The following is a 114,165-nucleotide window of genomic DNA, read 5'->3' on the forward strand; positions in this document are numbered from 1 at the left end:
CCTGCTTAAAGTTAATCTGAGCAGGGTTAGCCGGCCCCTAAGACGAGGCGGACACGCGTAGTCGATGGGAACCACGTTAATATTCGTGGGCCTGGTGGTAGTGACGGATTGCGTAACTTGTTCATCCTTATTGGATTGGGTGGGCAGGGAAGCGGTTCCAGGAAATAGCTCCACCGTATAGACCGTACCCGAAACCGACACAGGTGGTCAGGTAGAGCATACCAAGGCGCTTGAGAGAACTGCGTTGAAGGAACTCGGCAAATTGCACGCGTAACTTCGGAAGAAGCGTGACCCCAAGGCACGCAAGTGTTTTGGGGTGGCACAGACCAGGGGGTAGCGACTGTTTATCAAAAACACAGGGCTCTGCGAAGTCGCAAGACGACGTATAGGGTCTGACGCCTGCCCGGTGCTGGAAGGTTAAGAGGAGAGGTGCAAGCTTTGAATCGAAGCCCCAGTAAACGGCGGCCGTAACTATAACGGTCCTAAGGTAGCGAAATTCCTTGTCGGGTAAGTTCCGACCTGCACGAATGGCGTAACGACTTCCCCGCTGTCTCCAACGCAGACTCAGTGAAATTGAATTCCCCGTGAAGATGCGGGGTTCCTGCGGTTAGACGGAAAGACCCCGTGCACCTTTACTATAGCTTTACACTGGCATTCGTGTCGGCATGTGTAGGATAGGTGGTAGGCTTTGAAGCAGGGACGCCAGTTTCTGTGGAGCCATCCTTGAAATACCACCCTTATCGTCATGGATGTCTAACCGCGGTCCGTTATCCGGATCCGGGACCGTGTATGGTGGGTAGTTTGACTGGGGCGGTCGCCTCCGAAAGAGTAACGGAGGCGCGCGATGGTGGGCTCAGACCGGTCGGAAATCGGTCGTCGAGTGCAATGGCATAAGCCCGCCTGACTGCGAGACTGACAAGTCGAGCAGAGACGAAAGTCGGTCATAGTGATCCGGTGGTCCCGCGTGGAAGGGCCATCGCTCAACGGATAAAAGGTACGCCGGGGATAACAGGCTGATGACCCCCAAGAGTCCATATCGACGGGGTTGTTTGGCACCTCGATGTCGGCTCATCGCATCCTGGGGCTGGAGCAGGTCCCAAGGGTTTGGCTGTTCGCCAATTAAAGCGGTACGTGAGCTGGGTTCAGAACGTCGTGAGACAGTTCGGTCCCTATCTGCCGTGGGTGTAGGAATATTGACAGGATCTGTCCCTAGTACGAGAGGACCGGGATGGACATATCTCTGGTGGACCTGTTGTCCTGCCAAGGGCATAGCAGGGTAGCTATATATGGAATGGATAACCGCTGAAGGCATCTAAGCGGGAAACCAACCTGAAAACGAGTATTCCCTTGAGAGCCGTGGAAGACGACCACGTTGATAGGCCGGGTGTGGAAGCGCAGCAATGTGTGAAGCTTACCGGTACTAATAGCTCGATTGGCTTGATCGTTCTCATTGTTCATGCTCATCGAATAAATTCGATGAGCCATATCTTCTGTCCTGACGCGCCAAAGCGCTCCGGACGGGCCGCGCCACGAGGCGCGACGGCCTCTGGCCTTGCGGAGCGATGCTCCGTTGCCCAAAGAAGAAAAGACGTGTTCACAAAACAAGACAAACGAAGGCTTTGCCTTCTACCAGCTTCTCATTGATTGCCCTTAGCCGACCTGGTGGTTATGGCGGGGTGGCCGCACCCGTTCCCATTCCGAACACGGCCGTGAAACGCCCCAGCGCCAATGGTACTTCGTCTTAAGACGCGGGAGAGTAGGTCGCTGCCAGGTCTGCTAAAGGCAATCAACAGTCTTCTCATCACACATTCGGCCCAAGCCGATAGCGGGCCGCCCTCAAAGCGGCCCTTTTGCATGCAAAACTAAACAAATAACGCGGGGTGGAGCAGCCCGGTAGCTCGTCAGGCTCATAACCTGAAGGCCGCAGGTTCAAATCCTGCCCCCGCAACCACTTCTGTCATAATTCGCTAGAAATCGAAGTGTAACAACAGCTTACACCGAAATCGGCAAACAACACAAAGCCCCGTGACGTTGCCCCCGATCAGCCCTCGTTCATAACTGGACTCTGTTCTCCTTGTGGTTCGATCTGGACCGGGTTGCAAACTCGTTTGGCGTGAGGCCACGCAGGCTCGTGTGCGGCCGGTGTTCGTTATAGTCGATCCTCCATTGTTCGATGATACGGCGTGCAGCAGCCATGCCGCGGAACAGGTGCTCGTTGAGACATTCGTCGCGGAAGCGGCCGTTCAGGCTCTCGACGAAGCCGTTCTGGGTGGGCTTGCCGGGCGCGATGTAGTGCCACTCGACGCGATGGTCCTCCTGCCACTGCAAGATCGCTCGCGACGTCAGTTCGGTACCGTTGTCGGAGACGATCATCAGCGGCCGACCGCGCGTCTCGACGATGGAGTCCAGTTCCCGCGCCACCCGCATGCCCGACAGTGACGTGTCGACCACGAGCGCCAGGCACTCGCGGGTGAAGTCGTCGACCACCACCAGGATGCGGAAGCGTCTGCCATCGGCGAGCATGTCGCAGACGAAGTCCAGGCTCCACCGCTGGTTCGGTCCCTGCGGCAGCGTCATCGGCGCCCGCGTGCCCAGCGCCCGCTTGCGACCACCGCGCTTCTTCACCGTCAGCCGCTCTTCCCGGTAGAGCCGGAACAGCTTCTTGTGGTTCAGCTCGATGCCTTCCCGCCGCAGTAGGATGTGCAGCCGCCGATAGCCGAACCGCCGCCGCTCAAGCGCCAGCTCCTTCAGACGCGTCCGCACGGCGGCATCGTCCGGTCGCCGCGACGCATAGCGGTAGGTCTTCGGGTCGAGCCCGATCAGACCGCAGGCACGCCGCTGCGAATAGCACTTCTCTTCGATCGCCCAAGCCACGAAGCGCTTCCTTGTCCTGGGCGTCAGAACCTTCCCAGCGCTTCTTTCAGCGTCGCGACGTCCAACATCGATTCCGCTAGCAGCTTCTTCAGCCTGCGGTTCTCGTCCTCGAGGCTCTTCAGCCGCCGGGCGTCCGACACTTCCATGCCGCCATAGCGGTTACGCCAATTGTAGAAGCTTGCCTCCGAGATCCCGTGCTTGCGGCACAGCTCTGCAGTCGGGATTCCCGCCTGGTGCTCCTTCAGCACGCCGATGATCTGATCTTCCGTGAACCGGCTTCTCTTCATCTCCGTCTCCTTTCGACGGAGTCCAGTTCAAACCGAGGGCATTCAAGGGGGCAACGTCACCCGGACAGGAAAGCGCCGGGGTGTTTGCCAAGCTACAGTCCGACGGACACAACACGGATGCGTTCCCCGCCCAAACCCGGCCAGTAAACACCAATATCGATGTCTCCCGGCTCGCCATTCGCCTGTAGCCAGAACCCGACGATGCCACCACGAATGGGAACGATATTCGGTCCAAGAAGTATTGCGGGACCCGCAACATCGACCTCCATCGACCCTTCGAGATACGGCAGGACATTGCCGGTCTGATCGAGAACGCGCGCGATAACGCGCACAGTATCTCTTTCCATTGCGTTCAGACTGGTCTGATCTGCCTCGACCTGCAGCGTCGTCGGCACAGGAGCTGAAGACATCTGAACTGCCTTGACTGCCTCGCCGTTTATGTAGCCAACCAATGTTCCGTCCTGCCAACTCGAACCCCAAAGGCCCATCTCTTCAGGCCGGAAGTGGCGCTCGTCAAAGACAATCGGCGGGTGCGGCAAATGCGGATAGTTCTGGCGATCAGGCCCTGCCCGCTTGGACAACTGGTTGCCGTAGCGAAACTCGATCTCGTCGCAATTGGTCAAAATGATCAACGGCAGCACGCCGCCAATATTGCGCTCTCCTCGCGCCCAATAGGTCACAGGCTTCAAGACGACTTCATCGGAGGGGTCACATTGGCTTATGTAGGCATAGGCCGCGAACTTCGGCTCGCGGAACATGTCCATAACGCCATGATAACAGATGCGATCGCCTGAGCCGAATTCCTGGTGGGTGTTGTAGTCGAACATGCACCAGCCGATGCAACCTGAAACGTTCGGGTCGCCATGCATCGCATCAAGCACACGCAAATGGCGTGAAACATGCTCGGCCTGACGCTGCTCCTGGTCAGTTCGTTTCGTTGGATACATGTGGCCGTTGAATTCGGTCACCAGATAGGGAACCAGCTTTGATAGTCCGGTTACCTCGCGCTGGTTGCGCAGCGCGACGTGTGGGCGGTTGTTGCCGGGCAGTTCTTCGGAGCCCTGACTGAAGTCGTTCATCGTATAAACGTCTTCAAGCAACTCGCTTTCATCGATATAGCGAACACCGCCCGTCTGGCGGGTCGGGTCAAGTTCGCGAGCAAGGCGATTGGTCTCGGTATAGAAGTCATGATCGTCCTGCGATTCATTGATGCGAACGCCCCAGATAATGATCGAGGGATGGTTCCAGTCGCGCTCTATCATACGGCGGACATTCTCGACCGACTCCGCCTTCCAGGCGGGGCCGCCAATGTGCTGCCAGCCCGGGATCTCTTCGAACACGAGCAGACCAATGCGGTCGCAATGGTCGAGGAAGTAAGTGGATTGTGGGTAGTGCGAGGTGCGCACGACATTGCACTTCAGCACCCGCTTCACCAGTTCGGCATCCTGTTCCTGTGCTGACCGGCCCATGGCGTAACCAACATAGGGAAATGACTGATGGCGATTGAGTCCCATCAGCTTCAGACGCTTGCCGTTCAGAAGAAAGCCGTCCGGGGTAAATTCGGCAGTCCTGAAACCAAACTTGCTCGAAATCTGATCGGTGCCGGAGGTTGTCGTAAGTTCGACGGAAATCTCATAGAGAACCGGATTGTCGATATCCCACAGAGCAAGACCGGTCAGGTTATCAAACCGCAACAGCGCCGATGCGCCGTCGAGCGGAGCCGATACGGCAACTATAGCGCTACCCTCTCCATCTTTAAGCGTCGCAACGACAACGCCTTCAAGTGGGAGGTCTTGAGGATTGTCAAACCAGCAGCGAACCGATGCCGACTTGGCCGCTTCAAGCACATTGCCTGTCTCGACCTTCATCTTGGCAATCGAGACTGAGGACCGGATTTCAAGCCACACATCGCGGTAAATGCCAGCATAGGTCAGATAGTCGATCATCCCGCCGAACGGCGGAATTTCCGGGTTCTCGCTGCCGTCGATCTTGACCGTAATCAGATTATCGCCGTTCACCAGCAGGTCAGTCAGCCTGGCCTCGAACGGCGTATAGCCATCTTTATGTGCGGCCACTTGTTTGCCGTTCAGGCAGACGACGGCGTCGGCCATAGCGGCATCGAAACGCAGGACAACTTCCTTACCTTCGAACGCCGTCTGCCATGGCAGCTTCTTCTGATAGATGAATGCGTGCTGATAGCACTTCTCGTCAAAATAGTTGAAGGGAAGTTTCACTGCATTGTGTGGCAATGAAACTGCCTCACCATCCCACAGTTCCGCGATCAATTCAGGAACGAAATGATCGTGGAATACCCAGTCATCAGATATTTTTTGCACCGCACGCATAGTATCTAATTCATCACTTCATGTTTTTTGCAGACACAAGAGTGCCATGGCAGAACTACTCTGCATGGCAAAGAACGCATTTCGAATAGGTAATGTTTTGATCTTCGTATCTATTATGACAGTGCCATAGTCGATGCGAAAATGCTGGACGATGCCCTGCTCTCTAGGCTCGTCCTTTGTTAGTAGAGGCGCGCGCCATTCTTGGCGAACAATAGAGCGCGTTTCGCCGGGATACCAACCGTGAGGCGCTTATCGTCGACGTAACGGAATTCGTGGCGTTCGATAATCAGCGGCTCTTTTGTTCCCGTGCCAACATAGACATAGCTTGTGGCGCCGAGATGCTCGGCAACATCAACGTTGAGCACGATGTCACAATCACCCGCGCCGGCAGAAGCAAAATGCTCCGGCCGCAGCCCCAAAATTACATCCGTTCCCGGCGTCGGTATGTCCTTCAGAGGCAGGGTCAGGTGTGCGCCGCCTTGGTTGACCAGCTCAACGGTCACAGCGCCGGCAGCCGCATTGACTACTCTCGCGGCAAGGAAGTTCATCTTCGGCGAGCCGACGAAACCGGCAACAAACATGTTGGCCGGATTGTCATAAAGGTCTAGCGGGCGGCCAATCTGCTCTACATTACCACCGCGCAGGACGACGATCTTATCCGCCAGCGTCATCGCTTCGGTCTGGTCGTGGGTAACGTATATCATGGTCGCGCCCAGCTCCTTGTGCAGCCTCGCGATCTCGACGCGCATCTGCACCCTGAGCTCCGCGTCAAGGTTGGACAACGGCTCATCGAACAAGAATACTTGCGGCTCCCGCACGATCGCGCGTCCGATAGCAACTCGTTGGCGCTGGCCACCTGATAGCGCTTTTGGGCGGCGCTCCATTAAGTGACCGATCTGCAATATCTCTGCGGCGTGCTTGACCCGGCGATTGGTGTCTTCTTCCGGGTTACCGTTCATGCGCAGACCGAAGGCGAGATTCTGGCCGACGGTCATATGCGGGTAAAGCGCATAGGACTGGAACACCATGGCTATACCACGGTCGGCCGGCTCGACATCATTGACGACGCGATCGCCGATGCGCATCTCGCCGCTACTAATATCCTCCAGGCCCGCGACCATGCGCAACAGAGTAGACTTGCCGCAGCCAGATGGGCCGACGAAAACAACGAACTCACCAGAGGCGATCTCGATATCGACACCCTTGACTATTTCTATCGCGCCGTAGCGCTTAACGACTGATTTGAGCGAAAGACCAACCATGGTTCCAATCCCTACTTGACCGCGCCTGCAGTGATGCCGGCCACGAAATGACGTTGCAAAAGAAGAAAAACGGCGATCATCGGAGCGGTTAGAAGCACTGCTCCTGCCATGATGCCACCCCAACTGACCTTGCTCGGCCCAATGAGGCTACCCAGTGCGACCGGCGCAGTGAACATGGTACGATCACTGGAGATCAGCAGCGGCCACAGATAGTTGTTCCAGCTGTAGAGGAAGAGGATGATCGACAGCGCCGCCATCGTTGGTCGGGCCAGAGGCAGAGCGACACGGAAAAAGATGCGCCATTCGCTGACACCTTCGACACGAGCTGCGTCGAAAAGCTCGGCGGGCATCATCGTGAAAGCCTGTCGCATGAAAAGAACGCCGAGCGAGTAGAATAGCGGCGGACCGATCAAAGCAAACCAAGTGTTGCCCAGCCCGAAATCGCGCGCAACCATCACAAACTGCGGGATCACGACGACGAAATAGGGCAACGTTATCGTGCCTAGAAGAATGGCCAGTACCAGTGATTTGCCAAAGAACCGGTACCGCACCAGTGCCCACCCGGCCATGGCCGTCAGCATGACTGACAGTATGGTATAGATGATGCCGACGACAATCGATACGAACATGGCGCGCAGAAAATCGGTATCTGCCTGCAGGTTGCTGATATTGTCGAAGAAGCTTGTGCCAAACCACAGAACAATGTTGGGCGAAAAGATCGCGTGGTCGGGCAATGTGGCGAACACTGCCATCATCCATAACGGGAACACCCAGATTAGCGCGAGCGGGATGAGTAGTGCGTGCAGGCCAATGGCCCGCAGTCGCTGTTGTCTAGACTTGCTCATTTCGGTTCCCTAGTCAGCCAAAGTTGAACCATTGAGATCACCACAGCCAACGCAGCGATTGCATACGCGATGGTTGAGGCATAACCAAAGTTGCCCGAGGTGAAGTGAGAGCGGCGGTGCAAAAGTCGGCCACGGTAGCGGCGGCATAATGCTGCTGCGGGCGGAGTAAAATCCGGCCACCTATTTCCTTTCTGCAATGATCGCAGGAGGGACAGGGGATCTACACCGTGGAACTTTATTTGAGGGTTCGCCTGGCTGTTTCGGAAGGGATGAAGCAGCGTCAGGCCGCGAAGCATTTCAACATCTCGCGAGAGACCGTGGCCAAGATGTTGGCCTATTCGACACCACCCGGCTATCAGCGTCGATCACCGATCCGGCGTCCGAAGCTGGATGCGTTTGTTTCGACGATCGAGCATTGGCTCGACGAAGATCTGAAGATGCCGCTAAAGCAACGCCATACTGCCAAGCGTGTGTTCGACCGCCTGCGTGATGAGTGCGGTTTCACCGGCGGCTACACGATCATCAAGGACTACATACGCGAGCGGGATCAGCGTCGGCAGGAGGTGTTCGTGCCGTTGTCGCATCCGCCCGGCCATGCGCAGGCCGACTTTGGCGAGGCGACGGTGGTGATCGGCGGCGTCGAGCAAAAGGCGCGTTTCTTCGTGCTGGATCTGCCGCATAGCGACGGCTGCTACGTGCGGGCCTATCCTGCGGCGGTGGCCGAGGCCTGGGTCGACGGCCACATCCATGCATTCGCCTTCTTCGGGGCCGTGCCGCAGTCGATCGTCTATGACAATGACCGTTGCCTGGTGGCCAAGATCCTGCCCGACGGCACACGCAAGCGGGCGGCGTTGTTCAGCGGCTTCCTGTCCCACTACCTGATCCGGGATCGCTATGGCCGTCCGGGAAAGGGCAACGATAAAGGGAATGTCGAGGGACTCGTCGGTTATGCCCGACGTAATTTTATGGTGCCGATCCCGCAGTTTGCGACATGGGATGCGTTCAACGCCTTTCTGGAAGAGCAGTGCCGCAAACGCCAGCGCGACAAGCTGCGCGGTGAGAGTGAGACAATCGGGGAGCGGCTACAGCGTGATCTGGCGGCCATGCGTCCGTTACCGGCGTCTCCCTTCGATGCCTGCGACCAGGCCAGCGCCAGGGTGACAGCCCAGTCGCTGGTGCGCTACAAGACCAACGACTATTCCGTACCGGTCGCCTATGGCCATCAGGACGTCTGGGTCCGGGGCTATGTCAATGAGGTGGTGATCGGCTGCCGCGGCGAGATCATTGCCCGTCATCCGCGATGCTGGGAACGGGAAGACGTCGTCTTCGATCCCGTTCATTATCTGCCGCTGATCGAGCAGAAGATCAATGCGCTGGATCAGGCGGCTCCACTCCAGGGCTGGAACCTGCCGGACGAGTTCGCGACGCTGCGCCGCCTGATGGAAGGCCGCATGGCAAAGCATGGCCGACGGGAATACGTGCAGGTTCTGCGCCTGCTGGAGAGCTTCGACCTTGCGGACCTGCATGCGGCCGTGAAGCAGGCGATACAGCTCGGTGCGATCGGCTTCGATGCGGTCAAGCATCTGATCCTGTGCCGGGTCGAGCGCCGGCCACCGCGGTTGGATCTGTCGATCTATCCCTACCTGCCGCGGGCGACGGTCGAGAAGACCTCAGCGAAAGCGTATATGCGCCTCCTGTCGTCTGATGCGGGAGAGGCGGCATGAGCACCGAAGCACCCGACATCCTGCTCGCCCACTATCTCAAGACCCTGAAGCTGCCGACCTTCCAGCGCGAGCACCAGAAGCTGGCCCGGTTATGCGCCACCGAAGGCGTCGATCATGTCGGATACCTGTTCCGGCTTGCCGAACGGGAGATGATCGAACGGGACCGCCGCAAGGTCGAACGTCGGATCAAGGCGGCTAAATTCCCGATCGTCAAAAGCCTCGACAGCTTCGACTTCACAGCCATCCCCAAGCTGAACAAGATGCAGGTGCTGGAACTGGCCCGCTGTGAATGGATCGAGCGCCGGGAGAACGTCATTGCGCTGGGCCCGAGCGGCACGGGTAAGACGCATGTCGCGCTCGGTCTCGGCCTGGCCGCGTGCCAGAAAGGCCTGTCCGTCGGGTTCACGACAGCGGCCGCCCTGGTCAGCGAGATGATGGAGGCCCGCGACGAACGGCGTCTTCTTCGGTTCCAGAAACAGATGGCCGGCTACAAGCTGCTCATCATCGACGAGCTGGGCTTTGTGCCGCTGTCAAAGACCGGCGCGGAATTGCTGTTCGAGCTGATCTCGCAACGCTACGAGCGCGGGGCCACCCTGATCACCAGCAATCTTCCATTTGACGAATGGACGGAAACCCTGGGGTCCGAACGATTGACCGGCGCTCTGCTCGATCGCGTTACCCACCACGTCAACATCCTCGAGATGAACGGCGACAGCTATCGCCTCGCTCAAAGTCGAGCCCGAAAGGCCGGCTAAAACTACTCTCAAAAAATCGCCGCGCCGGCCTGAGACCCCCGCTCGGGCTACGCCCTCCCGGCCGTCTCAGGCCGGCGCCACAGTGGCCGACTTTTGCTCCGCCCCGTGGCCGGTTTTTACTCCGCCGTTGACATATCGGATTGTAAAATAGCGCGCCGGATTTGGGCTGACTTTGGGAAATGCGGATGGCAGCGATACTTTCCCTGGAACCTGCCGTTCGGGACTGCCGCCTCGCAAACCTATTTCAGCCTGTGTTCGCGGTGCCTTCTTTTTCCCGGTATCGGGCCGAACGCTGCCCGTTGATCTCGAAGTACCGAAGATCGAAGATTCGCGATTCATGCACAACCTGCCGCCAACTGCTGCACCCGTATTTCGCAGGGAGTTGTTCCGGGAACCGCTCGGCAATCCACCTTCCTGCCTCCGCAATGGATGCCCATCCATCGACGGCCAATTCACCGGCGGCCTCCCGCAAGGCGCTGACGATGCCTGCAACTGGCCAAAACACAGTGCTGTCCGGGGCGATGCCGTTGACGATCAGATCGCGGAACGCATCCGACTGGGCGAACTCTGCGGCCAGACGCCGGGTTTGCTCCATATGTTCCGCCCATCCCCGCAGTTGTTCGAAGTATTGGTCAATACGGCTGTAGGCGGCGACCAGAGCATCAGAGGCGCGAAGGCATCCATCCACGCTCCATAGATCGTGCCGGTCGATGAAATGGTGAACAAGGTCGTTTCGCAGCGCCACCAGTTCCCGGAGTTCATTTTTTAGCCGGGCGAAATCCGCGTCCGACAGGCTCAGACCTATGCGGAAACTGACCATAACGGGTTCCGCTGGACAATCGGGAAGGTCCTTGGGTGTGTCGCCGATCTCGTTGGGTGCAAGATACGATCCGAGCAGATCGCCGATCAGCGTGCCGAGTGTTTTGCGCGCGCTGTCTGCGATCCGCGCCGCCCGGATCGTCTCCAACGCATGAGGCGGCCCGGTGAGTTCATGATGCGCCACAATAGCCTTGATCAGGCGCTCGTATTGCTGCAACCGCAGCAGACATCGCCCCAGCAAGCGCTGTACTTCACGTTGACGCGCTGGCAGCGCTTCGTCCGACAATGGCGTCATGCCGTTTCCTGTTCTTGCTCCCCAGCGGCACGGGGCTGCAAAGCCCCACGAAATCCCTCATCGGCGACATAGTGAGCAGCCCGCAACGTGATCCGCAACTGGAATCCCTGCGCGCCAACTGCAAGCAGGAGTCCGGCATCAGGTCCGACTCAGGCTGTAATCCCGATGCCGAACCCGTCTTCGTCACGGCATCGCCCCCGGCAGGGCGCTGGTCCGGGGTTGTAGGGTTTTCCTATTTGCCGCCGTTTCTACGCCACAGCCCTACGCTGGCTAAATATCAGTTGCACAACGATAATTCACTGGCCTGTCTGGCCTCTGCAATCGTCAGAAATCACCAGCAGGAGGCAGATCAGCCATGCGTCAACCAGATCGTATCGTTCGCCTGAAGACCGTTCTTGCCCGCACCGGCCTGTCGCGGTCCACCATCTATCGCAAGATGGCGGAGGGTACATTCCCTGCAAAGTTCAGGATCAGCACCAACGGCGCGGGGTGGAAGGAATCCGACCTCGACCGCTGGGTCGCCGATCCTGCCGGATGGCGGCCAGAGGTAGAGGTGGGCCATGGTCGATGATGGGAAACATCCCGGACGAGAAAGACCGGCAAACGACAATCGCCCGCCCGATGGGCGGAATGACGGTCATGCGGTCGATGCGTCCGAGCGGCTCGACAGGGTGGTGCTCACCATCGCCCGGCTAATCGGCACGCAGATCGCGCGGGAGCATTTCGCGACGTTGCAGGCCGCAAATGACAACAGGCCGCCACTTCGCGATGGGGCCGGACAGGATGCGGGTGATGAGGATTGACCAAGAGGTGCGCGCTTCGTCCATATTTCCCGTGGGTGGCAGTGCCGGGCATGTTCTTTCGTTGGGCGCAACATTGACATCTTATGGGATGTCCCCATATTGTTTGCCATGAGACTGGTTCTGGACACCAACGTGATCGTGGCTGCCTTCCGCAGCCGGAACGGGGCGAGCAACTTGCTCCTGCGGTTCGTTGATCGAGGTATGGTGACACCGCTTTGCTCGACGGCGCTGTTTCTGGAATATGAGGCGGTGCTGAGCCGCGAGGAAATCCGGCAGGCGACGGCGCACAGCCTGGAGGACGTCGCAGCGGTGATGAGCGCGCTTGCCGCCGTATCCGAGGGCGTCGATATCTCGTTTCGAACGCGCCCCATGCTGTCGGATGTCGCCGATGAGATGGTGTTGGAGGCCGCGCTGAACGGGCAGGCCGAGGCCATCGTGACGCATAACGTCAAGGATTTCCGCCCGGCGCTTGCGGTGGGTGTTACCATTGCAACGCCGGGAGAGATCGTCAGGAGGCTGAACACATGACGCAGACCCAACGCTACAAATACCCGCTGCAACTGCCGCAGTCGCTCAAGGAGACGGCGGCGCGTCTGGCACATGAGGACGGCGTGTCGCTCAACCAGTGGATTGTCTCGGCGGTTGCGCAGAAGATCGGTGCGGTGGAAACCGCCGCTGATTTCATGAAAGCCCACGCCGGGGCGGCACGGCGGGGCGATCTCACCCGGCTTCTGGACCGGGCACCGGATGCGCCGCCGATGCCGCAGGATGCCATCAAGGATTAATCCAACGGAGGCCAACACCATGACCCGCGCAGCCCTCTATGCCCGCTATTCGTCTGACAACCAGCGCGAGGCGTCCATCGAGGACCAGTTCCGGCTTTGCCGCGAACATGCGGCGCGGGAACGGTGGCAGATCGTCGGTTCCTATGAGGATGCGGCGATTTCCGGTGCCAGCACGATCCTACGGCCCGGCATCCAGCGCCTGATGCGCGATGCGCAGCAAGGCGAGTTCAATATCCTGCTGGCCGAGGCGCTGGACCGGATCAGCCGCGATCAGGCGGACGTGGCGACCCTCTACAAGCATCTGAAATTCGCGGGCGTCACCATCGTCACCTTGGCCGAGGACGAAATCTCGGAGCTTCATGTCGGGCTGAAAGGCACGATGAACGCGCTGTTCCTCAAAGACCTTGCCATGAAAACTCATCGCGGCCTGCGGGGCAGGGTGGAAAAGGGCAAGGCGGGCGGTGGTCTCTGCTACGGCTACAGGGTGGTGAAAAAGCTGGACGGCAATGGCGAGCCGATCCGTGGTGACAGGGCGATCATCCGCGAGGAAGCCGAGATCGTCCTACGCATTTTTTGCGAGTTTGCATCCGGTAAAAGCCCCAAGGCCATCGCCGTCGATCTGAACCGCGATGGCGTTCCCGGCCCGCTTGGTCGGGCATGGGGTGATACCAGCATTCGCGGTCATGTCTCGCGCGGCACCGGCATCGTCAATAACGAGCTTTACACGGGCGTGCTGGTCTGGAACCGGCTGCGGTTCGTGAAAGACCCGTCCACCGGCAGGCGCGTGTCTCGCATCAACCCGGAAACTGCATGGATCAGAACCGAGGTTCCGCATCTGCGCATTGTGGATGATGAGCTCTGGAACGCGGTTCGCGCGCGGCAGAAGGATATTGCCGTCCGGTTCGAGGCGACCGTCGATGGCATCAGGAAGGCAAAGGCCCGCAAGCTCCATGAGAAGAAGCGGCCCGTTTCCCTTCTTTCCGGCCTGCTGACCTGTGGCTGCTGCTACGGCAAATACGGTCTCATCATGCGCGACCGTTATGGCTGCCTCAATCATCACCGGCGCGGCACCTGCGACAACAACAGGACCATCACCCGCGAAAAGATCGAGGAACGCGTGCTGTCCGGCCTCAGGGACCGGCTGATCTCGGGCCGTGCTGTCGAGGAAACTGTCCGGGCTTTCGCCGAGGAAATGAACCGCCTCAATCGTGCGCGCAGGGCAGAAGGAGAGCAGGACCGCAGGGCGCTGGACAAGATCGAGAAGGCCATTGCCGGGATAATCGCGGCCATCGAGGACGGCATGTATCAGCCTTCGATGAAAGCGCGGATGGACGAGCTGGAACGGCAGAAGGCTGAAATCGTCACCCGCCAGTTGCAGGTTCCGCCCGACACGCCGGACGTGCATCCCAATATCGCCAGCATCTATCACAAGCGCGTCGAGCGGTTCACGGATGCGCTGCACGATGACGACGATGGCCGCATTGCCGCCGAGGAACTGCGCTCACTGATCGAGGAAGTCGTGCTCCTGCCCGGCGAGAAGCGCGGCGAGGTTCACGCCAAGCTACGCGGCGAGTTGTTCGGCATTCTCGACTTCGTGGAGGCGGAACACCGGCACAGACCGGGGGAAGTTAGGACAAAGGTGGAAGCCTGCCCCCGCAACCACTGAGACTTGCAAATTCTCCCATTCGGGATATTTGCGCAAAAGCTCCTCGGCGTAAGCCTCGAGGAGCTTTTTCTTTTTGTGCTCCGTGTCGATCTCACCCGAAGCAATACGGGCCATCAGATCGTTCTGGGCGGCGGCGACGAACTGCTGCTGCATGATGTCGATCACATCCATCGAGGCCATGATATTGGCGATGTCGCCATGGACCTGCAGGGATGCCGGCTGGTGACCCGGCGTCTTGCCGATGACGACCGTCTGGATCAGGTCCCGCACGATCGGCATCAGCCGGCGCTTGGCCTGTTCGTCGGCATTGTTGCGGGCGAGGAAGAGAAGCTTGCGGATGGCGATCTCGGTGTTGGCCGCATTGAACGTGAGCGCAACGAAGAGCCCACGGCTTCCGTGATTGACTGAATAGGCTTCCGGCTGTCGGTCAGAACTTTTGCTTTGCCCGCTTCGGCATAAAATAGGCTCGGATCTTGACGAGCGCTTCGGCGACGGCAACGGCATCCTGACGGGTCGCGTTCCGTTTTGCCTCGCCGAGCTTGCGGATGGGCGCGACGATATCCCCAGTGACGGCATGACCTCCAAGGACGGGCTGCCAAAGCTTGGGCGCGTACCTTGTTCCCAATAGAAAGCAGAGGTCCCAAGCGAAGGGATCAAAGGTTTGATCATCGATCTTGGTGAACCTGGGCCGATGATCTTTCGGCGTTTCGGCGAGGCTTGCCGATATCCGGTTGTATTCCGCAACGATGGTCTGGACGGCTCGATGCTCGGTTGTTTCCATTGGCAGGTTCAGGGCATCCGGGCCAGTCAGCTCCGGGATCCACTGACGCGGGTCGATAAACCTCGGGCCGATGATGAGAGCCGTGAGATAGCCGTCGAGGCCGCTCATCGACCAGATCGGCGAGACTGGACGGCGTGCCCTGATAAACGCCTCGAACGCCTCGTCATCGAGCTTCGGTCGTGCCGTAGCCCCTTGGCTGTTCTGTGTCATGCCGCCCGTCGCTCCTGATCTGCAATGCTCTCGCGGTTGGCCTTCCAGGTCCATGGAAAGAGCGTATCCATCTGGTTCGCGGTCACCTTGCCGGAGATGATGCGCTCGAGCACGTCGGCAAGCCAAGCTTCGGGGTCTACACTATTGAGCTTTGCCGTGTTGACGAGCGATGCGAGGACCGCGAACGTCTTGCCACCGCGTTCGCTGCCCACGAACAACGAGTTCTTCCTCGTCAGAGCCACCGATTTCATCGAACGCTCGACCACATTGGAGTCCACTTCGATCCGGCCATCCTCCAGGAAGGCTGCCAGTCCGTTCCAGTGGTTGAGCGTGTAGGTGACGGCCTTGCCAAGCGCCGATTTCGACGACACCTCGTCGCTCAGTTCGGTGAGCTGGGCCTTCAGTTCGCTCATGATGGGCGCTGCCTCGCGACGCCGCACCGTGAGCCGGGTATCGGCATTTTCGCCGCGCAGTTTCGCTTCGATCCGATAGAGCTCGGCAATCCTGGCAAGGATCGACAGGGCCTCAGCAGACCCGGTCATCTTGACGATTTCGACGAACTTGCGTCGGGCATGGGCAAGGCAGAAGGCCAGCCGCATGGGAGCGACATTGCTCCTCCCCCGGCGCTTGGCCAAGGTTTTATAGGCTTGGTACCCATCGACCTGGAGCACGCCGGCAAACGACGACAATTGCCCCTCGACCTCGCGCGCGCTGCGGCTTTCGGCAAAAGTATAGGCCACCGCCGGCGGCGCCGGACCATTCCATGGCCGATCGTCGACCGCCTGCGCCCAAAGTTGGCAGACCTTGGTTCGCTTACGCCCCGGATCAAGCCGCGGGAGCGGCGTCTCATCACAGAACACCCTTGGCTGGGAGCGGATGAAGGCAAGCAGCGCGTCATAGAGAAGCTCAAGCCACCAGGCGACCCGCGTCACCCAGGCCCCGAGCGTGCCGCGATCGATGATCACGCCGCAGGAGGCAAGCATCTGCGCCTGGCGATGAAGCGGCAAATGCCAGGCGAACTTCGAAACGGCGACATGGGCGGCAAACGCCGTGGTCACCATGCCGCCGTCCATCACACGCGCCGGCGCTGGCGCTTGCACAATGGCACTCTCGCAGGCCCGGCATGCGTAGCGCGGCCGGATCGTCCGCTTCACCCGGACAACCGCCGGCACGATGTCGAGCGCCTCACTGACGTCCGTGCCGATGCAATGCAGCTCGAACGAGCAGCACGGGCAAATCTTGCTCTCCGGCTCGATGAGCTCTTCATACCGTGGGAGATGCCTGGGTAACCGGCCGATGTTGCGCGCCGGCGATCGCCGCTCCTGCTTTCGGCCGTCAGCCACGGGTGCAACATCGTCATTGGCCGCCGCGGGAATGTCGCTGAGATCGCCAAGCTCAAGCGTCGCCTGCTTCGGGTCGATCGCCGTCATCTTCTCCGATTTCGGCCCAAAGAGCTGCCGCTCCAGGAAGGCAACGCGCGCCTTGAGGTCGGCATTCTCTGCATCGAGCGAGAGAATGATTCGGCTCAATTGCGCGGCATCCTGAGGTAAAGGGTCGGGTCGAAGCGGCATGGCAGACCCTAGCACATGACCCTGAATCTTCAAGCAAATCCAATAGGATCAGCCTGCTTTCGTTGGCCGCTTTACGGTGTTTCGCCTGACCCGCGTCCAGTCGATACCGGCCAGCAAAAGGGAGAACTCCTGGCTACTCATCTGCATCGCGCCATCACGGATCGGTGGCCAAACGAACGTGCCAGCCTCCAGCCATTTCGTCGCCAGGATCATGCCTGATCCGTCCCAATAAATGCAGCGCAGGCGATCGAGACGCTTGGCGCGGAACACGAACACGTCACCACAGTAGGGATCAGCTGCAAGCGCTGACGCCACCAGCGCAACAAGCCCATTCATGCCGCGCCGGAAGTCGACCGGCTGCGTCGCCACCATGATCTTCACTCCACCAGGCGAAAGTCCAATCACCGGCGTGCTCGCAACGTTGCCACGATCGCCTGCGCCAATTCGGGCGCCACCGAGCCGATCACGGTCATACGCGCGCCAGCAATCTCGATCTCAATACGCCCCGCGGCGTCATGGGCGACATCCGACGGCGAGTTCTCGCAAGACGTTCTATCGCCAACCACCGTCACCGGCACGAACATGGCCTGCTGTGCGCCGGCTTGCGCGGATCGTCGAGAGGTCAGCCCGGCTTCGCGCCGCCAGACGTTCAGCAGACCGCGATTGACGCCCCAGCGCCGGGCGATCGCCGAGATGTTCACGTCAGGTTCTGCACTTTCGGCAAGGATCCGCGCCTTCTCCTCGTCGGTCCAATTCCGCCGCTGGCGTCGACCCGTGATCACCTCGATCCGACGATACTTTCCCTCATGCCTGGCTTCATGCATGCCTTCATCCATGGCTTCAAGCATGGCATCAGCGCGATCTTCGACCATCCCGTTCCGCTCCTATCGGTGAAGGAGCTGTTCTCGCGGCCGCGATCGCAAAAGGAAAGGTGGGGTGTTCGTCGCGCTCACCATTGAACTGCGCCTTCAGCCTGGCGATCTTCTCCTGAAAACCTTCCGCAGCGGGCTCTTCGGCCGCGGAAAGTTCCATGACCAGCCTCTCACGATTGACTTCCAGCTCATCCAGGTGGTCGTCGAGGATCGCAAGACGCGGCCGGCCTTCGGCATGCCGGTCCCGGATCTGCTGCATCAGGCTTGCCTGCTGCGACTTGATGGTCGCAAGCTCGGCGGTCAACTGGTTCTTCCGGGAGGGAGCGCTCTCCAGCTTGCTCACCTCGTGCGCGACCATCTTCTGCGAAATCCGGTCGAAGATGTCGAGCGAGTAGAAGGCGGCCGGAATGCAGTTGAGGACACGCTCTTCCAGTTCGTGGCGGGTGATCGTCTTGCTGTTGCCGCAGCAGGCGCCGCCGAGGTCGTCGATCGGCAGGCGCTTCTTCCGGTTCGTACAGCTATAACGATCCTTGCCCGAAATGGCGTAGGGACCGCCGCATTCCGCGCATTCGAGCATGCCGCTCAGAAGATACTCCGGCCGGTGCGTCGCATTGAGCCGGTTGCTCTGCCCGAAATCGAACAGCTCGCCCACTTGCCTCTGCCGCTCCTTGACGCGCTGCCACAGCTCATCCGATACGATACGCATCTCCGGGACGTCCTTGAATACCCACTCGGTGGCGTCGTTGGCACGGGCGGTTCGTCGTTCGGTCTCCGGATTTTTGCGGTACTGGCGCCTGTTCCAGACGATGCGGCCGATATAGCTCTCGTTGTTGAGAATGCCGCTGCCACGGCGGACATGGCCACGGATCGCCGTATCGCGCCACTTGCGGCCGCGCGGGCCGGGGACGCCTTCATTGTTGAGGAGGTGCGCGATGTCGCGCGGAGACATCCCGTCGGCATAGAGCTGATAGATGCGGCGAACGACTTCCGCCTTGACCGGTTCGATATCCCGCAGACCCCGGATGCGGTCACCATTGGCATCGCGCTGCTGCGACAGCTTGTAGCCGTAAGCGAGGCAGGTCGACGCCTTGCCCTTCTTCACGGCGGTCTTCATGCCTTCGCGGGTGCGGTAACGGATCTGCTCAACCAGTTCATGGCTGAGTGCGGCTCTGAGCGCCATCTCAAGATCGGTGACCGGCGTGCCGGCATGGACGGTCCAGATGTCGGCGTCGCGGTAGCGCAGTTCCTTGAGGATCTTGGCGCTGTGCTCGATGTCGCGCGACAGGCGGTCGACCGTGACGCAAAGCACGACATCAATGCGCTCGCGCTTCACATGCGCCATCAGGCTCTGGATGCCAGGGCGGAGTTGATAGCTCGTGCCGCTGACCGCGGCATCGGAATAGGTGGCGACCAGTTTCCAGCCCTTCTGCTTGACGAAGGCTTCGCCCAGCTCGATCTGCGTTTCGATCGACACTTCGTGCTGGCGGTCGGTGGAGTAGCGGGCATAAAACAGGACGTTCTTGGTCACGGTCTGAATTCCATCTCAAACAATATCGTGGGGAACACTGGCCGGCAGCGCCGGCCAGTCTGATGTCTCGGCGAGGGCGTTACGGCGATGCCGCAGCACGCCGGCAGGCGAAATCCTGGCGCAGCTTCACGCGCCTCCAGAGTTCGTCGCCGACGATTCGCAAGGCAGGCGCGAAATCGTACTCACGGCCCGGTACCCAGGACCGGCCGATATAGATCTCGTCATTGAGGATGCCGGTTCGCCGATCGCGGCCGCCGCGGATGGTGGCGTCACGCCACATCCTGCCGTGGGGGCCGGGAATGCCTTGAGCGTTCAGGGCGTCGGCGATTTTTGCCGGCGACATTCCGTCGGCATACATCTGGAAAATCCGCAGGACGACTGCGGCGGTCTCGTGTTCGAGAACCCTGAACCCGAAAATGTACGTCCCATCGGCATTGTAGGCTCCGGTGTAGCGATAGCCGTAGGGCAGGGGTACAAGGTGCTCGGCCTCATAGAGGTCATCGGGCATCGGCGACCGGCGTCGACCGAGCCCGATCGCTCCATCGGGGTTGTTGTAGTAGTAGTCGATGAGATCTGCGGCCTTGATCCGCACACCGGGATCGGCGGCCCAGACTTCGATGCCTTTCGCTTCGAGTTCATGCAGCAGCCGTTGCGCGACGGCAAAGCGCGAGCACAAGCGGTCCAGCGTATGGCACAGGACGATATCGATCGATCCGATATCGACCTCTTCGAGGAGCTTGTGGATGCCGGGCTGTGCGGTGAACACGACCTCGCCGATGTCTTCGTCACGGCAGGTCAGTTCCAGTTTCCAGCCGTTCTTCCGGATGAAGGGCTCGGCGTAATAACGCTGCGAATCGGCGCAGGCGGTGTGCAGCGTATCGGCCGAGTTGCGGAGGTAGAGCAGGACTTTCTTTGTCATGGGGGCTCCTGAAGCTTGAGAAATGATTTTGGGGGACATGTTAGCCTGGCGCGGATCGCTTGAGAGCCCGCGCCACCCGCCGGTCCATCATGGTCCGGCGGAAGTGCGTGATGGGGGCAGCGTCGAGCGAGCTGCCCTTGCGTGTCGAAGCGTATCGAGGACTGGGGGCGAGATGGTCTTGCGCGGCAATAATTGCCGCGATCACGCTCGCCGCGCGGAGGTCGCTAGTGCCCCATCGCCGCGCGATAGGCGGCGGCCGCGTCGGTGTTGCCGGCAATACGGTTGTCCGAACGAGGCATCAGGATCTGATTCTCGACGTTTTCGCGGCTGCCCAGCCAATACCAACCCGTCTCATTGGGCCGAATTACAAACACCTCGTGCGGCGTGATCTTCACGCGCGCCGCGGTGGTCTCGGCCTTGATCGCCTCGTGGAAGAGCCGGTCGAGCTTGGAACTCGCACCCTTCTTGGGCGCCGGCGTTCTGGAGGCGATCTTCGAGGGCGCGATCCGCTTGGTCAGAACGAGAACACGACTGACCTTCTTGCGGCGGCCTTTTGCATCGTCGATATCGATGACGACACCGCGGCTGAGAACATCGCAGAAGACGCCGCCGCTCACAGCGACGGCGTGCGTGCTGAGAAACACGACGCTGGGATGGTCGCGCTCCACGCCGGTGCGGCTCTTCAGATAGGCGGCGAGCGTCGGCTGATCAGAAAACCAGCGCCACTGGCCGACATATCCAAGCAAACGCAAAGCCTGCTCGATCTCGTTACCCTGCGTGTGTCTGATCGGCGGGGTGTAGGAGAAGTCGAGCCAGCCTGCGCCGTAACGCACCTGGCGGATGGCATCGGCAGCCTGAGACACGGTCACGCCGGTGAGGGAGGCGATGACGACGGTCCCGGGATAGAGGCGAGACCTGGTATCCTTGATGGCGTCGTTGAGGTAGCGGGGTTTGATTGCTCCGAGGGTGGGAGCAAGTTTGGTAGGTGTCTGCACGGTACTGTCCTTCGGGTCCAGAGTGGATTTTGAAGGAATGCGCTTGCCACTATGGATCTCTCAGGCGCCCGCTCGCCCTCGATCCGATCATCTTATGCCTACTTAAAGCGCACCACACGGAATAAGGTGCTGCAGGCTGCGTCGATATCTCTGTTCATCGTACTGCCGGTCGTTTCCCGATACCGCGGCAGAGCACATTTGAGCTTTTACCACCTCTGCCTCACATCGGAATGAGGAGTGGCGCCGGGAGTTGGCCTTGCGTCGTCCGTCCCAGGATGTCGTTTCTAAAAAAGTTTACTCCCAACTTCCCTCGCGCAAGCAGGTCTGTTGGTGCGCATTCCAGCTTTGGCGACTGCCACAGCTAACTGTTCCTATGAAACAAAAGAGATGAGGCGGTCAATCTTGCACTCAGGATTCTTTCCGCTCAGACTGAACAGGAGATGAGCCGGTTCATTCGATTTTTAATAAACAAATGCTCAGGCAACGTCTATGCCGGCCCACGCTGTCGAACCGATCCCGCTCAAGCTATCGTAGACCGATTGCGCTGTAATAACTCTGGAAATCCGATTCAGAATCGAACGGCGTTTTATGAAGTAACGGGGGGAAACATGTCAGAACTTGCATACGCCGTCAGGCGTTGACCGGCACCTATTGATGGAAAGGTGAGATCGACGCAGAGCAGGCTGATGCCGCCTCAAGGGTCCCGATCGGGATCCTCGGGATGGAGAAGGTGGACCTTGCGACGAAACGGCCAGTCGCCTGTGCGATACTTGGCGACGAGTTCCTCGAAGACGATGTCGGATTCCCGCTCGTCAAATCCCTGCTCTACAAGCATCCTGACCACCCGGTCCTGAAAATCCTCCAGCACCTCTTTCGCGTCCCTGGCCGCCATGCTGGAAATTGTCATGAAGAGCGCCGTGCGGGCAATATCGTCCCGGTTCGGACGCCTTGCGTTGCGATCGGCATCACGCAGCTTCTGCTGGCGTTCGCGCTGCTCGCGATTGCGGACCTCTTCTGACTTTCTGGCCATGATGCCACTCCCATACGCCTTGCGGCCTCCTTGCCAGACGGGCGCCTTACCGGCAACGCCGCTTGTGCCGGAATCAGTAATCTTGGCTCATGAATCGGAAATCCACGGTTCGGAATCGCTAATGCGCAACTTGAGATGACCTGCGGGCACGTCGAGCTGGATCGAGACGACGTGCGGAGACGAAACGGCGTTTGCGGAATCATGGCTTCACAGCTCTGAATCGGAAATCCGGAAACCGGAATCAAAAATGCGCAATTTGTCCCGATGTGCGGGCACGTTGAGATGACATACCCGCGCATTGAGACGATGCCTGCCAGATTGTCTTCCTTGCCGGATCCCGTTCAACAGCGCTTCGTATCGTGCTTTCCGCTCCAGGCAGCGGTTCCGGCCGCGCCTTGTGACGGGACGTGTTTGTGAGAGGGCCTGAAGCGACTGACAGCGGTCTGAAACCGGGGGAGGTAATTGGAAAGCAAAAGCAAAGTAAAAAATATTTTTGCAATATCGTGATATGGTTAATTTGGGCGTTTATGGAAATAATGAATGTATTTATTTAAGTAAATAATTGAGCAATACTCAGGCTAAGCTCGGTGTCCGATTTGACAATTACTGATGTTGCGGTGACCATATGTGTGTTCGATGTTTGTGTCGAACGTATAGTATCAGTAACCAGTGAGGTTTTATCGTGAGTGCATCCAAGTTTGTCCTGCCTTCCGCCTTCGCCCATCACTATGAAAAGCTCGGGATCGCGGATGCGGTTCTTCGTGACCAGCTCGAAATCGCTGCCGGGAATATCTCTGATCTCGGCCGCCGCACGACCGAGCAGAGCTTCCTGCTCGGGGAGCATCTTGTTTCCGCTTCTGGTCTGCTCGCCGACGGTCTCTTCGACAAATGGGTCAAGAGGCGGTGCAGCTTGGCCGCCCGCACTGCGAGGGCCTATATGTCCGTCGCGCGCAATCTCGGCGAATACCGGGATGATCTGGTCGACCTGTCGGCCAGCCCGACTGTCATGTTCCATCTGGCGCACGCGCCGCATGAGAAGATCCGCGATGCGATCGCCCATGGCGAGGAGCATGGCCGTCTCCGTGTGCTCGATGTGAAAACCATCCTGGGCGATGGCGATGAGGCCAAGGACAAGACTGCCCGGGGTGACCTCCATGGAGCAGGGGGTGTGACCGGCCTGAAGGCGCTGATCGCGGTCAAGATCCGCGACGGCGTGAAACTGTTCATCGTCCATATCGAGGTCATTGTGCAGGCCATCAAGGCGGCGCTGGACCAGAAGCGGGTGATCAAGGAGGCGCTGGCCAGGGAGGTTGAAGATCTTGCCCGTGTCGCGCGTATGGAACTTGAAAGCCTGGCGCAGTTCGTGGAACCGGACAGCGACCTGCGCCGCCATCCGCGCTCGACCCAGTTTCCGAAGAAGACCGAGTGGGCGGTGGTGAACGAAACGCTGCAGAAGCTTGGGCTCTTCGATACCTGGCCGAAGTCCAAGGAATTGCCCGGTTGGCTTCGCGATGAGGTCTTGCCGGTCCTCGAATGGGCGATCTCGAAGGAGCGCAAGCCGAAATGGCCGCTGGCCCAATCGGTAGAAAAGATGGTCGCCGTCGACGATGTGGTCGAGTTGACCCCTGAAGCGGAAGCAGAGCAGGGCAAGGATCAGGCCGAAGCCTCGGTCGAGATCGATCTGGATCGCTTCACGGAGCGGTTCGGCGAAGCGCTTGAGCAGGCGACAGGCGGGCTGATGGTCGTCAGCCGCGAAACATCCAAGGTCCGCAAGCAGGTCGTGGCGGTCCCGCCGCTGGCAGCCGACGAGGCGGCAGACGGTTTGGGCGAAACGCTCCTGGATGAAGGCGCATCCGCACCGCAACTGACCGCGTAAAGCTCTCGACATGCTGGAAGGTCGATCGGTCGGCCTTCCAGCCAAACCTTCAAGGGCCGCTTGTCGGCCCTTTGTCTTGCCCGGCTTCGGCCTCGAGATGTTTTGGCCGCGGGCAGGCGTTCGAGCCTCAGCGGATGGCCAGATCGAAGCGACCGTGAGCCCGGCGTTAACCTTGTTCCGGTCCCGTTCTCATTTTTTGGCCCCGGGGTCCTTGAGCCCGAGCGCCGGTCCTGCCAGGTTGCGGCTGTTCCGGATGGCCGGAACAAAGCGGCCCAAGCCGATGCGCCAACATCGACAAGGGCCTGACCGTCAACCTTGGTAAGAAGGAATCGGGCTATGAGCACGAATACCGTTTCTGTCCCTTATGGGGAAGTTCTCCGTTCCATGATCGACGCGGCCGAAGCTGCCGCAGCTTCCGGGTCCCGCCCGCGCCCGTTCGGCTTCGGCCGCAATGCGGTTCTGGCTGCGGGTTGCGGACCGGCAGTGCGGCGCCGTCACCCGCATCTCGTCCGCTTTGCCGATGTCGAAGTCGATCTCGATCTGCTCATTGATCGTGCGATTGCCGCGATCGCCGACGGCGAGCCGGCCGAGGACGAGATCCTCGGTCACTACGTCAACATCGCCTCGCTCGTCCGGGCAGTGTCCTTCAGGGAAGGCAAGCTGCTGGAGCATGCGGTCGAGCGTCTGGCGAAAGCGAACCCGAGCATCATCGTCCTGACCCAGTCACTGAAGTTGCCGCTGGTAAAGGCCGCGGTGGAGGCTGTTGCCGGGAATGATTGGTCGAGCCTCGACGGCATCAAACTCGATTGCGAGGCACCGGCGAAGGGCAGCTACACGCCGGACCTGATCGTCGTGAACCGCGCCCGGCACACGGCCTACATCCTCGACGTCAAACGGTCGCTCGCATCCTATGGCGACACGAGCCGTCTCGAGGAGCTGAAGCTCAAAATGATGGCCTCGGCCATGGTCCTGCCGGACTGGCTCTACAAGAACCAGAAGCGGCTGATGGTGGATGCGGTCGAAGTCGCGATCGTCGATGGCGCCAGCCGCCCGAGCGATCATGCCAGTGGTGTCTGGGCGCTGTCCGAACTCGATGACCTCTTGGAGATCGACGGCGTTGCCGCCTGCATGGCCGAACTGCGCCAGCGCTTCGCCATCCGGGTGCAGCAGCTTCTCGAGGCAGCGGCGCGCAAGGCGCTCGGCGACATGGAGCAGCCTGTCTTCGCGCCGAATACGATCGTCGCGCCTGCACCCATGTGCTCGCGGATCAATCTCAACGGGCCGAGCCGGACTTACGAAGAAGACCAGGCGGCGCGCTCATACGATGATGATCACGATCGCGACGAACGGGGCTTCGATGATGGGTCCGATGAGGATGAGCCGACACCGGCCTTCATCCGGATCGGCTTTGCCCGGCGCCCTGCCAGGCACTGAGCCCCGTCGCACATTGCTCGCTACTGCCTGATGGCCTGACCGCCACGCCCTGACGATTGTCGTCAGGTGTCGCGTGGTGATCCCTCGCGTCAAGGCCGCAGCTTTCCCATCCTGTTCTTCTTATGAGCGCTGGGCCCGAATGTGGTCCGGTCAAGGAGTTCCCATGACTTCCGACATCAATCCGGATGTGCCGCCACGCATCCGCTGCGAGGCGATCCCGCCGTCCTCGACGTCCCAGAACCTCGTCTGCCATCGTGCGCACGGCACTGTCCTGCGCTATCTCGGATACGGTGCTGGCCGCCCGACCGGCGACGATCCCGCGCATCTGATCGGCCTGGCGCTCGGCCATGTCCGGCAGGGTACGGGCTTGACCGGCCTCGTACCGGATACGGTCATCGGCCGATTGCAGACCCATGCCGATACAGGCAACCCGGCCTGCCGCCTGCTGCTCGACTGGCTTTCCAGCCGTAATCGCGATCTGGCGGTCTCGACTCAGCCGGATGCGGGCAGTCCGGGTTCGGCCAAGCCCCGTCCTCTTCGCCGCCTGATCCGGGAGCGTCGCCAGGCAAGACCGGGCAGTCTGAAGAAGCGATGGCCGACCAAGGGGCAACCGCCCAGCGGCAAAACGGCAATTATTGCCGCGATGACGGAGGGGCGGATCGATGAATAAGCTGTCCCGCCTGTTCCTGCGTCGCCTCGAACGCATCGCCCGGCGCGAAGCCCAGCGCAACGCCCATCTCAATGGCCTCTTGTCGTTGAAAATCGTCGAAGTGGGCGGGCACGTTCTGCGGCGCTACTCGCCAGCCTTCGAAACCGCGTCTCTTTCCGGAGACCACGACCGCGACGTGGCGTGGGTTCGTCGGAACTTCGGCGGCTACCTTCTGCCGCCGCCTCAGCAGTCCGACATTGTAACGACTGAAGGTAAGTCGCCGACATCTTTCCTGCCGTCTCTCTACCGGCTCGGTCAAGTGACAGCCAGCGATCATGTCGCGGCAATCGATCACAAACGCCGTGCCTATGCCGTCGGTCTGGTCGGGCGGGCGGGCAAGGCGCCGCTGATCAGCAACATCGTCGCGGCCCTCGTGCTGGCCCGTGCGATCGAGAACGGTCGTGTGCCGCTTGCCAGGATCGTCCGTGCTGCCGCCATGTCGGCGCCTGTCGTCGCGCTGCATGGGCCGATCGTCGGCTTTGAGCAGGCCATGCGCCGCCTCATCGAGACACCGGGCTTCGTGCCGGGCGGCGCCTTGAGCGGCATCGATGGAGAATACGTCTATGATGACGGCACCTTTGCCGGACCCGAGGGTGCAGGCCGTACGTACATTCAGTTCCTCGGACATAGCATCGCGCGCATCGCCGGCGCCACGCTTCGGCGCCGGCTGGTGAATGCGACGACGCGTGACTATCCTGTCGTTGCGATCAGCGAGAAGGCGGAGGCCATCCCGTCCGACATCGCCATTGCCGCCGACATCGGCCTTGCGGCAGGCAGGCTGGACTATCCCTTCCTCAGTGCCATGGTGGAGGCGATGCATGGTGCCAACGGTATCACGGCGCTGGAGCAATGGTCGACGGCCTACGACGCGCATTACCTGACGATCGATGATGTCGTGCTGGCGTTCCGGCCGGGGCGCTGCGCATCCCAGGTCATTGCCGTGCTGGCGTCCCTCACCGAGCGCAATCGTGTTGCCGCTCGGGAGGATGACGATGATGACGACGAACCGGCATCCAAAGGCGCTGGCAAATCATCGAAGTCGAAGCAGGATGCGAAATCGTCGGAGAAGTCCTCATCCGGAAAAGATAGCGGCGGTGGATGGAAACGCGACAAGCTGTCAGGCGCCGAGGTCATCCAGCCGGAGCCATGGGGACCGGGAGAAAACGATCGTCCGTCGCTCGTGGTCGAGACGCTCGCCGGTTACGGCAAGGCCAAGACCTGGGCGCTGGATCTGAAGGCTGATCTGGCCGATCACAGGGCGGGCGCTCTCGCCTGGTCGGACATGAGCACCAAACTTCTGCTCCATGGACCGCCCGGGACCGGAAAGACGACTTTTGCTCGGGCGCTTTGCAACAGCCTGCAGATTCCGCTGGTCGTCACATCCGTATCGACTTGGCTGCAGGGCGGGCATCTCAACGACGTCATCGACCGGATGAGCAAGACCTTCGTCGAGGCCCGGGCCATGGCGCCGGCGATCCTGTTCATCGACGAGATCGATGGCATCGGCAAGCGGCAGCCGGCCGAACGGGAATATGCCGACTATTGGAACACCATCGTTAACAAGGCGCTCGAGTTGTTGGACGGGGCGGTCAAGAGCGAGGGGTTGATCATCGTCGGCGCGACGAACCGGCCCCAGGAGATCGATGATGCGCTGAAACGCTCCGGACGCCTGGAGACGCATATCGAGATCCCCTTGCCGGATATCGCCACGCTCACGGAAATCTTCGCTCACCATCTCGGCGATGATCTCGCATCGCTGGTCGATGGAAAGGCGTCGGATGAGACCAAGGCCGATGAGGTGGGTTCCGAGGCCGCGGGGATGAGTGCCGACGAGGCAGAAGCACCCAACATCCAGGCCGATCGGGACAGCGACGAACACACCTTGAGGGACGCTCGGGAAGGAGCCGCGACATGACAATGACATCGAAGCACATTGAACCGGGTACGCTTGAAGCGGCCGTGTCCCTTCTGAAGCGGCTGGCAACGAGGGCGATGGGGCTGACCGGCGCCGATATCGAGCGGATCGTTCGCCAGGCGCGGCTGAAGGCCCGCCGCGAAAAGCGGTCGATCCGGTATGAAGATCTCGAGGATGGTATCCGGATGGACCGGCCGCAGGTGCCGTATGATTTGCGCTGGCGCTTCGCCATCCATGAGTCTGGTCACGCAGTCGTACATCATGCCTTGAGGTTGGGGCCGATCCATGGGCTCAACATCGATGCGCCCGGAGGCGGCGGCTACAGCCAGCTCGGATTCACCGCATCCGGCAGCGATACGCTGGGCTACCGTGAGGACATGCTCGCCATGCTCATGGCGGGGCGCGCCGCCGAGCAGATCGTCGTCGGCAAGGTGTCCGCCGGATCGGGTGGCTCCGATGACAGCGATCTGGCACGGGCCACGAAGATGGCGCTCGCCATGGAGCGGTCCCTCGGCTTCGGGGCGACCCAGCCGCTGCTCTACCGCGATGATAAGGACCCGACCGCCGTGCTCGATGCTAATCCCGATCTCGCAGCCCGCATCCATGCGCGCTTGGAAAAGGCATTTGCGAGGGCGGTCGAGATTGTCAATGAGAACCGCGATAAGCTTGATGCGCTCACCAACGCGCTGTTCGATGCGCAGGCTTTGGATGGCGAGGCCGTAAGACGCCTCCTCAAAGACGGTGATCGACCGCCTTCCGTGTAGACTGTGATTCGGGCGAGCATCGATTGCCGTCGGTGATTGCTCCGATGTTGAGTCAACGTCAGTTTGCCATCAAACGGGGTAAGGCGGCGCGCTTGGACAGAGGACGTTTTGGCGAGTCTCGCCGTTCGTTGAGCTAAATCAAGATCCATTGCGCGAAAACGTCTAGGGTGAGACCATATCGGACGGAAGACAGGAGTTCGCTCCGCATGACCTTGTATCGGCCTTGGTCGGACGCGGCGTCGTGGTTGCTCAGGGACCATTAGGCCTATTTGCGCAATCTCCTCGAATGCGAACGTCGGCCTTTTCGATCCGGCCGCAGGGAGAGAATGCATGGCGAATGATCCTGACCTCGAAGACCTCGCGCTGATCGACCGCTACTGGCGGGCGGCCAACTATCTTTCGGTGGGCCAGATCTACCTGATGGACAATCCGCTGCTCCGCGAGCCTTTGAAGGCGGAGCATGTGAAGCCGCGCCTTCTCGGCCACTGGGGCACGACGCCGGGCCTCAACTTCATCTATGCCCATCTCAACCGCATCATCCGGGCGCGCGACGCCGATGTCCTCTATATCTGCGGCCCCGGCCACGGCGGGCCGGGCATGGTGGCCAATACCTATCTGGAAGGCACCTATTCGCAGGTCTATCCCGAGATCGGCGAGGATGAGGCGGGGCTGAAGGCGCTGTTCCGGCAGTTCTCCTTCCCCGGCGGCATTCCGAGCCACGCGGCCCCCGAAACGCCCGGCTCCATCCATGAGGGCGGCGAACTCGGCTATGCGCTGGTGCATGCCTATGGCGCGGCCTTCGACAATCCGGGCCTCGTCGTCGCCTGCGTGGTGGGGGATGGCGAGGCCGAGACCGGCCCGCTCGCCGCCGCCTGGCATTCCAACAAGTTCCTCAGCCCCGTCAGCGACGGCACGGTGCTGCCGATCCTCCATCTCAACGGCTACAAGATCGCCAACCCGACCGTGCTGGCGCGCCTGCCGGACGAGGAGCTGGCCCATCTCTTCACCGGCTACGGCTACGACCCGATCTTCGTGGAGGGGCATGAGCCGCAGGCGATGCACAGGGCCATGGCGGCCGCGCTCGACGCCGCCTTCGACCGCATCGCGGCCATCCGCGCCGCGGTGAAGGACGAGCCCGCCCGCCGGCCGCGCTGGCCGATGATCGTGCTGCGCAGCCCCAAGGGCTGGACGGGGCCGAAGGAGGTGGACGGCAAGATGGTGGAAAACCATTGGCGCTCCCATCAGGTGCCCGTCTCCGAGTGCCGCACCAACGCCGCCCACCGCGACATCCTCGAAGCCTGGATGCGCAGCTACGATCCCGAAGACCTCTTCGATGCGGATGGCCGCCTGAAGCCGGAGCTGCGGGCGCTGGCACCCACGGGCGCGCGCCGCATGGGCGCCAGTCCGCACGCCAATGGCGGCGTCCTTCGCAAGGAGCTGCGCACGCCCGATATCGGCGCCTATGCGGTCGCCGTGGAGCGGCCCGGCGCGGTCGAGGCACAGGCGACGAAGATCCTCGGCGACTACCTGCGCGACGTGATCCGGCTGAACGCGGCGGATCGCAACTTCCGCGTCTTCGGGCCGGACGAGACGGCCTCCAACCGGCTCTCCAGCGTCTTCGAGGCGACGGACCGGGTGTGGATGGCCAAGACGCTGCAGACGGACGACCACCTCGCGCCGGAAGGCCGCGTCATGGAAGTGCTCAGCGAGCATCTGTGCCAGGGTTGGCTGGAGGGTTATCTGCTTACCGGCCGGCACGGCTTCTTCTCCTGCTACGAGGCCTTCATCCACATCGTCGATTCGATGTTCAACCAGCATGCGAAATGGCTGAAGGTGGCGCGCGAGCTGCCCTGGCGCAGCCCCGTCTCCTCGCTCAATTACCTGCTCACCTCCCATGTCTGGCGGCAGGACCACAATGGCTTTTCCCATCAGGACCCCGGCTTCATCGACCTCGTCGCCAACAAGGGGGCGGATATCGTGCGCGTCTACCTGCCGCCGGACGCCAACACGCTGCTATGGGTCGGCGACCATTGCCTGCGGACATGGAACCGCATCAACGTCATCGTGGCCGGCAAGCAGCCGGCGCCGCAATGGCTGGCGATGGACGAGGCTACCCGCCATTGCGAGGCCGGGCTCGGCATCTGGGACTGGGCGGGCACGGAAGGCGGGCTCGAACCCGACGTAGTGATGGCGGCGGCCGGCGACGTGCCGACCATGGAGACGCTCGCGGCGGTCGACCTGCTCCGCCAGGCGGTGCCCGGCCTTCGCATCCGCGTCGTCAACGTCGTGGACCTGATGGCGCTGCAATCGCCGCAGCATCACCCGCACGGCATCGACGATGCGGCCTTCGACCGGATTTTCACCCGCGACCGGCCCGTGGTCTTCGCCCATCACGGCTATCCCTATCTCATCCACCGGCTGGTCTACAAACGCACCAACCATCCGAATTTCCACGTCAGGGGCTTCATCGAGGAGGGCACGACGACCACGCCCTTCGATATGGCCGTGATGAACCGGCTCGACCGCTACCATCTTGCCATGGAGGCCATAGAGCGCCTGCCGGCCCTTGCCGCGCGCCGGCCCGGCCTCATCGCCGCGCTGGAGGCGAAGCTTGACGCGCACCATGCCTATGTGCGCGAGCACGGCGAGGACATGCCCGAGATCCGCGACTGGAAGTGGCCCTATCCGCGGCCGGAAGCGCCTTAGCGGATCGAGGAGCACATCGGGGAAGGGGAGGCAGGACATGCTGTCATTGAAATCGCTCGGCGGTGCCGGGACCGTCACCGGCTCCAAGCATCTCCTCCGTCTCGGCGAGCACCGTATCCTTGTCGATTGCGGCCTGTTCCAGGGCCTGAAGAACCTGCGCGAGCTCAACTGGGCGCCCTTGACGGTGGCGCCGCGCGACATCGACGCGGTGATCCTCACCCATGCACATCTCGACCATTGCGGATACCTGCCGCGCCTCGTGCGCGAGGGTTATCGCGGCAAGGTCCATGCGACGCCCGCCACTCGCGACGTCGCCGAACTGATCCTGATGGACAGCGGCCATCTTCAGGAGAAGGACGCCGAATTCCTCAACCGGCACAAGCTGTCGCGGCACCAGCCGGCTTTGCCGCTCTATGGCGTCGGGGATGCGCAGCGGGCGGTGGAGCATTTCTCGACCGCCGAGTTCGGTCAGAGAGTGCGGCTTGGCGGGGATGCGTCGTTCCGCTTCCATCCCGCCGGCCATATTCTCGGCGCGGCATGGGTGGAACTGGAGTGGGGTGACCGAAATATCGTCTTTTCCGGCGATATCGGCCGCTACGGCGATCCGCTGATGCGCGATCCCGCCCCTACCGTGGAGGCCGACTATATCCTCGTCGAATCCACCTACGGCAACCGCATCCACGACAGGAGCGACCCGGCCGAGGCGCTGCGGGTGGTCGCCGAGCGGACCATCGCGCGCGGCGGTACGCTCGTCATCCCGGCCTTTGCGGTCGGCCGCGCGCAGGAACTGCTCTACTATTTTTGGAAGCTGAAGCGGGCGGGGCATCTCGGCGAGATCCCGCTGTTCCTCGACAGTCCCATGGCCATCGAGGCGACCGGGCTCATGGGTCGGCACCTGCCGGACCACCGCCTCGACACGAAGACCTGCAGGGACGTCTTCTCCATCGCCCGCTGCACCGGAGACGTCGAGGCGTCGAAGGCGATCAGCGCCAGCCGCTTCCCCAAGATCGTCATCTCCGCCTCTGGCATGGCGACGGGCGGGCGCGTGCTGCATCATCTGAAAGCCTTTGCGCCCGATGCGCGCAACACGATCCTGCTCGCCGGCTTCCAGGCCGCGGGCACGCGCGGGCGCGCGCTTCAGGACGGGGCGAGGGAACTGAAGATCCACGGCTCCTGGGTGCCGGTCAATGCGGAGGTGGCGCATCTCGACATGCTCTCGGCCCATGCCGATGCCGGCGAGCTGATGCGCTGGCTCTCCACCTGCCCGCGCCCGCCGCGCAAGGTCTTCATCGTGCACGGTGAGCCGGAAGCCTCAGAGGCGCTGCGCATCCGCATCGGGCGGGAGCTCGGGTGGGAAAGCGTGGTGCCACGTCTCGACCAGGAATTCGAGCTGTGAGCCGCAAGGCCCGGCTCAGGTGAGGCGGAGGTCCTTGCGGATCAGGATGAGCGTCGGATCGTCGGGATAGGGAACGGCGAGGAAGCCCTGTTCGCGTTCCAGCTCGATGGCCTCGCGGTTCTCGCGGCTTTCCAGCGATTCCAGCGCCTCGGCGCCGCGAGCCTGCGCGTAGCGGGCCGCATGGCGCAGCATTTCCCAGGCGACGCCCTTGTGCTTGTCCTCCGCGCGTACCGAGATCGCCACCTCGGCCTTTTTCGTCGACGGGTCGCAGGCGACCATCGCCGCCGCGATGATGGTCCCGCTGTCCTCGGCGAAGGCGAGGAAGTGCTCGGTCGCGCGGTGATCGACCCGCGTCATCGCGACGAGGCGCTCATGGCTCACCTCGCGCACGCCGCCGAGGAAACGGAAGCGCAGGTCCGCGGGCGCCAGACGGGCGAAGAAATCGCCGAGCGCCGCCTCGTCCTCGGGGCGGACCGGGCGAATGCGCAGCACGAGCCCGCTACGCGTCACCAGATCGCAGCGCCAGAGGTCGGCGGCTTCTAGCGCGGCGGAGGCGTCCGCCCGCTCCGGCTGGTCATGATGAGGATCCGTCATCGCGGTTCTCCTTCGCAAGGGTCTGGATCGATACTATCATTGTGCGCCCGCCGCCGCGACCGGGCCTTGATCCGCGTCAAGGCGCCGTCCCCCGGCGGGGCTATCCTTTGCCGCGACAGACAGGACGGAGGAACAGTCCCATGAGCTACAAATCCATTCTCGTGAACCTGGATATCGACGGGCCGGCCGAGCCGGTGGTCAAGGCGGCGAGCGAGCTGGCGCAGCGCTCCGGCGCCCGCCTGATCGGCTTTTGCGCCGCCGACGCCTACCTGCCGGTGACGGGCCCCGAAGGCGTGGCGCTCGCCACCGAAGTGATGCAGCAGATGCGGGAAGACGACGAGCGCCGCTTCAAGGAGTTGCGTGCCGAATTCGAGAGGCTGGTCGCCGGCGCGGTCGAGACCGGATGGCGCCAGGCCACGGAAGGACCAACCTATGCGCTCGTGCAGATGGCGCGGACGGCAGATCTCATCGTTACCCAGGCACGGCGCGGGGCGACGACGGGCGACCGGGCGCGCGCCGCTGATCCGGGAAGCGTCGCCCTGCAGGCGGGCCGGCCGCTCCTGGTGGTGGGGGCCGGCACGGAGCAGCGCGTCGGCCGCAAGGTCGTCGTCGCCTGGAAAGACACGAAGGAGGCGCGGCGGGCGGTGTTCGATGCCGTGCCGCTGCTTCAGGATGCAAACGACGTCGTCGTCGCCACCGTCGCCTCCACGATCGACCAATGGGCCCGCGAGGGCATCGCCGACGTGGTCTCGTTCCTCGCGCGGCACGGCGTTGCGTCGCGCAGCGAGACCGTGGAGAGCCACCGGGAAAGCGAAAGCCTGGTCGAATTGATCGACAGGCACGACGCTGATCTCGTCGTATCCGGCGCCTATGGACACAGCCGTTTGAGGGAATGGGCCTTCGGCGGCGTGACGCGCTCGCTGCTCGACGAGATCCGGCTCAACCGCTTCATGTCGAACTGACAGACATCAATCGGGGCGGCCAGGAGCGGAGACATGCATATGCAGCCGGAAACGTTCTCACCGAAGACCGTGGATGCCGCGTATTGGTCTATCCCCGCCGACACGCTTCTCACCGGGCTGGAAAGCCGCGCGGACGGCCTTTCCTCCGAGGAGGCGAAGGCGCGCCTTGCCGCCTTCGGCGACAACGCGATCCATGCACGGCGCGGCTCCTCGGCCGTCGCGGCGTTCCTGCGCCAGTTCCGCAGCCCGCTCGTGCTGATCCTCATCTTCGCGGCCGGCGTCTCGCCCGTCGTCGGGGAGGGGAGCGAGGCGGCGATCATCGCCGTCATCGTACTGGCGAGCTGCATCCTCTCCTTCACGCAGGAGCACGGCGCCTCGCGCGCGATGGAGGCTCTGACCGCGCGCATCGGGCGCAAGGCCCTCGTGCTGCGCGACGGCAGGGAGACGCCGATCCCCGTCGAGGAGGTCGTGCCCGGCGACATCGTCCGGCTCTCGGCGGGAAACCTCATCCCGGCCGACGGCATCCTGCTGGAGACGCGCGAGCTCAATGTCAGCGAGGCGGCGCTGACGGGCGAAACCTTCCCGGTGGTCAAGACTGCGGGCGTCTGCCCGCCGGCGGCGACCGTCGGCCAGCGGACGAACGCGGCCTTCACCGGCACCTCCGTGCGCAGCGGGACGGCGACGATGGCCGTGGTGAAGACGGGCGGGCAGACGGAGTTCGCCGCCATCGCCGCGGCCATCGCGCATGTCGCGCCGGAGACGGAGTTCGCGCGGGGCATCCGCCGCTTCGGCTATCTCATGACGAAGATCATGCTGGTCATCGTCATCCTCGTCTTCTTCGCCAATCTCCTGCTGCACCGGCCGGCGGTGGATTCGCTGCTGTTCTCGCTGGCGCTCGCGGTGGGCCTGACGCCGGAGCTGCTGCCGGCGATCATCAGCGTGACGCTGGCGCGGGGCGCCCGCACCATGGCGGCGAACGGCGTCATCGTGCGCCGGCTGGAGGCCATCGAGAATCTCGGCAGTATGGACATCCTGTGCACGGACAAGACCGGCACCCTCACCGAGGGCGTCATCCATCTCGACGCCTGCCTCGACGTTGCCGGGGCCGAGGCGCAGGAGGTGCGGCTCTGGGCACTCCTCAACGCTACCCTTCAGACCGGTATGGCGAACCCGCTCGACGAGGCCATCGCCGCCGGTAAGCGGCCGGAAGACGACCTTGCCGGCTATATCAAGGCGGACGAGATCCCCTACGACTTCATTCGCAAGAGGCTTTCGGTCGTCGTCCGCCGGCCGGGCGAGGCGGAGGATCTCGTGATCTGCAAGGGGGCGGTGCAGACCGTCGTCGCCGCCTGCTCGTCCGTGATGGAGGCCGGCGCGACTGTTCCCCTTGACGAGGTGCAGGCTGCCAGGATCGACGAGACGGTGCGAGCCTGGAGCGGGAAGGGCTATCGCGTGCTCGGGCTCGCCGTGCAGCGTTTTGCGCGGAAGGATGCCTATCGAGCCGAGGACGAGGCGGGGCTTGCCTTTGCCGGCTTCCTGCTCTTCCTCGATCCGCCCAAGGCGGGCATGGCGGAAACGCTGAAGGCCATCGCCGTGCGCGGCATCAGGGTGAAGGTCATCACCGGCGACAACCGCCATGTCGCCGCCCATCTGGCCGAGATCGTCGGCCTGCCGCACCGCCGCATCCTGACGGGAGAGGAAGTGCACAGCCTGACGAAGGAGGCGCTCGTCCGCCGCGTCACGCAGAACGACATCTTCGCCGAGATCGACCCGAACCAGAAGGAGCGCATCATCGCGGCGCTGCGCGGGCACGGGCATGTGGTCGGCTATCTCGGCGACGGCATCAACGATGCGCCGGCCCTGCACGAGGCCGATGTCGGCATTTCCGTGGACGGCGCGGTGGACGTGGCGCGCGAGGCCGCCGACATGATCCTGCTGCAACGCGACCTCGGCGTGCTGCTGCGCGGGGTCAACGACGGGCGCAGGATTTTCGCCAACACGATGAAGTACATTTCCATCACGACCAGCGCGAATTTCGGCAACATGGTCTCGATGGCCTTCGCCTCGCTCGCCCTGCCGTTCCTGCCGTTGCTCGCGCCGCAGATCCTGCTCAACAATTTCCTGTCGGACGTGCCGTCGCTCGCCATCGCCACCGACAATGTCGACGCCGATCAGGTCCGCACGCCGCGGCGCTGGGACATCGCTTTCGTGCGCCGCTTCATGGTGACCTTCGGGCTGATCAGCTCGCTCTTCGACTTCGTGACCTTCGCCTTCCTGCTGTTTGTCGCGAGGGCAACTGCTGAACTCTTCCAGACGGGCTGGTTTGTCGAATCGCTGATTACGCAGCTTGCTATCGTATTGGTCGTGCGTACCCGGGTCTCCTTCTGGCGCAGTCGGCCGAGCAAGTTGCTCTCCGGTCTGACACTGGTCATCGGGCTCCTCGCACTTGCAATTCCCTATTTGCCGGGTATGGGCTGGTTTGGCTTCGTTGCATTGCCTTCACCGGTTCTTGGTGGCCTGGTCACGATCACGTTTGCCTACCTGGCGGCTTCGGAAACGGCAAAGCACTGGTTCTTCGCGCACGAGCGCCACCATGGCAACGCAAAGCGTAGTCTTTGACCCGCATAAGGCATGTGCGCGGCAATGGTTGATGATATCCGTAAAGGAGATCGCCATGCCGCGCTGGATCCTCACCATAGCCGGCCATCCCGATCTTGAATCAGTTGGGCGCTGCCTTCTGCCGAAGGTTGTTACCGGTGACGGGCTCGGGCAGGGACCCCAGAAAATGCCGGTCACCCTCCCTCCACATTGACGGGGATCAAGGTCGTGGCGGCACGCTTCAAACTCATCAATTCTGCCGTTTGCGGGGGCTTGAAACTTGAAAAGACGTGGGCGCCAAATGGGTAAAGGGTAGCCGTGCGGCCTGTTTCGAATGCCACTGGCTATCATTGATGTTTCTGTCGCAGCAATTGATCAATGCCTCTCAAAGAGCGCACGATCGAAGGATCGTCAGGAATACTGTAAAGGATATGTCGCCCATCGCGACGCGGGCGAACGAATCCCGCGTTACGAAGTTTCGCCAGATGCTGCGAGAGCGATGGTTGCCTGATATCGAGGTCGATCCCGATTTCTTCTACCGAGCGCTCATCACCTGTCAGCAGGTAGTCAAGAATGAGCAAGCGCTTGTCGTTTGCGAGTAGTTTCAGGAAAGCCGCAGCTTCATCCTTGTTCGGCAGCGCAAGGCAAATGCGTCGAAGGTCTGGAAGGAAGGATGGTCGATCCGGCGTGCCGGGATCGCTTTTCTCGAACTGGGTTGCCGTTCGCTGCTCCACCATCATTTCCTCCATTCGCACGACCGTTTCGCGGCTACTTGCCTCTGTTCGGCGGGCAGAACGCGTCGTGCAAAGCCTGCACGACAGTCAGGATTTCCGGTCGGACAATCGAGTAATAGACAGTCGTTCCCTCGCGCCGCGCCTCGACCAGCCCGTCCGCTCTCAACCGCATAAGTTGTTGCGACATCGGCACTTGTTCGATTGCCAGTCCTTGTCGCAGTTCGGCGACCGATCGTTCACCATCGACCAGCGCGCACAGAACGAGCAGCCGCTGGGGGTGCGACAGACTGCGCATCAATTCGGCGGCCTTTTCGGCGGCCGGTATCATTTCCTCTACATTCATACTCTTGAATTTAAAACCTTTGAATGTTAGATGCAAGCCATAAAGCCTGGAAGCGTCTGAATTGAATGGCCTCCGGCAACCAGAAGTGGGCAGACCCATCATAGAAACAGCGGAGCGAAAGCCATGACTCATATTGTCATTCTCGGCGCAGGCCTCGGTGGAATCATCATGGCCTATGAGATGAAACGCAAGCTCCGGCGTGAAGATCGCCTGACCGTCGTCAATCTCGGCTCCAGCTATTCCTTCGTTCCTTCCAATCCATGGGTCGCGGTTGGCTGGCGGCAGCCGCAGGACATAACCGTCGATCTCGTTCCCGTTCTGAAGCAGCATGGAATCGCACTCAGGCCCGAGGGAGCACGTCGGGTCCAGCCCGCGCAAAACCGCGTCGAACTCAATGACGGCTCCCTTCTCGATTATGACTTCCTGATCATTGCTACCGGCCCCGCCCTTGCCTTCGATGAGGTGCCGGGCCTGGGACCCGATGCTCATACCCAATCCATCTGCCAGATCGGCCATGCGACCCAAGCGAAGACCGCATTCGACGCACTGGTGAAACGGCCCGGTCCCATCGTCGTTGGAGCTGTGCAAGGCGCCTCCTGCTACGGTCCGGCCTACGAGTATGCCTTCATCCTCGACACGGCGCTGCGCAATGCGCGGGTGCGGGATCAGGTTCCGATAACCTTCGTCACGCCCGAGCCCTATATCGGCCATCTCGGGCTTGATGGCGTTGGCGACACCAAGGGGCTGCTCGAAAGCGCCTTGCGCGAACGTCATATCAAGTGGATCACCAATGCCCGGACGACGACGGTCGAGCCTGGCAAGCTGATCGCCGAAGAGGTCCACGACGATGGCACCGTCAAGGCAACCCACGAACTGCCCTTCGCCTTCTCGATGATGCTGCCGGCCTTCCGCGGTGTGCCGGCGATCGCTGGTATAGAAGGGCTGACCAATCCGCGCGGTTTCGTCGTCATAGACAAGCACCAGCGCAATCCGGCTTTCCCGAATGTCTTCGGCATCGGGGTCTGCGTTGCCATTCCGCCGGTCGGCAAGAGCCCGCTCGCGGTCGGCGTGCCGAAGACCGGCTTCATGATCGAATCCATGGTGACAGCGACGGCCGAAAATATTGCCGCTCTGCTGAAGGGTGAGGAGCCAAGGGCCGTCGCGACCTGGAACGCGGTCTGTCTCGCCGATTTTGGCGATGATGGCATTGCCTTCGTCGCGCAGCCGCAAATTCCTCCGCGCAACGTGAACTGGGCGTCACGCGGCAAATGGGTCCATGCCGCCAAGATCGGGTTTGAGAAATACTTCCTGCTCAAGGTGCGGCAGGGCAAGGCCGACACGTTCTACGAAAATCTCGTGCTCAACATGCTGGGCGTCGGGAAGCTGAAGGATATCCGCATCGAAACCGCCGAGTAGGTCACACCCCTCGGTTTCAAACACACTGGAGTATTCAAAATGACGATCGATCGCGCCGTATTGATGTTTGCCGGCTGCATGGTCCTGCTGTCCCTCGCGCTCGGCTTCTATGTCTCACCATGGTGGTATCTGCTGAACGTCTTCGTCGGTTTCAATCTGATCCAATCGTCGCTCACCGGGTTTTGCCCTGCGGCGATCCTGTTCAGGAAGCTCGGCTGTCCGGCGGGTGTCGCGTTCAAATAGCCGTCAGGTTTTCTTTTTAACGACCGTCGCGTGGAACGCCGGTCTTCTTTGGAAGCAATCCCTTCATGTATCGTCCGACCCCTTACCCTCGCGCGGCAATGCTCGCCCTGCTCGTGGCTTTTACGAGCCATGGCGCATACGCAGCCGACTTCATCGTGAAAACGACGACTGTTCCGAACATGAAGGCTGTGTTCGGGCAGGTCGAGAGCCGTATCGTGCTGCCGGCGCGGGTTCGCACCGGCGGCTCGGTGCGCGAACTGCGCGTCAGCCAGGGGGACGAGGTCAAGGAAGGCGACGCCATCGCTGTCATCGTCGATGACAAGCTCTCGCTCCAACTCGACGCCGCCCAGGCCAAAATCGATGCTCTCAGTTCCCAACTCGACAATACCAAATTGCAACTCGAGCGGGCGCAGCAATTGAGGGCAAGCGGCGCCGGTACGCAAGCCAGCCTCGATCAGGCCAGAATGCAGTTCGAGGTGGCGACCAATCAGGTGGTGGCGGCTCGGGCCGACAAGACCGTTATCGAACAAAGCACTCGGGAAGGCAGCGTTGTCGCGCCTGCCACAGGCCGTGTCCTGACCGTGCCGGTGACGCTCGGCTCGGTCGTCCTGCCGGGCGAGGAGATCGCGCGCATTGCTCCCGGCCCCTACTATCTGCGTCTTTCTCTGCCGGAGCGCCATGCGGCCGATATCGTGCAGGGAGCAAATGTCACAGTCGGCGAGCGCGGCCTGAAACGGTCGCCGGATCAATCCGAAACGAGGCTTCCGGGTCGGATCGTCAAGGTCTACCCAGAAATCGTCGATGGACGTGTCACCGCCGATGTCGAGGTCGCCGGCATCGGCGATTATTTCGTCAATGAGAGGACCCTCGTATCGATCCCGGTGGGCAAGCGCTCCGTGCTTGCTGTGCCGCCGGAAGCGGTGCGGACGCTGCATGGGATCGACTACGTACGTGTCGCTGGAATAGGGGGCGCGATCGATGTGGCTGTCATCATCGGCGAGCGTTTCGAAGATAACGGCCAGCCCCGCATCGAAATCCTCACCGGCCTTCATGACGGCGATCGGATCGTGCTGCCATGACGCCGCCAAGACTTAATCTCGGTCTGGCCGGTGGCTTGACCCGTGCCTTCATCGGCTCGCCGCTAACGCCGCTCTTCTTGCTGGCCGCCTTCGTCCTGGGGCTGGTTGCACTGGTATCGTTGCCGCGCGAGGAGGAGCCGCAGATCTCGGTGCCGATGGTCGATATCCGCGTACAGGCAAACGGCTTGAAGACCGAGGATGCGGTCAAGCTCGTAACCGAACCGCTCGAGACCATCGTCAAAGCGATCGACGGCGTCGAACACGTCTATTCCCAGACCGAGGATGATGGTGCGCTCGTCACGGCGCGGTTTAAGGTCGGCACCAATGCCGATGCCGCGATCCTGCGGGTGCATGAGAAGGTCCGGGCGAACATGGACCGCATCCCCGTCGGCATTCCCGATCCGCTGATCGTAGGACGCGGGATCGACGATGTGGCGATCGTCGTCGTTACGCTGCGGCCAACACAGAAGAGCGCCGGGCACTGGACCGCCAACGGGCTGACAAGGCTGGCGCGCGAGCTGCAGGTCGAGGTCGCCAAGCTGCCTGATATCGGCCTCACCTATATCGCTGGCGAGCAGCCCGAGCAGTTCGAGGTCGAGCCAGATCCGGAAAAGCTCTCGCTCTATGGCATCACCCTTCAGCAACTCGCCGCCAAGATCGAGGGGGCAAACCGTTCCTTCCGCGTCGGCACGGTGCGCGAAGGCGGCCAGCAGCGCGCGATTGTTGCCGGGCAGACGCTGCAGGAGCTCTCCGAAATTGGCAACATCCTTCTCACCGCGCGCGACGGCAGGCCCGTCTATGTGCGCGATGTCGCAAAAACGGTCCTTGCCACCTCGCCGGCGGAGGCCCGTGTCACCGATGTCCGTTCGACAGCAGATGGGCTGCAAAGGGTTCCGGCGGTTTCTCTTGCGATCGCCAAGAGGCCAGGCACCAATGCCGTGGTCATTGCCGATGATATCGTAAAGCGTCTGGAGCAGACCCGCGGCCAGATCTTTCCGAAGGATGTCGAGATGACGGTCACGCGCGATTACGGCGAGACCGCCAACGAGAAGGCGAACGAGCTCCTGTTCCATCTTGGGCTCGCAACCGTCTCGATCGTCTTCCTGGTCGCCATTGCCATCGGCTTGCGCGAGGCGATGGTGGTCGCGGTCGTCATTCCGATCACCATCCTGCTCACGCTCTTCGCGTCCTGGCTCATGGGCTATACGCTGAACCGTGTCAGCCTGTTCGCCCTGATCTTTTCGATCGGCATCCTGGTCGACGACGCCATCGTCGTCATCGAGAACATCGCCCGCCACTGGGCCATGCAGGACGGCCGATCGCGCAGCGCGGCCGCTGTCGACGCCGTTGCCGAGGTCGGCAACCCGACCATCGTCGCCACGCTGACCGTCGTGGCTGCGCTCCTTCCGATGTTGTTCGTGTCGGGGATGATGGGACCCTATATGAGCCCGATCCCGGCGAACGCCTCGGCAGCGATGCTGTTCTCTTTCTTCGTCGCGGTGATCCTTACGCCCTGGCTGATGATGAAGCTCGGCCGGAAGGAGGCAGTGCGCGGACACGCTCATGCCGCGGCCGATGGAGGGCGTCTCGGCAGAATTTACGCGATGGTCGCGCGGCCTGTCCTGCGGAGCCGCGCCCGGGCCTGGGCGTTCCTGCTGGTCGTCGGCATGGCCACGATCGCGTCGCTTGGCCTTCTCTACACCAAGCACGTCACCGTCAAGCTGCTGCCCTTCGACAACAAGACCAACCTTCAAGTGATCGTCGACCTGCCCAAGGGCTCTTCGGTCGAGGATACGGACCGGACATTGCAGCAAATGGTGGAGCGGCTGGGCGACATGCCGGAGATCGTATCCTTCCAGACCTATGCCGGAACAGCGTCACCTTTCGACTTCAATGGATTGGTGCGGCACTATTATCTGCGCGCCGAACCGCAGCAGGGCGATATCGTCGTCAACCTTCTGCCCAAAGGCTCGCGCGGCCGCGCGAGCCATGCGATCGCCCTTGATATTCGCAAGCGCCTCGAGGGCCTTGCGCTGCCGCAGGGAACAGTGGCGAAAGTGGTGGAACCGCCGCCTGGCCCGCCTGTGCTGGGGACGCTGCTGGCTGAGATATACGGACCGGACGCCGAGACGCGCCGTGCCGTCGCCGGAAAGGTTCGCGAGGCCTTCAAGAGCGTGCCCTTCATCGTCGACGTCGACGACAGCTACCACAATCAGCCGCAGCGTATGCGTGTCGCGATCGACCAGGACAATCTCGATTATTATCGGGTCGAGCAGTCCGACGTCTATGACACGTTGCGTTATCTCTATGGCGGCACCACGGTCGGCTATTCGCATCGCGGCGGCGGCCGTCAGCCGATCCCGATCCGCATCGCCCTGCCGAAGGGTGAGAAGGTGATCGACGAACGCGCGCTCACCACGCCGGTCCCGGCCAACGCGCTGCCGGCGGGCCTTGGTGTCGTCGAACTCGGCGACGTCGTGTCGGTCTCCGAGCAGCCGGCATCGTATCCTGTCTTCCGGCACAATGGCCGGGCGGCGGAGATGGTCATGGCAGAGCTTGCCGGCGCTTACGAAGCGCCGATCTACGGCATGCTCGCCGTGAACGATGCGATTTCCAAGGCGGATTGGGGCAATGTTCCGAAGCCGGTGATCGCGCTCCACGGTCAGCCCGATGACGAAACCCGCCCGATCCTGCTCTGGGATGGCGAGTGGGAGGTGACTTGGGTTACTTTCCGCGACATGGGCGCGGCGTTCATGGTGGCGATCCTCGGCATCTATATCCTTGTGGTCGCGCAGTTCGGCTCGTTCAAGCTTCCGCTGGTCATCCTGACGCCGATCCCGCTCACCTTCATCGGCATCATGCTCGGGCATTGGCTGTTCGCGGCGCCGTTCACGGCAACCTCGATGATCGGGTTCATCGCGCTTGCCGGCATCATCGTGCGCAATTCGATCCTGCTGGTGGATTTCATCCGCCATTCCGGGGGGCAGGGCAGGCCAATGGTCGATGTACTGCTTGAGGCCGGCTCCGTCCGCTTCAAGCCGATCCTGCTGACCGCGCTCGCCGCGATGATCGGCGCGGGCGTGATCCTGACCGACCCGATTTTCCAGGGGCTCGCCATCGCGCTGCTGTTCGGTCTCGTCTCCTCGACGCTTCTCACGGTGCTCGTCATTCCGGCGATCTATGTGGCGCTGAAATGATCGGCGCTTGCATAGCCTCTTGAAAAATGGTCTAAATTGTAAGATAGTAATTAATTACTATCTTTGGGGTAACCGCTGATGCCGCGCTCGACCAACCTCTCAGCTCCGGAACGACGCAGGGTGACCGTCGAGACCGTCATCGATCTGGCGGCCGAACAAAACCCTGCGGACATTACGACCGGAGCGATCGCGCAGCGCATGGGTGTGACACAAGGCGCCTTGTTCAGGCACTTCCCATCGAAGGACGCCATTCTTCAGGCGGTTATGGAGTGGGTAGCGGAGCGCCTTCTGGCGCGCATCGACAAGGCCACGTCCGCGACGTCCTCTCCGATTGACGCACTGGAAGCGGCATTCTTCGCGCATATCGAGTTCATCATGGAACATCCCGGTGTGCCCAGGATGCTGTTCGGCGAACTGCAGCGCGCGGAGCAGACCCTTGCCAAGCGAATGGCGCATACTTTGATCCAACGCTACGGCGAGCGTCTCGGGCGGCTCATCGCGGACGGCAAGGAGCAGGGTGAATTCGCCGACACGCTGGATGACAAGGCCGCCGTAGCGCTCTTCATCGGGGCGATCCAGGGTCTTGTCATGCAATCCCTGCTAGTTGGCGATGTTGCGCAGATACGTGCAATCGCCCCAGGTGTTTTTGCGTTGTATCGGCGCGCTGTCGAGGTGCCGAGATGATCGATCGGCATTCCTCGGCGACGAAATCTCCCGTTCGCTCGATCAAGACGACGCCAGCGAGGCGCGTCACCCCCATCGCAGATCATTCAATGACGCAGATTTGCCTGGAGGCAGGTCGATGAAACTGCCTTCAATGCAGCGCCGCACACTGTTGCTCATTGGCGTTGGAGCTGTGACCGCGGCCTTGTTTGGCTATGTGGTCCTGCGCTCCGGCCCTCTCGCGCCGGTGTCCGTTACGACTGCCGTCGTCGAGGCCCGTTCGATTTCACCGGCGTTGTTCGGCATTGGCACTGTCGAAGCGCGTTTCTCCTACAAGATCGGCCCCACCAGCGCGGGACGTATCGGCAGGATTCTTGTTGATGTGGGTGATCAGGTTCGATCCGGCCAGACCCTGGCCGAAATGGACCCGGTAGACCTTGATGCCCGCATCGCGGCACTTGAAGCGGCGATCGGCCGAGCGGAAGCGTCGATCAAAGTCGCCGAAGCGCAGGTGGTCGATACCAGGACGCGCAAGGATTACGCACTTGCTCAGGCGAAGCGGTATGAAGAACTCTGGAAGACCCGCGCCGTGAGTGAGGTCGCAGTCGAAACGAAGCGGCAAGAGAGCGAGGTGGCGCAGGCCGCTCTCTCGGCCGCTCAGTCCAATCTTCTCGCTTCGCAGCAGGATCTCCATCGTAACCGCGCCGACCGTGACGGTCTGGTCAAGCAGCGGGAGAACCTGGTTCTGCTTGCGCCGGTAGACGGTGTCGTTTCCGCAAGAAAAGCAGAACCGGGAACGACCGTGGTCGCAGGCCAATCGGTCGTGGAAATGATTGATCCAAAAAATCTCTGGATCAATGCCAGGTTCGATCAGATTGCCGCCACGGGCTTGCGGCAGGATTTGCCCGCCACGATCGCGCTGCGCTCACGCGCCGGCGAGGGATTACCGGGAAGCGTTGCGCGGGTGGAAGTCCTTGCGGATGCGGTGACGGAAGAAAATCTTGCAAAGGTGAACTTCGACACGCTTCCCGTGCCGCTGCCCTCAATTGGCGAGTTGGCCGAAGTATCGGTCGCCCTGCCCGAGATCGCCGCCTCGCCGACCATTCCGAATGCCGCGGTCCAGAACCTCGGCGGCAAGTTGGGTGTCTGGAAGATCGAAGGTGGGAAGATCCGGTTTACGGTTGTCCAACTGGGGGCTGCCGACCTGGAAGGAACCGTGCAGATCACGAAGGGTCTGAAAATTGGCGACGAGATTGTCGTCTACAGCGCCTCGAAATTGCTCAGCACGAGCCGCATTCGTGTCGCTGACAATCCGGCGGAGCTCCTCAAATGATCAGTCTTGCCGGACGCGACATTTTGCATTCCTGGGGGAAGTTTGTCTTCACGGGTGTCGGTCTGGGTCTGCTGATCGGTGTGACCTTCACCATGGCAGGCGTCTATCGGGGGATGGTCGATGACGGCAAGGTGCTGCTCGACAATAGTGGCGCCGATATGTGGGTTGTCCAGCAGAACACGCTCGGTCCATACGCCGAGTCCTCGAGCATCAACGATGACATTTACCGCATGATCCTGGCGATCCCCGGTGTCGAGCGAGCCGCCAACGTGACTTATCTTACAATGCAGGTCCGCAAAGGAACCTCCGACGTGCGATCCATGGTGGTGGGCGTTGCGCCAGGGGACATGGCGACACCTGGCCGACCGCCCTTCCTTGTCGCCGGGCGGCACATCACGCGCAGCCACTACGAGGCGGTTGCCGATGTCGCCACTGGTTTTTCTCTGGGAGACAGGATCGTTGTCCGAAGGAACCATTTTACCGTTGTGGGTTTGACGCGACGGACGGTGTCGTCGGGCGGCGACCCGATGGTCTTCATCCCGCTGAAGGACGCGCAGGAAGCGCAATTCCTCAAGGACAACGACTCCATTGTCCGTCAGCGCCGGCGCACTAGCGAGAATCCCGAGTTCAATCGGCCGGGCGTTCCCGGCTTGCTGGACGCCATCATCGCCTCGCAAAACAGCAACCCTTATGTAAACGCCGTTCTGGTGCGCACCAAACCGGGATACGACCAGGACCGGATCGCGACAGACATCGCGAGGTGGAAGCGACTGACGGTCTACACCCGCCCGCAGATGGAGGAGATTCTGGTCGGTAAGCTGATCGCCACCTCGGCCAAGCAGATCGGCATGTTCCTCGCGATCCTGGCCGTTGTCAGCGCAGCGATCGTCGCCTTCATCATCTACACACTGACAATGGACAAGATACGCGAGATCGCTGTGCTGAAGCTGATCGGTACCCGCAATCGCACGATCGCATCCATGATCCTGCAGCAGGCAATCGTGCTCGGGCTGATCGGCTTCGTCGTTGGCAAGATCACGGCGACCTTTGCAGCGCCGTTGTTTCCGAAATTCGTCCTTCTTCTTTCCGCCGATACGATCATCGGCGTTATCGTTGTCATCGCCATATGCGCGCTCGCCAGCATCGTCGCGATCCGGATGGCGTTGAAGGTCGACCCCGCCGAGGCGATCGGTGGCTGAGATGGGCGGCGGGATACTGATCGAGAAAATCCGCAAGCGATATGGCAGCGGCTCCACCGCCGTTGATGCCCTCAAAGACGTCAATATGCGGGTCGCGCCCGGCGAGGTCGTCGGTTTGATTGGACCGTCGGGTTCTGGGAAGAGTACCTTACTCAAAGCTCTGGGGGCGGTCATCGACCCGAGCGGTGGGCGGATGACCCTTGGTGACGAGCTGATCTATGACGATGGATGGAAGATCCGCGATCTGCGTGCGTTGAGGCGCGACAAGATCGGTTTTGTCTTCCAGGCGCCTTACCTCATTCCCTTTTTGGACGTGACCGACAATGTCGCCCTGCTTCCCATGCTTGCCGGCATCCCAAATCATGAATCACGCCAACGCGCGCGAGAGCTTCTAAAAGCACTCGATGTCGAGCACCGAGCCGATGCGATGCCATCGCAGCTCTCCGGCGGCGAGCAACAGCGCGTTGCCATCGCGCGCGGATTGGTCAACCGGCCGCCTGTCATTCTTGCCGACGAGCCGACCGCCCCGCTCGACAGTGTGCGCGCGTTGACCGTGATCCGGATCCTAAACGACATGGCCGTGAAATTCGGAACGGCGATCATCGTCGTCACGCACGACGAAAAGATCATCCCCACCTTCAGGCGCATCTACCACATCCGCGACGGGGTCACCCACGAAGAAGCAGGCGAAGGGCGCGGCTTCGAAACGGGCCCGTGAGAACGATTATCTTTCCGCTGCAACGATGGCGGTGTTTGCTGACCGGAAGCTGACGGCAATTTCTGCCGATCTTCAGTAGCCCGTCAGTCCCTCTGTGCATGATTTCCTCCATCGACAACACAGCCCAGGAGAAGAAATCATGAGAAAGACATTGGCAGTGCTTGCATTGCTCGCGGTGCTTCCGGCAACGGCTGCGTTTGCTGGAGAGGCGTGCGACGTTCCGCCTCAGAAGAGGCAATCCTTCGAAGCTCTCGGGAAGCTTGCGGGCGACTTCGGATGGACCATCGACAAGATGAAGATCGACGATGGCTGCTACGAACTTCGGGTCACTGACACCAGCGGGAACGTCCTCAAGGTGAAGATCGATCCCGCAACGCTCGAGGTCGTCGATGGCAGCGTCAAGCGCTTCGGCGATGGCAGTACCATCGGTACGTCGCCGGAGACGGAATTGGACTAGCGATGGTTGCCTTGCGAGTAGGCTTAGCCTCGAAGCTGTCTATCTGTGGGTGACACCGGGTCGTCCGGCGGGCGAGCGATCTTGGTCTTGATCGCAGACCTGCCGGGATCCGGTGATCGCCCAATGGCCGTAGACCGTGTGGTTGGCTAGTGAGGTTCCAAAGGCCGGTTGTATCTTGAATTAGTCCTTTAGTTAGAATAATTCTAAACTGAACATTTTTCTGCGTTTTCCTTCCATCACGGAATGAGGTTGCGTCGACGCAGCATCATCCCGCTGCACACACAATCACTGCTCGGAGCACCATTCATGCGCGCCCTTCACAAGGAAAATCATCTCATCGAACGGATAGGCTGGCTTCGGGCGGCTGTACTGGGTGCCAATGACGGGTTGATCTCGACGTCGAGCCTGATCGTCGGTGTCGCCGCGGCGACCAACGCCTCGCATGAGATCCTTGTTGCCGGTGTTGCCGGTCTGGTGGCCGGGGCGATGTCGATGGCGGCGGGCGAATATGTGTCGGTCAGTTCGCAGGCCGATACCGAGGAAGCCGACATGGCGCGGGAACGGCACGAGCTGGCGACGCAGCCGGAGGCCGAGTTGGCCGAACTCGCGGCAATCTACGAGCAGCGCGGCGTGGCCCCAGAGCTGGCCCGGCAGGTCGCCGAACAGATGATGGCGAAGGATGCCTTCGAAGCCCATGCGCGGGATGAACTCGGATTGGCGAGCCATGTGATGGCAAGACCGGTTCAAGCTGCGCTGACCTCGGCGGTCACGTTTGCGGCGGGTGCGGCTTTGCCGTTGATCGTCGCCCTGCTTGCGCCGGCCGGAACGGCTGCATGGACCGTGTCCCTTGCTTGCCTCATCGGTCTTGCCATCCTCGGCGCAATCGGGGCACGGGCGGGCGGCGCCAGCATCTGGAAACCGACTATCCGGGTGGTGTTCTGGGGCGCTGTCGCGATGGCCTCGACCGCATTGATCGGCTCCGTGATCGGCCGGGCGGTGTGACGATGAAACGTCTGTCGCTCGATTTCCAGACCGTCATGTCGGCAATTGCGGTCCTCGGGATGATGCTGGCCGTCGCCGGGACCTGGCCGCCGGCGGAAGGCCTTTCCATTCTAAGATCTCCCGGTCTGGCGATGGTCTATTTGGCCGGAGGGCTTCCCGCCACCTGGAGCGCCCTGACGGCGTTGTGGCGCGATCATATCCTCGACATCGATCTTCTGATGGTCGTCGCGGCCGTGGCGGCGGCGATCGTCGGGGCGCCGTTCGAAGGCGCGGTGTTGCTGACGTTGTTCAGCGTGTCGACCACGCTTGAGCACCAGGCATTGGGACGCGCGCGCAGGGCTGTTGAGGCGCTCATGGCGCTCCGGCCGGAGACGGCTTTCCGCAAAGGAGAGGACGGGACCACGGTGGAGGTTCCTGCTGCGGAGCTTGCCGTCGGCGATGTGGTGGTGCTGCGTCCGGGCGCACGCGTGCCGACCGACGGTGTGATCCTGCATGGCCGTGGCGGAATCGACGAAGCCAATATCACCGGTGAGTCGATGCCGGTCTCCAAGGAACCGGGCGAGCAGGTTTTCGAGGCGACCGTCAATCTTGACGGGGTCCTTGACGTGACCGTCACCAGGACGGTCGGCGACAGCACGATCGCGCGCATGATCCAGCTCGTCACCGAGGCGCAGGAAGCGAAGGCGCCGTCCGAGCGCTTCAGCGCGTGGTTCGGCCAGCGTTATACGGTCGGTGTCCTGCTGGGCTCCGCTCTGGCCCTTGCGGTCTTCTATTGGCTTGGCCGCGACTGGGAACAGGCCCTCTACAAGGCCGCGACACTCCTGGTCGCCGCCAGTCCCTGCGCGATCGTCATCTCAGTCCCGGCAGCGATCCTGTCGGCGCTCTCCGCCGCGGCGCGAGGCGGCGTGCTGTTCAAGGGGGGCGGTGCGCTCGAAACGCTCGCCGCTGTCGATACCTTCGCGTTCGACAAGACCGGGACCCTGACCAATGGACGTGCAGAGGTTACGCGCATTGTCGCCCTGGATGGTGAGGATCGCCGTTTCCTTTCGCTCCTTGCCGGGCTGGAAGCGCATTCCGAGCATCACATCGCTGCCGCCATCCGTCGTGAGGCCCTGGTTCATGGCGTTGAGCCGGTGGCGGTCGTGGACGTTACGTCGCATCCGAGCGCCGGCATCGTCGGCTACGATTCCTTCGGCCCGATATGGGCCGGCAACGCTCACCTCGTCGAGGACATGGGCGCCTCCGTCGATGATCCGGCGTTCCGTGAACTCGCCGACAGTTCTCAGACCGTGGTCTATCTTGGGCGCGGTGCGACCGTTCTGGGGGCGGTCAGTGTTGCGGACGAAGCAAGAGCCAGCTCAGCCCCGGCGCTGGCCGCGCTTCGCGCCGGTGGCGTCAACCGCATCGTGATGATGACCGGCGACCGCAGGCCGGTGGCCTTGCGCATCGGTACGGAACTTGGCCTTGCGCCCGGCGAGGTTCATGCCGAGATGCTGCCGCAGGACAAGGTGCTCCAGGTCGGCGACCTCGCGCGTGATGGCAAGGTCGCTTTCGTCGGCGATGGCGTCAACGATGCCGCCGCATTGGCTCGCGCCGACGTCGGCATCGCCATGGGCGCGGCGGGGTCGGACGTCGCACTGCAGGCCGCCGACGTCGCCCTGCTGTCGGAAGACATGAAGAAGCTGGCCGATGCGCACCGGCTTGCACGGCGGACGGCCGTCATCATCCGACAGAATCTCGTCCTCGCGATCGGCGCCATGCTGGTACTTGTGACCGGCGGCCTGTTCTTCGACCTGCCGCTTCCGCTCGCGGTGATCGGACACGAAGGCGGCACCGTTCTGGTCGTGCTGAATGGCCTACGCCTCCTGTCGGACCGAATCCGCGCCACCGACGGCTATCTTCACCATTCTCGTCAATATGAGTTCCAGGATCAAACGGGCAGCACGTCCGGATCGCGGGCGACCTCGCCCACCACACCATGATTGGACCCAGTGCTGATTGGGCGGCAGCCGGACCTTCCCTGTCCTAAAAACCGCAAAGGGACACCGATGCTGACTTTGACATCGCTCGGCGCGCCACCGCATCCTTATCGACTGCGGGCTGTTCCAGGGGCTCAAGAACCTGCGCGAGCTTAACTGGGAGAAGCTTCCGGTTCAGCCTGCGGCGATCGGCGCGGTCATCCTGACGCAGGCCCATCTCGACCGTTCCGGATAGTCGCCGGCATCGGATAACACATGCCTCGTCTCACTTGCGCCAGATCAAGAACGTTCCTTTGCCAATGGTGTATCAGGGGGGGAAATGAAGGATCGGATCGTGGTCAAGGCACAAGAACTACCCTCAAGTTTCCACCACGTGCGGTTGGTTCTCGCTCGCGGCAAAGACCATCCGGAGGGAGATCGGGAAGAAGGCTATGATCTTCTGGTTCCGCTCAACCACGAAGGATTCCTTGATCCGCTGGAATGGAAGAAATCTCGCGACGCCTGTCGCGTCCGATATTTTCGGGACGGTAAGACGGCCCGCATCGGGCTGTTGCGGCGCAAGCCCGGCGGGCAGTGGTATTTCGATTACGAGCTGGGTGATCGGGACGACGAGATCGGTTTCCGCCTGGGCGAGGAGTGCTTCCGTCTTGGCGAATACATCTCGGTCGGGCGGGAAGGCGCGTTTGTCACCTATCAGGTCGCGCGCGTCGAAAAGCCCTGACGCCGGGGCGAAATTGCAGAAAAGGAGAAAGAACCTTGTCGAATACACCTCACACTCTTGGCGACGAATTCCCAGACCAGATGGACGCCATTCATGCCCTGAAGGCGAAAAGCCCGGAGTTTGCGCATGTTTTGACGGAATATGACGCGGTGAACGACAAGATTCATCGGTCCGAGACACGTCTCGACGCCATTTCCGAAGCAGCCGAGGCCGATCTGCGCCGCCAGCGGCTGATGTTAAAAGACAAGATCGTGGCATCGCTCCGCAACGCGTGAGGGGACTGCGAGGCCGGGTTTTGCTGCCCCGCTTGCATTACCCGATTTCGGGGAGATCAGCGACACCACTCTCCCCGAAACCATCGCTTACAGCCGACCAGACCGACCCATCAAGGCCCGAGTGTGGCCGCATGCCCGGCCGCGATCTCCCCCTCAATTCACGAACGGCCAAGATACAGAGACGCTGCCATGCCGGCCGCAAGGCCGAGCACGCTAAGGGCGCTGACGGGCCCGCCGATCCTTGAGCCTCCGACCCATGCCGCCATCACGGCTTTGACAAGTGTATTCATGGCCACGGCGATCAGGATCGCATCTGCCGCAAGACCGGGCTCGATCGAATGCGACGCCAGGCGGGCCATGGAGATCGAAATCGCATCCACATCGGCGATGCCCGAAGCGGCGGCGGTCACCAGAACGCCCGCATTCCCGAACGACTGCTGAAGCAGATGCGACACCACCATGACCACGGTGATGAGTGTCCCCATTTTCAGGGCAGGCGCCAATTCCAGCGGGTTGGTGATCGTAAGTTCCGGCTGTTCGGAGGAGCCGCGACTTTGTAGCAGCAGGAGCCCGGCGCCGATGGCGAGCACGCCACCGCCGATGAGCAATGGCCATTTGAGATGCGGAAGCAAGCTTGGGTTCAAGGCCGTTGCCACGACTGCAACGCGGATGATCATGGTCAAGCCGGAAAGAAGCACGCCACAGGAAAGCAGCGTGCTGGACTCGGGGTGCCGGCGGGCAAGCCTTGCCAGCGTCAAGGTCGTCGCTGTCGAAGAGGCGAGCCCGCCCGCGATCGCCGTCATCAGGACGCCAAGCCGGTCCCCGAACACGCGGACGGCGACGTAGCCGGCGAAGGAGACCGCGGCGATCAGGATGGTCAGCAACCAGATCTCATATGGATTGACGGTGCCCCAGGGATCGACCGGCCTGTTCGGCAGGATCGGCAGCATGAGAAAGGTCATTGCCAGAAGCGTCAGGCCCGACCGGATCTCATTCCAGCTCAGCGACGCGACCCAACGATGCAACGGCTCGCGCAGGGCAAGCAGCACAGCCGTGGCAACAGCCCCGGCGATGGCGGCTGCAAGGTCGCCGACGACGGCAAGCGTTCCCAGCAGGAACGTGGCTATGCCGGCGACGACGGATGTCGCGCTGTAATTTCGCTCGGCCCGCGCTTCGAGCCAGTGGTAGGAGGCGAATGCCGCGGTGAACCCGAGGAAAACAAGACCGATCACGAGGCCAGAGTCGAACTGCCGGGCCAGGGCGCCGGTAATGCCGCCGGTGAGACCGGTCAGCGCGAACGTTCGTAGACCTGCCGCGCGCAGATGGTCTTCCTCGTTGCGGGTACGCCATCCACGCTCCAGGCCGATCAGCAGACCGATCGAAAGCGATACCGCAAGGCGGCTGAGCAGGGCGTCAGTGTCCATGGTCTCCCGAGTTGCCTTTCAGCATCTGGCGTCGATGTCGATGATCATTTGTCTATGAAGAACCTTGCCTCAAACCCGTCAATCCTGCCGCTTGCGGGAGATTGGAGTTCTATCCGTCCATTTGTTCCGGCAGCAATGGTCCGGGCGATGGCGAGCCCCAGGCCGGCCCCCCGCACCAGAGCCTGACCGCGCTCGAAGGGCTCGCTCAGCCGCGCAAGCACTGCGGAAGGCACGACCGGGCCGGCGTTCGTGACGCGCAGACAGCCGTCTGCCGACAAGGTGACGGCGACCGGTTCGTCCCGCACGCCATGCTTGAGGGCGTTTTCGATCAGGTTCCGGGCCAGGATGGCGAAGGCGTCGGCGTCGATGCTTGCGAATACCGGCGCGTCTGGCAGTGTCAGGTCGATGCGCCCTGCAGTCTCGGCCTGCCCGTCGAATTCGCTCACAACCATCCGCAGGATGGCGCCGATCTCGACCGGCGCCTCGGCGAGAAGGCGTCCGCCCTCGGCTCTCGCCAGTTGCATGAGTTTCTCGGTGAGGCGGGAAAGGCGCCGCAAGGCGGTCTGCATATCCTCGGCGCGCTCGCGCGTGGCGTCGTCCGGCGCTTGCGCGATCATGCGCTGCGCCTGCGCCAGTGCAGCAGCCACCGGTGTCCGCAGCTCATGGGCCGATTTGGCCGCCAGGCTGCGCTCGGCCTGCAAGGTACGCGTCAATCGGTCCAGGAGGTGGTTGACCGCTTTGGCGACGGGGCCGATCTCCGAGGGCAGGTCCTCCGCGTCGATGGGTGTCAAATCACCGCCGCCGCGCGCCTCGATCTGCGAGCGGAAGGTCCGAACCGGGGTCATGGACAGCCGGACAATGACCCAGATGCCGATCAAGCCGAGCGGGACAATGACGGCCAGCGGCAGGCTCAGCCCGAGCAACAGTCGCCCGGCGGTCATCCGGCGATGCGACAGGGGCTCCGCGATGGTGATGGTCAGATTCTGCTGGAGGGTCGCGTCGGAGTAGAGGCGGTGCGTCGGCGTCGTGGCAAAGCCCATTCCGGAAAACGGCGGGAATGCCGCGAGATCGGCGCTGTGCGATCGCAGCAGAACCTTGCCCGCGGCATCGCGCACGACATAGGTGAAATACTCGTCGTGCTGGCGGAGCGTGGCAACGCGCTGTTCGGTGTCGTCGGCATCGCGGCCGATGATCTCGATCGCCGCAAGCGGCAGGATGCGTTGCGCCGTCTCTTCGAGGGCGCTGTCGAACACCTCGTCCATTTCGTGGCGCAGCATCTGCGCGGTCACGACCGCGGCAAGTGCCCATAACACCGTTAGCCCTAGCCCCAGCCATAGCGAGAGCCGCCATTGCAGGCTCCTGGGCCGCTTCATCTTGCCGTTCCAAGACGATACCCGATGCCCCGCACCGTATCGATCGCGCCGTGGCCGAGCTTCTTGCGCAGTCTGCTGACGTGAACCTCGATCGTATTGCTCTCGACCTCTGCGCCGAATGCATAGAGCCGATCTTCGAGCTGCGCCTTGGTCATCGCGATGCCGGGCCGCTGCAGAAATGCTTCGAACAGCGCCCATTCGCGACCGGTAAGCTCAACAGGGCGCGCGCCGTGCATCACGGTCCGGGCGGCGAGATCGATGCGCAGGTCGCCGATCTCGATGAGAGGATTCGGGTTGCCGCTGTATCGCCGCGCCACCGCATTCAGCCGCGAGGAGAGTTCCGACAGATCGAACGGCTTGATCATGTAGTCGTCGGCGCCGGCATCGAGGCCCGCGATGCGGTCGGAGATCTGGTCGAGCGCCGTCAGGATGATGACCGGCGTCACGCTGCCCTCGGCTCGAAGCTTTTTGAGAAAGGCGATGCCCAATCCGTCCGGGAGCATCAGATCGAGCAGGATGAGATCGTATGCCGCGCTTTGGAGATGTTCGCGCGCCGCATCGAGCCGTGTCACCCAGTCCACCGAGTGGAGGGCGGCAACCTGCTCGCGCACGGCCTTTCCGAGGATAGCATCGTCTTCGATCAGTAGAACTCTCATCCCAGGGTCACCCGTCTCGCCATCCTCCTGCCTAGCGTCCGATGCTGTCGGTTTGCTGAAGACCGCCCCATCGCTGCTTCAGGCGTTCGTCAGGAGAGCGTGCCATGGTTCCCCCCGAAAGCGCGTTGATCAGGAACAATGAAACGATGAAACATTTGCTGGCCGCGATCCTCGTTCTGGCGTTTTCCGGTCCCGGTATCGCCAAGGCTGACGACGACGATTGCCATGTCTCGATGGATCGATGGAAGCCGCGGGAAGCGGTCGAAACAATGGCCGCCAGTCAAGGCTGGACCGTTGCCAGGATCAAGATCGATGACGGCTGTTACGAAATCCGGGGAACCGACCGGAATGGCCTGGCTTTCAAGGCCAAGGTCGATCCGGAAACCCTCGAAATCGTCAAGTTCCGGCACAGGGATCGCGATGACGACCGTCACGGATCGAGGCGTCAGCGGCCGCCAGCCTCGCAGAACGACACCGTAGGCGGAACATCCTCCAACACCCTGCTCGGGACGACCGTGCGGCCCAAGACCACCATCAAGTAGCAATCCCATCTCGCTATCGCTCAAGCGCTGCGACCGTCGCAAGGAGATCCCGCCATGCCTCATGATCCGGCCCGTTATTCCAGAAGCATGATCGTCATCCACTGGCTGACAGCCCTGCTGATCCTCGGGGCCTGGCTGACCTCGACGGGAGGCCGTCATATGGCCGAAAACCCGCCCTTGCTGCATTTCTCGTTCGGGTTGGCCGTGCTCGTCCTGGTGCTTCCGCGCTTGATCCTGCGCCTTGCGGGCGGAACCCCGGACGCGCCGCAGTCCAATGGCCGTCTCGCCCTTGCCGTCAAAGCCGGACATGTGCTGTTGTATCTGTTCCTCATTGCCCTGCCGTTGAGCGGTTGGTACGCGGCGTCGCGCCTCGGTGTTCCCGTTTCTTTCTTCGGCTTCCAGCTTCCGGCGATCACCGAGCGGGTGCAGGGCGCACCGGGCCTGATCGCGGACATTCATGAGAATGCCGGCACGATCATCCTCTACCTTGCCGGACTGCATGCCGCGATGGCGGTCTGGCACCAGTACGTCCTGCGCGACGGGACGTTGCAGCGGATGTCTCCGCGCTAACGCAGCGGCAGCCAGCCACGCGCCTGAGCGGAGCGTGGCTGGCTGCCGTCTTGTTCAGTCCCCGGAGCTTTCGCGGCTGGCCTGCCGACAGGCCGGTCGCTCCTGCATCTGCTGCGGACCTGACCGTGTCCGATGTTTCCTGACGAAGTGCTGACGGAAAATCCCGATGGCCGTCAGGCAGCCCTCAGGCGGCTTCGCCACAGTGACGAGGACGGGTCGGCGCTCTGCGACGACCCGGACACCGTTTCCTCGCAGAAGGCAAGCCGACATGAAATCGCTTCTCGCAGCTCTCGCCATGACAACCGCCCTCACGTTCCCTGGCCTCGCCATGGCCCGGCCGGTGACATTGACCACAACGCTGACCAACTATGGCGGCGACGGCGCCTATCTCGCGCTCTACGTCACCGATCCCCAGGGCAAATATGCCGGCACGCTCTGGGTCGCTGGCGGCAAGTCCAAATATTACGAGCATCTATCGGGCTGGTATCGCGCCACTGGCGGCCGCGCCGGTATCGACGGCATTACCGGCGCTAGCGTCGGTGCGGGGCGCACGCTGGAGATCTCGCTCGACCTTGCCGATGCGCTTTTCGACGCAGGTTACACGCTGCATGTCGACGCAGCCGTGGAGGACATGCGTGACAGCCCCAACGAGGTCGCCGTTCCCCTGACCACTGCGGGCACGAAGACGACCGTTCGCGGTCGACGCTACGTCTCGACCGTTGCCTACTCCTTCTAGGCGGTGGACGACATGATCCGTGTCATCCATCGCTGGCCAGGCCTTCTGGCCGCTCTTTTTCTGCTGGTCTTGAGCCTTAGCGGTGCAGCACTCTCGCTGTTTCCCGCCGCCGAACGGTTGTCCGCCCCGCAGGCCGAGGCAGGGCTTTCCGTCGGGACGCTGGCCGGACGTATCCTCGCCATCCACCCTCAAATAGAACAGATACGTCGCGCGCCCTCCGGCAAGATCACCGCCTACTGGTTTGAGGGTGGGGCGCCTCAGGCCGCCATCATCGATCCCGCAACAGGGCTGGGTGTCGCCTCCAGCGATCCGAATGCCGTCGAGCAGTGGCTTACCGGTCTGCACCGGTCGCTCTTTCTCGGTGACGGCGGGCGTATCGCAGCGGCAGTGGGCGCTGCCGCCATGCTGGTCTTGGCTGTGTCCGGCACTATGCTCGTCGCCCGCAGGGCCGGCGGCTGGCGGCGATGGTTCGCGCCGATACGCGGGCCGCTCGCCGGAAGATTGCATGTCGAGATCGCGCGCGTCGCCGTCGCAGGCCTCGTCTTGTCCTCGGCCACCGCATTGTGGATGACGGCGTCGACATTCGATCTCCTTCCCGACGCGGCCACATCTCCCGTCGCCCACATCGAGGCGAGCGGCCGGACCGGCATGGCCGCATCGCATATGGATCTGCTGAAACGGACACCGGTCACCGAACTGCGCAGCCTGGCGTTTCCCGATCCGGCCGATGCGACGGATGTCTTCACGCTGAAGACGGATCGCGGCACGGGCTATCTGGATCAGGGCACCGGCGTGCTGCTGGCTTGGAGCGACCTGACCGGATGGCAGCGTCTCTCGGAGACTATCTATATGCTGCATACCGGTCGAGGCGCGGCCACCTTGGGCCTCGTGCTCGGCATGATGGCGCTCGGCGTGCCGGCGATGGCGGGCACCGGCCTCATCCTGTGGCTGGCGGGTCGGCGCGGGCGGCCACGGATTCACGGCAATGTAACGGCTGGACGTGCGGAAACGATCCTGCTTGTCGGCAGCGAGAGCGGCAGCACATGGAGCTTCGCTGCGACACTGCACGCCGCGCTGACGAAGCTCGGGCAGGCGGTTCACACCGCGCCGATGTCGTCATTCGATCCTGAACGCTACCGGCATGCCCGGCGCGTTCTCATTCTTGCGGCAACCTATGGCGATGGCGATGCGCCCGCTTCGGCGCGGGGGTTTCTCGATCGCCTGCAAACCCTGCCGGTAGAGCCAACCATTCCGATCGCCGTGCTCGGCTTCGGTGACCGCAGCTTCCCGGCCTACTGCGCTTTTGCCCAGGTCGTTGCGAGGGCCGCCGAGGCGCGAGGGTGGAGCACGCTCATCCCATACGAAACCGTCGACCGGCAGTCGCCGCAGGATTTTGCCCGTTGGGGACGATCGCTGGGCGAGGCAATAGGGATCGGGCTGGAGCTTGTCCATCGGCCAGCCTTGCTGGCGGCCTCCCCATTGACCCTCGTTTCGCGACGCGAATACGGCGCGGAGGTGCAAGCTCCGACAGTGATCCTGCGGTTCGTGCTGCCCAAAGTCCGGTTCTGGCATCGGTTGGCCGGGCGTGGCTTCGGTCGATATTCGGCAGGCGATCTTCTCGGCGTGCTGCCCGAGGGCTCGTCCGTTCCACGGTTCTACTCGCTGGCTTCGGGACGGCGCGATGGCTTCATCGAGATCGTCGTGAAGAAGCATCCGGCGGGGCTCTGTTCCGGGCAGCTCTTCAATCTGGAGCCAGGATGTGCCGTTCGCGCATTCATCCGAACCAATCCCGGCTTCCATGCCGGCAGGAGCAGGATACCGTTGATCCTGATCGGAGCTGGAACAGGGATAGGGCCGCTGGCGGGCTTCGTGCGCGCCAATGCGCGTCGCCGTCCGATCCACCTGTTCTTCGGAATGCGTCATCCTGCCAGCGATTTCCTCTACAAGGACGAACTGACGCGCTGGCATCGCGAAGGGCGCCTTCACCGGCTCGTCGGGGCCTGCTCGCGCGGGCGGATGCCGCGCTATGTCCAGCACGCTCTTCTTGAGGATGCCGCCCAGATCGCAGCCCTGATCCGCAGCGGCGCGCGCATCATGGTCTGTGGTGGGCGGGATATGGCCGTCGGCGTTTCGGCGGCGCTTGCCGAGATTCTCGCGCCGGTAGGGTTGACGCCGGCCCTGCTCAAGGCGGAGGGACGCTATGTCGAAGACGTCTACTGATCCGATGAGGCACGCGCTCAACGGACCGACCATGGGAACGCGCTGGTCCGCGCTGTTCTACACGGAGGCAGGGTTCGATCCGGAGCCGGTTCGACACGCTCTTCAGGCGGAAATGGACGAGGTGGACGCGCAGATGTCCACCTGGAAGCCCGACAGCGCTCTGATGAGGTTGAACGCCGGTCCCGTCGGCGACTGGATCGATGTGCCGGCGCGTCTGGCAGACGTTCTGCATCTTGCGCTCGAAATCGGCCGTGCGTCGGGCGGAGCTTTCGATATCGGCGTGGGCGATGCGGTCGTTGCCTGGGGTTTTGGCCCGCAAGCGGCCGACCGGGCCCTGATCCGGAAGGCACTCGCGACATCGCGCCAACCCGCCCATGTGGCGCTCGAGCTCGATCCTGTTCGCGCGGCGGTGCGCAAGCGCGCGCCGATCACGATCGACCTCAACGGCATTGCCAAGGGATATGGCGTCGACCGGCTGGTCGCGATCCTCGGGCGCTTCGGCATAATTTCCGGCCTCGTGGGAATTGACGGCGAGATGAGGGCGCTCGGTCTGCGCCCCGATGGTGAACCGTGGAACATTGCCGTAGAAGGTCCCGACGCGGCCCGTCGAGCGCCGCACTCCGTCCTCGCCTTGCAGGAGGCTGCGGTCGCCACCTCTGGCGATTACCGGCATTGGACTGTCGTGAACGGTCGCCGTCTCTCGCACACCATGAATCCGCGCCGCGGTGCGCCGCTACTGTCGTCGCCCGCTTCGGTCACGGTCGTCGCGCGAACCTGCGCTGAAGCCGATGCCTGGGCGACCGCGTTGACGGTTCTCGGTCCGACGTCCGGGACCGAGCTTGCCCAGCACCTTGGCCTAGACGTGCTGTTTCTTCTGCGAGACGCCTCGGGCGGAGTCCGGCCGATAGCGACAGGACCTCTTTTTTCGGCAGGCCGGGAGACCTGTCGAAGGGTTCCTGAGGTTTATGGGCAAAGTTTGAAGCAATCGCACAATTCGGACTGACAGGACCGGAAAATGGCCGTGCCTCCTGGTGGTGGCTGGACTTTGGCCAGCTATTCTTGTCAATCGACGTTGTAACGGGACCCCGTATCGGCTTCCAAATTCCATTCAACCCAAGATTTCATATCGCGACAGTTGATGTGGAGAATGCGCCAGAACGTGAGAGGCGCGGATTTGCACGCTAACCTATGGAAATTTATCAAGTTTAATTTCTGATCTCTCTGCTGTTTATTTCATCACAGGTTGCTTAATGTAGGAATTTCTTAACCGCCGTAGCTCCTACGACTTTACTCAGACCATGAAGTCGGCCCGGATCATAGCAACCCACAATTGGTGGGACCGATAGGTTGGAAGATTGCGGGTTTAGGCAAATGCTGATACGCTGGGGTACCGTAAGGACATGCTTGCCATGCTCATGGCGGGGCGCGCCGCCCAGCAGATCGTGGTCGGCAAGGTGTCCGCCGGGTCCGCTGGTTCGGACGAAAGCGGTCTCGCCAGGGCAACGAAGATGGCGCTCGCCATGGAGCGTTCCCTCGGCTTCGGTGCGATTCAGCCGCTGCTCTACCGCGATGACAAGGACCCGACCGCCGTGCTCGACGGTAATCCCGATCTCGCAGCCCGCATCCATGCGGGATTGGAAAGGGCATTTGCGAGGGCGGTCGAAATCATCAGTGAGAACCGCGACAAGCTCGACGCGCTCACCACGGCGCTGTTCGATGCGCAGGCTTTGGATGGCGAGGCGGTGAAGGGGCTGCTCAAATACGGTGATCGTGGGCCAGAATAACAGTAGATTCGGATTTGAATTGTGTTCTTGGGATAGTCGACGGTTGCTATGGCGATGTGTCGGTGCTGGCCGGTATCCGGCTGGGGTAGAGGTATATTTGCGCCTTTATTATGGTCCTTCAGTCTAAAGTTGTGACACTTCAAAGCCGACAGTCTGCTCAATTTGCAAGTGCGCGCCGTCCGGCAGAGCGGGCAGCATTTCTCCATCTGCATTACCGGAGATATCTGATGCTTAGCAGGAGTAGAGGCATCGCCAAAGCGCAGAAGGATAATCCCCCGAGGTGCTGGTATCCAAGAACGCCAAATACGCCACCGAGTGCGAAGAAGACAATCGTGACGAGGTGGAGTTTCAAGCGCAGCACGATGGCCAGCCTGTCGGAGCTGGAATTGTTTCCCAGAAGCATGGCGATGCCCACCCCGATATCGGTTGCTACACCCGAAACGTGGGTCGTTCTTACGCGACTGCCGGAAATCCGCGTCGATGCCGCATTCTGCAATCCCATGGTCAGGCTCAACAGGCCCACCACCAGCACACCATTCGGGGAGCGTGCGCTCAGGGTGATGAAAAGCCCGACAAGCATCAGAAGCGCGGCTTCGACGATCAATGTGAGGGCGTAGATGTTACGACGTAGCTGCCGCTTGCCGACTTCGATGAGACACGAGGCGATGAAGGCACCAAGGATGAACATCACGACGATCGTCAGGAATCCCAGTGCCAGGTCGGACCGGGAGACTGCGAGGAAATCGGAGGCCATCGAGACATTGCCGGTCATGTTGGCTGAGAAATAGCGGTAGCCAAGGTAGCCGGCACTGTTCACGCCGCCTGCGACGAACGCCAGAATTGAAGCCAGCATCAGGTCTGTTGCCGGAGTCCTCTTGTCGCCTTCTTGGATGAGCATTTCGATTTTACATTGCTATGGATGCGGTGGGGAACGAACCGCGTGTCGTTTCTGTAGGGCAGGATGCAACGCCGAAGCGCGAGAGTCGATGGGGGGCGTCCATCTGCGTGACGGTTTGCATCATGTATGAGCGAACAGAAGCTCGGCTTCCAGCCCGCTATCGGCCTTTCTGTTCCGCAGCATAAAACCGATGCGATAGACATCGACGATTTCACGAACGATGGAGAGACCGAGGCCAGAGCCGGGGGATGCCATGTCAAGACGCCAGCCGCGGCGGGTGAGATTGCCGAGTTCTTGCTCCGGCACGCCCGGACCGTCGTCCGAGATCGTCAGACGCAGGCCGTCTTCGTTGCGCTTCCAGCGCACGCGAATTTCGGCCGTCGCCCATTTGACGGCATTTTCGAGCAGGTTGCCGATGAGTTCGCGAAAGTCGGCTGGGTCCATGGGCACGGTCTCGGTGTTTGGGCCGTCGATCTCGAACCGCAGCCGCTCGCCGGAAGGGGAGCGCTTGAGGATGCGCACAAGTTCGCCGACGATCATGGCTACGTCGGCGTCCGAGCGGCGCAGGTCCGCGCTGGCGGCGATGCGGGCAAGCGCCAGTTCCCGTTCCACATGATTACGCATGACGGACGCCAGGTGCTCCAGTTCGTCCGCCATGGCCGCCTCACCCTTGTCGCGCAGAGTGAGGACATCGTTCGAGAGCACCGTCAGCGGCGTGCGCAGGCCGTGGGCGAGGTCGGCCGCGCGCTTCCTCGCCTTGCCCATCATCGCTTCCTGCGTATCCAGAAGCGCATTGACTGCCGCCACGGTGCTCTGGAATTCACTGGGATAGGCGCCGGTCAACTGGTTGGCACGCCGCTCGCGGATGCGCACGATCCCTTCGTTCAGCGCCGCCAGCGGCCGCAGCCCGAGGGTGAGCTGCAGGATCGACGCGACGACGAGGAAGACGCCGAGCCCGGCGACGGCCGGCAGGATGTCGCGGATGAAGGCGGCTCTGGCCTCCTCCAGCGTTTGCGCGTCGATGGCGACCGCGATGCGCAGCGCGCGTTTCCCCTCCGGTGCAGCGACCTGCACGAGCCGCTCGAGGACGATCAATGAACTTCCGGCCGGGCCGGGCAGCAGGTAGCGATGAACCGCGCCCTCGGCGTGCCTGTCCATGGGCAGGGCAAGGGCCGTGTCGAACAGCGACAGCGAGCGGACGGTCTGCCCCCGCGCATCGTCGACGATCTGCCAGTAAAGCCCGCCATAGGGCGTGGCGAAGCGCTGGTCGAGCGGGCTTTCCGGGCGCTGGAGCGTGCCGTCGGCGGCAAAGGACAGCGCGCCGGCCAGCGTGTTGATATGGCTGGTCAGCTCCGCATCGATGCGGTTGCGGATGTTGCTGGAGAAGAGCGAGACCAGCAAGGTGACGGTCAGTGTCAGCGCGAGGCTCACGGTCAACGCGGAAATCAGCAGGAGGCGGCTGCGAATGGAGGTTGGCCATCTCATGCGGCGGCGATCCGGTAGCCGTAGCCGCGGCGCGTCTCGATGAAAGCCTTGCCCAGCTTGCGCCGCAGCCGGCCGATCAGCACCTCCACCGAATTGCTGTCGCGGTCGAAATCCTGGGCGTAGAGCTGCTCGGTCAGTTCCTGCTGGCTGACATGGCGCTCGCGGTTCTGGAGCAGATGGTGCAGGCAGCGATATTCGAGCGGCGTCAGGTCGACCGGCCGGTCCCCAAGCGTCACCGATTTGACGCGCGGGTCCAGGTGTAGGCCGCCGGCGCTGAGGACGGGGCTCGGCTCGCCGGCATAGCGGCGCAGGATAGCGCGCAGGCGGGCGAGGACTTCCGCGATCTGGAAGGGCTTGGCGAGATAGTCGTCCGCCCCGGCATCGATGCCTTCCACGCGCTCTTCCCAATTGCCGCGCGCCGTCAGGATGAGGACGGGGAAGCGGCGCCCGTCCTTGCGCCAGCGTTTCAGGATCGTCATGCCATCCATGGAGGGGAGGCCGAGATCGAGGATGGCGGCGGCGAAATCCTCGCTGTCGCCGCGATACCAGCCGTCTTCGCCGTCGCGGGCATGGTCCACGACATAGCCCGCCCGCTCCAGATGGGCGATGAGATCGCGGGCGATCAGCCGGTCGTCTTCAACGAGCAGGATGCGCATCATTCGTTCTCGACTTCGAGGATCGTGCCGCTCGCTGCGTCGATCTCTATTTCGACGAGCTGCCCTTCGGGCGACAGAACCTTGAATTTGTAGAGGAAGATCCCGTGCTTCCGGCGTGGTTCCACGCGGACGATATCGCCCCGGAAACGCCGGCTGACGATGTCGCGCAACTCGGAAAACGGTTTGATCGCGCCCTTCTCGACCGCCTCCTGAACGGCGTCGAGGGTGCGTCCGTCCGCGTCGTCCCCCTCATCGTCTGCATGAGCGATTGCGCCGGCCGAAAGGAGCCCGGCAAGGGAAAGGGTGATGACGGACATGAAGAGCACACGCATGTTCGAAGCCTAGCACGGCGAGGCTGAAATTTTGCTGACATTTCCCGTCAGCCATCGCTCAGCCACGGCTGCCTATGGTGCGTCCAGCGTCGGGGCAGGGTGCTCCGGCCGGCCACAAGGAGAAATTCCATGAAGACAATTCTTCTCGCAACCGCCCTTCTCGGCCTTTTTGCCGCCGGTGCGGCCCGTGCCGAAGATGAGGGCAAGAGCTGCGACGTGCCGAAGGACAAATGGATGACCGAGGATGCCATGAAGGACAAGGCCAAGGCGATGGGCCTCGACGTCCGGCGGATAAAGGTCGAGAACGGCTGCTACGAAGTCTATGCGATCGATGCCAAGGGCGCCAAGGTCGAGACGATCTTCAATCCGCAGACCGGCGAGCCGGTCGGCTCGGAAGGAGCGGAATGATGGCGCCACTCTCCCGAACCAGCGGGGCGGGGGAAAGCGTCAAGGTGTGGGACCCGCTCGTGCGGGTCTTTCACTGGTCGCTGGTCTGCCTCTTCGTTTTCTCCTTCGTCACCGGCGACGAATGGAAGAAGGCCCATATCCTCTCCGGCTATGCCATCGCCGGGCTGATCGCCTTGCGCCTGGTCTGGGGGCTGCTGGGGCCGCATCACGCCCGCTTCGCCAATTTCCTCTATGCCCCTACGACGATTCTCGCGTTCCTCCGTGACAGCCTCGCCTTCCGCGCCAAGCGGTATCTCGGCCACAATCCGGCGGGGGGCGCCATGGTCGTTCTGTTGCTCGCGGCGGTGTCCGGCATCGTGACCACCGGCTATATGATGACCACGGATGCCTATTGGGGTGTCGGCTGGGTGGAGGATGTCCATAAGGCCCTTGTCTATTCGACCATCGGGCTGGTCGCCCTGCATATCGCCGGCGTTGTTCTAGCCAGCGTCGAGCACCGGGAAAACCTCGTTCGCGCCATGGTGACGGGAAGAAAGCGCCGCGAAGATTGATGTGCTGCCGTCTCTATGGCATACATTTAGAATAATTCTAAATCCATTGCCTGAAGTCGTGTAACCACAGCCGATCTGCTGAAATCGGAGATGCCATGCGCGCCGTCCACAGGGAAAGCCAACTCATCGAACGTATCGGCTGGCTCCGCGCGGCGGTGCTGGGTGCCAATGACGGGCTGATCTCGACGTCGAGCCTCATCGTCGGTGTCGCGGCGGCGACCGCTGCATCGCAGGAAATCCTCGTCGCCGGTGTCGCCGGGCTGGTGGCCGGCGCGATGTCGATGGCGCGGTGCTGTTGACGCTGTTAAGCGTGTCGACGACGCTTGAGCACCAGGCGCTCGGCCGTGCGCGCCGCGCCGTCGAGGCGCTGATGGCGCTTCGTCCCGAAACGGCGTTCCGCTGGCAGGCCGATGGCTCGGTGCTGGAGGTTCCCGCAGCGGAGCTTGTCGTCGGGGATGTCGTGATCCTGCGGCCCGGCGCCCGCGTGCCGGCCGATGGCGTCATCCTGCAGGGACGCGGCGGTATCGACGAGGCCAATATCACCGGTGAATCCATGCCCGTTTCCAAAGAGCCGGGCCAGCAGGTGTTCGAGGCCACCGTCAATCTGGACGGCATTCTGGAAGTGGCGGTCGCAAGAACGATCGGCGACAGCACGATCGCCCGCATGATCCGGCTGGTCACGGAAGCCCAGGAGGCCAAGGCCCCCTCCGAGCGTTTCAGCGCCTGGTTCGGACAGCGCTATATCGTCGCGGTGCTCCTCGGCGCCGCTCTAGCCTTCGCCGTTTTCTACGGGGTGGAGCGCGATTGGGAGCAGGCGCTCTATCGGGCCGCGACGCTGCTGGTCGCGGCCAGCCCCTGTGCGATCGTCATATCGGTGCCTGCAGCGATCCTGTCTGCGCTCTCGGCGGCGCGCTCGAAACACTGGCCGCCGTCGATATCTTCGCCTTCGACAAGACCGGCACCCTCACCAACGGCCGGGCGGCCGTGACGCGGATCGTCGCGCTGGACGCGGACGAATGCGGCTTCCTGTCGTTGCTCGCCGGGCTCGAAGCCCATTCCGAGCATCATGTCGCGGCGGCCATACGCCGGGAGGCGGCTGCACGTGGCATCGCGCCGGCGCATGTCGTGGATGTCAGCGCGCGCCCAAGCGCAGGGATCGTCGGGTCGGATGCGCTTGGTGTCCTCTGGGCCGGCAATCTTCATCTCGTTCGGGACATGGGGGCGTCCGTCGACCACGCCCGGCTTCGGGAACTGACCGACAGCGCCGAGACCGTCGTCTATCTGGGACGTGGACCGACCGTTCTCGGCGCCGTCGGCGTGGCGGACGAGGCGAGGGCGAGCTCGGCCCCGGCGCTCGCCGCGCTGCGGGCCGGCGGCGTGTGCCGCATCGTCATGATGACCGGAGACCGCCGGCCGGTGGCCTTGCGGATCGGCGCGCTGCTCGGCCTTGCTCCCGACGAGATTCATGCCGAAATGCTGCCGCAAGACAAGGTGCGTCATGTGGGGGAACTGGCGGGTGGCGGCACCGTGGCCTTCGTCGGCGACGGTGTCAATGACGCGGCCGCTCTTGCCCGCGCCGATGTCGGCATCGCCATGGGCGCGGCCGGCTCGGAGGTCGCCCTTCAGGCCGCCGATGTCGCCCTCTTGTCGGAAGACATGAAGAAGCTGGCCGATGCGCAGCATCTGGCGCGCCGGACCGCCGCGATCATCCGGCAGAACCTCGTCGTCGCGATCTGCGCCATGCTGGTGCTGGTAACGGGCGGGTTGTTCTTCGATCTGCCTCTGCCTCTGCCTCTGCCGCTGGCGGTGGTCGGACATGAAGGCGGGACCGTGCTCGTGGTCCTCAACGGCTTCCGCTGTTGTCGGATCCGATCCGGCGGCCAGTGGACAGGGCCGCATCCGTCCGTGCGCCGGAGGATGGGTTGGAGACGTCGCCACCGGTTGCGGCCACGTCGTCGGCCGACACGCCGGTGTAGGCGCCGGTCGCGTTCCGCGGATCAACAGGAAAGAAAGCGGGTGCGCGTGTTCTCTTCGAGAAGCAGGCCCGTGATTCCGCCGAACACCCATTCCCGCAGGCGGCTATGACCATAGGCGCCGGTGACGACGATATCGGCGTCGCTTTCGTCGACGAATTGCAGAAAGCCGATCGTTTCGTCGGCGCTTTTGATCATCTGCGGCCTGGCCTTCACATTGTGCCGGGCGAGATAGGAAACGATATCGGAGAGGCTCTGCCTCTCGGCCGGCGCGGGCTCCGGGGAAACGGAGACGACGGCGACGTCATAGGCGACCGAGAGCAGGGGAAGCGCATCCGCAATCGCGCGGCGGGCCTCGCGGGTGTCCTTCCAGCCGATGACGATCTTTCGTGTCGCAATCGTGTCGCAGTCGCTCCCGACCACCAGAAGAGGCCGGCCGGCACGCAGGACGACGGTCGCCGGGTCCGCGCGGTCTCCGGCCGCCATCAGCACCAGATCGGCGACACGGGCGGCCGCCACGACCGCCTCGGTCGGCGCCATCGTTTCGCCGCGCCATTCCGCCTCGATCCTGTTTGCCGCCAGATGGAGGAACGTGGCGCGAGCCTCCTCCATGCGCTCTGCGAGCGTTCCGGCGGCGCAAAGCCCTATGAGCCGAGCACCCGAGCGAGACGCCAGATCGACCGCGGCCTCCGTGATCGGCTCGACCGGCCGCTCGATATCGAGATTGACGAGAATGGATTGATAAAACACGCGTACATTCCTTCCGTTCCAGGCAAGCGGTCGGAAGCATAGCGCCGATAACGCGGCATATATTGATCCTGGTCAAGTGTTGCGCGGGGCCTCGCCATCGAGGACCGGATCAGCCGCCCCGTCCTGCCTCCAGCAATGCCTTGCCGTGGATCGCAAGCATGCGTTCCTCGTTCGCCGGGACGATCAAGGTCCGGAACGGCCGCAGGAATTCCAGCCGGGCGAGGATCGCATCGCGAACCGGTCCCGCATTTTCCCCGACGCCCCCCGTGAAGACGACGGCGTCGAGTCCACCCATGGACACTGCCATCATGGCCGCGAACTGCGCTACCTTCAGGGCAAAATAGTCGAGGGCGAAGCCGGCGCGCGGATCCGCGCTTTCGAGCAGGGCCTTCACGTCGTTGCTGAGGCCGGACAGGCCCTTCAGGCCGGAGCGCTCGTAGAGCGCATGTTCCACATCGTCGATGCCCATGCCGAGATTGCGCAGCATGTAGGTGACCGCGCCGGGATCGATCGCACCGGTGCGGCTCCCCATCGGCAGACCGTCGAGCGCGGTCATGCCCATGGTCGTGTCGACGCTTGCGCCGTCCTTCAGGGCACACAGGCTTGCGCCATTGCCGAGATGCCCGACCACGACCCGGCCGCGCGCAAGATCGGGGTGTTCACTTGCGAGCACGCGGGCAATCCACTCGTAGGACAGGCCGTGGAATCCGTAGCGGCGGATGCCCCGATCCCGCAGCGTCGCATCGACGGCGAAGACCTGGAAGAGCGGTGCATGGCCGGCGTGGAAGGCGGTATCGAAACAGGCGATGTCCGGGGCGTCCGACAGGCGGTCCGACGCCGCGATGCCCGCGAGATTGTAGGGCTGGTGCAATGGCGCGAGGGGCGCCAGCGCCGCAAGCCGATCGAGAATCCCGGGCGTGACGACGACAGGCGCGACGAAATCGGCGCCGCCATGCACGATCCGGTGTACCGTCGCCACCATGCGCCATGCGTCGTCGTATCGGTCGATGAGGTCGATCACCGCGGCCATGGCGGTCTCGTGGTCGTTCGCTGCAAGCGCCCTGTCGACATGGACATCGCTTGCCACGACCGTCGCGCTCAGCCTGGCCTCGGTGCCGATGCCGGTGACCTTGCCCTTGGCGAGCTTGTCGAGTGCCTCATAGCCGAAAACTTCGAATTTCAGGCTCGACGAACCGGTATTGAGAACGAGCAGGACGTCAGTCATTTGATGCGGCCCTTGGCGCGGGCATCCGCGAGGAGGCAGGCAAGCGCGCAGGACAGGAGGCGCGTGCGCTGGTCGTCGGCCCGGCTTGTCAGAACGATGGGGACGCGGGCGCCCAGCACGATGCCGGCCGCCTCAGCGCTGCCAAGAAACGTGAGCTGCTTCGCCAGCATGTTGCCGGCCTCGATATCGGGAACGAGAAGGATGTCAGCATCGCCGGCGACGGCCGATTCTATGCCCTTCTCCCGTGCTGCCTGCGGGCTGATCGCATTGTCGAAGGCAAGCGGCCCGTCGATCAGGCAGCCGGTGATCTGCCGGCGGTCCGCCATCTTGCAGAGTGCTGCGGCGTCGAGGGTCGCCTGCATCTTGGGATTGACCGTTTCCACCGCCGCGAGAGCGGCGACCTTCGGCGCGCGCGCCTCGCCGAACACCACGCGCCAGAGATCGACCGCGTTCTGGACGATATCCGCCTTCACCGCGAGATCGGGCAGGATGTTGACGGCGGCATCGGTGATCATGAACGGTTTCGGATAGGATGCGATGCTCATGAGGTAGCAGTGCGAGATGCGCCGCTCCGTGCGCAGCCCCGCGCCGGCCTTCACGATCTCGCCCAGAAGCTCGTCCGTATGCAGCGAACCCTTCATGAAGGCACCCACATGGCCGCTCGCGGCCAGTTCCGCCGCCTTGGCCGCCGCCGCATGGCTGTGCTCGGTATCGACGATCTCCCACCCCGCGATATCGACCCCGGCCTCTCTGGCCGCGTCGGTTATCCGCGCCGCCGGGCCGATGAGCACCGGCGTTACCAGATCTTCCTGCACCGCCTCGAAGCTGGCGGCAATGACATTGGCCTTTACCGGATGCACGATCGCGATACGGGTGGGCGGCAGCGCACGGCAAAGGGTGAGGATCGCATCTGTCTGTCGGCTCATGGAATGTTTCCCTGGAACTCTATGGAAAGAGCAAACCCTGCGTAGGAACGGTAATCTTCACGATGGTCCCAATGGAGGCAAGAGGTGTTCTACCCCTGTCGCGCCGCGCCATTCTGGTATTTGGCGGATGAACCGTGCCGGGCTCTGGATAAGAAGCGATTGCAACCATGGGCGCTTGGATTTTGATGGTTCCGTTGGTGGGGGCTAACGGGCCGTATTGACCGCAACGGCTGTTGGTCGGCGGGCACACCGGCATGTATGTGATGGCACTTGCGTCTCCCGATCGACGGATTCCAACGTCAAGTTTTGCAAGCGCAGGCTTCGGTCAGCATTCTGGCTGTGGCACGAGGCATGACGTTCGCGCATCCGACATGAGCGAAGCCCTTCAAATCGACCGCAACGATACACGCTTCTCAAGCTCGGCCGCCTGTTCCTTGCGCTCACTGTAGCGGTCGGTGAGGTAGGCGGAGGCGTCGCGCGTGAGGACGGTGAACTTCACCAGCTCCTCACAGACATCCACCACCCGGTCGTAGTAGGACGAGGGCTTCATCCGGCCATCGGCGTCGAACTCCTGATAGGCTTTGGCGACCGAGGATTGGTTCGGGATGGTGACCATCCGCATCCAGCGGCCGAGAATGCGCATCTGGTTCACGGCATTGAAGGACTGGCTGCCGCCCGAGACCTGCATGACGGCGAGGGTTTTGCCCTGCGTCGGCCGGACCGATCCTACCGAGAGTGGAATCCAGTCGATCTGGGACTTCATGATGCCGGTCATCGCGCCATGGCGTTCCGGGCTCACCCAGACCTGCCCTTCCGACCATTGCGAAAGATCGCGCAATTCTTGCACTTTCGGATGACTTACCGGCGCTTCGTCAGGCAGCGGCAGACCCCTTGGGTCAAACATGCGAACCTCACATCCGAGCCGTTCGAGCAGCCGGCGGGCCTCGAATGCGAGCAGGCGGCTATAGGATATCTCGCGCAACGAACCGTAGAGGATCAGGATGCGCGGCCTGTGCGTCGAGAATGCCGGACGCAGGGCGTCGAGATCGGTCGAGTGCAGGTGATCGCCCTGCAATGCGGGAAATGTGTCAGGCAATGCGCTTTCCTTCCTGATCGAGAACCTGTTCACCGTCCTCCTTGAAGAACGGCTCCTTGAAGGTGTCGGGCAGAATGTCGAGTACCGCTTCAGACGGGCGGGCGAGCCGGGTGCCGAGCGGTGTCACGACGAAGGGGCGATTGATCAGGATCGGCGTTGCGATCATCGCGTCGAGCAACTGCTCGTCAGTCAGGTCTGGGTTGTCCAGACCGAGTTCGGCATAAGGCGTGCCTTTCTCGCGAATAGCTTCCCGAACGTTCAAGCCAGCGTCCGCGATCATCGTCGCAAGCTGCTCGCGCGTCGGCGGCTGCTGCAAATACTCGATGACAACAGGTTCGATGCCGGCAGCGCGGATCAGCGCCAGCGTGTTGCGGGACGTCCCGCAGGCGGGGTTGTGATAGATGGTCGCGTCCATGGTCAGTGCTTTTCGGTGGCGGTGGTTCTGGAAACAGCGGGGGCGGCCTCGTACCAGTCCTTCGAACGGTTCACGATCCAGACGACCGAGAGCATGACCGGAACCTCGATGAGAACGCCGACGACGGTGGCGAGTGCCGCGCCGGACTGGAAGCCGAACAGGCTGATGGCGGCGGCAACCGCGAGTTCGAAGAAATTGCTGGCGCCGATCAGAGCCGATGGCCCGGCAACGCAATGCCGCTCGCCGGTCATCCGATTGAGCAGATAAGCGAGCCCGGAGTTCAAATAGACTTGGATCAGGATCGGCACGGCGAGCAAGCCGATGACGGCGGGCTGGGCGATGATCTGCTCGCCCTGAAAAGCGAAGAGCAGAACCAGCGTCGCCAGCAGCGCCACCAGTGAGATCGGCTGCAGCTTCGCCAGCACGCCAGCCAGCCTCCGCGTCGTTCCGTCAGCCGAGAGCCGGCGGCGGATGAACTGTGCGATAATAACGGGCAGGATGATATAGAGGGCGACGGAGAGAACGAGCGTATCCCACGGCACGGTGATGGCGGAGAGGCCGAGCAGCAGGCCGACGATCGGAGCAAAGGCGACGACCATGATGGCATCGTTCAACGCGACCTGAGACAGCGTGAACAATGGCTCCCCGCGCGTCAGGTTGCTCCAGACGAACACCATAGCGGTACAGGGAGCCGCGGCGAGAATGATTAGTCCCGCAATGTAGGAGTCGATCTGGTCGGCAGGCAGGTAGGGGCGGAATAGCCAGCCGATGAAAAGCCAGCCGAGCAGCGCCATGGAGAACGGCTTGACAGCCCAGTTGATGAACAAGGTCACGCCGATACCGCGCCAGTAGGTGCCGACCTGCGCCAGAGACCGGAAATCGATCTTGAGCAGCATCGGAATGATCATCAGCCAGATCAGAATCGCGACGGGAATGTTCACCTTGGCAACCTCGGCCGCGCCGATGATCTGAAAGAGACCGGGCATGAGATGGCCGAGGGCGACACCGGCAATGATGCACAGGAACACCCAGATGGTCAGATAGCGCTCGAACGTGGACATCAGGCGGACTTTCCCTGCGGCGACGTCGCGCCTTCCATCGCACCGATCTGGCGAAGCTTCGTCTCAAGCGCCATGTGATCGATGGATGCCAGCGGCAGGCTGACGAACGCGGCAATCCGGTTCTTGAGGAAACGCGCGGCTTGAGCGAAGGCACGCTGGATCTCGACGTCCGAGCCCGTGACGGCGGCAGGGTCCTCGACACCCCAATGGGCGGTCATCGGATGGCCGATCCAGACCGGGCAGGCTTCACCGGCGGCGCTGTCGCAGACGGTGAAGATGAAATCCATCTGCGGCGCGCCGGGTTCCGCGAATACGTCCCAGCTCTTCGAGGAGAAACCCGTCGATGGATAGCCCAACGCTTCCAGCTCCTTCAGGGCATGCGGATTGACTTCGCCCTTGGGCTGGCTGCCGGCGGAGAAGGCTTTGAATCGTCCGCCGCCCTCCTTGTTGAGGATGGATTCGGCGAGAATAGAACGAGCGGAATTGCCCGTGCAGAGGAACAGCACGTTGTAGGTCTTATCGGTCATGGTCGTGGTCCGTGGTTAGGTCGGCGGCTTGATAAGCCTCATGATGGTCGCCGATGATGGGCAGATGGAGGAAAGCTGGCGGGTCGCCAGCACGGCTGCGGGAACGCTGTTCCGCTGGACTTCAGAAATCCGATGCGCGTGAAGAACGGTGCTGCACTCGTCGTGGCAAGGAAGACGTCGCCGGCATGGTCGAGACCCGCCACCGCCCGCTCGACCAAAGCGCTCCCCAGTCCTTGCCCTCGATGATCGGGAAGCACGACGACCGAACGGAGGAGAAAATCGTCGCCGCAGCGCTCGACACCGATGAAACCGACAGCCCTGCCATCCGATGACTGCGCCCTGAAGAAGGTGCGGCCGTGATCCTCGATGTCATCAGTTGGCAGATGCGCGTCCGTCAAGGCTGCCTTGAGGTCAGCGTCGTTGCCCTCAATCCGCTCCAACCTGATCGCGCTCATGACAGCTTCGCCTCCGGGGCGCAGCAGGGCGTCAACTCGGCGATGAGCGGGGCGCAAAGCTCCGTCGATCCGCCACAGCAGTCTTTCAGGAGGAATAGCGTCAGCTCACGCAGGCCGTTGAGGTTTGCCCGGTAGATGATCGACCGCCTCTGCCGCTCGCTCGTCACCAAGCCTGCCCGCGAAAGCGTTGCGAGATGCGCCGACATGGTGTTTTGCGGTACGTCGATGAGGCGGGCGAGCTCACCGGCCGGGATGCCGTCGGGTTCGTGCCGGACAAGAAGGCGGAAGGTCTCCAGTCGCGTGGTCTGTGCCAAGGCGCCGAGCGCCGCAATTGCTGTGTTGTTATCCATATATCCAGATTATCGGATATATTGAGATTGTCAATCGCGGGCGGAGATTAACGTCGTGTACCCTTCTCGGACATGGCGACCACAAAGTCGCCAAGGGAGCTGATCCCCCATGCAAAGCGAATAGTCTCACGCATCGTCTTTTCCTTCCAGGTTCGGCGTCGGTCGAACATAGAAGTCGATGTAATCTTCTGAAGGGCGATGAGACATCCTTGTTTGGATTATAGGCGTTCGCGGAGGATTTCGTAAGGTGCCTTTCCATTGAAAGCGCCATGCGGCCTTGCAAGGTTGTAGAACCTCTCCCATTCGCTGAGCTTTTGAACGAGGTCGGTGTCGTCTGTATATGACAAAAGCTGGTAGAACTCTTGATCATCAGTGCGGTGTGACCGTTCGACTTTTCCATTTAGTTGGGGCGACGCTGGCTTGATATAGGCGTGCCGGATGCCCTGGTCTTCGACGTGCCAGTGGAATTTGGCCTGGAACTCGTGCCCATTATCGGTGCGCACTTCGCGAATGCGGAACGGGAATTTGGCGATTACGGTGTCGATGAAGTCTATGGCGTTGGCCTGGGTGTGGCGATCATAGACCTTCAAGGCCCGGATGCGGGTGGCATCGTCGATTGCCGTGTATTGGAAGCGCTTGACGACCTTGCCGTCAACGCCTTCAAATTTCAGGAATTTTACGTCGACCTATATCTGATGCCCCGGCACGCGCTGCTCGTATCTCTGGGTATGGATTTTCCTAACACGCGTACCGCCGGGAAGCCGACTAAGCCCGTTCCGCTTCAGAATTCTATAGATGCAGGCGTCAGAGATGGTGATGGCATGGTACCGGCTCATATACCAGGAAATGCGCATCGGGCCGAGATGATATCTGGTGCGCAGATGCAAGACTTTCTCGATGATTTCTGCAGGCTTCTGGTTAGCGGGATTTTTTGGTGCGGAGGATCGGTTCTCAAGCCCGGCCTCGCCATAGCGCTCGAAAGCCGATTTCCATCGATAGAAACTGGCTCTGCCAATACCGAAATAGCGGCAGGTTTGCGATACGTCACCGTGACGCTCGGCATGTTGAAGAACGCGCAGCTTATGTGAAACTTCCCGTCGGAATGTCATCATCGCGATTATCCTCGTGATCGAAAGTCAAAAACAAGGATGTCTCGAAGGTCCCTACTTTTCTACACGCCAGAACTACGACTATAATAGTCGTTCTTGGCTTATTTTGCGAGCCAAAAGGCGCTGCTGGTTCCGTCGCTAGGGAGCGATCCAGTGAAACTGATTCGGTCGTTCTGAATGAAGGCCCCGACCTTTGGGTCGGGGCCTTGCGGGGGAGCCTCAGTCGGCGCGCCTGCCGTTGGGGCGGGACCAGATTAGCGAGAAGGTATCTTCGCCCTCGTCGTCGAAGAGGTTGGCGTAGATCGGGGCGTTGAAGCTCGGATCGTCGAGCTTGAGGCCCAGATAGTCGCGACCCTCGTTGGAGCGCTTGGACCAGGCGGCGCCGATCTCGGCGCGGCCGACCAGGACCCGGTGGCTGGGGGCGTTCTCGCCGGCGGCGCGCTGGTCGGGGACGATGCGCACGTTCTTGGCCTGGACGCTGAGGGTGACGATGTCGCCGGTGAACTCGTTCGAGCCGGTCTTCTTAAAGGTGCCGATGGTCGCCATTGTAAATCTCCGTTTTCCGTTCCCGAGCCCGCACCATGCGGTCTCGATGGCGATCGGCAGGCCGGAGGCGATCGACGGCGCACCCCTTGCTCAGGGTCCCCGGCGCAGTTGCGCGCTGGGGGTGAGAATGGGGCTAGACAGCCAAGGAGGGCTTTCTTGTTGCGCGCGGAATGACGGCGCAGCCGGCAGGGGAAGAAAGTTTGACGCGGCTGTTGCGGCATAGGCGATCGAGGCGAAGCCGGTCTTCAGCCAGATCAGGCCATTGGAGAGACCGTTTGGAGCGATCGAGGCACGGTCAGACAACGGAGAAAATGGTGCCCTCCCGCACCGAAAAGCCGGCGCCACGGCAGGGTTCAGCGGCTTCGTCTCCTCCCGCCAAGCCAACGTTGCTGCCTCCTGACCTCCCGTCGCCCTGAAAGAGATCGCCGCGCCGAATGTCCGGTGCCCCGCCAAGACATGGCTCTGCCCATACGGCGCTTCAGGGAGGTAATCGAGAACTACATAGGACTCTATTTCGTGGTGTAGCCGCCATTGACGAGAATCGTCTGGCCCGTCATCCACCAGCCGTCAGAGACCATGAAGCGAATATACGGGACGATGTCCTCAATGTCGGTGAGGCCGGTCTTCGAGTATCCCGACAGAGCTGCGGCGGTCTTATGGTAGGCGACGGCATCGGCGCCTTCGGCCGGATAGAAGAACGGCGTATCCATCGGACCTGGACCAATTGCCGTCACTGAGATGCCACGCTCGCCGAACTCCTTGGAGGCTGCGCGGGTAAAGTGTTCGACCGGAGCCTTGGTGCCGGCATAGCTAGAATAGAAGGGCGTGAAGGCGCCGAGCAAAGAGGTGACGACCGTCTCCAGCTTGCCGTTGTCGTTCAGGTGCTTGCCGGCTTCCTTGATGAAGAAGAAGGCCGTCTTGGAGTTGACGGCGCTCATCCCGTCATATTCGGCCTCGCTGATCTCGACGATGGGCTTCTTCAGTACCTTGCCGACGGTGTTGATGGCGATGTCCGGACGGCCGATGGCGGCGACAGCATCGGCGAACAGTTTCTCGACGGCCCCGGCGCTGGTCAGGTCGGCCTGGAAGGCCACCGCTTCCGCGCCCGCAGCCTTGACGGCGGCAACGGTCGCATCGGCATCCGCCTTGCTGGCGGCGCTGTTGTAGTGGATCGCAATGGCTTTCGCGCCATGGGCGGCGAGATCGCGGGCGATCAGTCCGCCGAGGTTCTTCGCCCCTCCGGCGATGATGACGGTTTTGCCTTTGATGCTGTGATCGGTCATGGACGGCCTCCTTTGCCGGGCTGCAATCGCACCGGCGACCGCTTTTGTTGAGCAACCATATCCGCTAGGATTGGCCAATAAAGCTGATCATTCTGACATTACTTGTCAGAAAATCAGCACAATTGGAGTTCTGACTGTTTGGACCGCGTCGATCTGTTCCGCATGTTTGTGCGTGTCGTTGAATGTGCGAGTTTCACCCGCGCGGCCGACACGCTGGGCGTTCCGCGGTCCTCCGTATCGGCCGGCATTCAGGAATTGGAGGGACGGGTTGGGGCGCGGCTGCTACACCGCACGACCCGCAAGGTCTCCCCGACACAGGACGGCATCGCCTTCTATGAGCGCTGCCAGCGGGTCATCGCCGACGTCGAGGATACGGAAAATCTTTTCCGGCAGACCGCCGCCAAACCGTCGGGCAAGCTGCGGGTCGATGTCCCGGGGCGGATCGGGCGTCTGATCATCGCGCCGGCTCTGCCCGGCTTCCTCGACAAATTTCCCGAGATCGACATCGACCTCGGCGTCACCGACCGCGCGGTGAACCTGGTCGAAGACAGCATCGACTGTGTGCTGCGTGTGGGGCCGCTCAACGACTCAGGCCTGATCGCGCGGCCTATTGGAAAGTTGCTACTGATCAACGTCGTCAGCCCAGCCTATGTGACGCGGCATGGCACGCCAGGCTCTCCTGAAGATCTGGGAGATCACTGGGCGGTCAATTATGCTTCTCCGACCAGCGGCCGTGTTGAGGATTGGGAGTGGCTGGAGCAAGGGAAGCTGCATCGGGTTCCGTTGCGCGGGCGGGTCACTGTCAACAGCGCCGAGGCCTACATCGCCTGTTGCCTCGCAGGCCTCGGCATGATCCAGATCCCAGCCTATGACGTGAAACAGCATCTTGAGGCGGGAGAATTGGTCGAGGTGATGCCCGGCCATCGAGCCGAGCTGATGCCTATGACGTTACTCTATCCCCACCGCCAGCACCTTTCACACCGGCTGCAGGTATTTGCCGATTGGCTTGAGACGCTGCTGAAGGACAAGCTCTTATGAAGAGCAAAAGCCACCCGGGATCCGAAACGCCTGCGCTCAAGCGGTCCGGATGACCGAAGCGTCCTCGCCGATCATGCGTTAGAGGCAGTTTTTGCAGACGTCAGGATTACCGATCGGGCCAGACGCGACTGGCAAAGATCATGGTGAGGCCGAACGCAGCGATCCTGATGAATTGCACGTTCATCTTCACAAAGGCCAACGACTGACCGGCGGGTTCCTAACCCCAGCTCCCGGCCGCCAGCCATTTGAGCGCGGACAGGCTTGGCATGAACAGATATTCGCCGCCCTTCATGACATTGAAAGTCTGCACACCGTCGATGCGCTTGCGCGCCGGCGCCTGCGGGATCGTGAACCGGCCATCATCCTCATGCAGGCCAACGATCGGATCGCGCTCTTCGCCAAGGTCGACGAAATTGCCTCGGTTGATCCACTCCTGCTGCATGAACTCGATCGTGTCGTAGGCACGCGCGCTGATGAAGATGAAGAACAGGCCGCGATCGCCGTTGGCATCGTCCTCAGGCCCCACATCCTCGGAATAAACCGGCCCGAAGGTCGAGGAACGGCGAATGATGCGGTGGATGTTGACGTCGGTGAGCAGCGTCAACTCGGAATCGCGGGGATTGAGCCGTCGCATATGGCAGCCGAGCGGCACGACGCGGCCTTTGGGATCGTCCTTGAAGGTGAAGTCGTTGTTGCGCTGCGGATCGGCGCCGAGGTCGGGATCGTCGTGATCGTGCGCCAGCGTCAAGGGTGCGCCGGAGCGCCAGCGCCCGAACATCTTGGCGGCAAGGCGCTCGCGTTCCTCCGGCGTGTCGCCATGTGCCTTGAGGAAGGCGTTGAAGCAACCGACCCGGCTGTTATACTTGCGCATTACGACGAAGGTGCCGTTCCTTCCGAGAACCGCAGGCTCGGGCATGCCGAGCGGCTGGCCGTTCTCGCTCTCATAGCCGAGGATGAATTCGCCGGCCTTGATCGGCCGCTCCTCGCCTGGCAGCGGATCAACGCCGCTGCCCTCCACTGCGGGCTGGGAGATCGAATCCCGGAATCCGAACGGGTTTTTCGCGCCGTCCGGCGCGCCGAAGCGATGCTCGCCGAGCAAGGTGACGCCGCTGCTCCGGTCGAGTTCGGTGCGCGCCGTCGCCAGCGCCTTGTCGAGCGCATCATCGTCGACCGCGTAGATGGTCAGCGCGAGATGGCAGTTGCCCGGCTTGAACACGTCTTCCCAGTTTTCCGGCGCGTTGGGTCCGAAGTCGCGAAGCTGCTCCGCGCGTGCGGCCATGCCCTGCTGGAACGGGAGCGGAAAGGTCTTGAGCTGGGCGTCGGGAACGCCGAGCGCCTTCAGACCCTCGAAGCTGAGCGCAGCGCCGATCCAGAAATCGAGATCCTCGCTCCAATTGTCGGCCGAAGCGATATGCGGTGCCAGCCGGCCGAGAAGATTGCGGGCTCCCGCTGCCTCGTCGAAATGGAGCATGGCGTGAACGCCGACATAGGGTTCCGGCCGGCTTCTGAGGATCAGCGCCTGGATGTCCTGCAGGTCGAGCGTGACGCTATCCCGCGAGAAGTGCTCTTTTAGTTTCTGAAGGATCGCCATGGCTCAGCCCACCTTGTCCAGGAATTCGTTGACGGCATGTTCGAGCCGTTGGAGCCGGCGCACATCGACGACGGTGACCTGCGGATTGGCGACGAACCAGCCGGCGGCGGTGATCTGATGCTCGGCGATGAAGTCCTTGACCTCGGGGCTGGCGATGCCCGGCCAGCCCTCGACCGAGGCGAAGATCAGGTCCATCAGATCGGGGATCTTGGTGGCGAAGTCGTTGATATAGGTGTCCCAGTCGCCGTCATAGGCGGTGGCGAACAGGATGCGGGTGTCGTTGTCGAAGAACACGAACCGCATGTTGTGCAGCGTGCCGACCTTCTGCGCCCCGTCGAAATTGCCGTTCACCAGCCCGAATATGCGTTTCAGCCGATCCGCGCCGCCGGGCTTGAGGTTGGCGATGGCGGTGAGCTCGGAGACATTGCCGGACTGCGCGCCGACGCGACCGGCCGAGCCGGCTGTGCCCTTGAGGTCGGGATTATGCTTCGTCACCATCTGCTCGAGGGCGAGCTTGGCGAGCTGTGGCGCATCGCCAACCACTTCCTCGATGCGGCGGCGGATGGCCTGCAAGCGGGTTTCATCGATCTGCGGGGTTTCTTCGGTCTCGGCCATGGCTGGCCTCCTTTCGTGATTGCGTGTGACGATCGGATCGTCAGTCCGGAATGACGTCGATGCTCGCCGGCTCGACGCGCGGTTGCGCGTTCATTTCGTGGCGGTAGCGGGTGGATCGTTCATAGGCGGCGATGCGCACGCGCATGATCGAGCCGAGTGGCTGATGATCGCGGATACCGTGCCAGGGATTGAACGACAGCACATCATCGCCGTAGACGCGCCGCGCCGGCGAATAGGCCTCCTGTGGCGGGATGCGCAGGGTCGCGATCGGCTGGTGCGGCGAAAGGTCTTCCGGCCAGAGCACGGCGGCGTCCTCGACCGGCATCCTGTCGAGATCGGCACAGAGCTGAGCACGGAGCTGATACTCTGCGCCTTGCTCGCGGAAATGTTCAACCACCAGATCGCGCATGGTGGAATCCTCAACCGCGCCGACATCCTTGCCGGTCAGTGCACGGACGTTGTCGGAGAACGGCGCGGCACTGATCTTGGCGATATGGTCGCCGAAGCGGATCGCCGCCATCGAATGATAGGTTTCGCCCAGCAGATGGTTATTGTCGCGAGCGAGCCCGCGCAGCGTGGCGCCGGGCTCGACGCCGACCGCTTCGACTGCCGCCTCCACGCCGCGCGCGACCCCAGCCATCGCTCGCTGGAGAAAGGCCGGGTTCTGGGCATTCTTCTCCAGAAGGCTGATGAGCTGGCGATATTTACCGATCGTGCCGAAGCTCAAGGTCGGGATGTTGACGAGCAGGAAATCCTGGTTGTGGCCCTGGTCTTCGGGGAGAAGCCGCTCGCCATCGACACCGATCACCTTGATCGCCATGCCACGCGGCGCGGGAATGGTATCGGAGTGGATGTCGCCCGGCGCCGAAGAGAGGCGGATCACCACCGGATAGTTGGCGGGTCGGGCGAACAAGCCCTGGCGCAGATGCGAGGGCAGTTCGTGAACGATCAGTTCGCCCTTCAGGAACCCATGGCTTTTGGCATGGGCGTCGCGCACGGCGTGGCGATGACGCTCGAAGGCCCGCCGGTTGGTGGTGGCCATGATCTCGAGGATCTCGGCGGTCAGCCGCTCCTCGTCCTCGCCGAGAACCTCCACGTCCGGGGAATAGCCAATGTAGGTTTGAGCCAAGAGCGCTCCTTCACACTGAGATTTCGTTGCCCAGGAACGATTTCGAGTCGAAATCGCCGTTGATTTAGGATATCAGTTGATATCTGGTTTCACTGAGAACGCGGAACCTCCGAAAAGGTTTCGCACGTCTCGCCCGTTGGTTGGAGAACGAACCCATGCCGCTTACGCGCAAGGACACGCAGCGCCAGACGCGGGACCGGCTGATCGCGGCCGCGCATTCCTCGATTATCGAGGAGGGGGTCGCTGCCATGTCGATTCGCAACATCTGCAGCGCCGCAGGGCATTCGCAGGGCGCCTTCTACTCGAACTTCGCCAGCAAGGATGATCTGCTGGTCGAGATCCTGCAAAGCCATATCCAGGACGAGGTCACACTGCTTCGCGACCTGGTCGCGCACTGCTCCGGCGACGATATCGAGGCGACGCTGCAGGTGCTGGCCGCGCGGCTCGCGAAGTTGGCCGACGAGGCACAATGGTCACTGCTCTCGATCGAATTGCAGCTCCATGCCCGGCGCGATCCGGCTTTCGCCGAGCGGCACCGGGAGGGCAAGGCGGCCTGCTATCGGATGTTCAGTGAGCTCGTCGCCGATCTGACGCAACGCTTCGCACTTCGTCCGGCCTTGCCGCCGATGCAGACCGGTATCGGTCTTTACGCGCTCTGGATGGGACTGGCGGTGCAGGGCGATGTCGAAGGCGCCATGCCGCGCGACGAGATGCTCGTCGGCTTCTTCCGCGCCATGGCAGGACTGGGTTCGTCGCATGAGGAGCAGGCGTATTCGTGAGCGGGATCGTGTCAGATCGTCGACGCATCGGCTGCGATGAGCACGGACACCCACTCGTCGGCGAGGTGGATGAGCATCGGCGCTTCCATATCCGCTTCCGCGCCCGGGACGCCGACATCGACGAACTCGGCCATGTCAACAATGCGGTCTGGGTGACCTGGATTCAGGATGCGTCGGTGGCGCATTGGCTGACGGCCGCGCGGCCGCAGGATCGCGACCGGTTCGTCGCGGTCGTGCTGCGCCATGAGGTCGACTATCGCGGCAATGTCCGGGCGGGAGACGAGGTCAGTGCGATCACCTGGGTCGTCCGAGCGCCGCGGGGTGCCCGCTATGCACGATGTGTCGAATTCCATGCCGAAGACGGCCGGACGATCGTCGCCTCGCTGACCCAATGGGCCCTGGTCGATCGGGAAACCGGCAAGCTGGCCCGCGTCCCGGTGGAGGTGGCGGCTCCGTTTCTAAGTGACGATACCGCGCAGAAGGAAATTGGATGAGCGATATCAGGAAAGTGGCGGTTCTCGGCACGGGAGTCCTCGGGAGCCAGATCGCCTTCCAGACGGCCTATAGCGGCTTCGATGTTGTCGCCTACGACATCAGCGAGGAAGCGCTCGAACAGGCGCGCGCACGGCTGGCGGCGCTCGTCGAAACCTACACGAACGAGGTGTCGGGCGCGGCTGGCGGCAAGGCGGCCGGGGCGCTCAAGCGGATCGCTCTGCTGAGCGATCTCGGCGCGGCCGTCGCGGACGCGGACCTCGTGATCGAGGCGGTTCCGGAGGTTCTTTCGATCAAGCAGGCGCTCTACGAGAAACTGGCGGGGCTCGCGCCGGACAGGACGATCTTCGCCACCAATAGCTCGACCCTGCTGCCGAGCGACCTGAAGGCTTACACCGGCCGACCGGACCGGTTTCTGGCGCTGCACTTCGCCAACAGCATCTGGAAGTTCAACACCGCCGAGGTGATGGGCACGGACGACACCGATCCGGCCGTGTTCGATGCCCTGATCGCCTTCGCCTCCGCCATCGGCATGGTGCCGATCCCGGTGCGCAAGGAGAAAGCGGGTTACGTCCTCAATTCGCTTTTGGTGCCGCTCCTGAACGCGGCCGCCGATCTGGCGGCCGGCGGCTATGCCGAGCCGGAAGATGTCGACAAGGTCTGGCGGATCGCCACCGGCGCGCCGATGGGGCCGTTCCAGATCTACGACATCATCGGATTGAACACCCCCTACAACATCCTCTCGCATGGCGACGAGCATGCTCAGTCGCTCGCCGCCTGGCTGAAGGAAAACTACATCGACAAGGGCAGGCTCGGCATCGCCTCGGGCGAAGGCTTCTACAGCTACAAGCCCTCCGCAGACTGATCCCAACAAGAAGAACAGGAGTTCGCCATGCACTATAGCAGCGGAAACTATGAAGCCTTCGTGCGTCCCCGCAAGCCCGAGGGCGCCGACAAGAAGACGGCCTGGTTTGTCGGTTCGGGGCTGGCGGGGCTTGCCGGCGCGGCCTTCCTGATCCGCGACGGCGGCGTTTCCGGCGACCGCATCACCATCCTTGAAGAGCTGGAAATCCCTGGTGGCGCGCTCGATGGTCTGGACGTGCCCGAAAAGGGCTTCGTCATTCGCGGCGGCCGCGAAATGGAAGAACATTTCGAGTGCCTGTGGGACCTTTATCGCTCGATCCCCTCGCTGGAGATCGAGGACGCCAGCGTGCTCGACGAGTTCTACCGGCTCAACAAGGACGATCCCAACTTTTCGCTCCAGCGCACGACGCAGAACCAGGGCCAGGACGTGCCCGACAAAGCGCTGTTGACGCTAAACGACAAGGCCCAGAAGGACCTGCTCTCGGTCTTCCTCGCGACGCGCGAGGAGATGGAGAACAAGCGTATCAACGAGGTCTTCGGCGAAGACTTCCTCAAAAGCAATTTCTGGCTCTACTGGCGCACCATGTTCGCCTTCGAGGAATGGCATTCCGCGCTGGAGATGAAGCTCTACCTGCACCGCTTCATCCATCATATCGGCAGTCTCGCCGACTTCTCCTCGCTCAAGTTCAACCGCTATAACCAGTATGAATCGATGGTCCTGCCGCTGGTGAAGTGGCTGACCGATCACGGCGTCACGTTCCGCTACGGCGTCGAGGTCACCGATGTCGATTTCGACATCCAGCCCGGCCGCAAGCAAGCGACCCGCATTCACTGGAAAGAGCGCGGCGTCGAAGGCGGCGTCGATCTCGGGCCAGACGATCTCGTCTTCATCACGATCGGCTCGCTGACCGAGAATTCCGACAATGGCGACCACAGGACGCCGGCGAAGCTCAATGAAGGACCGGCGCCGGCCTGGGACCTGTGGCGCCGCATCGCCGCGAAGGATCCGGCCTTCGGCCGCCCCGACGTGTTCGGCGCCCATATCCCGGAGACGAAATGGGCCTCCGCCTCCATCACTGCCCTCGACGCCCGCATTCCGGCCTATGTCGAGAAGATCACCAAGCGGAACCCCTTTACCGGCAAGATCGTCTCCGCCGGTATCGTCACGGTGAAGGACTCGGCGTGGCTGCTGAGCTGGACGGTTCATCGCCAGCCGCATTTCAAGAAGCAGCCCAAAGATCAGATGATCGCCTGGTTCTACGCGCTCTTTGTCGATTGCCCCGGCGACTTCGTGAAGAAGCCGATGCAGGAATGCACCGGTGAGGAGATCACCCAGGAATGGCTCTATCACCTCGGCGTGCCGGTCGAGGACATTCCCGAACTCGCGGCATCCGGCGCCAGCACCGTTCCCACGATGATGCCCTATATTACCGCCTTCTTCATGCCGCGCCAGGCGGGTGACCGGCCGGACGTGGTGCCGGAGGGCGCGGTCAACTTCGCCTTCATCGGCCAGTTCGCGGAATCGAAGCAGCGGGACTGCATCTTCACCACGGAATATTCGGTGAGAACCCCGATGGAGGCCGTCTACACGCTGATGAATGTCGAGCGCGGCGTGCCGGAGGTCTTCAACTCGACCTATGATATTCGTACACTTCTTGCTGCGATCGGTCCGCTGCGGGACGGCAAGGGCATCGATCTTCCCGGACCGGCCTTCCTGCGCAAGCTGCTGATGAAGAAGCTCGAAGGCACGGAGATCGCCAAGCTGCTCGAAGAGTTCCATCTGATCGAGGAGTGAACAAAGACCGGAAGGCACGCGCGGCGTGTGAAAGGTGATGAATGGCCGACGACGATCAGAAGAGCGAACGCGCCGCCGAGGTGACTGGGGCGCACGGCCATCATCACCATCATGAGCCGGACGGCGAAACGCCGTCCGGTCACGTCGACCATGATCCGGTCTGTGGCATGGTGGTCGATCCCGCCAGGACCGCTCACAAGGCTGAGTATGAAGGCGAGCGTTACGCCTTCTGCTCGGCCGGCTGTAAGGCGAAGTTCGACGCCGACCCCGTGCATTATGCAGCACGGGTAGCGCATGCCGAGCCGCACCATGAGGGTGCTGCTACCCATGGCGATCATTCCCACCCTAGCCACACCCATAGACTTGATCGCCATGAGCATCACCCCGTTGCGGCGTTAACGGCAGCCGTAACGGAGGGCACGATCTGGACCTGCCCGATGCATCCGGAAATCCGCCGGGACGCGCCGGGCAGTTGTCCGATCTGCGGCATGGCGCTGGAGCCGCTGATCGCGGCGGCGGATGCCGGACCCAGTCCCGAACTTGCCGATATGACCCGGCGCTTCTGGATCGGCCTCGCGCTCGCCTTGCCCGTGTTCCTGCTGGAGATGGGCGGCCACCTGATCCCGGCGCTGCACCATCTGGTGCCGATGCACATCTCGATCTGGATCCAGTTCGCCCTGGCGACGCCGGTGGTGCTGTGGGCCGGATGGCCGTTCTTCGCGCGTGGCTGGGCGTCGATCGTCAACCGCAGCCTCAACATGTTCACGCTGATCGCGATGGGGACCGGCGTCGCCTGGGGATACAGCATCGTCGCGACATTCGCGCCGCAGCTCTTCCCGCAGGCTTTCCGTGACGCTGATGGCGCGGTCGCGGTCTATTATGAGGCGGCCGCCGTCATCACCGTGCTGGTGCTGCTTGGTCAGGTTATGGAGTTGCGCGCCCGGGAACAGACGTCCGGCGCGATCCGCGCGCTTCTCAATCTCGCGCCGAAGACCGCACGACGCATCGGGGCAGACGGTGTGGAAGAAGATGTGCCGGTCGAGGCGATTGCGATCGGCGAGCGGCTCAGGGTCCGGCCCGGGGAAACCGTGCCGGTGGATGGCGTGGTCGAGCAGGGGCGCTCATCGATCGATGAATCGATGGTGACCGGCGAATCCATGCCGGTGACGCGCGTAGTCGGCGAAGCGGTCGTAGGAGGGACGCTGAATCAGACCGGCGCGCTCGTCATCCGGGCGGAAAAAGTCGGGCGCGACACGATGCTGGCTCGCATCGTCCAGATGGTCGCGGATGCCCAGCGCTCGCGTGCGCCGATCCAGCGCATGGCTGATCAGGTGTCGGGCTGGTTCGTGCCGGTCGTCATCGCCGTAGCGCTGCTCGCCTTCGCGGCCTGGGGTGTATGGGGGCTAGAGCCGCGTCTGGCGCATGGCCTGATCGCGGCCGTTTCCGTGCTGATCATTGCCTGCCCCTGCGCGCTCGGGCTTGCGACGCCGATGTCGATCATGGTCGGTATCGGCAAGGGGGCGGCCGCCGGCGTTCTGATCAAGAACGCGGAGGCGCTCGAGCGGATGGAGAAGATCGATACTCTGGTGATCGACAAGACCGGGACGCTTACCGAAGGCAAACCGGCGGTGACCCGGATCGTCGCGGCGCCGGGATTTGTCGAGGAGATCATCCTGCGGCTGGCGGCAGGTGTTGAAAAAGCCTCGGAGCATCCGCTTGCGCGCGCGATCGTGGCGGCTGCCGAGGAACGAAAGATCGCCATCCCCGATGTCGCCGATTTCGACTCGCCGACCGGTAAGGGCGCGGTCGGCGTGATCGAGGGACGGCAAGTGGTGCTCGGCAGCACCGCCTTTCTCGCCGAGCATGGGATCGATACGGCGTCGCTCGCCGGGCAGGCGGATGAGTTGCGCCGCGACGGTGCGACGGCGATCTATATCGGGATAGGCAATGCCATCGGCGGCATCTTCGCCATCGCCGACCCGATCAAGGCGACCACGCCTGAGGCACTGAAGGCCCTGCATGCCGAAGGCATCCGCATCGTCATGCTGACCGGCGACAATCGCACCACGGCCGAAGCCGTCGCCAGAAAGCTCGGCATTGATGAGGTCGAGGCCGATGTGCTGCCGGACCAGAAGGCGGCGGTGGTAGAGCGCCTGAAGGCGCAGGGCAAGGTGGTGGCCATGGCGGGTGACGGCGTAAATGACGCGCCGGCGCTCGCCGCCGCTGATGTCGGCATAGCCATGGGATCAGGGACCGACGTTGCCATCGAGAGCGCGGGGGTAACGCTGCTCAAGGGCGATCTCACCGGCATTGTCCGCGCGCGACGCCTGTCGCAGGCGACGATGGCCAACATCCGCCAGAACCTCGCCTTCGCTTTGATCTACAATGCGGCAGGCGTGCCGATCGCGGCGGGGGCGCTCTATCCCACGTTTGGACTGCTGCTGTCGCCGATCATCGCTGCGGCGGCGATGGCGCTGTCGTCCGTCAGCGTCATTGGCAATTCGCTGCGATTGCGCGCCTTGAAGATCTGACGATCGGGCGATCCTCACCTAACGGCCACTGCCACCCGCAAATTGTGCTGAAAGCAAAACCGAGCCGCCAAACTTGAATGATCGTTCCAGAATCGCTGTACATGGCTTATGGCAAGACCTCGAGAATTCGATACGGATGCTGCCCTGGACGGTGCGATCGCCGTGTTCAGCGAGCATGGGTATGAGGGCAGTTCGGCGCAGATGCTCGTGGACGCCATGGGCATCGGGCGGCAGAGCCTCTACGCGGCCTTCGGCGACAAGTGGCAGCTCTATTGCGCGGCGGTGCGGCGCTACGGCATGGGCGAATGCGCGGCGCATTTCGAGGCGCTTCGCAGCGGCGCGCGCGCCATCGACGGGATTGCCGCCATGCTGCGCCATGTCGTGGAGACAGCGTACACGCCCTGTCTCGGCGTCGGCTCGACCTGCGAGTTCGGTGCCTCGCGGCCGGACCTGGTCGATATCCATGCGGCACTGGGCAGGACATTGCACATGGCCATCGTCGCCCGCATGCGCGACGCGCAGCGTGAGGGCGATGTTGCAGCCAGCCTCGATCCCGAGGCTCTCGCGCAATTCCTGATCGCCAATATCGCCGGGATCCGCGTCGCCGGGCGTGGCGGCGCCGACCGATCAACCCTGGCTGCCCTGCAGGAGATGGTCATGCGCGCGCTGCGCTGACCCCTTTTTTGACCGATTGCGGAACGATCATTCAAGATAGGAGAAAGACATGCGAGCAGTAGTGATGACCGCGACCGGTGGCCGCGAGGTGCTGGAGCAGATCGAGCGACCGGAGCCTGTCGCCGGGCCGGGCGAGGCGCTGGTCGAGATCGCGGTTGCCGGGGTCAACTTCATGGATATCGGCGTGCGTCAGGGGATTGCCTGGACTGACATGCCCAATCCCAAGATCCTGGGCGTCGAAGGCGTCGGTCGAGTTCTGGCAGTCGGCGAAGGCGTCGAGGCTGTTCAGCCCGGCCAGCGTGTCGCCTGGGTCTATGCGCCCGGCAGTTATGCTGAGCGGATCGCGATCCCGGCAACGTCGCTGGTGCAGGTTCCCGATGCGGTCGACGATCGAACGGCGGCCTCGATCATGATGCAGGGGCTGACCGCCAGCCATTTCGCGACCGACTTCTATCCGGTGCAGCCCGGTGATGTTGCCTTCGTTCACGCTGCGGCAGGAGGTGTCGGCCTGCTCCTGACCCAGATCATCAAGTTGCGCGGTGGCCGGGTGATCGGTCGGGTTTCATCTGAGGACAAGGTCGCCGTCGCCCGGGAAGTGGGCGCAGACCATGTCATTGTCGACACGGAAGGGCGATTTGCCGAAGAGGCGCTGCGCCTGACCGATGGAGAGGGCGTCCATGTCGTCTATGACGGATCGGGACCGACGACGTTTCAGGGGTCGCTCGGTAGCGTCCGCGCACGTGGTGTAATTTCGGAGGCGCATTGAGGTGGAAACGGCGGTGGAGAATGAGCTGCCGAATTCGTTGAGCGCAAGGTGGGCACCGGGCCTGTCGGAGAAGGTGGAGTTGCAAAGCTTCAACCAGCCGAAAGGAACCCCGATGACCGACGACAGATTAGCTCTTTCCGAGCTTGCCGCGAAGAGTGGCGATAGCGATTTTCTGCGCACGATTGCCGAAAGCGTGCTGCAACTGATCATGGAAGCCGATGTTGATGGCCTGATCGGCGCTGGGCGCTATGAACGTGGCGACAGCCGCCAGACATGGCGCAACGGCTACCGCGACCGCTCGCTCGACACCCGGCTCGGCACGCTGAACCTGAAGATACCGAAGATGCGACAGGGAGCCTACTTTCCCGGCTTTCTGGAGCCGAGGAAGATGGTGGAGAAGGCGCTGGTGGCCGTGATCCAGGAGGCGTGGATCAACGGCGTCTCGACGCGCAAGGTCGATGAGCTGGTGCAGGCCATGGGCATGACCGGCATCTCCAAATCCTCCGTCTCCAAGCTGTGCAAGGATATCGACGAGCGGGTGAACGCCTTCCTCAAGCGCCCCCTTTCCGGTGACTGGCCATACCTCTGGCTCGACGCCACCTATCTGAAGGTGCGTGAGGGCGGTCGCATCGTGTCGGTGGCGGCGATAATCGCGGTGGCGGTCAACACGGACGGGAAGAGGGAGATTGTCGGCCTGCACATCGGCCCCTCCGAAGCCGAGCCGTTCTGGACGAGCTTCCTGCGTGATCTGGTCCGCCGAGGCCTCACCGGCGTCAAGCTGGTCATCTCCGATGCCCATGAAGGGCTGAAAGCGGCCATTACCCGTATCCTCAGCGCGACATGGCAGCGCTGCCGTGTTCATGCGACACGCAATGCGCTGGCCTACGTTCCCAAGGGCCAGCACACCATGGTCGCCGCCGCGATCCGTCAGGCTTTCATCCAGCCCGACCATGACAATGCCGTGCAGACCTGGCGGCATGTCGCCGACCAGCTCCGCGCCAGATGGCCCAAGCTCGGTACCTTCATGGACAATGCCGAAGCCGACGTGCTGGCCTACATGGCCTTCCCCGCCCAGCACCGCACGAAATTACATTCAACGAATCCACTCGAACGCCTCAACAAGGAGGTCAAGCGCCGTGCCGATGTCGTCGGCATCTTCCCCAACGAGGACAGCATCGTTCGCCTCATCGGCGCGGTTCTGCTCGAAGCCAACGACGAATGGCAGCTCCTGAGCCGATACATGCAGGTCGAGGCAATGGCCGAGCTAAACCCACCAACAATCGAAGAGGAAACTACACTTCAGATTACACCCAGAGCCGCCTGATCATGACGGCCCGGTCCTACACCCGAAATTACACCAACTTGACGGACGCTATCGGTCGCTCGACGTTCTACGCCGCTCTGGCACCTTTTGCTGGTATGGCCCGGTGCTGGGCGGTCCGGGGCCACTCGATATCATGAGCCTGCCCAGGAGCATCAAGATCGGCTACGCGGTCTTCTTCGATCACGTGCATACCCCGGTCCTGCTTCGCAAGCATGCGGCGCAGCTCTTTCAGTGGGTCGCGGACGGCAAGCTCAAGGTCCGGATCGGCGGCGAATGTAGAAAAGTAGGGACCTTCGAGACATCCTTGTTTTTGACTTTCGATCACGAGGATAATCGCGATGATGACATTCCGACGGGAAGTTTCACATAAGCTGCGCGTTCTTCAACATGCCGAGCGTCACGGTGACGTATCGCAAACCTGCCGCTATTTCGGTATTGGCAGAGCCAGTTTCTATCGATGGAAATCGGCTTTCGAGCGCTATGGCGAGGCCGGGCTTGAGAACCGATCCTCCGCACCAAAAAATCCCGCTAACCAGAAGCCTGCAGAAATCATCGAGAAAGTCTTGCATCTGCGCACCAGATATCATCTCGGCCCGATGCGCATTTCCTGGTATATGAGCCGGTACCATGCCATCACCATCTCTGACGCCTGCATCTATAGAATTCTGAAGCGGAACGGGCTTAGTCGGCTTCCCGGCGGTACGCGTGTTAGGAAAATCCATACCCAGAGATACGAGCAGCGCGTGCCGGGGCATCAGATATAGGTCGACGTAAAATTCCTGAAATTTGAAGGCGTTGACGGCAAGGTCGTCAAGCGCTTCCAATACACGGCAATCGACGATGCCACCCGCATCCGGGCCTTGAAGGTCTATGATCGCCACACCCAGGCCAACGCCATAGACTTCATCGACACCGTAATCGCCAAATTCCCGTTCCGCATTCGCGAAGTGCGCACCGATAATGGGCACGAGTTCCAGGCCAAATTCCACTGGCACGTCGAAGACCAGGGCATCCGGCACGCCTATATCAAGCCAGCGTCGCCCCAACTAAATGGAAAAGTCGAACGGTCACACCGCACTGATGATCAAGAGTTCTACCAGCTTTTGTCATATACAGACGACACCGACCTCGTTCAAAAGCTCAGCGAATGGGAGAGGTTCTACAACCTTGCAAGGCCGCATGGCGCTTTCAATGGAAAGGCACCTTACGAAATCCTCCGCGAACGCCTATAATCCAAACAAGGATGTCTCATCGCCCTTCAGAAGATTACACAAGTCTCTGTGGACTCAGGCCCCCGCAACCAAACAAACAAAAGCCCCCGATGCAGAAATGCTCGGGGTGTCAACGGCGGAGTAAAAACCGGCCACGGGGCGGAGCAAAAGTCGGCCACTGTGGCGCCGGCCTGAGACGGCCGGGAGGGCGTAGCCCGAGCGGGGGTCTCAGGCCGGCGCGGCGATTTTTTGAGAGTAGTTTTAGCCGGCCTTTCGGGCTCGACTTTGAGCGAGGCGATAGCTGTCGCCGTTCATCTCGAGGATGTTGACGTGGTGGGTAACGCGATCGAGCAGAGCGCCGGTCAATCGTTCGGACCCCAGGGTTTCCGTCCATTCGTCAAATGGAAGATTGCTGGTGATCAGGGTGGCCCCGCGCTCGTAGCGTTGCGAGATCAGCTCGAACAGCAATTCCGCGCCGGTCTTTGACAGCGGCACAAAGCCCAGCTCGTCGATGATGAGCAGCTTGTAGCCGGCCATCTGTTTCTGGAACCGAAGAAGACGCCGTTCGTCGCGGGCCTCCATCATCTCGCTGACCAGGGCGGCCGCTGTCGTGAACCCGACGGACAGGCCTTTCTGGCACGCGGCCAGGCCGAGACCGAGCGCGACATGCGTCTTACCCGTGCCGCTCGGGCCCAGCGCAATGACGTTCTCCCGGCGCTCGATCCATTCACAGCGGGCCAGTTCCAGCACCTGCATCTTGTTCAGCTTGGGGATGGCTGTGAAGTCGAAGCTGTCGAGGCTTTTGACGATCGGGAATTTAGCCGCCTTGATCCGACGTTCGACCTTGCGGCGGTCCCGTTCGATCATCTCCCGTTCGGCAAGCCGGAACAGGTATCCGACATGATCGACGCCTTCGGTGGCGCATAACCGGGCCAGCTTCTGGTGCTCGCGCTGGAAGGTCGGCAGCTTCAGGGTCTTGAGATAGTGGGCGAGCAGGATGTCGGGTGCTTCGGTGCTCATGCCGCCTCTCCCGCATCAGACGACAGGAGGCGCATATACGCTTTCGCTGAGGTCTTCTCGACCGTCGCCCGCGGCAGGTAGGGATAGATCGACAGATCCAACCGCGGTGGCCGGCGCTCGACCCGGCACAGGATCAGATGCTTGACCGCATCGAAGCCGATCGCACCGAGCTGTATCGCCTGCTTCACGGCCGCATGCAGGTCCGCAAGGTCGAAGCTCTCCAGCAGGCGCAGAACCTGCACGTATTCCCGTCGGCCATGCTTTGCCATGCGGCCTTCCATCAGGCGGCGCAGCGTCGCGAACTCGTCCGGCAGGTTCCAGCCCTGGAGTGGAGCCGCCTGATCCAGCGCATTGATCTTCTGCTCGATCAGCGGCAGATAATGAACGGGATCGAAGACGACGTCTTCCCGTTCCCAGCATCGCGGATGACGGGCAATGATCTCGCCGCGGCAGCCGATCACCACCTCATTGACATAGCCCCGGACCCAGACGTCCTGATGGCCATAGGCGACCGGTACGGAATAGTCGTTGGTCTTGTAGCGCACCAGCGACTGGGCTGTCACCCTGGCGCTGGCCTGGTCGCAGGCATCGAAGGGAGACGCCGGTAACGGACGCATGGCCGCCAGATCACGCTGTAGCCGCTCCCCGATTGTCTCACTCTCACCGCGCAGCTTGTCGCGCTGGCGTTTGCGGCACTGCTCTTCCAGAAAGGCGTTGAACGCATCCCATGTCGCAAACTGCGGGATCGGCACCATAAAATTACGTCGGGCATAACCGACGAGTCCCTCGACATTCCCTTTATCGTTGCCCTTTCCCGGACGGCCATAGCGATCCCGGATCAGGTAGTGGGACAGGAAGCCGCTGAACAACGCCGCCCGCTTGCGTGTGCCGTCGGGCAGGATCTTGGCCACCAGGCAACGGTCATTGTCATAGACGATCGACTGCGGCACGGCCCCGAAGAAGGCGAATGCATGGATGTGGCCGTCGACCCAGGCCTCGGCCACCGCCGCAGGATAGGCCCGCACGTAGCAGCCGTCGCTATGCGGCAGATCCAGCACGAAGAAACGCGCCTTTTGCTCGACGCCGCCGATCACCACCGTCGCCTCGCCAAAGTCGGCCTGCGCATGGCCGGGCGGATGCGACAACGGCACGAACACCTCCTGCCGACGCTGATCCCGCTCGCGTATGTAGTCCTTGATGATCGTGTAGCCGCCGGTGAAACCGCACTCATCACGCAGGCGGTCGAACACACGCTTGGCAGTATGGCGTTGCTTTAGCGGCATCTTCAGATCTTCGTCGAGCCAATGCTCGATCGTCGAAACAAACGCATCCAGCTTCGGACGCCGGATCGGTGATCGACGCTGATAGCCGGGTGGTGTCGAATAGGCCAACATCTTGGCCACGGTCTCTCGCGAGATGTTGAAATGCTTCGCGGCCTGACGCTGCTTCATCCCTTCCGAAACAGCCAGGCGAACCCTCAAATAAAGTTCCACGGTGTAGATCCCCTGTCCCTCCTGCGATCATTGCAGAAAGGAAATAGGTGGCCGGATTTTACTCCGCCCGCAGCAGCATTATGCCGCCGCTACCGTGGCCGACTTTTCCACCGCCGCTCTCAGAGCGCCTGCATCTCCGCCTTGAATTCCGGTGCGTCGTTGACCATGGCCAGACGCGCCAGCGTGAGGCGCACATCGGCGAAATCGCTTTTCACCTCGCGGGAGGCCAGCAGGCGTTCGATCCAGAAGTTCCCGACCTTCTCGGCCGAGGTCGTTATGGAATGAATGCTCTGCAGGGCGATGGCGGACGAGACCGCAACGACGACGATGATGGCGCTCATCAGTGCGACGAGCGAGGCCTTGATGGAGAGGTTTTTCATGCTGGTCTCTTGAATGGGTATGGGAATGCGGAAAGAAGAGCGTGCGGCGCGCGCTGGCGCTGCCGGGCGTCATCGTCGTCTCGGGTTTGCATCACGCCCGGTGGGCGCCGCCGCTGCGATCCATGCGGCGAGTACATGCAACCTGATGCTGCATGTTCGGCTTCCGGGGAGGGAGGACGGCTTCTTGCCGCCGCCTGCTTCGGATATGGTCATCGATACCCGGTCTTGCCCCGTCTATTCTTGAAATAAGTCAAATACTGTTTATCATTCAGTCACGTAGCGGTAGCCATCTCTTCGGCACTGGCCATGCGCCACTGGGAAGACTGTGCCTCAGCGGTGGTTAATATTCTCATTATCGTTGCAACTTTAACTTGGTTATCCTCGCCGCGGCAAATGCGCGCGCCGTGTCCGGTGCGAGGATGTTCTCCGGGTATCACAGGAGATCCGGAAACTAGCCCAGGCGCACCCAGTCCATGGCCTCCAGGACATAGGGCGCGAACAGGAAGTCGCGGATGGCGGCGATCCGGCCGTCCGACCATTCCACCAGAACGAAATGCGCCGGGCCGTCCATCGGGCCATCGCTGTCGAAGACCAGCATGGCCGGGCGGCCCTCGACCGCGCCGAGGACGAAGCGCCATTTCGACACTTCGGCGTAGCGCGTGAAATAGGGTGTAATCTTCTCTCGGCCCTGCCATTGGAGCCGGTTCACGAGATCGAGTTTCACGTCGTCGGCGAGCATGGCACGGATCGCGTCGAAATCGCCGTTGCGGAACAGGTCGACATAGGCGGCGATCTTCCGCCGGTCCGTATCGGATATCAGCGGCAGCCGCATGTCCTCGGGCGCGCGGGAAAGACGCTGCAATGCCGCGCGCCCGCGCTGGAGCGCGGATTTGGCGGCGGCCGGCGAGCAATCGGCGATCGCGGCGGGACAGATTTTTGCGTGTGGCGGCCGGTTCGGGCGCTTCTTGCATTTGCGGCAATAAATGTCGCGGTATCATGACGCCTTTGATATGCAACGATATCGATTGATGATTTGACTGTTATGGGGCTTCCGCGCTTCCCTGTCAGTTATGGGGAGGATGGCGATTTGCGTTCGCGGACGCGCGCGCCTCATTGCCCGCAGGCACCAGAGACAAGGCACGACAATGACATTCAAACCCTCCCCCTGGCCGCGCAAACTGCGTTCGCAGGAGTGGTACGGCGGCACCTCGCGCGACAACATCTACCATCGCGGCTGGTTGAAGAATCAGGGTTACCCCCACGACCTGTTCGACGGGCGCCCGGTGATCGGCATTCTCAACACCTGGTCCGACCTCACCCCCTGCAACGGCCACCTGCGCGAGCTTGCCGAAAAGGTGAAGGCCGGCGTCTGGGAGGCGGGCGGCTTCCCGCTGGAAGTCCCGGTCTTCTCCGCCTCGGAAAACACCTACCGGCCGACAGCCATGATGTACCGCAACCTCGCCGCGCTCGCGGTGGAGGAGACGATGCGCGCCCAGCCGATCGACGGCGCGGTGCTGCTGGTCGGCTGCGACAAGACCACGCCCTCGCTGCTGATGGGCGCGGCCTCCACCGATATCCCCTCCATCGTCGTCACCGGCGGGCCGATGCTGAACGGCTGGTTCCGCGGCGAGCGCGTCGGTTCGGGCACGGCGCTCTGGCAGATGTCGGAGGCGATCAAGGCCGGCACGATGAGCAAGGAGGACTTCCTCGACGCCGAGCAGGCGATGAGCCGTTCGTCCGGCACCTGCAACACGATGGGCACCGCCTCCACCATGGCCTCCATGGCCGAGGCGCTCGGCATGGCGCTTTCCGGCAATGCGGCGATCCCCGCCGTCGACAGCCGCCGCCGCGTCATGGCGCAGCTCACCGGCCGGCGCATCGTGCAGATGGTCAAGGACGACCTGAAGCCCTCCGATATCCTGACGCGCGAAGCCTTCGAGAATGCGATCCGCGCCAATGGCGCCATCGGCGGTTCGACCAATGCGGTTGTCCATCTGCTGGCGCTTGCCGGCCGCGTCGGCATCGACCTGACGCTGGACGACTGGGACCGCCTCGGCCGCAACGTGCCGACCATCGTCAACCTCATGCCGTCCGGCAAATACCTGATGGAAGAGTTCTTCTATGCCGGCGGCCTGCCGGTCGTGCTGAAGCGCCTCGGCGAGTCGGGCCTTCTCCACAAGGAGGCATTGACCGTCTCGGGCGAGAAGATCTGGGACGAGGTCAAGGACGTCACCAACTGGAACGAGGACGTCATCCTGCCGACGGAAAAGGCGCTGGCGCAGCAGGGCGGTATCGCGGTGCTCAAGGGCAACCTTGCGCCGAAGGGCGCGGTGCTGAAGCCGTCCGCCGCGACCGCCTCGCTGATGGTGCATCGCGGCCGCGCCGTGGTCTTCGAGGATATCGACGACTACAAGCGCAAGATCAACGATCCGGATCTCGATATCGACGAGACCTGCGTCATGGTTCTGAAGAACTGTGGTCCGCGCGGTTATCCCGGCATGGCGGAGGTGGGCAATATGGGCCTGCCGCCCAAGGTGCTGAAGAAGGGCATCACCGACATGGTGCGCATCTCGGACGCCCGTATGTCCGGCACGGCCTATGGCACCGTGGTGCTGCACACCAGCCCGGAAGCGGCCGCCGGCGGCCCGCTCGCCATCGTGCGCGACGGCGATTTCATCGAGCTGGACGTGCCGAACCGGCGTCTTCATCTCGATGTGCCGGAGGGTGAGATCGAGCGTCGCCTCGCCGAATGGAAGAGCCCGGTCGAGCGGCCGGCGAGCGGCTACGGCATGCTCTATCACGACCACGTCACGGGCGCCGATACCGGCGCCGACTTCGACTTCCTGCGCGGCGCGCGCGGCAACGACGTGCCGAAGGATTCGCACTGACGGTTCCCTGGGTCTCATGCCCCTCGAAAAATAAAGAACCCGCCTGCGAGGCCGCAGGCGGGTTTTTCGTTTGAGCGGGGCAGCGTTCTCAGAACTCTTCCCACTCGCCCTTCGTATCGAGCGCCGCATTGCCGCTGAAGGCGGCGCTGACCTTGCGGTTCAGCGCCCGGGCGGGAGAGGCGTGGGCGGTATCGCTCGCCCGTGCGCCGCGCATGCCGGCGGCCGGGGCCGAGGGCGCGCCTTCCAGCCGGAACTGGCTGACGAGGTCGCGCAGCCGCACGGCTTCGTTGGCGAGCGTGTTGGAAGCGGCGTTCGACTGCTCCACCATCGCGGCGTTCTGCTGGGTCGTCTGGTCCATCTGGTTGACGGCGGTGTTGACCTCGGCAAGCCCGACCGACTGCTCCTTGGCGGAGGTGGCGATCGATTCCATATGCGCGTTGATCTCGACGATGAACTCGCTGATGGTCTTCAGCGCCGTGCCGGCATCGCGCACCAGCTTCACGCCGCTCTCGACCTCGGTGGAGGAGTTGTGGATCAGCCCCTTGATTTCCTTGGCGGCCTGGGCGGAACGCTGGGCAAGCTCGCGCACTTCCTGCGCCACGACCGCAAAGCCCTTGCCGGCTTCACCGGCGCGCGCCGCTTCCACGCCCGCATTGAGGGCGAGGAGGTTCGTCTGGAAGGCGATTTCGTCGATGACGCCGATGATATTGGAAATCTGCTGCGAGCTTTCCTCGATCTTGCGCATCGCCTCTTCCGCATGGGAGACGACCTGGGCGGATTCGGCGGCCGAGCGGTTGGCGCGGCCGGCGACGTCCTTGGCCTCCTCCGTGCGCCGGGAGGAATTGGCGACGTTGACGGTGATCTCGTCGAGCGCCGCCGCCGTTTCCTCGAGCGAGGCGGCTTGCTGCTCGGTGCGCTTGGACAGGTCGTCCGTGCCGGAGGCGATTTCGCGGGTGCCGGTGTCGAGCGTGGAGATCGAGCCGGAAATTTCCGCGAGCGTGGTGCCGAGCTGGGAGACGGAGCGGTTGAAGTCGTGGCGCAGCGCCTCGAAATCCTGCGCGAAGGCCTCGTTGAGCTGGAAGGCGAGGTCGCCGCCGGCAAGGCGCTTCAGGCCGGCCGCAAGACCGGAGGTGGCGATGCGCAGGCGCTCGGCGGCGTCGGCTTCCGCCTTTTCCTGCAGGGCGATGCGTTCGGCCTCGGCGCGCTTGCGGTTTTCCGCCGCTTCCTGCTCCAGACGCCGGTTGGCGATGGCGCCCTGGCGGAAGACCTCCAGCGCCTTGCCCATGTCGCCGATCTCGTCGTTGTTCCTGGCAAGGGTGATCTCGTTGTCGAGATGACCGTCGGCAACTTCGCCCATCGAGAGGCGGATCTTGTCCATGCCGCCGATGATGCGCTTGAAGGTGACGAAGCCGACGATGGCGAGCATCAGGGCAAGCGTCGACATGGCGATGACGATCAGCGTCCAGTAGAAGGACGCCCTTACATTCGCCTCATCGACGGCGCCCTGGGTGCGGTTTTCAAGCTTTACGAAGAAGGCGTCGACCGGCTTCATGATGTCGGCCTTGAACTTGTGGTATTCCGGCGAGTTCACCATGGCGGTCGCCTTTTCCCTGGCGTCCGGGGCACCCGCGTCCACGAGGTTCATCGCCTCGGTCTCGATCTTGACCAGCGCGTCGGAGCGCTCGTTCGCCTGGCCGAGCAGGGCGAATTCCTCGTCGGTGAAGCCGGCCTGCTTCATCAGGTCGTTCATGGAGACGGCTGCGCCGTCCGGGCGCGGCTTGGCTTCGCCGCCCGCCACGAAGTCCCAGTAGATGCGGTGATAGTCCTCGGGACGCGCACGGGTGCCGTTCCGGATCTCGACGACGGCGTTGTACTGTTCCTTGTACGAGGGGTCGCCCGTTTCGGCATAGGTGCGCACGAGGCGGGTCAGGTCGTCGGACGACTGACGGAAATTGTCGGCGAGCAGGTAGGATTTATACTTTTGGTCGTAGGCGCCGGTGACATCGTCGGCCGCGCCGGCATAGCCCCAGAGGCTGCCGATCAGGCCCGCGATCGCCACGCCGGTTGCCGAGGCGAGGACAATGAATTGTGTTTTGATTCTCATGTTGGACATTTCCTGGGGTGGACATGTCTCTTCCGGAGCGCCGAATTCATTTCTGCCGTCATGAAGCCATGTCGCACATGAGTGCTCAGCCCGGCCGCATCGCCGGAGTGAGGGAAGGCTTGCTTATATTGGTTAGGAAATTGATAATGCGGCTCTTTTCCCGTCCTGTTTACTGCGGAATTGCAAGTATTCTTGATCGAAGGCAAATCCCCGAAAGCCTTCCCTGGCGTGAATTACGTATAGTGGGGAGCGAATACGAAGGCCCCGCCCCGCTCCCCGGAACGTGCCCCGATTTTCCCCGCCTTTCGCGGCCCGCCTATACTGATGCGGACATTCGCACAGGAGCCGGACGAAATGGACGCGACCGATAATCTGAACCTTCCCTATATCCTGCCCGCGCAGGCGCAGAAGCATGTCACGCACAACGAGGCGCTCAAGGCGCTGGACGCGCTCCTTCACCTCGCCGTCCTGAGCAGGTCCACCGGCACGCCGCCGGCAAGCCCGGTCGCCGGGGACCGCTATATCGTTCCCGCCGGCGCGACGGGCGAATGGGCCGGCCAGACGAAGGCGGTGGCCGCCTGGCAGGACGGTGCATGGACCTTCCATGCGCCGCGCGAGGGCTGGCTTGCCCAGGTGGCGGACGAGAACCGCCTTCTCGTCTTCAAGGCCGGCGACTGGCTACCGGCGGCCTTCGATATCGCCGTCGCCGACCGGATCGGCATCAACGCCACGGCGGACGCCACCAACCGGCTTGCCGTCGCCGCGCCCGCCTCGCTCTTCAACAACGAGGGCGCTGGGCATCAAATCAAGGTCAACAAGGCCAATGCCGGCGACACCGCCTCCCTGCTGTTCCAGACCAACTGGTCCGGCCGCGCCGAGATGGGACTGGCCGGCAGCGACGCCTTCCGCATCAAGGTCAGCGCGGACGGCTCCGCCTTCAACGACGCCTTGGTGGCCGACCCGGCGACGGGGCGTGTCACCTTTCCGGCGGGCGTGCAGGGCATGCGGCCGCAACTGGCGGCGGGCCGGACCTATTATGTCTCGACCGGCGGCAATGACGGCAACAGCGGCCTGACGGCGGGCGCACCCTTCGCGACGCTGCAGAAGGCGATCAACGAGGCCCACAAGCTGGATACGGCGGGCTATGACGTCACCATCGAGCTTGCCAATGGCAGCTATGCCGGGGCGACGGTTCCCCGCGCCCTTCCCGGTGGCGGGACGCTGTTCATCAAGGGCAACGAGACGACGCCCGCCTCGGTCGTCCTCTCCTCGGGTCTCGTCTTCGGCAGCGGTGCGCAGGCGCGCGTTTCCGGCATCCGCATCGCCATCGCCACGGATCTCGTCCACGGGCTTTCCGTCGGCAACGGCGTCTCCCTGCGCCTCGGCAGGATGGAATACGGCGCGGTCGGCGCGAATGCCGATCATATCTTCTGCGACAATCCCTGCCAGATCGTGCTGGAGGACAATGTCGCCATCACCGGCGGCGCACGGCGGCATATGAATATCGGCGCGGGCGTGCTGCTTGCCGAAGGGCGCACCTTCACGCTGACGGGCGCGCCGGCCTTCACCCAGTTCGCGGCAGCCCGCAATTGCGGCGCGGTCTCGCTGTCCAACCCCACGGTTTCGGGCAGCGCCACCGGCAGCCGCTACCTCGCCGAGACCAATGGCGTCATCAACACCTTCGGCAAGGCGGCGACCTTCCTGCCCGGCTCCACCGCCGGCACCACGCCCTCGGGCGGCATCTACGCCTGACCCATTGCACCCCGCGAGCCGGCGGCCTCTTGCATCGGGGCCGCCGGACTGGCTATGAAATGCCATGTCGCTCGAATCCGTCCGTTCCTTCTTCACCGAACACGCTCCCGATATCGACGTGCTCGTCACCGAGCAAAGCTCGGCCACCGTGACGCTCGCCGCCGAGGCGCATGGCGTCGCCCCCGAGCAGATCGCCAAGACGATCTGCCTGCGCGTCGGCGAGGAGATCGTGCTCCTGGTCGCCGCCGGCACGGCGCGGCTCAGCAATCGCAAGTTCAAGGACCGCTTTTCGGCAAAGCCCCGCATGCTGGACGCCACGGAGGTGGTGGCCGCCACCTCGCATCCGGTCGGCGGCGTCTGCCCTTTCGGCCTGCCTTCGCCGCTGCCGGTCTATTGCGATGTCTCGCTGCGCGCGTTCGAGGAGGTCGTTCCGGCCGCCGGCGCGACAAATGCCGCGGTGCGCATCGCGCCGGAGCGCATGGCGGGGCTGGTCGGCGGCGCGTGGGTCGACGTGTGCGAATGACAGGCCGGCGATCCTAGCAAGTCGTGAAAGAGTTTCGCTAAAATCCGGGGAAATCCCCCGCTGGCGCGGGCCGCGCGGAAAAAGCAATATAACGAAACTGTGATCACGGTGGCCTGTCCTTTGGAAGCCGCCGCGCACAGGCGCGGAACGATCCGCGACGGGCCGCTGGAGGAGTATGGCCCGCATCTATCGCACGGCGGCGCCTATCCGCGTCCGCCAGGGGGAGAAAACATGTTTGAACGGCTTTTCAAGCTGAGTGAGCACGGCACCACCGTGCGCACCGAGGTGATCGCGGGTCTCACGACCTTCCTCACCATGTCCTATATCATCTTCGTCAACCCGGATATCCTGTCCACGACGGGCATGGACCGGGATGCCGTGTTCGTCGCGACCTGTCTGGCTGCCGCACTCGGCTCCATGGTCATGGCGACCATGGCCAACTGGCCGATCGGCATGGCGCCCGGCATGGGCCTCAACGCCTTCTTCGCCTTCACCGTCGTTGCCGCCCTCGGCTTCACCTGGCAGCAGGCGCTCGGCGCGGTCTTCATCTCCGGCATGATCTTCGTCCTCCTCACGGTGACGGGCATTCGTAGCTGGCTGATCGAGGGCATCCCGCACTCGCTGCGAAGCGCCATCGCCGCCGGTATCGGTCTCTTCCTCGGCATCATCGCCCTGAAGAGCGCCGGCATCGTCGTCGACAATCCGGCGACCCTCGTCGGCCTCGGCGACCTCAAGCAGACCGGCCCGCTTCTGGCGATCCTCGGCTTCTTCGTCATCGCCGTGCTCGACGCGCTGCGCGTCAAGGGCTCGATCCTCATCGGCATTCTCGTCGTCACGGTTCTTTCGTGGATCCTCGGCGTCAGCGAATTCCGCGGCGTCGTCTCTATGCCGCCGTCGATCCTGCCGACCTTCCTGCAGCTCGACATCATGGGCGCCCTGCATGGCGGCCTGCTGCACGTCATCCTCGTCTTCGTGCTCGTCGAAGTCTTCGACGCCACGGGCACGCTGATCGGCGTCGCCAAGCGCGCCGGCCTCATCCAGGAAGGCCAGAAGAGCCGCCTCGGCCGCGCCCTTCTCGCAGACAGCACGGCCATCGTCGCCGGCTCGCTGATGGGCACGAGCAGCACCACCGCCTATGTCGAAAGCGCCTCGGGCGTTCAGGCCGGCGGCCGTACGGGCCTCACCGCCTTCACCGTCGCCATCCTGTTCCTCGCCGCCCTCTTCATCTCCCCGCTCGCCGGCTCCGTTCCGAGCTATGCGACGGCACCGGCCCTGCTCTATGTCGCAGGCCTGATGATGCGCGAGCTGACGGAAGTCGAATGGGAAGACCTGACGGAAGCGGCCCCGGCCGCGCTGACCGCGCTCGCCATGCCCTTCACTTACTCGATCGCCAACGGTCTTGCCTTCGGCTTCATCAGCTACGTCGTGTTGAAGCTCTTCACCGGCAAGTGGAAGGACATCCACCCGGCAACGGCGGTCGTCGCGGCCCTCTTCATCATCCGCTTCGCCTTCTTCGCGGAATAGACGGGGAACCATCGATCCAAAAGGAACGGGCCGCGCGATGAGCGCGGCCCGTTTTCGTTTGGGCATGTCCATGGGTACGAAAATGCCGGCCCGTGGAGGCGGGCCGGCGGATCCGTGAACCCGATGGGTGGGTTCAGCGGATCAGGAACTTCTCGCTGTAGAAGTGCTCTTCGAGATTGACGCCCTCGCCGCCGCGGTCGACCACGGCGAAATCGGAGACCGCATCGAGCGGCGTCAGGATGCCGTGCCAGACATTGCGGCCGATATTGACGCCCTGGCCCGGCGCGGTGCGGAAGGCGATCGGCTCGGCCGGGCCGTTCTCCGTCTCTTCGGCGACGACGACGAGGAAGGAGGCTTCGCCGAGCGGAATGAAGGCCTGGCTGCCGAGCGGATGGCGCTCGACCATGTTCAGCTCCAGCGGCAGCGGGTAAGGTTCGCCGCGCAGCAGGCTGATCATCGGCCGCGCCTTCTCGCCGGTCGTCTCGATATTGGCAAGGTCGTGGAAACGGGTGCATTTGCCGGCGTTGATCGGGAAATTATGCGCGCCGTCGCGCTCGATGACCTGGCCGAAGGGCGCGAAGGCCTCACGGGTCAGCGGTTTGATCTCGATGGTCTTCATGGTTTTCCTCCCTCGGCCACATGGCCAGAAACATGGCTGGCGGCCAAGACCGCCTTTCGAATGAATGGTCAGGCGGATTGCGCAGGGCACCCGCTGTCTTCATGCACTGGCCGCCCGACGCAGAATGCGGCTGGCGGCGAACGTCTGCCCGGGCAGGATCGCCCTGCCAGGGCATCGACGGGCTTCGACAAGGGTGGGGAGGTTCCCCGTCGCGCCCGTCCGGTCTTTCAACCGTTACTTATATTGACGCCATGGCCGGACGCAGGCAAGCGCCGGCGGAAGGCGGCAGATCGGCCTTTGCCGGCTCAGGCCGGCAGCAGCGCCTTGAGCCGCAGGAAGCCGATCCGCTCCACCTGCTTGCAGGCGGTGGCGAATTCGGCAGTGCGGTCATTGGCGATGCGCGTCTCGAAGGCGGCAAGAATGCTTGCCTTCGTGTTGTCGCGCACGGCGATGATGAAGGGGAAGCCGAACTTCTTCACATAGGCGTCGTTGAGCTCGGTGAAGCGGGTGCGCTCCTCGTCCGTCAGCGCGTCGAGGCCGGCGGATGCCTGTTCCTCGGTCGAGCTTGCCGTCAGGCGCTTGGCCTGCGCCAGCTTGCCGGCAAGGTCCGGGTGGGCGACGAGCACGCCGAGGCGTTCCTCTTCGCTTGCGGCGCGGAACTGGAAGGTCAGCGCGGCGGCAAGGCCGAGCGCGGTGTCGTGCGCCGGCGAAAGCTCGTCGGCCCAGGCGCGCTGCGCCACCCAGGGCGAATGCTCGAAGATGCTGCCGAAGCGTTCGACGAAGACATCTTCCGGCATCTGCGAAGGGCGCTCGGCAAGCGGCTGCGGCGGATGGGTCTTCGCCCAGTGCTCGGCGATATCGACACGCCGGGCGATCCAGACCTTCTCATGGCTCTGCACGTAGTCGATGAAGCGGGCGAGCGCCATGACGCGGCCGGGGCGGCCGAGCAGGCGGCAGTGCAGGCCGATGCTCATCATCTTCGCGCTGCCGGCCTTGCCTTCGGCATAGAGCGCGTCGAACGAATCCTTCAGGTAGGTGAAGAACTGGTCGCCGCTGTTGAAGCCCTGGGGCGTGGCGAAACGCATGTCGTTGGCGTCGAGCGTATAGGGGATGATGAGTTGCTGCTTGCCGCCGTGCTCGTACCAGTAGGGCAGGTCGTCGGCATAGGTGTCGGAAATGTAGTCGAAGCCGCCGGCTTCGGCCACGAGATCGACCGTGTTGACGGAACAGCGGCCCGTATACCAGCCGCGCGGCCGCTCGCCGGTGACGAGCGTGTGCAGGCGGATCGCCTCGGCGATGGCCGCGCGCTCGTCGTCCGGCGACATATCCTTGTGCTCGACCCATTTGAGGCCGTGCGAGGCGATTTCCCAGCCGGCCTCGATCATCGCCGCCACCTGGGCGGGCGAGCGCTTGAGGGCGGTGGCGACGCCGTAAACCGTGACGGGCACGTTCTTTTCCGTCAGCAGCCGGTGCAGGCGCCAGAAGCCGGCGCGCGCGCCGTATTCATAGATGGACTCCATGTTCCAGTGGCGCTGGCCCGGCCACTGCGCGGCGCCGACGATCTCCGACAGGAAGGCTTCCGAGGCCGCGTCGCCATGCAGCACGCAGTTCTCGCCGCCTTCCTCGTAGTTCAGGACGAATTGTACGGCGACGCGCGCTTCGCCCGGCCAATTGGCGGCCGGCGGGGTCTGACCGTATCCGTGCATGTCACGGCAATATCGCATGGAACGCTCCTCCAAACGTTGTTCGATGACGAATGTCTAACCCAAGAATCGCCCGCGCCATTCCCCAGGAAAATTTGAAAGTCTCGAACGATCTTTCTGCTTTTCAGTGGAAAGAGGCTGGCAGATAGTGATTGCAGGCGCATTGTGTTCGGGAGGAAAATATGACGTCTCATTCGCACGGAGCGGGTCGGCTCACGACCCACGTTCTGGACACCGCACTGGGCAAGCCGGCGGAAGGCCTGCGCATCGACCTCTTCCGCGTCGAAGGCGACGCGTTCCATCTCATCAAGACGGTCGCGACGAACGACGACGGCCGCTGCGACGCGCCGCTTCTTTCGGGCGACGACATGAAGGCCGGCACCTACGAGCTGCGCTTCCACGCCGGCGACTATCTCGGCCGCTCGGGCGACGCCCCGATGTTCCTCGACATCATCCCCATCCGCTTCGGCCTTGCCGACGAAGGCGCGCATTACCATGTGCCGCTTCTCGTCTCGCCGTACAGCTATTCCACCTATCGCGGGAGCTAAGCCCATGGCGGCCGCCAAGATCCGCTCCGAACTGCGCTTCATCCTCAACGGTCAGGACGTCACCCTGCGCGACGTCGCGCCCGACCATACGCTGCTCGACTGGCTGCGCCTTTCCCGCTCGCTCAAGGGCACCAAGGAAGGCTGCGCCGAGGGCGACTGCGGCGCCTGCACGGTGCTGGTCGGCCGCCTTACCCCGCAGGGCGGGCTGGTCTATGAAGGCGTCAACGCCTGTATCCGCTTCATGGGCTCGCTCGACGGCTGTCATGTCGTGACGGTCGAGCATCTCGCCGGCAGCGGCGACAAGTTGCATCCCGTGCAGCAGGCCATGGTCGACTATCACGGCTCGCAGTGCGGTTTCTGCACGCCGGGCTTCGTCATGTCGCTCTATGCGCTGTGGATGCAGACGCCGAACCCCTCCGACGAGCAGATCGAAGTCGCGCTGCAGGGCAATCTCTGTCGTTGCACCGGCTACGAGCCGATCCTGCGCGCCGCCCGCGCCATCTCCGAATATGGCGGCACGGACAAGGATCCGCTGCTCGTCGAACGCACGACGATGATCGCGCGCCTCAAGGCGCTGCGTGATGGCGCCCGCGTCGAGATCGGCGAAGGCAAGCAGCGGTTCATCGTGCCGGCCAATCTCGACGATTTCGCCGCCGTGCTGGAAGCCTCGCCCACCGCCACGGTCGTCGCCGGCTCCACCGACGTCGGCCTCTGGGTGACGAAGCACATGCGCGACATCTCGCCCGTCGTCTTCATCGCCGGGCTGGACGAGTTGAAGTCGCTGTCCGTCAAGGACGGCGTGGTCACCATTGGCGCAGGCGTCACCTATACCGAGGCCTTCGCCACACTCGCGCAGCATATTCCCGCGCTCGGCCCTCTCATCAACCGCATCGGCGGCCAGCAGGTGCGCAACATGGGCACGATCGGCGGCAACATCGCCAACGGCTCGCCCATCGGCGATACGCCCCCGGCGCTGATCGCGCTTGCCAGCAGGCTGACCTTGCGCAAGGGCGCTGAGCGGCGCACCATCTCCCTGCAGGACTTCTTCATCGCCTATGGCAAGCAGGACCGCCAGCCGGGCGAATTCGTCGAGGCCGTGCATGTGCCGGTGCCGCCGGCAGCGGAAAAGTTCGCCGTCTACAAGGTCACCAAGCGCCGCGACGAGGACATCACGGCAACGCTCGGCGCGTTCCGTCTGACGCTCGCCGCGGACGGTACGGTATCGGCCATCACCATCGCCTATGGCGGCATGGCGGCGACGCCGAAGCGCGCCTTCGCCGTGGAAAAGGCCCTTGTCGGCCAGCCGTGGACCGAGGCGACCGTCGAGGCGGCGATGGAGAAATACGCGGAAGACTACGCCCCGCTGACCGACATGCGCGCCACGGCCGAATACCGTGCGCTGGTCGCGAAGAACCTTCTCCTGCGGTTCTACATGGAAACCACATCCAGCGAGACGCCCGCACAGGTGTCCAGATACGAGGCTGCGTGAGCCATGAACAAGCACCACACTCCCGATCTCAAGGCTGAAAAGATCGACGGCGGCGTCCATTCGAGCGTTCGTCACGATTCCGCGCACAAGCACGTCGCGGGCACCGCCATCTATATCGACGACATCGCCGAGCCGGCGGGCACGCTGCATGCCGGTCTCGGCCTCTCCACCGTCGCGCACGGCGTCCTGAAATCCGTCGACCTTTCGGCGGTGCGCGCCGCTCCCGGCGTCGTCGACGTGCTGACATACGAGGATGTGCCCGGCGTCAACGACGTCTCGCCCTCGGGCATGAACGACGACCCGGTCTTCGCCGCCGGCAAGGTCGAATTCCACGGCCAGCCGATCTTCTGCGTCATCGCGGAAACCCGCGAGGAGGCCCGCCGCGCCGCGCGCCTCGCGAAGATCGAATACGAGGAGCTGCCGGCCGATATCGACATCTGGGACCTCGACGTCGAGACCCACCGTCAGGTCGTCACCCCGCTGACGCTGAAGCGCGGCGATCCGGCGACCGCGCTGAAGAACGCGCCGCGCCGCGTGAAGGGCCGCATGCGGCTCGGCGGTCAGGACCATTTCTACCTCGAAGGCCAGATTTCCTTCGCCGTTCCCGGCGAGGACGACGAGGTCATGGTCTACTGCTCGACCCAGGGGCCGAGCGAGACGCAGCATATGATCGCCCATGCGCTCGGCGTGCCGAGCCATGCGGTGACGGTCGAGGTGCGCCGCATGGGCGGCGGCTTCGGCGGCAAGGAAACGCAGGCGAACCAGTGCGCCGCCATCGCGGCCATCGCCGCCAAGAAACTGAACCGCGCCGTCAAGGTCCGGCTCGACCGTGACGAGGACATGGTCGCCACCGGCAAGCGGCACGATTTCGCCATCGACTACGAGGTCGGCTTCGACGAGGAAGGCCGCATCCACGCCGTCGATTACACGTTCGCTCTCCGGGCCGGTTTCTCGGCGGACCTTTCCGGCCCGGTGGGCGACCGTGCCCTCTTCCATTGCGACAACAGCTACTTCTTCCCGCATGTGCACGCCAAGTCGGCGCCGCTCTACACCAACACCGTGTCGAACACCGCCTTCCGCGGCTTCGGCGGCCCGCAGGGCATGGTGGGGGCCGAGCGCGTCATCGACGAGGTGGCGTTTGCCGTCGGCAAGGACCCGCTCGAAATCCGCAAGCTGAATTTCTACGACGAGATGGGCGTGGAGGGTGAGCGCAACCTCACCCCCTACCACCAGAAGGTCGAGGACTGCATCATCCAGCGTGTCGTCGCCGAGCTGGAGGAAAGCGCTGATTATGCCGGCCGCCGCAAGGCCATCGCCGAATTCAACGCCAAGAGCCGTGTCGTCAAGCGCGGCCTTGCGCTGACGCCGGTGAAGTTCGGCATCTCCTTCACCAAGACGGAATCCAACCAGGCCGGCGCGCTGGTGCATGTCTACACGGACGGCTCCGTGCACATGAACCACGGCGGTACGGAAATGGGCCAGGGCCTGCACCTGAAGGTGGCGCAGGTGGTGGCGGAAGAGTTCCAGATCGACCTCGACCGCGTGAAGATCACCGCGACGACGACCGCCAAGGTGCCGAACACCTCGCCGACCGCCGCCTCCTCTGGCGCCGACCTCAACGGCATGGCCGCGCAGGACGCCGCCCGCCAGATCAAGGACCGGCTCATCGATTTCGCGGCGGAAAGCCATCAGGTGCCGCGCGATCAGGTTGTGTTCCTGCCCAACCGCGTGCGCATCGGCAATGCCGAGATATCGTTCAACGAGCTGGTGCGGCAGGCCTACATGTCGCGTGTGCAGCTCTCGGCGGCCGGCTTCTACAAGACGCCGAAAATCCACTGGGACCGTTCCAAGGGCCGCGGCCACGCCTTCTACTACTTCGCCTATGGCGCGGCCTGCTCGGAAGTCTCCGTCGATACGCTCACCGGCGAATATGTCGTCGAGCGCACCGACATTCTGCACGATACCGGCCGTTCGCTGAACAAGATCATCGATATCGGCCAGATCGAGGGCGGCTTCATCCAGGGCATGGGCTGGCTGACGACGGAGGAACTGTGGTGGGACGGCAAGGGGCGGCTGCGCACCCACGCGCCCTCCACCTACAAGATCCCGCTCGCCTCGGACCGGCCGAAGATCTTCAACGTGGCGCTCACCGACTGGTCGGAAGCCTACGAGCCGACGATCCACCGCTCCAAGGCGGTCGGCGAACCGCCGCTGCCGCTCGGCCTTGCCGTGCTGCACGCCCTTTCGGACGCCATCGCCAGCGTGGCGGATCACAAGATCTGCCCGCGCCTCGACGCCCCGGCGACGCCCGAATGCGTGCTGATGGCCATCGAGCGGCTGAAAGCCGCAAAGAAGGGGTGAGACAATGCCCGCCGCGCGCGAAGATATCAGGGATTTCCTTCGCCGCGAGCGGGCGGTCATCCTTGTCGAGGTAACGGGCGCGGCGGGGTCCACGCCGCGCGATACCGATGCCTGGATGCTGGTCTCCGAACGGGCGATCTTCGCGACCATCGGCGGCGGGCAACTCGAATATATGGCGATCGACCACGCGCGCCGGGCGCTACGCTCCGGCGCTGCCGCCGAGCCGATGAGCGTGCCGCTCGGCCCGGAGATCGGCCAGTGCTGCGGCGGCCACGTGGGCCTGTCCTTCGCGGCGGTCACCCCGGCGCTGGCAAGCGACCTCATCGCCCGCAGCGACAAGGAAATGGCCTCACGTCCGCATGTCTATGTCTTCGGCGCCGGCCATGTCGGCGATGCGCTCGCCCTGGCTCTGTCACTCGCCCCGCTGCGCGTCGTCCTCGTCGATACCCGCGAGGACGAGCTGACCGCCTCCACGGTGCCGGGCATCGAAACCTGCCTCACCGCCATGCCGGAAGCCGTGGTGCGCGATGCGCCGGCCGGCAGCAGCTTCGTCATCCTGACCCACGACCACGCGCTCGATTTCCTCATCGCCGCCGAGGCGCTCAAGCGCCCGGACGCCGCCTATGTCGGCATGATCGGCTCCAAGACGAAACGCGCCACCTTCAAGAGCTGGCTGCTGCGCGAGATCGGCAATCCGGACCTTTTCGAAAACCTCGTCTGCCCCATCGGCGGCACGGCGCTTAAGGACAAGCGCCCGACCGTCATCGCGGCGCTCGCCACCGCCGAAATCATGACGGCGGCGCTGGTCTGGAAGCCGCAGCATGAGACGGCGGCATCCGGCCGGGGTTGATCAACCTGCCGGCAAGGGTGTCCACGGATTGAGGCACGGCACGCCGAAGGGCTGGAAATCCGCGACATTGCGCGTGACGAGAACCAGATTATGGGCAAGTGCGGTTGCCGCGATCATCGCATCGGCGCTCGGCCGGCGGTCCGGGGTGGGAAGCCTGCCGGCAAGTGCGGCAGCTTGCGCGTCGAAGGAGAGGATGCGGCCCTCAAAGGCCGGCAGCACTTTGCCGGTAAGCCAGAGGGCGAGGTCGTCGGCAAAGGCCGGATTGCGGCCCCGCTCCCGCGCGATGCCGAATTCGATCTCCATCAGGGTCACGGCCGAGAGATAGGCGTTCTCGATATCGAAAGCGTGCAGGAATGTCTGGAATTCCGGGCCTTGACGCTCGGGGCGGCGGGAAGCGGAGACGATATTCGTATCCAGCAGGAAGGCCATCAGAGCGTCACGTCCCGGTCCGCGAAGCTGGCGCGTTCCGGTTCGAAGGCATCGTCGAACGGCGAATCGGCATGGTTCAAGGCGTCGTACAGGCTCCTGGACGCGCGCCAGTGATCCTTGAAATCGCTATAGCGAACCAGCACATAGCGTGCTTCGCCGTGCTCCGTGATGACGAGGGGGCCGTCATTCGCGGCCTTCTTCGCCTTGCTCGGGTTCTGGTTGAAATCGCCGCTGGTCATGGAGGCGAGGGGCATTTGGGTACTCCAATCTAGTATATTTTTCAATAAATATACTAGGCTTCGACCTCCATTTCAATGACCTGCTCCTCGCCCAGCAATTTGCCAATGAGCCGCTGACAGCGCTCCGCCATGAAATCGATCATCAGGCGGACCTTCGGGTCCTGGAAGCGCTTGTGCGGATAGATCGCGGCGAGCTGGACGGTGGCGGGCGGGCTGTCTTTCAGGATTTCCACCAGCCGGCCTTCGGCGAGATGGGCCTTTACCTCGAAGAGCGGCTTGTTGATGATGCCACGGCCTTCCAGCGCCCATTGGGTGAGTACGTCGCCGTCGTCGCTGTCATAGGGGCCGCCGACCTCGAACTTGCGCGGGCCTTCGGCCGTCACCAGCGTCCAGTAATATTCCTTGGAGCCGGGATAGCGCAGCAGGAGACAGTCGTGCTTGTCGGCGATCAGCGCGTCCGCCGTCTTCGGCGTGCCGCGGCGGGAAAGATAGTCCGGCGAGGCGCAGAGCACGCGCTCGCATTTGAGGATGCCGCGCATGCGCAGGTTGGAATCCTCGAGCACGCCGAGCTTGAAGGCGACGTCGACGCCTTCGGCAAGGATATCGACATTGTGGTCCGACAGGCGCACGCGCACCTCGATGTCGGGATATTTGTCGTGGAATTCGGGAATGCCCGACGCAATGAGGCGCCGGCCGATGCCGAGCGGAGCGGTGATGCGCAGCGACCCCTTGGGGTTGCGCGAGAGATCGGCGATCGCCGCTTCCGCCTCGTTCACCGCCTCGATGATCTTCACCGCGCCCTCGTAGAAGACGCGGCCGTGCTCGGTTGGGGAAAGCTTGCGCGTCGTGCGGTTGAACAGCCGCACGCCGAGATGGCGCTCCAGCTCCTTGATGCGATTGCTGGCGACCGCGGGCGTGACGCGCTGGTCGCGGCCCGCCGCCGAAAGGGTACCGAGTTCGACCACGCGAACGAAGACGCGTACATTATCGAGATAGGACATGATTCTTTCTACCACATTGGCGTGCGGAGCAAAGTGGGCGGCCATCTTTTAGATTTTTTTGAAAGACTTGGGGATTCCCCGGGATTTCCGGGTAAATAACTTGATGGCAAACAAGCTTATGGAAAATGGGTGGAGGACCCTATGTACGAATATGCCATAGCCTGGGATTGGGTAATGTTCGCAGTCCGCTGGCTGCACGTGATCACGGCCATCGCCTGGATCGGCTCATCCTTTTACTTTGTCGCCCTCGACCTGGGCCTGAAGAAGCATCCTGACCTGCCGCCGGGCGCCCATGGCGAGGAATGGCAGGTTCACGGCGGTGGCTTCTACCACATCCAGAAATACCTCGTGGCGCCGGCCAAGATGCCCGAGCACCTCGTCTGGTTCAAATGGGAAAGCTAC

Annotated in this window: 101 protein-coding genes, 1 tRNA gene, 2 rRNA genes and 7 pseudogenes (2 of these 111 running past the window's edge); 62 read left to right on the plus strand and 49 right to left on the minus strand. The window is 62.7% G+C overall.

Annotated features, from left to right (window positions below; genetic code table 11):
* From K8M09_RS17660 to K8M09_RS17670, 3 genes are all read left to right on the plus strand, one after another.
* Positions 1-1,445 (plus strand): 23S ribosomal RNA (locus K8M09_RS17660) (it extends 1,352 nt beyond the left edge of the window).
* 213 nt (positions 1,446-1,658) lie between these two features.
* Positions 1,659-1,773 (plus strand): 5S ribosomal RNA (gene rrf / locus K8M09_RS17665).
* A gap of 101 nt (positions 1,774-1,874) precedes the next feature.
* Positions 1,875-1,951: transfer RNA gene (locus tag K8M09_RS17670), tRNA-Met, on the plus strand.
* 101 nt (positions 1,952-2,052) lie between these two features.
* On the opposite strand, the pseudogene K8M09_RS17675 reads toward K8M09_RS17670, so the two are convergent.
* The 4 genes and pseudogenes from K8M09_RS17675 to K8M09_RS17690 form a co-directional block, all read right to left on the minus strand.
* Positions 2,053-3,161, minus strand: a pseudogene (locus tag K8M09_RS17675) (IS3 family transposase).
* A 92-nt stretch (positions 3,162-3,253) separates the two neighbouring features.
* On the minus strand, positions 3,254-5,506 hold the full coding sequence (locus K8M09_RS17680) for a glycoside hydrolase family 2 protein (RefSeq protein ID WP_160788204.1): 2,253 nt from the start codon (positions 5,504-5,506) through the stop codon (positions 3,254-3,256).
* 179 nt (positions 5,507-5,685) lie between these two features.
* A complete protein-coding gene (locus K8M09_RS17685; protein WP_160788203.1) occupies positions 5,686-6,768 on the minus strand; it encodes an ABC transporter ATP-binding protein in 1,083 nt (360 codons plus the stop codon).
* A gap of 11 nt (positions 6,769-6,779) precedes the next feature.
* Positions 6,780-7,613, minus strand: a complete 834-nt coding sequence (locus tag K8M09_RS17690; protein WP_160788202.1) for a carbohydrate ABC transporter permease — start codon at positions 7,611-7,613, stop codon at positions 6,780-6,782.
* A gap of 227 nt (positions 7,614-7,840) precedes the next feature.
* Between K8M09_RS17690 and istA (K8M09_RS17700) the strand changes: the two genes are divergently transcribed.
* Positions 7,841-9,337, plus strand: a complete 1,497-nt coding sequence (istA, locus tag K8M09_RS17700) for an IS21 family transposase (protein WP_382379779.1) — start codon at positions 7,841-7,843, stop codon at positions 9,335-9,337.
* Entirely contained in the window at positions 9,334-10,092 is a 759-nt protein-coding gene (gene istB / locus K8M09_RS17705) for an IS21-like element helper ATPase IstB (protein WP_229341919.1), read from the plus strand. Before istA (K8M09_RS17700) ends, istB (K8M09_RS17705) begins: the two co-directional genes overlap by 4 nt.
* Before the next feature lie 244 nt (positions 10,093-10,336).
* Here the strand turns inward: istB (K8M09_RS17705) and K8M09_RS17710 are convergent, their stop codons facing one another.
* Positions 10,337-11,206, minus strand: a complete 870-nt coding sequence (locus K8M09_RS17710; protein WP_170299625.1) for an OST-HTH/LOTUS domain-containing protein — start codon at positions 11,204-11,206, stop codon at positions 10,337-10,339.
* Between the two features lie 355 nt (positions 11,207-11,561).
* On the opposite strand from K8M09_RS17710, the gene K8M09_RS17715 reads away from it, so the two are divergent.
* The 5 genes from K8M09_RS17715 (at position 11,562) to K8M09_RS17735 (ending at position 14,460) form a co-directional block, all read left to right on the plus strand.
* Positions 11,562-11,777: a helix-turn-helix transcriptional regulator gene (locus tag K8M09_RS17715; RefSeq protein ID WP_160788213.1), complete on the plus strand. Its 216-nt coding sequence runs from the start codon at positions 11,562-11,564 to the stop codon at positions 11,775-11,777.
* Complete coding sequence (locus K8M09_RS17720) at positions 11,767-12,009, plus strand: hypothetical protein (RefSeq protein ID WP_160788212.1); 243 nt, start codon at positions 11,767-11,769, stop codon at positions 12,007-12,009. Before K8M09_RS17715 ends, K8M09_RS17720 begins: the two co-directional genes overlap by 11 nt.
* A 132-nt stretch (positions 12,010-12,141) precedes the next feature.
* Positions 12,142-12,537 carry a putative toxin-antitoxin system toxin component, PIN family gene (locus K8M09_RS17725; protein ID WP_229341974.1) on the plus strand — a complete coding sequence of 132 codons (396 nt, stop codon included), beginning with the start codon at positions 12,142-12,144 and terminating at the stop codon, positions 12,535-12,537.
* On the plus strand, positions 12,534-12,794 hold the full coding sequence (locus K8M09_RS17730; RefSeq protein ID WP_160788210.1) for a toxin-antitoxin system HicB family antitoxin: 261 nt from the start codon (positions 12,534-12,536) through the stop codon (positions 12,792-12,794). The genes K8M09_RS17725 and K8M09_RS17730 overlap by 4 nt, the downstream gene beginning before the upstream one ends.
* Positions 12,795-12,813: 19 nt before the next feature.
* The gene (locus K8M09_RS17735; protein WP_160788209.1) at positions 12,814-14,460 is read left to right on the plus strand and encodes a recombinase family protein; all 1,647 of its coding nucleotides are present in this window, start codon (positions 12,814-12,816) and stop codon (positions 14,458-14,460) included.
* On the opposite strand, the gene K8M09_RS17740 is transcribed toward K8M09_RS17735, so the two are convergent.
* From K8M09_RS17740 to K8M09_RS17780, 9 genes are all read right to left on the minus strand, one after another.
* Positions 14,356-14,958, minus strand: coding sequence for a hypothetical protein (locus K8M09_RS17740; RefSeq protein WP_229341977.1), 603 nt, complete (start codon positions 14,956-14,958; stop codon positions 14,356-14,358). The genes K8M09_RS17735 and K8M09_RS17740 overlap by 105 nt on opposite strands.
* Positions 14,888-15,451 carry a YecA/YgfB family protein gene (locus tag K8M09_RS17745; protein ID WP_064334525.1) on the minus strand — a complete coding sequence of 188 codons (564 nt, stop codon included), beginning with the start codon at positions 15,449-15,451 and terminating at the stop codon, positions 14,888-14,890. Before K8M09_RS17745 ends, K8M09_RS17740 begins: the two co-directional genes overlap by 71 nt.
* Positions 15,448-17,022, minus strand: a complete 1,575-nt coding sequence (tnpC, locus tag K8M09_RS17750; RefSeq protein WP_160788236.1) for an IS66 family transposase — start codon at positions 17,020-17,022, stop codon at positions 15,448-15,450. The genes K8M09_RS17745 and tnpC overlap by 4 nt, the downstream gene beginning before the upstream one ends.
* A gap of 48 nt (positions 17,023-17,070) precedes the next feature.
* Positions 17,071-17,427 (minus strand): IS66 family insertion sequence element accessory protein TnpB, encoded by a 357-nt coding sequence (tnpB, locus tag K8M09_RS17755; protein ID WP_160788235.1) that lies wholly within the window; start codon positions 17,425-17,427, stop codon positions 17,071-17,073.
* Entirely contained in the window at positions 17,424-17,894 is a 471-nt protein-coding gene (gene tnpA, locus K8M09_RS17760; protein WP_160788234.1) for an IS66-like element accessory protein TnpA, read from the minus strand. Before tnpA ends, tnpB begins: the two co-directional genes overlap by 4 nt.
* A complete protein-coding gene (locus K8M09_RS17765) occupies positions 17,875-19,422 on the minus strand; it encodes a recombinase family protein (RefSeq protein ID WP_229341979.1) in 1,548 nt (515 codons plus the stop codon). The genes tnpA and K8M09_RS17765 overlap by 20 nt, the downstream gene beginning before the upstream one ends.
* Positions 19,423-19,501: 79 nt before the next feature.
* Positions 19,502-20,341 carry a recombinase family protein gene (locus K8M09_RS17770; RefSeq protein WP_160787999.1) on the minus strand — a complete coding sequence of 280 codons (840 nt, stop codon included), beginning with the start codon at positions 20,339-20,341 and terminating at the stop codon, positions 19,502-19,504.
* 224 nt (positions 20,342-20,565) lie between these two features.
* On the minus strand, positions 20,566-21,336 hold the full coding sequence (locus K8M09_RS17775; RefSeq protein ID WP_160787998.1) for a hypothetical protein: 771 nt from the start codon (positions 21,334-21,336) through the stop codon (positions 20,566-20,568).
* 694 nt (positions 21,337-22,030) lie between these two features.
* Entirely contained in the window at positions 22,031-22,366 is a 336-nt protein-coding gene (locus K8M09_RS17780; RefSeq protein WP_160787997.1) for a hypothetical protein, read from the minus strand.
* A gap of 682 nt (positions 22,367-23,048) precedes the next feature.
* Here K8M09_RS17780 and K8M09_RS17785 point away from each other — a divergent pair.
* The 7 genes from K8M09_RS17785 to K8M09_RS17815 all read left to right on the plus strand — a co-directional run bounded on the left by K8M09_RS17785 (position 23,049) and on the right by K8M09_RS17815 (position 33,166).
* Positions 23,049-24,242 carry a hypothetical protein gene (locus tag K8M09_RS17785; protein WP_206366714.1) on the plus strand — a complete coding sequence of 398 codons (1,194 nt, stop codon included), beginning with the start codon at positions 23,049-23,051 and terminating at the stop codon, positions 24,240-24,242.
* Between the two features lie 336 nt (positions 24,243-24,578).
* On the plus strand, positions 24,579-25,676 hold the full coding sequence (locus tag K8M09_RS17790; protein WP_160787996.1) for a hypothetical protein: 1,098 nt from the start codon (positions 24,579-24,581) through the stop codon (positions 25,674-25,676).
* Between the two features lie 163 nt (positions 25,677-25,839).
* Positions 25,840-26,346 (plus strand): hypothetical protein, encoded by a 507-nt coding sequence (locus K8M09_RS17795; protein WP_160787995.1) that lies wholly within the window; start codon positions 25,840-25,842, stop codon positions 26,344-26,346.
* Entirely contained in the window at positions 26,339-28,300 is a 1,962-nt protein-coding gene (locus K8M09_RS17800; RefSeq protein ID WP_160787994.1) for an AAA family ATPase, read from the plus strand. Before K8M09_RS17795 ends, K8M09_RS17800 begins: the two co-directional genes overlap by 8 nt.
* Entirely contained in the window at positions 28,297-29,064 is a 768-nt protein-coding gene (locus tag K8M09_RS17805) for an ATP-dependent metallopeptidase FtsH/Yme1/Tma family protein (protein WP_117371538.1), read from the plus strand. The genes K8M09_RS17800 and K8M09_RS17805 overlap by 4 nt, the downstream gene beginning before the upstream one ends.
* A 330-nt stretch (positions 29,065-29,394) precedes the next feature.
* Positions 29,395-31,770 carry a phosphoketolase family protein gene (locus tag K8M09_RS17810; RefSeq protein ID WP_117371537.1) on the plus strand — a complete coding sequence of 792 codons (2,376 nt, stop codon included), beginning with the start codon at positions 29,395-29,397 and terminating at the stop codon, positions 31,768-31,770.
* Between the two features lie 37 nt (positions 31,771-31,807).
* Entirely contained in the window at positions 31,808-33,166 is a 1,359-nt protein-coding gene (locus tag K8M09_RS17815; RefSeq protein ID WP_160787993.1) for an MBL fold metallo-hydrolase RNA specificity domain-containing protein, read from the plus strand.
* 15 nt (positions 33,167-33,181) lie between these two features.
* On the opposite strand, the gene K8M09_RS17820 is transcribed toward K8M09_RS17815, so the two are convergent.
* Positions 33,182-33,760 (minus strand): GNAT family N-acetyltransferase, encoded by a 579-nt coding sequence (locus K8M09_RS17820; protein WP_117371535.1) that lies wholly within the window; start codon positions 33,758-33,760, stop codon positions 33,182-33,184.
* A gap of 140 nt (positions 33,761-33,900) precedes the next feature.
* Between K8M09_RS17820 and K8M09_RS17825 the strand changes: the two genes are divergently transcribed.
* Together K8M09_RS17825 and mgtA are read left to right on the plus strand one after the other, a co-directional pair.
* Positions 33,901-34,722, plus strand: coding sequence for a universal stress protein (locus K8M09_RS17825; RefSeq protein WP_117371534.1), 822 nt, complete (start codon positions 33,901-33,903; stop codon positions 34,720-34,722).
* A gap of 39 nt (positions 34,723-34,761) precedes the next feature.
* Entirely contained in the window at positions 34,762-37,341 is a 2,580-nt protein-coding gene (mgtA, locus tag K8M09_RS17830; RefSeq protein ID WP_229341981.1) for a magnesium-translocating P-type ATPase, read from the plus strand.
* Between the two features lie 326 nt (positions 37,342-37,667).
* Here mgtA and K8M09_RS17835 read toward each other — a convergent pair whose 3' ends face one another.
* Together K8M09_RS17835 and K8M09_RS17840 are read right to left on the minus strand one after the other, a co-directional pair.
* Positions 37,668-38,060: an ArsR/SmtB family transcription factor gene (locus K8M09_RS17835; RefSeq protein ID WP_229341983.1), complete on the minus strand. Its 393-nt coding sequence runs from the start codon at positions 38,058-38,060 to the stop codon at positions 37,668-37,670.
* Between the two features lie 28 nt (positions 38,061-38,088).
* A complete protein-coding gene (locus tag K8M09_RS17840; protein WP_324256103.1) occupies positions 38,089-38,529 on the minus strand; it encodes an ArsR/SmtB family transcription factor in 441 nt (146 codons plus the stop codon).
* Here K8M09_RS17840 and K8M09_RS17845 point away from each other — a divergent pair.
* The 13 genes from K8M09_RS17845 (at position 38,521) to K8M09_RS17905 (ending at position 52,679) form a co-directional block, all read left to right on the plus strand.
* The gene (locus K8M09_RS17845) at positions 38,521-39,813 is read left to right on the plus strand and encodes an NAD(P)/FAD-dependent oxidoreductase (RefSeq protein WP_160787990.1); all 1,293 of its coding nucleotides are present in this window, start codon (positions 38,521-38,523) and stop codon (positions 39,811-39,813) included. The genes K8M09_RS17840 and K8M09_RS17845 overlap by 9 nt on opposite strands.
* Positions 39,814-39,852: 39 nt before the next feature.
* Positions 39,853-40,056, plus strand: coding sequence for a YgaP family membrane protein (locus tag K8M09_RS17850; RefSeq protein ID WP_050746441.1), 204 nt, complete (start codon positions 39,853-39,855; stop codon positions 40,054-40,056).
* A gap of 65 nt (positions 40,057-40,121) precedes the next feature.
* Positions 40,122-41,135 (plus strand): efflux RND transporter periplasmic adaptor subunit, encoded by a 1,014-nt coding sequence (locus K8M09_RS17855; RefSeq protein ID WP_206366713.1) that lies wholly within the window; start codon positions 40,122-40,124, stop codon positions 41,133-41,135.
* Entirely contained in the window at positions 41,132-44,332 is a 3,201-nt protein-coding gene (locus K8M09_RS17860; protein ID WP_160787989.1) for an efflux RND transporter permease subunit, read from the plus strand. Before K8M09_RS17855 ends, K8M09_RS17860 begins: the two co-directional genes overlap by 4 nt.
* Before the next feature lie 120 nt (positions 44,333-44,452).
* Positions 44,453-45,016, plus strand: a complete 564-nt coding sequence (locus tag K8M09_RS17865; RefSeq protein WP_425376507.1) for a TetR/AcrR family transcriptional regulator — start codon at positions 44,453-44,455, stop codon at positions 45,014-45,016.
* Positions 45,017-45,134: 118 nt separating this feature from the next.
* Complete coding sequence (locus K8M09_RS17870; protein WP_160787988.1) at positions 45,135-46,328, plus strand: efflux RND transporter periplasmic adaptor subunit; 1,194 nt, start codon at positions 45,135-45,137, stop codon at positions 46,326-46,328.
* Entirely contained in the window at positions 46,325-47,527 is a 1,203-nt protein-coding gene (locus K8M09_RS17875) for an ABC transporter permease (RefSeq protein ID WP_023513024.1), read from the plus strand. The genes K8M09_RS17870 and K8M09_RS17875 overlap by 4 nt, the downstream gene beginning before the upstream one ends.
* 1 nt (position 47,528) lies before the next feature.
* Positions 47,529-48,245 carry an ABC transporter ATP-binding protein gene (locus K8M09_RS17880; protein WP_024271190.1) on the plus strand — a complete coding sequence of 239 codons (717 nt, stop codon included), beginning with the start codon at positions 47,529-47,531 and terminating at the stop codon, positions 48,243-48,245.
* A 139-nt stretch (positions 48,246-48,384) separates the two neighbouring features.
* Positions 48,385-48,702, plus strand: a complete 318-nt coding sequence (locus K8M09_RS17885; RefSeq protein WP_023513022.1) for a PepSY domain-containing protein — start codon at positions 48,385-48,387, stop codon at positions 48,700-48,702.
* Between the two features lie 306 nt (positions 48,703-49,008).
* Positions 49,009-49,704 (plus strand): VIT1/CCC1 transporter family protein, encoded by a 696-nt coding sequence (locus K8M09_RS17890; protein WP_023513021.1) that lies wholly within the window; start codon positions 49,009-49,011, stop codon positions 49,702-49,704.
* Positions 49,705-49,706: 2 nt separating this feature from the next.
* A complete protein-coding gene (locus K8M09_RS17895; protein ID WP_023513020.1) occupies positions 49,707-51,686 on the plus strand; it encodes a heavy metal translocating P-type ATPase in 1,980 nt (659 codons plus the stop codon).
* Between the two features lie 316 nt (positions 51,687-52,002).
* Positions 52,003-52,404, plus strand: coding sequence for a hypothetical protein (locus tag K8M09_RS17900; RefSeq protein WP_050746437.1), 402 nt, complete (start codon positions 52,003-52,005; stop codon positions 52,402-52,404).
* A 35-nt stretch (positions 52,405-52,439) separates the two neighbouring features.
* On the plus strand, positions 52,440-52,679 hold the full coding sequence (locus K8M09_RS17905; protein ID WP_023513018.1) for a YdcH family protein: 240 nt from the start codon (positions 52,440-52,442) through the stop codon (positions 52,677-52,679).
* Between the two features lie 158 nt (positions 52,680-52,837).
* On the opposite strand, the gene K8M09_RS17910 is transcribed toward K8M09_RS17905, so the two are convergent.
* Genes K8M09_RS17910 through K8M09_RS17920 form a run of 3 tightly spaced genes read right to left on the minus strand, consistent with a single transcriptional unit; the run spans position 52,838 to position 56,132 of the window.
* On the minus strand, positions 52,838-54,103 hold the full coding sequence (locus K8M09_RS17910) for an MgtC/SapB family protein (protein ID WP_023513017.1): 1,266 nt from the start codon (positions 54,101-54,103) through the stop codon (positions 52,838-52,840).
* Positions 54,104-54,147: 44 nt separating this feature from the next.
* Positions 54,148-55,476 carry an ATP-binding protein gene (locus K8M09_RS17915; RefSeq protein ID WP_035219798.1) on the minus strand — a complete coding sequence of 443 codons (1,329 nt, stop codon included), beginning with the start codon at positions 55,474-55,476 and terminating at the stop codon, positions 54,148-54,150.
* Positions 55,473-56,132, minus strand: a complete 660-nt coding sequence (locus tag K8M09_RS17920; RefSeq protein ID WP_024271189.1) for a response regulator transcription factor — start codon at positions 56,130-56,132, stop codon at positions 55,473-55,475. The genes K8M09_RS17915 and K8M09_RS17920 overlap by 4 nt, the downstream gene beginning before the upstream one ends.
* A 104-nt stretch (positions 56,133-56,236) precedes the next feature.
* Here K8M09_RS17920 and K8M09_RS17925 point away from each other — a divergent pair, with 104 nt between their 5' ends.
* From K8M09_RS17925 to K8M09_RS17950, 6 genes are all read left to right on the plus strand, one after another.
* A complete protein-coding gene (locus K8M09_RS17925; protein ID WP_023513014.1) occupies positions 56,237-56,674 on the plus strand; it encodes a PepSY domain-containing protein in 438 nt (145 codons plus the stop codon).
* A 54-nt stretch (positions 56,675-56,728) separates the two neighbouring features.
* Positions 56,729-57,244 carry a cytochrome b gene (locus K8M09_RS17930; RefSeq protein WP_023513013.1) on the plus strand — a complete coding sequence of 172 codons (516 nt, stop codon included), beginning with the start codon at positions 56,729-56,731 and terminating at the stop codon, positions 57,242-57,244.
* Between the two features lie 268 nt (positions 57,245-57,512).
* Positions 57,513-57,980, plus strand: coding sequence for a DUF2271 domain-containing protein (locus K8M09_RS17935; protein ID WP_023513012.1), 468 nt, complete (start codon positions 57,513-57,515; stop codon positions 57,978-57,980).
* Between the two features lie 12 nt (positions 57,981-57,992).
* On the plus strand, positions 57,993-60,200 hold the full coding sequence (locus K8M09_RS17940) for a PepSY domain-containing protein (RefSeq protein ID WP_160788088.1): 2,208 nt from the start codon (positions 57,993-57,995) through the stop codon (positions 60,198-60,200).
* Positions 60,181-61,203 (plus strand): FAD:protein FMN transferase, encoded by a 1,023-nt coding sequence (locus K8M09_RS17945; RefSeq protein ID WP_160788089.1) that lies wholly within the window; start codon positions 60,181-60,183, stop codon positions 61,201-61,203. The genes K8M09_RS17940 and K8M09_RS17945 overlap by 20 nt, the downstream gene beginning before the upstream one ends.
* A gap of 397 nt (positions 61,204-61,600) precedes the next feature.
* Positions 61,601-61,984, plus strand: a complete 384-nt coding sequence (locus K8M09_RS17950; protein WP_051795987.1) for a M41 family metallopeptidase — start codon at positions 61,601-61,603, stop codon at positions 61,982-61,984.
* Positions 61,985-62,195: 211 nt separating this feature from the next.
* On the opposite strand, the gene K8M09_RS17955 is transcribed toward K8M09_RS17950, so the two are convergent.
* The 4 genes from K8M09_RS17955 to K8M09_RS17970 all read right to left on the minus strand — a co-directional run bounded on the left by K8M09_RS17955 (position 62,196) and on the right by K8M09_RS17970 (position 65,355).
* Entirely contained in the window at positions 62,196-62,882 is a 687-nt protein-coding gene (locus K8M09_RS17955) for a YoaK family protein (RefSeq protein WP_035219792.1), read from the minus strand.
* Positions 62,883-63,002: 120 nt separating this feature from the next.
* On the minus strand, positions 63,003-64,367 hold the full coding sequence (locus K8M09_RS17960) for a sensor histidine kinase (protein ID WP_035219791.1): 1,365 nt from the start codon (positions 64,365-64,367) through the stop codon (positions 63,003-63,005).
* A complete protein-coding gene (locus K8M09_RS17965; protein ID WP_117371557.1) occupies positions 64,364-65,023 on the minus strand; it encodes a response regulator transcription factor in 660 nt (219 codons plus the stop codon). Before K8M09_RS17965 ends, K8M09_RS17960 begins: the two co-directional genes overlap by 4 nt.
* Entirely contained in the window at positions 65,023-65,355 is a 333-nt protein-coding gene (locus K8M09_RS17970; RefSeq protein ID WP_035219790.1) for a PepSY domain-containing protein, read from the minus strand. Before K8M09_RS17970 ends, K8M09_RS17965 begins: the two co-directional genes overlap by 1 nt.
* Before the next feature lie 129 nt (positions 65,356-65,484).
* On the opposite strand from K8M09_RS17970, the gene K8M09_RS17975 reads away from it, so the two are divergent.
* The 4 genes and pseudogenes from K8M09_RS17975 (at position 65,485) to K8M09_RS17990 (ending at position 68,290) form a co-directional block, all read left to right on the plus strand.
* Positions 65,485-65,763, plus strand: coding sequence for a PepSY domain-containing protein (locus K8M09_RS17975; protein WP_035219788.1), 279 nt, complete (start codon positions 65,485-65,487; stop codon positions 65,761-65,763).
* Positions 65,760-66,314, plus strand: coding sequence for a cytochrome b/b6 domain-containing protein (locus tag K8M09_RS17980; protein WP_051795984.1), 555 nt, complete (start codon positions 65,760-65,762; stop codon positions 66,312-66,314). The genes K8M09_RS17975 and K8M09_RS17980 overlap by 4 nt, the downstream gene beginning before the upstream one ends.
* Before the next feature lie 95 nt (positions 66,315-66,409).
* Positions 66,410-66,601 (plus strand): annotated as a pseudogene (locus K8M09_RS17985) (VIT1/CCC1 transporter family protein); the annotation flags it as partial.
* Positions 66,541-68,290 (plus strand): annotated as a pseudogene (locus tag K8M09_RS17990) (heavy metal translocating P-type ATPase). The pseudogenes K8M09_RS17985 and K8M09_RS17990, both read left to right, overlap by 61 nt.
* 21 nt (positions 68,291-68,311) lie before the next feature.
* Here K8M09_RS17990 and K8M09_RS17995 read toward each other — a convergent pair.
* The 12 genes and pseudogenes from K8M09_RS17995 to K8M09_RS18050 form a co-directional block, all read right to left on the minus strand.
* Complete coding sequence (locus tag K8M09_RS17995; RefSeq protein WP_117371526.1) at positions 68,312-69,037, minus strand: universal stress protein; 726 nt, start codon at positions 69,035-69,037, stop codon at positions 68,312-68,314.
* A 109-nt stretch (positions 69,038-69,146) separates the two neighbouring features.
* Positions 69,147-70,262 (minus strand): acetate/propionate family kinase, encoded by a 1,116-nt coding sequence (locus tag K8M09_RS18000; RefSeq protein WP_117371525.1) that lies wholly within the window; start codon positions 70,260-70,262, stop codon positions 69,147-69,149.
* Positions 70,259-71,188 (minus strand): bifunctional enoyl-CoA hydratase/phosphate acetyltransferase, encoded by a 930-nt coding sequence (locus K8M09_RS18005; protein ID WP_160788090.1) that lies wholly within the window; start codon positions 71,186-71,188, stop codon positions 70,259-70,261. The genes K8M09_RS18000 and K8M09_RS18005 overlap by 4 nt, the downstream gene beginning before the upstream one ends.
* Positions 71,189-71,573: 385 nt before the next feature.
* Complete coding sequence (arsH, locus tag K8M09_RS18010; RefSeq protein ID WP_160788094.1) at positions 71,574-72,302, minus strand: arsenical resistance protein ArsH; 729 nt, start codon at positions 72,300-72,302, stop codon at positions 71,574-71,576.
* Entirely contained in the window at positions 72,277-72,699 is a 423-nt protein-coding gene (arsC, locus tag K8M09_RS18015) for an arsenate reductase (glutaredoxin) (RefSeq protein ID WP_035219779.1), read from the minus strand. The genes arsH and arsC overlap by 26 nt, the downstream gene beginning before the upstream one ends.
* A gap of 2 nt (positions 72,700-72,701) precedes the next feature.
* Complete coding sequence (gene arsB / locus K8M09_RS18020; RefSeq protein WP_160788091.1) at positions 72,702-73,760, minus strand: ACR3 family arsenite efflux transporter; 1,059 nt, start codon at positions 73,758-73,760, stop codon at positions 72,702-72,704.
* Entirely contained in the window at positions 73,760-74,287 is a 528-nt protein-coding gene (locus tag K8M09_RS18025) for an arsenate reductase ArsC (RefSeq protein WP_160788092.1), read from the minus strand. Before K8M09_RS18025 ends, arsB begins: the two co-directional genes overlap by 1 nt.
* A gap of 38 nt (positions 74,288-74,325) precedes the next feature.
* The gene (locus K8M09_RS18030; protein WP_229341985.1) at positions 74,326-74,742 is read right to left on the minus strand and encodes a GNAT family N-acetyltransferase; all 417 of its coding nucleotides are present in this window, start codon (positions 74,740-74,742) and stop codon (positions 74,326-74,328) included.
* A complete protein-coding gene (locus K8M09_RS18035; protein ID WP_160788093.1) occupies positions 74,739-75,092 on the minus strand; it encodes an ArsR/SmtB family transcription factor in 354 nt (117 codons plus the stop codon). Before K8M09_RS18035 ends, K8M09_RS18030 begins: the two co-directional genes overlap by 4 nt.
* Before the next feature lie 218 nt (positions 75,093-75,310).
* Positions 75,311-76,204: pseudogene (locus K8M09_RS18040) on the minus strand (IS481 family transposase).
* A gap of 216 nt (positions 76,205-76,420) precedes the next feature.
* Complete coding sequence (locus K8M09_RS18045) at positions 76,421-76,747, minus strand: DUF736 domain-containing protein (protein WP_160788156.1); 327 nt, start codon at positions 76,745-76,747, stop codon at positions 76,421-76,423.
* A 509-nt stretch (positions 76,748-77,256) separates the two neighbouring features.
* Positions 77,257-78,030, minus strand: a complete 774-nt coding sequence (locus tag K8M09_RS18050) for an SDR family oxidoreductase (RefSeq protein ID WP_160788157.1) — start codon at positions 78,028-78,030, stop codon at positions 77,257-77,259.
* Between the two features lie 138 nt (positions 78,031-78,168).
* Between K8M09_RS18050 and K8M09_RS18055 the strand changes: the two genes are divergently transcribed.
* A complete protein-coding gene (locus tag K8M09_RS18055) occupies positions 78,169-79,068 on the plus strand; it encodes a LysR family transcriptional regulator (protein ID WP_151664186.1) in 900 nt (299 codons plus the stop codon).
* A 217-nt stretch (positions 79,069-79,285) separates the two neighbouring features.
* Here K8M09_RS18055 and K8M09_RS18060 read toward each other — a convergent pair whose 3' ends face one another.
* The 3 genes from K8M09_RS18060 to K8M09_RS18070 are packed head-to-tail and all read right to left on the minus strand — an operon-like array spanning position 79,286 to position 82,403.
* The gene (locus K8M09_RS18060; protein WP_050746443.1) at positions 79,286-80,659 is read right to left on the minus strand and encodes a Dyp-type peroxidase; all 1,374 of its coding nucleotides are present in this window, start codon (positions 80,657-80,659) and stop codon (positions 79,286-79,288) included.
* A gap of 3 nt (positions 80,660-80,662) precedes the next feature.
* Positions 80,663-81,274: a hypothetical protein gene (locus tag K8M09_RS18065; protein WP_035219808.1), complete on the minus strand. Its 612-nt coding sequence runs from the start codon at positions 81,272-81,274 to the stop codon at positions 80,663-80,665.
* Positions 81,275-81,314: 40 nt separating this feature from the next.
* Positions 81,315-82,403, minus strand: a complete 1,089-nt coding sequence (locus K8M09_RS18070) for a catalase family protein (RefSeq protein WP_035219810.1) — start codon at positions 82,401-82,403, stop codon at positions 81,315-81,317.
* Between the two features lie 155 nt (positions 82,404-82,558).
* On the opposite strand from K8M09_RS18070, the gene K8M09_RS18075 reads away from it, so the two are divergent.
* The 10 genes and pseudogenes from K8M09_RS18075 to K8M09_RS18120 all read left to right on the plus strand — a co-directional run bounded on the left by K8M09_RS18075 (position 82,559) and on the right by K8M09_RS18120 (position 92,861).
* Positions 82,559-83,182, plus strand: coding sequence for a TetR/AcrR family transcriptional regulator (locus tag K8M09_RS18075; RefSeq protein WP_160788158.1), 624 nt, complete (start codon positions 82,559-82,561; stop codon positions 83,180-83,182).
* The gene (locus K8M09_RS18080) at positions 83,179-83,676 is read left to right on the plus strand and encodes an acyl-CoA thioesterase (RefSeq protein WP_197426847.1); all 498 of its coding nucleotides are present in this window, start codon (positions 83,179-83,181) and stop codon (positions 83,674-83,676) included. The genes K8M09_RS18075 and K8M09_RS18080 overlap by 4 nt, the downstream gene beginning before the upstream one ends.
* Positions 83,673-84,539, plus strand: a complete 867-nt coding sequence (locus K8M09_RS18085) for a 3-hydroxyacyl-CoA dehydrogenase (RefSeq protein ID WP_046407406.1) — start codon at positions 83,673-83,675, stop codon at positions 84,537-84,539. The genes K8M09_RS18080 and K8M09_RS18085 overlap by 4 nt, the downstream gene beginning before the upstream one ends.
* Positions 84,540-84,566: 27 nt before the next feature.
* Positions 84,567-86,333 carry an oleate hydratase gene (locus tag K8M09_RS18090; RefSeq protein WP_035219816.1) on the plus strand — a complete coding sequence of 589 codons (1,767 nt, stop codon included), beginning with the start codon at positions 84,567-84,569 and terminating at the stop codon, positions 86,331-86,333.
* Positions 86,334-86,374: 41 nt separating this feature from the next.
* Positions 86,375-88,864 carry a heavy metal translocating P-type ATPase gene (locus K8M09_RS18095; protein ID WP_160788159.1) on the plus strand — a complete coding sequence of 830 codons (2,490 nt, stop codon included), beginning with the start codon at positions 86,375-86,377 and terminating at the stop codon, positions 88,862-88,864.
* Between the two features lie 108 nt (positions 88,865-88,972).
* A complete protein-coding gene (locus K8M09_RS18100) occupies positions 88,973-89,539 on the plus strand; it encodes a TetR/AcrR family transcriptional regulator (protein ID WP_037093117.1) in 567 nt (188 codons plus the stop codon).
* Positions 89,540-89,588: 49 nt separating this feature from the next.
* Positions 89,589-90,284: pseudogene (locus K8M09_RS18105) on the plus strand (quinone oxidoreductase family protein); the annotation flags it as partial.
* Between the two features lie 133 nt (positions 90,285-90,417).
* Positions 90,418-91,629, plus strand: coding sequence for an IS256 family transposase (locus K8M09_RS18110; protein WP_160788268.1), 1,212 nt, complete (start codon positions 90,418-90,420; stop codon positions 91,627-91,629).
* Between the two features lie 55 nt (positions 91,630-91,684).
* Positions 91,685-91,999 (plus strand): annotated as a pseudogene (locus K8M09_RS23745) (hypothetical protein); the annotation flags it as partial.
* Positions 91,968-92,861 (plus strand): annotated as a pseudogene (locus K8M09_RS18120) (IS481 family transposase). The pseudogenes K8M09_RS23745 and K8M09_RS18120, both read left to right, overlap by 32 nt.
* A 240-nt stretch (positions 92,862-93,101) precedes the next feature.
* On the opposite strand, the gene istB (K8M09_RS18125) reads toward K8M09_RS18120, so the two are convergent.
* The 4 genes from istB (K8M09_RS18125) to K8M09_RS18140 form a co-directional block, all read right to left on the minus strand.
* Positions 93,102-93,860: an IS21-like element helper ATPase IstB gene (gene istB / locus K8M09_RS18125; protein ID WP_229341919.1), complete on the minus strand. Its 759-nt coding sequence runs from the start codon at positions 93,858-93,860 to the stop codon at positions 93,102-93,104.
* Complete coding sequence (gene istA, locus K8M09_RS18130; RefSeq protein WP_382379779.1) at positions 93,857-95,353, minus strand: IS21 family transposase; 1,497 nt, start codon at positions 95,351-95,353, stop codon at positions 93,857-93,859. Before istA (K8M09_RS18130) ends, istB (K8M09_RS18125) begins: the two co-directional genes overlap by 4 nt.
* Before the next feature lie 119 nt (positions 95,354-95,472).
* Complete coding sequence (locus tag K8M09_RS18135) at positions 95,473-95,733, minus strand: Tar ligand binding domain-containing protein (protein ID WP_229341991.1); 261 nt, start codon at positions 95,731-95,733, stop codon at positions 95,473-95,475.
* Positions 95,734-96,184: 451 nt separating this feature from the next.
* Positions 96,185-96,595 carry a nuclear transport factor 2 family protein gene (locus K8M09_RS18140; protein WP_160786826.1) on the minus strand — a complete coding sequence of 137 codons (411 nt, stop codon included), beginning with the start codon at positions 96,593-96,595 and terminating at the stop codon, positions 96,185-96,187.
* Between the two features lie 283 nt (positions 96,596-96,878).
* Between K8M09_RS18140 and araD the strand changes: the two genes are divergently transcribed.
* Complete coding sequence (araD, locus tag K8M09_RS18145; protein WP_160786825.1) at positions 96,879-98,621, plus strand: L-arabinonate dehydratase; 1,743 nt, start codon at positions 96,879-96,881, stop codon at positions 98,619-98,621.
* Between the two features lie 88 nt (positions 98,622-98,709).
* Here the strand turns inward: araD and K8M09_RS18150 are convergent, their stop codons facing one another.
* The gene (locus tag K8M09_RS18150) at positions 98,710-100,725 is read right to left on the minus strand and encodes a methyl-accepting chemotaxis protein (RefSeq protein ID WP_229341994.1); all 2,016 of its coding nucleotides are present in this window, start codon (positions 100,723-100,725) and stop codon (positions 98,710-98,712) included.
* A 354-nt stretch (positions 100,726-101,079) separates the two neighbouring features.
* Between K8M09_RS18150 and K8M09_RS18155 the strand changes: the two genes are divergently transcribed.
* The 3 genes from K8M09_RS18155 to K8M09_RS18165 all read left to right on the plus strand — a co-directional run bounded on the left by K8M09_RS18155 (position 101,080) and on the right by K8M09_RS18165 (position 104,524).
* Positions 101,080-102,477 carry a DUF2793 domain-containing protein gene (locus tag K8M09_RS18155; RefSeq protein WP_160786824.1) on the plus strand — a complete coding sequence of 466 codons (1,398 nt, stop codon included), beginning with the start codon at positions 101,080-101,082 and terminating at the stop codon, positions 102,475-102,477.
* Between the two features lie 64 nt (positions 102,478-102,541).
* Positions 102,542-103,000, plus strand: coding sequence for a YbaK/EbsC family protein (locus K8M09_RS18160; protein WP_160786823.1), 459 nt, complete (start codon positions 102,542-102,544; stop codon positions 102,998-103,000).
* A gap of 231 nt (positions 103,001-103,231) precedes the next feature.
* Positions 103,232-104,524: an NCS2 family permease gene (locus K8M09_RS18165; protein ID WP_160786822.1), complete on the plus strand. Its 1,293-nt coding sequence runs from the start codon at positions 103,232-103,234 to the stop codon at positions 104,522-104,524.
* 133 nt (positions 104,525-104,657) lie between these two features.
* Here K8M09_RS18165 and K8M09_RS18170 read toward each other — a convergent pair whose 3' ends face one another.
* Positions 104,658-105,143, minus strand: coding sequence for an ureidoglycolate lyase (locus tag K8M09_RS18170; protein ID WP_160786821.1), 486 nt, complete (start codon positions 105,141-105,143; stop codon positions 104,658-104,660).
* 305 nt (positions 105,144-105,448) lie between these two features.
* On the minus strand, positions 105,449-106,867 hold the full coding sequence (gene puuE, locus K8M09_RS18175) for an allantoinase PuuE (RefSeq protein WP_160786820.1): 1,419 nt from the start codon (positions 106,865-106,867) through the stop codon (positions 105,449-105,451).
* 161 nt (positions 106,868-107,028) lie between these two features.
* On the opposite strand from puuE, the gene uraH reads away from it, so the two are divergent.
* From uraH to xdhC, 4 genes are read left to right on the plus strand one after another with little or no spacing between them, the layout of a single operon-like run.
* On the plus strand, positions 107,029-107,394 hold the full coding sequence (uraH, locus tag K8M09_RS18180; protein ID WP_160786819.1) for a hydroxyisourate hydrolase: 366 nt from the start codon (positions 107,029-107,031) through the stop codon (positions 107,392-107,394).
* 4 nt (positions 107,395-107,398) lie between these two features.
* Positions 107,399-108,883 carry a xanthine dehydrogenase small subunit gene (xdhA, locus tag K8M09_RS18185; RefSeq protein WP_160786818.1) on the plus strand — a complete coding sequence of 495 codons (1,485 nt, stop codon included), beginning with the start codon at positions 107,399-107,401 and terminating at the stop codon, positions 108,881-108,883.
* A gap of 3 nt (positions 108,884-108,886) precedes the next feature.
* On the plus strand, positions 108,887-111,244 hold the full coding sequence (gene xdhB / locus K8M09_RS18190) for a xanthine dehydrogenase molybdopterin binding subunit (RefSeq protein WP_160786817.1): 2,358 nt from the start codon (positions 108,887-108,889) through the stop codon (positions 111,242-111,244).
* A gap of 4 nt (positions 111,245-111,248) precedes the next feature.
* The gene (gene xdhC, locus K8M09_RS18195) at positions 111,249-112,094 is read left to right on the plus strand and encodes a xanthine dehydrogenase accessory protein XdhC (protein WP_160786816.1); all 846 of its coding nucleotides are present in this window, start codon (positions 111,249-111,251) and stop codon (positions 112,092-112,094) included.
* On the opposite strand, the gene K8M09_RS18200 is transcribed toward xdhC, so the two are convergent.
* The 3 genes from K8M09_RS18200 to K8M09_RS18210 are packed head-to-tail and all read right to left on the minus strand — an operon-like array spanning position 112,095 to position 113,763.
* Positions 112,095-112,523 (minus strand): type II toxin-antitoxin system VapC family toxin, encoded by a 429-nt coding sequence (locus K8M09_RS18200; protein WP_160786815.1) that lies wholly within the window; start codon positions 112,521-112,523, stop codon positions 112,095-112,097.
* Entirely contained in the window at positions 112,523-112,777 is a 255-nt protein-coding gene (locus tag K8M09_RS18205; RefSeq protein ID WP_160786814.1) for a type II toxin-antitoxin system Phd/YefM family antitoxin, read from the minus strand. Before K8M09_RS18205 ends, K8M09_RS18200 begins: the two co-directional genes overlap by 1 nt.
* A gap of 38 nt (positions 112,778-112,815) precedes the next feature.
* Positions 112,816-113,763 carry a LysR family transcriptional regulator gene (locus tag K8M09_RS18210; RefSeq protein ID WP_160786813.1) on the minus strand — a complete coding sequence of 316 codons (948 nt, stop codon included), beginning with the start codon at positions 113,761-113,763 and terminating at the stop codon, positions 112,816-112,818.
* A 141-nt stretch (positions 113,764-113,904) separates the two neighbouring features.
* Here K8M09_RS18210 and K8M09_RS18215 point away from each other — a divergent pair, with 141 nt between their 5' ends.
* Positions 113,905-114,165, plus strand: partial view of a urate hydroxylase PuuD gene (locus K8M09_RS18215; protein ID WP_160786812.1) — the 5' end (the start) only. 981 nt of this gene lie beyond the right edge of the window; 261 of the gene's 1,242 nt are visible here — the first part of the coding sequence; its start codon is at positions 113,905-113,907; its stop codon lies off the right edge, out of view.

It is taken from the genome of Shinella zoogloeoides (assembly GCF_020883495.1).
Lineage (GTDB): Bacteria > Pseudomonadota > Alphaproteobacteria > Rhizobiales > Rhizobiaceae > Shinella > Shinella zoogloeoides.

What these genes read in the sequence shown, in the direction of transcription:
- K8M09_RS17680 (WP_160788204.1), bottom strand. Translation starts at nt 5,506, where the DNA reads ATGCGTGCGGTGCAAAAAATATCTGATGACTGGGTATTCCACGATCAT.
- K8M09_RS17685 (WP_160788203.1), bottom strand. Translation starts at nt 6,768, where the DNA reads ATGGTTGGTCTTTCGCTCAAATCAGTCGTTAAGCGCTACGGCGCGATA.
- K8M09_RS17690 (WP_160788202.1), bottom strand. Translation starts at nt 7,613, where the DNA reads ATGAGCAAGTCTAGACAACAGCGACTGCGGGCCATTGGCCTGCACGCA.
- istB (WP_229341919.1), top strand. Translation starts at nt 9,334, where the DNA reads ATGAGCACCGAAGCACCCGACATCCTGCTCGCCCACTATCTCAAGACC.
- K8M09_RS17710 (WP_170299625.1), bottom strand. Translation starts at nt 11,206, where the DNA reads ATGACGCCATTGTCGGACGAAGCGCTGCCAGCGCGTCAACGTGAAGTA.
- K8M09_RS17715 (WP_160788213.1), top strand. Translation starts at nt 11,562, where the DNA reads ATGCGTCAACCAGATCGTATCGTTCGCCTGAAGACCGTTCTTGCCCGC.
- K8M09_RS17720 (WP_160788212.1), top strand. Translation starts at nt 11,767, where the DNA reads ATGGTCGATGATGGGAAACATCCCGGACGAGAAAGACCGGCAAACGAC.
- K8M09_RS17730 (WP_160788210.1), top strand. Translation starts at nt 12,534, where the DNA reads ATGACGCAGACCCAACGCTACAAATACCCGCTGCAACTGCCGCAGTCG.
- K8M09_RS17735 (WP_160788209.1), top strand. Translation starts at nt 12,814, where the DNA reads ATGACCCGCGCAGCCCTCTATGCCCGCTATTCGTCTGACAACCAGCGC.
- K8M09_RS17745 (WP_064334525.1), bottom strand. Translation starts at nt 15,451, where the DNA reads ATGACACAGAACAGCCAAGGGGCTACGGCACGACCGAAGCTCGATGAC.
- tnpC (WP_160788236.1), bottom strand. Translation starts at nt 17,022, where the DNA reads ATGCCGCTTCGACCCGACCCTTTACCTCAGGATGCCGCGCAATTGAGC.
- tnpA (WP_160788234.1), bottom strand. Translation starts at nt 17,894, where the DNA reads ATGGTCGAAGATCGCGCTGATGCCATGCTTGAAGCCATGGATGAAGGC.
- K8M09_RS17770 (WP_160787999.1), bottom strand. Translation starts at nt 20,341, where the DNA reads ATGACAAAGAAAGTCCTGCTCTACCTCCGCAACTCGGCCGATACGCTG.
- K8M09_RS17780 (WP_160787997.1), bottom strand. Translation starts at nt 22,366, where the DNA reads ATGGCCAGAAAGTCAGAAGAGGTCCGCAATCGCGAGCAGCGCGAACGC.
- K8M09_RS17790 (WP_160787996.1), top strand. Translation starts at nt 24,579, where the DNA reads ATGAGCACGAATACCGTTTCTGTCCCTTATGGGGAAGTTCTCCGTTCC.
- K8M09_RS17795 (WP_160787995.1), top strand. Translation starts at nt 25,840, where the DNA reads ATGACTTCCGACATCAATCCGGATGTGCCGCCACGCATCCGCTGCGAG.
- K8M09_RS17800 (WP_160787994.1), top strand. Translation starts at nt 26,339, where the DNA reads ATGAATAAGCTGTCCCGCCTGTTCCTGCGTCGCCTCGAACGCATCGCC.
- K8M09_RS17805 (WP_117371538.1), top strand. Translation starts at nt 28,297, where the DNA reads ATGACAATGACATCGAAGCACATTGAACCGGGTACGCTTGAAGCGGCC.
- K8M09_RS17810 (WP_117371537.1), top strand. Translation starts at nt 29,395, where the DNA reads ATGGCGAATGATCCTGACCTCGAAGACCTCGCGCTGATCGACCGCTAC.
- K8M09_RS17815 (WP_160787993.1), top strand. Translation starts at nt 31,808, where the DNA reads ATGCTGTCATTGAAATCGCTCGGCGGTGCCGGGACCGTCACCGGCTCC.
- K8M09_RS17820 (WP_117371535.1), bottom strand. Translation starts at nt 33,760, where the DNA reads ATGACGGATCCTCATCATGACCAGCCGGAGCGGGCGGACGCCTCCGCC.
- K8M09_RS17825 (WP_117371534.1), top strand. Translation starts at nt 33,901, where the DNA reads ATGAGCTACAAATCCATTCTCGTGAACCTGGATATCGACGGGCCGGCC.
- mgtA (WP_229341981.1), top strand. Translation starts at nt 34,762, where the DNA reads ATGCAGCCGGAAACGTTCTCACCGAAGACCGTGGATGCCGCGTATTGG.
- K8M09_RS17835 (WP_229341983.1), bottom strand. Translation starts at nt 38,060, where the DNA reads ATGATGGTGGAGCAGCGAACGGCAACCCAGTTCGAGAAAAGCGATCCC.
- K8M09_RS17845 (WP_160787990.1), top strand. Translation starts at nt 38,521, where the DNA reads ATGACTCATATTGTCATTCTCGGCGCAGGCCTCGGTGGAATCATCATG.
- K8M09_RS17840 (WP_324256103.1), bottom strand. Translation starts at nt 38,529, where the DNA reads ATGAGTCATGGCTTTCGCTCCGCTGTTTCTATGATGGGTCTGCCCACT.
- K8M09_RS17850 (WP_050746441.1), top strand. Translation starts at nt 39,853, where the DNA reads ATGACGATCGATCGCGCCGTATTGATGTTTGCCGGCTGCATGGTCCTG.
- K8M09_RS17855 (WP_206366713.1), top strand. Translation starts at nt 40,122, where the DNA reads ATGTATCGTCCGACCCCTTACCCTCGCGCGGCAATGCTCGCCCTGCTC.
- K8M09_RS17860 (WP_160787989.1), top strand. Translation starts at nt 41,132, where the DNA reads ATGACGCCGCCAAGACTTAATCTCGGTCTGGCCGGTGGCTTGACCCGT.
- K8M09_RS17870 (WP_160787988.1), top strand. Translation starts at nt 45,135, where the DNA reads ATGAAACTGCCTTCAATGCAGCGCCGCACACTGTTGCTCATTGGCGTT.
- K8M09_RS17875 (WP_023513024.1), top strand. Translation starts at nt 46,325, where the DNA reads ATGATCAGTCTTGCCGGACGCGACATTTTGCATTCCTGGGGGAAGTTT.
- K8M09_RS17880 (WP_024271190.1), top strand. Translation starts at nt 47,529, where the DNA reads ATGGGCGGCGGGATACTGATCGAGAAAATCCGCAAGCGATATGGCAGC.
- K8M09_RS17885 (WP_023513022.1), top strand. Translation starts at nt 48,385, where the DNA reads ATGAGAAAGACATTGGCAGTGCTTGCATTGCTCGCGGTGCTTCCGGCA.
- K8M09_RS17890 (WP_023513021.1), top strand. Translation starts at nt 49,009, where the DNA reads ATGCGCGCCCTTCACAAGGAAAATCATCTCATCGAACGGATAGGCTGG.
- K8M09_RS17895 (WP_023513020.1), top strand. Translation starts at nt 49,707, where the DNA reads ATGAAACGTCTGTCGCTCGATTTCCAGACCGTCATGTCGGCAATTGCG.
- K8M09_RS17900 (WP_050746437.1), top strand. Translation starts at nt 52,003, where the DNA reads ATGAAGGATCGGATCGTGGTCAAGGCACAAGAACTACCCTCAAGTTTC.
- K8M09_RS17910 (WP_023513017.1), bottom strand. Translation starts at nt 54,103, where the DNA reads ATGGACACTGACGCCCTGCTCAGCCGCCTTGCGGTATCGCTTTCGATC.
- K8M09_RS17915 (WP_035219798.1), bottom strand. Translation starts at nt 55,476, where the DNA reads ATGAAGCGGCCCAGGAGCCTGCAATGGCGGCTCTCGCTATGGCTGGGG.
- K8M09_RS17920 (WP_024271189.1), bottom strand. Translation starts at nt 56,132, where the DNA reads ATGAGAGTTCTACTGATCGAAGACGATGCTATCCTCGGAAAGGCCGTG.
- K8M09_RS17925 (WP_023513014.1), top strand. Translation starts at nt 56,237, where the DNA reads ATGGTTCCCCCCGAAAGCGCGTTGATCAGGAACAATGAAACGATGAAA.
- K8M09_RS17930 (WP_023513013.1), top strand. Translation starts at nt 56,729, where the DNA reads ATGCCTCATGATCCGGCCCGTTATTCCAGAAGCATGATCGTCATCCAC.
- K8M09_RS17935 (WP_023513012.1), top strand. Translation starts at nt 57,513, where the DNA reads ATGAAATCGCTTCTCGCAGCTCTCGCCATGACAACCGCCCTCACGTTC.
- K8M09_RS17940 (WP_160788088.1), top strand. Translation starts at nt 57,993, where the DNA reads ATGATCCGTGTCATCCATCGCTGGCCAGGCCTTCTGGCCGCTCTTTTT.
- K8M09_RS17945 (WP_160788089.1), top strand. Translation starts at nt 60,181, where the DNA reads ATGTCGAAGACGTCTACTGATCCGATGAGGCACGCGCTCAACGGACCG.
- K8M09_RS17950 (WP_051795987.1), top strand. Translation starts at nt 61,601, where the DNA reads ATGCTTGCCATGCTCATGGCGGGGCGCGCCGCCCAGCAGATCGTGGTC.
- K8M09_RS17955 (WP_035219792.1), bottom strand. Translation starts at nt 62,882, where the DNA reads ATGCTCATCCAAGAAGGCGACAAGAGGACTCCGGCAACAGACCTGATG.
- K8M09_RS17960 (WP_035219791.1), bottom strand. Translation starts at nt 64,367, where the DNA reads ATGAGATGGCCAACCTCCATTCGCAGCCGCCTCCTGCTGATTTCCGCG.
- K8M09_RS17965 (WP_117371557.1), bottom strand. Translation starts at nt 65,023, where the DNA reads ATGCGCATCCTGCTCGTTGAAGACGACCGGCTGATCGCCCGCGATCTC.
- K8M09_RS17970 (WP_035219790.1), bottom strand. Translation starts at nt 65,355, where the DNA reads ATGCGTGTGCTCTTCATGTCCGTCATCACCCTTTCCCTTGCCGGGCTC.
- K8M09_RS17975 (WP_035219788.1), top strand. Translation starts at nt 65,485, where the DNA reads ATGAAGACAATTCTTCTCGCAACCGCCCTTCTCGGCCTTTTTGCCGCC.
- K8M09_RS17980 (WP_051795984.1), top strand. Translation starts at nt 65,760, where the DNA reads ATGATGGCGCCACTCTCCCGAACCAGCGGGGCGGGGGAAAGCGTCAAG.
- K8M09_RS18000 (WP_117371525.1), bottom strand. Translation starts at nt 70,262, where the DNA reads ATGACTGACGTCCTGCTCGTTCTCAATACCGGTTCGTCGAGCCTGAAA.
- K8M09_RS18005 (WP_160788090.1), bottom strand. Translation starts at nt 71,188, where the DNA reads ATGAGCCGACAGACAGATGCGATCCTCACCCTTTGCCGTGCGCTGCCG.
- arsC (WP_035219779.1), bottom strand. Translation starts at nt 72,699, where the DNA reads ATGGACGCGACCATCTATCACAACCCCGCCTGCGGGACGTCCCGCAAC.
- arsB (WP_160788091.1), bottom strand. Translation starts at nt 73,760, where the DNA reads ATGTCCACGTTCGAGCGCTATCTGACCATCTGGGTGTTCCTGTGCATC.
- K8M09_RS18025 (WP_160788092.1), bottom strand. Translation starts at nt 74,287, where the DNA reads ATGACCGATAAGACCTACAACGTGCTGTTCCTCTGCACGGGCAATTCC.
- K8M09_RS18030 (WP_229341985.1), bottom strand. Translation starts at nt 74,742, where the DNA reads ATGAGCGCGATCAGGTTGGAGCGGATTGAGGGCAACGACGCTGACCTC.
- K8M09_RS18035 (WP_160788093.1), bottom strand. Translation starts at nt 75,092, where the DNA reads ATGGATAACAACACAGCAATTGCGGCGCTCGGCGCCTTGGCACAGACC.
- K8M09_RS18045 (WP_160788156.1), bottom strand. Translation starts at nt 76,747, where the DNA reads ATGGCGACCATCGGCACCTTTAAGAAGACCGGCTCGAACGAGTTCACC.
- K8M09_RS18050 (WP_160788157.1), bottom strand. Translation starts at nt 78,030, where the DNA reads ATGACCGATCACAGCATCAAAGGCAAAACCGTCATCATCGCCGGAGGG.
- K8M09_RS18060 (WP_050746443.1), bottom strand. Translation starts at nt 80,659, where the DNA reads ATGGCGATCCTTCAGAAACTAAAAGAGCACTTCTCGCGGGATAGCGTC.
- K8M09_RS18065 (WP_035219808.1), bottom strand. Translation starts at nt 81,274, where the DNA reads ATGGCCGAGACCGAAGAAACCCCGCAGATCGATGAAACCCGCTTGCAG.
- K8M09_RS18075 (WP_160788158.1), top strand. Translation starts at nt 82,559, where the DNA reads ATGCCGCTTACGCGCAAGGACACGCAGCGCCAGACGCGGGACCGGCTG.
- K8M09_RS18085 (WP_046407406.1), top strand. Translation starts at nt 83,673, where the DNA reads ATGAGCGATATCAGGAAAGTGGCGGTTCTCGGCACGGGAGTCCTCGGG.
- K8M09_RS18090 (WP_035219816.1), top strand. Translation starts at nt 84,567, where the DNA reads ATGCACTATAGCAGCGGAAACTATGAAGCCTTCGTGCGTCCCCGCAAG.
- K8M09_RS18095 (WP_160788159.1), top strand. Translation starts at nt 86,375, where the DNA reads ATGGCCGACGACGATCAGAAGAGCGAACGCGCCGCCGAGGTGACTGGG.
- K8M09_RS18100 (WP_037093117.1), top strand. Translation starts at nt 88,973, where the DNA reads ATGGCAAGACCTCGAGAATTCGATACGGATGCTGCCCTGGACGGTGCG.
- K8M09_RS18110 (WP_160788268.1), top strand. Translation starts at nt 90,418, where the DNA reads ATGACCGACGACAGATTAGCTCTTTCCGAGCTTGCCGCGAAGAGTGGC.
- istB (WP_229341919.1), bottom strand. Translation starts at nt 93,860, where the DNA reads ATGAGCACCGAAGCACCCGACATCCTGCTCGCCCACTATCTCAAGACC.
- K8M09_RS18135 (WP_229341991.1), bottom strand. Translation starts at nt 95,733, where the DNA reads ATGAAAAACCTCTCCATCAAGGCCTCGCTCGTCGCACTGATGAGCGCC.
- araD (WP_160786825.1), top strand. Translation starts at nt 96,879, where the DNA reads ATGACATTCAAACCCTCCCCCTGGCCGCGCAAACTGCGTTCGCAGGAG.
- K8M09_RS18150 (WP_229341994.1), bottom strand. Translation starts at nt 100,725, where the DNA reads ATGAGAATCAAAACACAATTCATTGTCCTCGCCTCGGCAACCGGCGTG.
- K8M09_RS18155 (WP_160786824.1), top strand. Translation starts at nt 101,080, where the DNA reads ATGGACGCGACCGATAATCTGAACCTTCCCTATATCCTGCCCGCGCAG.
- K8M09_RS18160 (WP_160786823.1), top strand. Translation starts at nt 102,542, where the DNA reads ATGTCGCTCGAATCCGTCCGTTCCTTCTTCACCGAACACGCTCCCGAT.
- K8M09_RS18165 (WP_160786822.1), top strand. Translation starts at nt 103,232, where the DNA reads ATGTTTGAACGGCTTTTCAAGCTGAGTGAGCACGGCACCACCGTGCGC.
- K8M09_RS18170 (WP_160786821.1), bottom strand. Translation starts at nt 105,143, where the DNA reads ATGAAGACCATCGAGATCAAACCGCTGACCCGTGAGGCCTTCGCGCCC.
- puuE (WP_160786820.1), bottom strand. Translation starts at nt 106,867, where the DNA reads ATGCGATATTGCCGTGACATGCACGGATACGGTCAGACCCCGCCGGCC.
- uraH (WP_160786819.1), top strand. Translation starts at nt 107,029, where the DNA reads ATGACGTCTCATTCGCACGGAGCGGGTCGGCTCACGACCCACGTTCTG.
- xdhA (WP_160786818.1), top strand. Translation starts at nt 107,399, where the DNA reads ATGGCGGCCGCCAAGATCCGCTCCGAACTGCGCTTCATCCTCAACGGT.
- xdhB (WP_160786817.1), top strand. Translation starts at nt 108,887, where the DNA reads ATGAACAAGCACCACACTCCCGATCTCAAGGCTGAAAAGATCGACGGC.
- xdhC (WP_160786816.1), top strand. Translation starts at nt 111,249, where the DNA reads ATGCCCGCCGCGCGCGAAGATATCAGGGATTTCCTTCGCCGCGAGCGG.
- K8M09_RS18200 (WP_160786815.1), bottom strand. Translation starts at nt 112,523, where the DNA reads ATGGCCTTCCTGCTGGATACGAATATCGTCTCCGCTTCCCGCCGCCCC.
- K8M09_RS18205 (WP_160786814.1), bottom strand. Translation starts at nt 112,777, where the DNA reads ATGCCCCTCGCCTCCATGACCAGCGGCGATTTCAACCAGAACCCGAGC.
- K8M09_RS18210 (WP_160786813.1), bottom strand. Translation starts at nt 113,763, where the DNA reads ATGTCCTATCTCGATAATGTACGCGTCTTCGTTCGCGTGGTCGAACTC.